Annotated in this window: 104 protein-coding genes (1 of these 104 running past the window's edge); 44 read left to right on the top strand and 60 right to left on the bottom strand. The window is 61.1% G+C overall.

Annotation, left to right across the window (positions count from 1 at the left end; all coding sequences use genetic code 11):
* Positions 1-25: 25 nt before the first annotated feature.
* Positions 26-1,012: a phosphate ABC transporter substrate-binding protein PstS gene (locus tag ACXX81_RS22910; RefSeq protein WP_015886581.1), complete on the bottom strand. Its 987-nt coding sequence runs from the start codon at positions 1,010-1,012 to the stop codon at positions 26-28.
* 165 nt (positions 1,013-1,177) lie between these two features.
* The gene (locus ACXX81_RS22905) at positions 1,178-2,467 is read right to left on the bottom strand and encodes an MFS transporter (RefSeq protein WP_209986517.1); all 1,290 of its coding nucleotides are present in this window, start codon (positions 2,465-2,467) and stop codon (positions 1,178-1,180) included.
* Positions 2,468-2,873: 406 nt separating this feature from the next.
* Here ACXX81_RS22905 and ACXX81_RS22900 point away from each other — a divergent pair, with 406 nt between their 5' ends.
* Together ACXX81_RS22900 and ACXX81_RS22895 are read left to right on the top strand one after the other, a co-directional pair.
* Entirely contained in the window at positions 2,874-3,278 is a 405-nt protein-coding gene (locus ACXX81_RS22900) for an acyl-CoA thioesterase (RefSeq protein WP_003176975.1), read from the top strand.
* A gap of 58 nt (positions 3,279-3,336) precedes the next feature.
* Positions 3,337-4,236: a D-hexose-6-phosphate mutarotase gene (locus tag ACXX81_RS22895; protein WP_458572449.1), complete on the top strand. Its 900-nt coding sequence runs from the start codon at positions 3,337-3,339 to the stop codon at positions 4,234-4,236.
* Between the two features lie 111 nt (positions 4,237-4,347).
* Here the strand turns inward: ACXX81_RS22895 and ACXX81_RS22890 are convergent, their stop codons facing one another.
* The 5 genes from ACXX81_RS22890 to ACXX81_RS22870 form a co-directional block, all read right to left on the bottom strand.
* Entirely contained in the window at positions 4,348-4,884 is a 537-nt protein-coding gene (locus ACXX81_RS22890) for a DUF3299 domain-containing protein (RefSeq protein WP_322212202.1), read from the bottom strand.
* A 77-nt stretch (positions 4,885-4,961) separates the two neighbouring features.
* Positions 4,962-5,207 carry a GlsB/YeaQ/YmgE family stress response membrane protein gene (locus tag ACXX81_RS22885; RefSeq protein ID WP_057006311.1) on the bottom strand — a complete coding sequence of 82 codons (246 nt, stop codon included), beginning with the start codon at positions 5,205-5,207 and terminating at the stop codon, positions 4,962-4,964.
* Between the two features lie 105 nt (positions 5,208-5,312).
* Positions 5,313-6,398, bottom strand: coding sequence for a 5-(carboxyamino)imidazole ribonucleotide synthase (locus tag ACXX81_RS22880; protein WP_209986523.1), 1,086 nt, complete (start codon positions 6,396-6,398; stop codon positions 5,313-5,315).
* Positions 6,399-6,409: 11 nt separating this feature from the next.
* Positions 6,410-6,901 carry a 5-(carboxyamino)imidazole ribonucleotide mutase gene (gene purE, locus ACXX81_RS22875; RefSeq protein WP_003231730.1) on the bottom strand — a complete coding sequence of 164 codons (492 nt, stop codon included), beginning with the start codon at positions 6,899-6,901 and terminating at the stop codon, positions 6,410-6,412.
* 285 nt (positions 6,902-7,186) lie between these two features.
* Positions 7,187-8,095 carry a LysR substrate-binding domain-containing protein gene (locus ACXX81_RS22870; protein ID WP_010566930.1) on the bottom strand — a complete coding sequence of 303 codons (909 nt, stop codon included), beginning with the start codon at positions 8,093-8,095 and terminating at the stop codon, positions 7,187-7,189.
* 182 nt (positions 8,096-8,277) lie between these two features.
* On the opposite strand from ACXX81_RS22870, the gene aspA reads away from it, so the two are divergent.
* The 5 genes from aspA to ACXX81_RS22845 all read left to right on the top strand — a co-directional run bounded on the left by aspA (position 8,278) and on the right by ACXX81_RS22845 (position 17,820).
* The gene (gene aspA / locus ACXX81_RS22865) at positions 8,278-9,702 is read left to right on the top strand and encodes an aspartate ammonia-lyase (protein WP_209986528.1); all 1,425 of its coding nucleotides are present in this window, start codon (positions 8,278-8,280) and stop codon (positions 9,700-9,702) included.
* 390 nt (positions 9,703-10,092) lie between these two features.
* Entirely contained in the window at positions 10,093-11,538 is a 1,446-nt protein-coding gene (locus tag ACXX81_RS22860; RefSeq protein ID WP_209986534.1) for an alanine/glycine:cation symporter family protein, read from the top strand.
* Positions 11,539-11,615: 77 nt separating this feature from the next.
* Positions 11,616-12,593 (top strand): asparaginase, encoded by a 978-nt coding sequence (locus ACXX81_RS22855; RefSeq protein WP_458572448.1) that lies wholly within the window; start codon positions 11,616-11,618, stop codon positions 12,591-12,593.
* Positions 12,594-12,688: 95 nt separating this feature from the next.
* Positions 12,689-17,260 carry a dermonecrotic toxin domain-containing protein gene (locus ACXX81_RS22850; protein ID WP_458572447.1) on the top strand — a complete coding sequence of 1,524 codons (4,572 nt, stop codon included), beginning with the start codon at positions 12,689-12,691 and terminating at the stop codon, positions 17,258-17,260.
* Between the two features lie 50 nt (positions 17,261-17,310).
* On the top strand, positions 17,311-17,820 hold the full coding sequence (locus ACXX81_RS22845) for a hypothetical protein (protein ID WP_245229048.1): 510 nt from the start codon (positions 17,311-17,313) through the stop codon (positions 17,818-17,820).
* Here ACXX81_RS22845 and pdxR read toward each other — a convergent pair.
* The gene (pdxR, locus tag ACXX81_RS22840) at positions 17,782-19,332 is read right to left on the bottom strand and encodes a MocR-like pyridoxine biosynthesis transcription factor PdxR (RefSeq protein WP_458572446.1); all 1,551 of its coding nucleotides are present in this window, start codon (positions 19,330-19,332) and stop codon (positions 17,782-17,784) included. The two genes, ACXX81_RS22845 and pdxR, sit on opposite strands and share 39 nt — an antisense overlap.
* 90 nt (positions 19,333-19,422) lie before the next feature.
* On the opposite strand from pdxR, the gene ACXX81_RS22835 reads away from it, so the two are divergent.
* Genes ACXX81_RS22835 through ACXX81_RS22825 form a run of 3 tightly spaced genes read left to right on the top strand, consistent with a single transcriptional unit; the run spans position 19,423 to position 21,186 of the window.
* Entirely contained in the window at positions 19,423-20,061 is a 639-nt protein-coding gene (locus ACXX81_RS22835; RefSeq protein WP_458572445.1) for an FMN-binding negative transcriptional regulator, read from the top strand.
* Positions 20,058-20,504, top strand: coding sequence for a GNAT family N-acetyltransferase (locus ACXX81_RS22830; RefSeq protein ID WP_458572444.1), 447 nt, complete (start codon positions 20,058-20,060; stop codon positions 20,502-20,504). The genes ACXX81_RS22835 and ACXX81_RS22830 overlap by 4 nt, the downstream gene beginning before the upstream one ends.
* Before the next feature lie 10 nt (positions 20,505-20,514).
* On the top strand, positions 20,515-21,186 hold the full coding sequence (locus ACXX81_RS22825) for a GNAT family N-acetyltransferase (RefSeq protein ID WP_458572443.1): 672 nt from the start codon (positions 20,515-20,517) through the stop codon (positions 21,184-21,186).
* A gap of 322 nt (positions 21,187-21,508) precedes the next feature.
* Here the strand turns inward: ACXX81_RS22825 and ACXX81_RS22820 are convergent, their stop codons facing one another.
* Positions 21,509-22,411, bottom strand: coding sequence for a homocysteine S-methyltransferase family protein (locus ACXX81_RS22820; RefSeq protein ID WP_231422270.1), 903 nt, complete (start codon positions 22,409-22,411; stop codon positions 21,509-21,511).
* Between the two features lie 114 nt (positions 22,412-22,525).
* Between ACXX81_RS22820 and ACXX81_RS22815 the strand changes: the two genes are divergently transcribed.
* The gene (locus ACXX81_RS22815; RefSeq protein WP_231422269.1) at positions 22,526-23,347 is read left to right on the top strand and encodes an ABC transporter substrate-binding protein; all 822 of its coding nucleotides are present in this window, start codon (positions 22,526-22,528) and stop codon (positions 23,345-23,347) included.
* Positions 23,344-24,114: an amino acid ABC transporter permease gene (locus tag ACXX81_RS22810; RefSeq protein WP_209986554.1), complete on the top strand. Its 771-nt coding sequence runs from the start codon at positions 23,344-23,346 to the stop codon at positions 24,112-24,114. The genes ACXX81_RS22815 and ACXX81_RS22810 overlap by 4 nt, the downstream gene beginning before the upstream one ends.
* A 6-nt stretch (positions 24,115-24,120) precedes the next feature.
* Here ACXX81_RS22810 and ACXX81_RS22805 read toward each other — a convergent pair whose 3' ends face one another.
* On the bottom strand, positions 24,121-24,396 hold the full coding sequence (locus tag ACXX81_RS22805) for a helix-turn-helix domain-containing protein (protein ID WP_209986558.1): 276 nt from the start codon (positions 24,394-24,396) through the stop codon (positions 24,121-24,123).
* The gene (locus tag ACXX81_RS22800; protein ID WP_458572607.1) at positions 24,393-25,727 is read right to left on the bottom strand and encodes a type II toxin-antitoxin system HipA family toxin; all 1,335 of its coding nucleotides are present in this window, start codon (positions 25,725-25,727) and stop codon (positions 24,393-24,395) included. Before ACXX81_RS22800 ends, ACXX81_RS22805 begins: the two co-directional genes overlap by 4 nt.
* A gap of 278 nt (positions 25,728-26,005) precedes the next feature.
* Between ACXX81_RS22800 and ACXX81_RS22795 the strand changes: the two genes are divergently transcribed.
* Complete coding sequence (locus tag ACXX81_RS22795; RefSeq protein ID WP_458572442.1) at positions 26,006-27,295, top strand: autotransporter outer membrane beta-barrel domain-containing protein; 1,290 nt, start codon at positions 26,006-26,008, stop codon at positions 27,293-27,295.
* Positions 27,296-27,380: 85 nt separating this feature from the next.
* Here ACXX81_RS22795 and oadA read toward each other — a convergent pair whose 3' ends face one another.
* Positions 27,381-29,189, bottom strand: coding sequence for a sodium-extruding oxaloacetate decarboxylase subunit alpha (gene oadA / locus ACXX81_RS22790; protein WP_231422267.1), 1,809 nt, complete (start codon positions 29,187-29,189; stop codon positions 27,381-27,383).
* Positions 29,190-29,200: 11 nt separating this feature from the next.
* Positions 29,201-30,616, bottom strand: a complete 1,416-nt coding sequence (locus ACXX81_RS22785) for an acetyl-CoA carboxylase biotin carboxylase subunit (RefSeq protein WP_209986566.1) — start codon at positions 30,614-30,616, stop codon at positions 29,201-29,203.
* Positions 30,617-30,810: 194 nt separating this feature from the next.
* On the opposite strand from ACXX81_RS22785, the gene ACXX81_RS22780 reads away from it, so the two are divergent.
* Entirely contained in the window at positions 30,811-31,785 is a 975-nt protein-coding gene (locus ACXX81_RS22780; RefSeq protein WP_209986569.1) for a LysR family transcriptional regulator, read from the top strand.
* On the opposite strand, the gene ACXX81_RS22775 is transcribed toward ACXX81_RS22780, so the two are convergent.
* From ACXX81_RS22775 to ACXX81_RS22765, 3 genes are all read right to left on the bottom strand, one after another.
* Complete coding sequence (locus tag ACXX81_RS22775) at positions 31,715-31,912, bottom strand: PA3496 family putative envelope integrity protein (protein WP_082638316.1); 198 nt, start codon at positions 31,910-31,912, stop codon at positions 31,715-31,717. The two genes, ACXX81_RS22780 and ACXX81_RS22775, sit on opposite strands and share 71 nt — an antisense overlap.
* Before the next feature lie 213 nt (positions 31,913-32,125).
* Positions 32,126-32,992, bottom strand: coding sequence for a transcriptional regulator HexR (gene hexR, locus ACXX81_RS22770; protein WP_003177007.1), 867 nt, complete (start codon positions 32,990-32,992; stop codon positions 32,126-32,128).
* Between the two features lie 162 nt (positions 32,993-33,154).
* Entirely contained in the window at positions 33,155-36,028 is a 2,874-nt protein-coding gene (locus tag ACXX81_RS22765) for a putative bifunctional diguanylate cyclase/phosphodiesterase (RefSeq protein ID WP_209986575.1), read from the bottom strand.
* Between the two features lie 275 nt (positions 36,029-36,303).
* On the opposite strand from ACXX81_RS22765, the gene uvrD reads away from it, so the two are divergent.
* From uvrD to ACXX81_RS22750, 3 genes are all read left to right on the top strand, one after another.
* Positions 36,304-38,487, top strand: a complete 2,184-nt coding sequence (gene uvrD / locus ACXX81_RS22760; protein ID WP_209986578.1) for a DNA helicase II — start codon at positions 36,304-36,306, stop codon at positions 38,485-38,487.
* Between the two features lie 189 nt (positions 38,488-38,676).
* The gene (locus ACXX81_RS22755; protein ID WP_209986582.1) at positions 38,677-39,549 is read left to right on the top strand and encodes a Tim44 domain-containing protein; all 873 of its coding nucleotides are present in this window, start codon (positions 38,677-38,679) and stop codon (positions 39,547-39,549) included.
* 136 nt (positions 39,550-39,685) lie between these two features.
* Positions 39,686-40,093 carry an SMI1/KNR4 family protein gene (locus tag ACXX81_RS22750; protein ID WP_209986585.1) on the top strand — a complete coding sequence of 136 codons (408 nt, stop codon included), beginning with the start codon at positions 39,686-39,688 and terminating at the stop codon, positions 40,091-40,093.
* A gap of 143 nt (positions 40,094-40,236) precedes the next feature.
* Here the strand turns inward: ACXX81_RS22750 and ACXX81_RS22745 are convergent, their stop codons facing one another.
* Positions 40,237-42,000 carry a cation:proton antiporter gene (locus ACXX81_RS22745; protein ID WP_209986588.1) on the bottom strand — a complete coding sequence of 588 codons (1,764 nt, stop codon included), beginning with the start codon at positions 41,998-42,000 and terminating at the stop codon, positions 40,237-40,239.
* 292 nt (positions 42,001-42,292) lie between these two features.
* On the opposite strand from ACXX81_RS22745, the gene ACXX81_RS22740 reads away from it, so the two are divergent.
* Positions 42,293-42,769, top strand: a complete 477-nt coding sequence (locus tag ACXX81_RS22740) for an acyl-CoA thioesterase (protein ID WP_028618540.1) — start codon at positions 42,293-42,295, stop codon at positions 42,767-42,769.
* Between the two features lie 60 nt (positions 42,770-42,829).
* Here ACXX81_RS22740 and pdxY read toward each other — a convergent pair whose 3' ends face one another.
* A complete protein-coding gene (gene pdxY, locus ACXX81_RS22735) occupies positions 42,830-43,702 on the bottom strand; it encodes a pyridoxal kinase PdxY (protein ID WP_209986591.1) in 873 nt (290 codons plus the stop codon).
* 117 nt (positions 43,703-43,819) lie between these two features.
* Here pdxY and ACXX81_RS22730 point away from each other — a divergent pair, with 117 nt between their 5' ends.
* Positions 43,820-44,215, top strand: a complete 396-nt coding sequence (locus ACXX81_RS22730; protein ID WP_209986594.1) for a DUF3301 domain-containing protein — start codon at positions 43,820-43,822, stop codon at positions 44,213-44,215.
* On the opposite strand, the gene ACXX81_RS22725 is transcribed toward ACXX81_RS22730, so the two are convergent.
* Genes ACXX81_RS22725 through dksA form a run of 4 tightly spaced genes read right to left on the bottom strand, consistent with a single transcriptional unit; the run spans position 44,209 to position 47,497 of the window.
* Positions 44,209-45,171 carry a CobW family GTP-binding protein gene (locus ACXX81_RS22725; protein WP_458572606.1) on the bottom strand — a complete coding sequence of 321 codons (963 nt, stop codon included), beginning with the start codon at positions 45,169-45,171 and terminating at the stop codon, positions 44,209-44,211. The genes ACXX81_RS22730 and ACXX81_RS22725 overlap by 7 nt on opposite strands.
* 44 nt (positions 45,172-45,215) lie before the next feature.
* Positions 45,216-45,860 (bottom strand): DUF1826 domain-containing protein, encoded by a 645-nt coding sequence (locus tag ACXX81_RS22720; RefSeq protein WP_458572441.1) that lies wholly within the window; start codon positions 45,858-45,860, stop codon positions 45,216-45,218.
* The gene (gene zigA / locus ACXX81_RS22715) at positions 45,860-47,065 is read right to left on the bottom strand and encodes a zinc metallochaperone GTPase ZigA (protein ID WP_209986600.1); all 1,206 of its coding nucleotides are present in this window, start codon (positions 47,063-47,065) and stop codon (positions 45,860-45,862) included. Before zigA ends, ACXX81_RS22720 begins: the two co-directional genes overlap by 1 nt.
* A gap of 27 nt (positions 47,066-47,092) precedes the next feature.
* Positions 47,093-47,497, bottom strand: coding sequence for an RNA polymerase-binding protein DksA (gene dksA, locus ACXX81_RS22710; RefSeq protein WP_057006282.1), 405 nt, complete (start codon positions 47,495-47,497; stop codon positions 47,093-47,095).
* Positions 47,498-47,622: 125 nt separating this feature from the next.
* Between dksA and ACXX81_RS22705 the strand changes: the two genes are divergently transcribed.
* The gene (locus tag ACXX81_RS22705) at positions 47,623-47,991 is read left to right on the top strand and encodes a glutamine synthetase (RefSeq protein WP_209986605.1); all 369 of its coding nucleotides are present in this window, start codon (positions 47,623-47,625) and stop codon (positions 47,989-47,991) included.
* Here the strand turns inward: ACXX81_RS22705 and ACXX81_RS22700 are convergent.
* Positions 47,988-49,199: an N-acetylmuramoyl-L-alanine amidase gene (locus ACXX81_RS22700; protein ID WP_458572440.1), complete on the bottom strand. Its 1,212-nt coding sequence runs from the start codon at positions 49,197-49,199 to the stop codon at positions 47,988-47,990. The two genes, ACXX81_RS22705 and ACXX81_RS22700, sit on opposite strands and share 4 nt — an antisense overlap.
* 128 nt (positions 49,200-49,327) lie before the next feature.
* Between ACXX81_RS22700 and folE2 the strand changes: the two genes are divergently transcribed.
* Genes folE2 through ACXX81_RS22670 form a run of 6 tightly spaced genes read left to right on the top strand, consistent with a single transcriptional unit; the run spans position 49,328 to position 54,537 of the window.
* Complete coding sequence (folE2, locus tag ACXX81_RS22695; protein WP_458572439.1) at positions 49,328-50,218, top strand: GTP cyclohydrolase FolE2; 891 nt, start codon at positions 49,328-49,330, stop codon at positions 50,216-50,218.
* Entirely contained in the window at positions 50,215-50,883 is a 669-nt protein-coding gene (locus ACXX81_RS22690) for a metal ABC transporter ATP-binding protein (RefSeq protein WP_322212215.1), read from the top strand. Before folE2 ends, ACXX81_RS22690 begins: the two co-directional genes overlap by 4 nt.
* Positions 50,883-51,749, top strand: coding sequence for a metal ABC transporter permease (locus tag ACXX81_RS22685; protein ID WP_003231793.1), 867 nt, complete (start codon positions 50,883-50,885; stop codon positions 51,747-51,749). Before ACXX81_RS22690 ends, ACXX81_RS22685 begins: the two co-directional genes overlap by 1 nt.
* Before the next feature lie 11 nt (positions 51,750-51,760).
* The gene (locus ACXX81_RS22680) at positions 51,761-52,639 is read left to right on the top strand and encodes a metal ABC transporter substrate-binding protein (RefSeq protein WP_458572438.1); all 879 of its coding nucleotides are present in this window, start codon (positions 51,761-51,763) and stop codon (positions 52,637-52,639) included.
* Positions 52,636-53,196 carry a gamma carbonic anhydrase family protein gene (locus ACXX81_RS22675; protein WP_003231797.1) on the top strand — a complete coding sequence of 187 codons (561 nt, stop codon included), beginning with the start codon at positions 52,636-52,638 and terminating at the stop codon, positions 53,194-53,196. Before ACXX81_RS22680 ends, ACXX81_RS22675 begins: the two co-directional genes overlap by 4 nt.
* A 3-nt stretch (positions 53,197-53,199) precedes the next feature.
* Entirely contained in the window at positions 53,200-54,537 is a 1,338-nt protein-coding gene (locus tag ACXX81_RS22670) for a dihydroorotase (protein WP_458572437.1), read from the top strand.
* 20 nt (positions 54,538-54,557) lie between these two features.
* Here ACXX81_RS22670 and ACXX81_RS22665 read toward each other — a convergent pair whose 3' ends face one another.
* Entirely contained in the window at positions 54,558-55,079 is a 522-nt protein-coding gene (locus tag ACXX81_RS22665; protein WP_458572436.1) for a DUF3617 domain-containing protein, read from the bottom strand.
* 135 nt (positions 55,080-55,214) lie between these two features.
* On the opposite strand from ACXX81_RS22665, the gene cls reads away from it, so the two are divergent.
* Positions 55,215-56,654, top strand: coding sequence for a cardiolipin synthase (gene cls, locus ACXX81_RS22660; RefSeq protein ID WP_458572435.1), 1,440 nt, complete (start codon positions 55,215-55,217; stop codon positions 56,652-56,654).
* Between the two features lie 339 nt (positions 56,655-56,993).
* The gene (locus ACXX81_RS22655; RefSeq protein ID WP_458572434.1) at positions 56,994-57,416 is read left to right on the top strand and encodes a hypothetical protein; all 423 of its coding nucleotides are present in this window, start codon (positions 56,994-56,996) and stop codon (positions 57,414-57,416) included.
* Here ACXX81_RS22655 and cfaB read toward each other — a convergent pair.
* From cfaB to hflK (ACXX81_RS22630), 5 genes are all read right to left on the bottom strand, one after another.
* On the bottom strand, positions 57,404-58,591 hold the full coding sequence (gene cfaB / locus ACXX81_RS22650) for a C17 cyclopropane fatty acid synthase CfaB (protein ID WP_209986631.1): 1,188 nt from the start codon (positions 58,589-58,591) through the stop codon (positions 57,404-57,406). The two genes, ACXX81_RS22655 and cfaB, sit on opposite strands and share 13 nt — an antisense overlap.
* 64 nt (positions 58,592-58,655) lie before the next feature.
* Positions 58,656-60,563, bottom strand: a complete 1,908-nt coding sequence (locus ACXX81_RS22645) for a cation-translocating P-type ATPase (protein WP_458572433.1) — start codon at positions 60,561-60,563, stop codon at positions 58,656-58,658.
* Positions 60,560-61,594 carry a protease modulator HflK gene (gene hflK / locus ACXX81_RS22640; RefSeq protein ID WP_458572432.1) on the bottom strand — a complete coding sequence of 345 codons (1,035 nt, stop codon included), beginning with the start codon at positions 61,592-61,594 and terminating at the stop codon, positions 60,560-60,562. Before hflK (ACXX81_RS22640) ends, ACXX81_RS22645 begins: the two co-directional genes overlap by 4 nt.
* Positions 61,591-62,574, bottom strand: coding sequence for a protease modulator HflC (gene hflC, locus ACXX81_RS22635; protein ID WP_458572431.1), 984 nt, complete (start codon positions 62,572-62,574; stop codon positions 61,591-61,593). The genes hflK (ACXX81_RS22640) and hflC overlap by 4 nt, the downstream gene beginning before the upstream one ends.
* A 12-nt stretch (positions 62,575-62,586) precedes the next feature.
* Entirely contained in the window at positions 62,587-64,491 is a 1,905-nt protein-coding gene (gene hflK / locus ACXX81_RS22630) for a protease modulator HflK (protein ID WP_458572430.1), read from the bottom strand.
* A 304-nt stretch (positions 64,492-64,795) separates the two neighbouring features.
* Here hflK (ACXX81_RS22630) and ACXX81_RS22625 point away from each other — a divergent pair, with 304 nt between their 5' ends.
* Genes ACXX81_RS22625 through ACXX81_RS22600 form a run of 6 tightly spaced genes read left to right on the top strand, consistent with a single transcriptional unit; the run spans position 64,796 to position 70,483 of the window.
* Positions 64,796-65,419 (top strand): CDP-alcohol phosphatidyltransferase family protein, encoded by a 624-nt coding sequence (locus ACXX81_RS22625; protein WP_231422249.1) that lies wholly within the window; start codon positions 64,796-64,798, stop codon positions 65,417-65,419.
* Between the two features lie 11 nt (positions 65,420-65,430).
* On the top strand, positions 65,431-67,185 hold the full coding sequence (locus ACXX81_RS22620; RefSeq protein WP_458572429.1) for a bifunctional alpha/beta hydrolase/class I SAM-dependent methyltransferase: 1,755 nt from the start codon (positions 65,431-65,433) through the stop codon (positions 67,183-67,185).
* A 2-nt stretch (positions 67,186-67,187) separates the two neighbouring features.
* Entirely contained in the window at positions 67,188-68,486 is a 1,299-nt protein-coding gene (locus ACXX81_RS22615; RefSeq protein ID WP_458572428.1) for a phosphatase PAP2/dual specificity phosphatase family protein, read from the top strand.
* Complete coding sequence (locus ACXX81_RS22610) at positions 68,476-68,919, top strand: hypothetical protein (RefSeq protein WP_231422246.1); 444 nt, start codon at positions 68,476-68,478, stop codon at positions 68,917-68,919. The genes ACXX81_RS22615 and ACXX81_RS22610 overlap by 11 nt, the downstream gene beginning before the upstream one ends.
* Positions 68,920-68,928: 9 nt before the next feature.
* Positions 68,929-69,549: a lysophospholipid acyltransferase family protein gene (locus tag ACXX81_RS22605; RefSeq protein WP_209986657.1), complete on the top strand. Its 621-nt coding sequence runs from the start codon at positions 68,929-68,931 to the stop codon at positions 69,547-69,549.
* Position 69,550: 1 nt separating this feature from the next.
* Complete coding sequence (locus ACXX81_RS22600) at positions 69,551-70,483, top strand: phosphatidate cytidylyltransferase (protein WP_057006261.1); 933 nt, start codon at positions 69,551-69,553, stop codon at positions 70,481-70,483.
* Between the two features lie 261 nt (positions 70,484-70,744).
* Here ACXX81_RS22600 and glmS read toward each other — a convergent pair whose 3' ends face one another.
* From glmS to rpmH, 21 genes are all read right to left on the bottom strand, one after another.
* Positions 70,745-72,577, bottom strand: a complete 1,833-nt coding sequence (gene glmS, locus ACXX81_RS22595; protein WP_231422244.1) for a glutamine--fructose-6-phosphate transaminase (isomerizing) — start codon at positions 72,575-72,577, stop codon at positions 70,745-70,747.
* A gap of 10 nt (positions 72,578-72,587) precedes the next feature.
* A complete protein-coding gene (locus ACXX81_RS22590) occupies positions 72,588-73,355 on the bottom strand; it encodes a DeoR/GlpR family DNA-binding transcription regulator (RefSeq protein ID WP_057006247.1) in 768 nt (255 codons plus the stop codon).
* Positions 73,356-73,576: 221 nt separating this feature from the next.
* Positions 73,577-74,944: a bifunctional UDP-N-acetylglucosamine diphosphorylase/glucosamine-1-phosphate N-acetyltransferase GlmU gene (glmU, locus tag ACXX81_RS22585; RefSeq protein ID WP_458572427.1), complete on the bottom strand. Its 1,368-nt coding sequence runs from the start codon at positions 74,942-74,944 to the stop codon at positions 73,577-73,579.
* A gap of 122 nt (positions 74,945-75,066) precedes the next feature.
* Entirely contained in the window at positions 75,067-75,483 is a 417-nt protein-coding gene (locus ACXX81_RS22580) for a F0F1 ATP synthase subunit epsilon (protein ID WP_003233562.1), read from the bottom strand.
* 44 nt (positions 75,484-75,527) lie between these two features.
* Positions 75,528-76,904, bottom strand: a complete 1,377-nt coding sequence (gene atpD, locus ACXX81_RS22575; RefSeq protein WP_003233564.1) for a F0F1 ATP synthase subunit beta — start codon at positions 76,902-76,904, stop codon at positions 75,528-75,530.
* A 27-nt stretch (positions 76,905-76,931) separates the two neighbouring features.
* Positions 76,932-77,792, bottom strand: coding sequence for a F0F1 ATP synthase subunit gamma (atpG, locus tag ACXX81_RS22570; protein WP_003233565.1), 861 nt, complete (start codon positions 77,790-77,792; stop codon positions 76,932-76,934).
* A 50-nt stretch (positions 77,793-77,842) separates the two neighbouring features.
* A complete protein-coding gene (atpA, locus tag ACXX81_RS22565; protein WP_003233567.1) occupies positions 77,843-79,387 on the bottom strand; it encodes a F0F1 ATP synthase subunit alpha in 1,545 nt (514 codons plus the stop codon).
* A gap of 21 nt (positions 79,388-79,408) precedes the next feature.
* On the bottom strand, positions 79,409-79,945 hold the full coding sequence (locus tag ACXX81_RS22560; RefSeq protein WP_003233569.1) for a F0F1 ATP synthase subunit delta: 537 nt from the start codon (positions 79,943-79,945) through the stop codon (positions 79,409-79,411).
* A 12-nt stretch (positions 79,946-79,957) separates the two neighbouring features.
* Positions 79,958-80,428 (bottom strand): F0F1 ATP synthase subunit B, encoded by a 471-nt coding sequence (locus tag ACXX81_RS22555; RefSeq protein WP_003177066.1) that lies wholly within the window; start codon positions 80,426-80,428, stop codon positions 79,958-79,960.
* A 56-nt stretch (positions 80,429-80,484) separates the two neighbouring features.
* The gene (atpE, locus tag ACXX81_RS22550; protein WP_002555987.1) at positions 80,485-80,742 is read right to left on the bottom strand and encodes a F0F1 ATP synthase subunit C; all 258 of its coding nucleotides are present in this window, start codon (positions 80,740-80,742) and stop codon (positions 80,485-80,487) included.
* A gap of 133 nt (positions 80,743-80,875) precedes the next feature.
* A complete protein-coding gene (gene atpB, locus ACXX81_RS22545; RefSeq protein ID WP_057006244.1) occupies positions 80,876-81,745 on the bottom strand; it encodes a F0F1 ATP synthase subunit A in 870 nt (289 codons plus the stop codon).
* A 16-nt stretch (positions 81,746-81,761) separates the two neighbouring features.
* On the bottom strand, positions 81,762-82,169 hold the full coding sequence (locus ACXX81_RS22540) for a F0F1 ATP synthase subunit I (protein ID WP_003177069.1): 408 nt from the start codon (positions 82,167-82,169) through the stop codon (positions 81,762-81,764).
* Positions 82,170-82,317: 148 nt separating this feature from the next.
* Positions 82,318-83,190 (bottom strand): ParB/RepB/Spo0J family partition protein, encoded by an 873-nt coding sequence (locus ACXX81_RS22535; RefSeq protein WP_057006243.1) that lies wholly within the window; start codon positions 83,188-83,190, stop codon positions 82,318-82,320.
* Between the two features lie 9 nt (positions 83,191-83,199).
* Complete coding sequence (locus ACXX81_RS22530) at positions 83,200-83,997, bottom strand: ParA family protein (RefSeq protein WP_209986665.1); 798 nt, start codon at positions 83,995-83,997, stop codon at positions 83,200-83,202.
* Between the two features lie 18 nt (positions 83,998-84,015).
* Complete coding sequence (gene rsmG, locus ACXX81_RS22525; protein ID WP_209986667.1) at positions 84,016-84,660, bottom strand: 16S rRNA (guanine(527)-N(7))-methyltransferase RsmG; 645 nt, start codon at positions 84,658-84,660, stop codon at positions 84,016-84,018.
* A complete protein-coding gene (mnmG, locus tag ACXX81_RS22520) occupies positions 84,657-86,549 on the bottom strand; it encodes a tRNA uridine-5-carboxymethylaminomethyl(34) synthesis enzyme MnmG (protein WP_458572426.1) in 1,893 nt (630 codons plus the stop codon). Before mnmG ends, rsmG begins: the two co-directional genes overlap by 4 nt.
* Before the next feature lie 549 nt (positions 86,550-87,098).
* Positions 87,099-88,469 (bottom strand): tRNA uridine-5-carboxymethylaminomethyl(34) synthesis GTPase MnmE, encoded by a 1,371-nt coding sequence (gene mnmE / locus ACXX81_RS22515; RefSeq protein WP_458572425.1) that lies wholly within the window; start codon positions 88,467-88,469, stop codon positions 87,099-87,101.
* A gap of 79 nt (positions 88,470-88,548) precedes the next feature.
* Complete coding sequence (gene yidC, locus ACXX81_RS22510; RefSeq protein WP_209986673.1) at positions 88,549-90,231, bottom strand: membrane protein insertase YidC; 1,683 nt, start codon at positions 90,229-90,231, stop codon at positions 88,549-88,551.
* A gap of 2 nt (positions 90,232-90,233) precedes the next feature.
* Positions 90,234-90,479, bottom strand: coding sequence for a membrane protein insertion efficiency factor YidD (yidD, locus tag ACXX81_RS22505; RefSeq protein ID WP_192298133.1), 246 nt, complete (start codon positions 90,477-90,479; stop codon positions 90,234-90,236).
* Positions 90,472-90,873 (bottom strand): ribonuclease P protein component, encoded by a 402-nt coding sequence (gene rnpA, locus ACXX81_RS22500; RefSeq protein WP_197675632.1) that lies wholly within the window; start codon positions 90,871-90,873, stop codon positions 90,472-90,474. The genes yidD and rnpA overlap by 8 nt, the downstream gene beginning before the upstream one ends.
* A 16-nt stretch (positions 90,874-90,889) precedes the next feature.
* Entirely contained in the window at positions 90,890-91,024 is a 135-nt protein-coding gene (gene rpmH / locus ACXX81_RS22495) for a 50S ribosomal protein L34 (protein WP_003213577.1), read from the bottom strand.
* A 585-nt stretch (positions 91,025-91,609) separates the two neighbouring features.
* On the opposite strand from rpmH, the gene dnaA reads away from it, so the two are divergent.
* The 4 genes from dnaA to gyrB are packed head-to-tail and all read left to right on the top strand — an operon-like array spanning position 91,610 to position 97,818.
* Positions 91,610-93,130: a chromosomal replication initiator protein DnaA gene (dnaA, locus tag ACXX81_RS22490; RefSeq protein WP_209986676.1), complete on the top strand. Its 1,521-nt coding sequence runs from the start codon at positions 91,610-91,612 to the stop codon at positions 93,128-93,130.
* 38 nt (positions 93,131-93,168) lie between these two features.
* Positions 93,169-94,272, top strand: coding sequence for a DNA polymerase III subunit beta (gene dnaN / locus ACXX81_RS22485; protein ID WP_209986680.1), 1,104 nt, complete (start codon positions 93,169-93,171; stop codon positions 94,270-94,272).
* Positions 94,273-94,292: 20 nt separating this feature from the next.
* On the top strand, positions 94,293-95,396 hold the full coding sequence (recF, locus tag ACXX81_RS22480; RefSeq protein ID WP_209986685.1) for a DNA replication/repair protein RecF: 1,104 nt from the start codon (positions 94,293-94,295) through the stop codon (positions 95,394-95,396).
* Positions 95,397-95,400: 4 nt separating this feature from the next.
* On the top strand, positions 95,401-97,818 hold the full coding sequence (gyrB, locus tag ACXX81_RS22475) for a DNA topoisomerase (ATP-hydrolyzing) subunit B (RefSeq protein WP_209986688.1): 2,418 nt from the start codon (positions 95,401-95,403) through the stop codon (positions 97,816-97,818).
* Between the two features lie 94 nt (positions 97,819-97,912).
* On the opposite strand, the gene ACXX81_RS22470 is transcribed toward gyrB, so the two are convergent.
* Positions 97,913-98,635, bottom strand: coding sequence for a response regulator transcription factor (locus tag ACXX81_RS22470; protein WP_209986691.1), 723 nt, complete (start codon positions 98,633-98,635; stop codon positions 97,913-97,915).
* A 301-nt stretch (positions 98,636-98,936) separates the two neighbouring features.
* Here ACXX81_RS22470 and ACXX81_RS22465 point away from each other — a divergent pair, with 301 nt between their 5' ends.
* Positions 98,937-100,661 carry a sensor histidine kinase gene (locus ACXX81_RS22465; protein ID WP_458572605.1) on the top strand — a complete coding sequence of 575 codons (1,725 nt, stop codon included), beginning with the start codon at positions 98,937-98,939 and terminating at the stop codon, positions 100,659-100,661.
* 178 nt (positions 100,662-100,839) lie between these two features.
* Here ACXX81_RS22465 and ACXX81_RS22460 read toward each other — a convergent pair whose 3' ends face one another.
* The 4 genes from ACXX81_RS22460 to glyQ all read right to left on the bottom strand — a co-directional run bounded on the left by ACXX81_RS22460 (position 100,840) and on the right by glyQ (position 105,239).
* Positions 100,840-101,610, bottom strand: coding sequence for a lysophospholipid acyltransferase family protein (locus ACXX81_RS22460; RefSeq protein ID WP_209986693.1), 771 nt, complete (start codon positions 101,608-101,610; stop codon positions 100,840-100,842).
* An 85-nt stretch (positions 101,611-101,695) separates the two neighbouring features.
* The gene (gene gmhB, locus ACXX81_RS22455; RefSeq protein WP_173670281.1) at positions 101,696-102,235 is read right to left on the bottom strand and encodes a D-glycero-beta-D-manno-heptose 1,7-bisphosphate 7-phosphatase; all 540 of its coding nucleotides are present in this window, start codon (positions 102,233-102,235) and stop codon (positions 101,696-101,698) included.
* Entirely contained in the window at positions 102,235-104,289 is a 2,055-nt protein-coding gene (glyS, locus tag ACXX81_RS22450; protein ID WP_458572424.1) for a glycine--tRNA ligase subunit beta, read from the bottom strand. The genes gmhB and glyS overlap by 1 nt, the downstream gene beginning before the upstream one ends.
* Positions 104,286-105,239, bottom strand: coding sequence for a glycine--tRNA ligase subunit alpha (glyQ, locus tag ACXX81_RS22445; RefSeq protein WP_003170711.1), 954 nt, complete (start codon positions 105,237-105,239; stop codon positions 104,286-104,288). The genes glyS and glyQ overlap by 4 nt, the downstream gene beginning before the upstream one ends.
* Positions 105,240-105,320: 81 nt before the next feature.
* Here glyQ and ACXX81_RS22440 point away from each other — a divergent pair, with 81 nt between their 5' ends.
* The gene (locus tag ACXX81_RS22440; protein ID WP_209986699.1) at positions 105,321-105,878 is read left to right on the top strand and encodes a DNA-3-methyladenine glycosylase I; all 558 of its coding nucleotides are present in this window, start codon (positions 105,321-105,323) and stop codon (positions 105,876-105,878) included.
* A 40-nt stretch (positions 105,879-105,918) separates the two neighbouring features.
* A complete protein-coding gene (locus tag ACXX81_RS22435; RefSeq protein WP_209986702.1) occupies positions 105,919-106,806 on the top strand; it encodes a lysophospholipid acyltransferase in 888 nt (295 codons plus the stop codon).
* Positions 106,807-106,928: 122 nt separating this feature from the next.
* Here ACXX81_RS22435 and ACXX81_RS22430 read toward each other — a convergent pair whose 3' ends face one another.
* The 5 genes from ACXX81_RS22430 to def form a co-directional block, all read right to left on the bottom strand.
* Positions 106,929-107,240, bottom strand: a complete 312-nt coding sequence (locus ACXX81_RS22430) for a hypothetical protein (RefSeq protein ID WP_209986705.1) — start codon at positions 107,238-107,240, stop codon at positions 106,929-106,931.
* A gap of 18 nt (positions 107,241-107,258) precedes the next feature.
* Complete coding sequence (trkA, locus tag ACXX81_RS22425; protein WP_209986708.1) at positions 107,259-108,632, bottom strand: Trk system potassium transporter TrkA; 1,374 nt, start codon at positions 108,630-108,632, stop codon at positions 107,259-107,261.
* A 22-nt stretch (positions 108,633-108,654) separates the two neighbouring features.
* Positions 108,655-109,965, bottom strand: coding sequence for a 16S rRNA (cytosine(967)-C(5))-methyltransferase RsmB (gene rsmB / locus ACXX81_RS22420; RefSeq protein ID WP_458572423.1), 1,311 nt, complete (start codon positions 109,963-109,965; stop codon positions 108,655-108,657).
* Positions 109,962-110,915: a methionyl-tRNA formyltransferase gene (fmt, locus tag ACXX81_RS22415; RefSeq protein ID WP_231422213.1), complete on the bottom strand. Its 954-nt coding sequence runs from the start codon at positions 110,913-110,915 to the stop codon at positions 109,962-109,964. Before fmt ends, rsmB begins: the two co-directional genes overlap by 4 nt.
* A gap of 68 nt (positions 110,916-110,983) precedes the next feature.
* On the bottom strand, positions 110,984-111,490 hold the full coding sequence (gene def / locus ACXX81_RS22410; RefSeq protein ID WP_003233625.1) for a peptide deformylase: 507 nt from the start codon (positions 111,488-111,490) through the stop codon (positions 110,984-110,986).
* A gap of 135 nt (positions 111,491-111,625) precedes the next feature.
* On the opposite strand from def, the gene ACXX81_RS22405 reads away from it, so the two are divergent.
* The 3 genes in view from ACXX81_RS22405 to tsaC are tightly spaced (at most 59 nt apart) and all read left to right on the top strand, a layout consistent with a single transcriptional unit that may run on beyond the window.
* Positions 111,626-112,405, top strand: a complete 780-nt coding sequence (locus ACXX81_RS22405; protein WP_458572422.1) for a peptidoglycan-binding protein — start codon at positions 111,626-111,628, stop codon at positions 112,403-112,405.
* A gap of 59 nt (positions 112,406-112,464) precedes the next feature.
* A complete protein-coding gene (gene dprA / locus ACXX81_RS22400) occupies positions 112,465-113,568 on the top strand; it encodes a DNA-processing protein DprA (RefSeq protein ID WP_209986752.1) in 1,104 nt (367 codons plus the stop codon).
* Positions 113,569-113,627: 59 nt separating this feature from the next.
* A protein-coding gene (gene tsaC / locus ACXX81_RS22395; protein ID WP_057006224.1) for an L-threonylcarbamoyladenylate synthase type 1 TsaC crosses the window boundary here: on the top strand, positions 113,628-113,778 show its beginning. 407 nt of this gene lie beyond the right edge of the window; the window shows 151 of its 558 coding nt (coding positions 1-151); it begins with the start codon at positions 113,628-113,630; its stop codon lies off the right edge, out of view.

Below are 113,778 nucleotides of genomic sequence, written 5' to 3'. Positions count from 1 at the left end.
TGCATCTACACCCGGTATTACGGGCTTAGTTGCCTTCTTTCAGACCCAGGTCAGCCAGTGCCTTGGCGGCAACCTTGGCTGGCAGTGGGATGTAGCCGTCTTTCACGACAACTTCCTGGCCCTGTTTCGACAGTACCAGCTTCACGAACTCGGCTTCCAGCGGTGCCAGCGGCTTGTTCGGGGCTTTGTTGACGTAAACGTAGAGGAAACGCGACAGCGGGTACTTGCCGTTCAGGGCGTTTTCTTCGGTGTCTTCGATGAAGTCCGTGCTGCCCTTCTTGGCCAGAGCCACGGTTTTCACGCTGGCGGTCTTGTAGCCGATGCCCGAGTAACCGATGCCGTTGAGCGAAGAGCTGATCGACTGCACAACCGAAGCCGAGCCAGGCTGTTCGTTCACGTTAGGCTTGTAGTCGCCTTTGCACAGGGCTTCTTCCTTGAAGTAGCCGTAGGTGCCGGAGACCGAGTTACGACCGAACAGTTGCACCGGCTTGTTGGCCAGGTCGCCGGTCACACCCAGGTCGCCCCAGGTTTTCACGTCGGCTTTGGCACCGCACAGGCGAGTCGACGAGAAGATAGCGTCGACCTGTTCCATGGTCAGGTGCTGGATCGGGTTGTCCTTGTGCACGAACACAGCCAGGGCATCCACGGCCACCGGAATAGCGGTGGGCTTGTAGCCGTACTTCTGCTCGAAGGCAGCCAGCTCGGTGTCCTTCATCTTGCGGCTCATCGGGCCCAGGTTGGAGGTGCCTTCAGTCAGCGCAGGGGGTGCAGTGGCGGAGCCGGCAGCTTGAATCTGGATGTTGACGTTCGGGTATTCCTTCTTATAACCCTCGGCCCACAGGGTCATCAGGTTAGCCAGGGTATCGGAACCGACGCTGGACAGGTTGCCCGACACACCAGTGGTCTTAACATAAGCCGGGATTGCCGGGTCAACACCAGCGGCCACCGCGTTGGCGGTCGCAACGCCAGCAGCGACAAAAGTCATTGCCGCCATCAAACGCTTCAGTTTCATGCCTTGCTCCTAGCAGATAGGGATAGTTGGATCGGGGCCAAGTATCGAGAGGCCGTGTGAACACTCTATGTCGAGAATATGACAGTTAGATGAAAGGCCACTATCGCAAGCAAGGGGGACTTGAGCGTCCCAAGGAGATTCCCACGCAAGCGTGGGACCCATCAATCAGCGTCCACGCTTCCAGAGGTACCCGCCCACCAGCGCGCCCATCACACACAGCGCGGCAACATAGTAGGCAGGACCCATCGGGCTTTCCTTCATCAGCAACGACACCGCCAGCGGCGTCAGCCCGCCGAAGATGGCGTAGGCCACGTTGTAGGAAAACGACAACCCGCTGAAACGCACCACCGGCGGGAAGGCTTTGACCATGACGTAAGGCACCACACCGATCACGCCGACAAACAGGCCGGTCAGGGTGTACAGCGGGAAGAGCCAGTTCGGGTGCTCGATGAGGCTGTGGTACAGCGTCCACGACGTCGCCAGCAGCAGCAGACAACCGCTGACCAGCACGCGCCCGGCACCGAAGCGGTCGGCCAGTGCGCCGGAAGCGATGCAACCCAGGCTCAGAGTCACGATGGCCAGGCTGTTGGCCTGCAGCGCTACTGTCGGGCTGAAGTGGTAGACGGTTTGCAGCACGGTCGGGGTCATCAGGATAACCACCACGACGCCGGCCGACAGCAACCAGGTCAGCAGCATCGACAGCACGATGGCGCCACGGTGGTCGCGCAGTACCGCACGCAACGGCAGCTCGGCGGCCAGGGCCTTGCGTTGCTGCATCTCGGCGAAGATCGGCGTTTCATGCAGCCAGCGCCGCAGGTACACCGACAGTAGACCGAACACCCCACCAAGCAGGAACGGGATACGCCAGGCGTAATCCGAGACCTGCTCGGGGCTATAAAGCGTGTTGATGGCGGTGGCCACCAGCGATCCCAACAGGATGCCGGCGGTGAGGCCGCTGGTCAGGGTGCCGCAGGCGTAGCCAATGTGGCGCGGCGGAACGTGTTCGGAGACGAACACCCAGGCGCCGGGCACTTCGCCGCCAATGGCCGCGCCCTGGATGACGCGCATCAACAGCAATAACAGCGGCGCCCACAGGCCGATCTGCGCGTAGGTTGGCAGCAGGCCCATGATCAGCGTCGGCACGGCCATCATGAAGATGCTCAGGGTAAACATCTTCTTGCGGCCCAGCAGGTCGCCGAAGTGCGCCATGATGATGCCGCCCAGCGGGCGCGCCAGGTAGCCGGCCGCAAAGATGCCGAAGGTCTGCATCATGCGCAGCCATTCGGGCATGTCGACGGGAAAGAACAGTTTTCCGACCACGGTGGCGAAAAACACGAAGATGATGAAGTCGTAGAATTCCAGCGCCCCGCCCAAGGCAGACAGCGACAGGGTTTTATAGTCGTTGCGGGTCAGCGGGCGCGAAGGTGGCGCACTGCTTGCGGGCACGGAGGACATGGCAAGGCTTCTCTTATAGTAATCAGCGTAATGAAGGACACACGCCGTGACGGGCGGCGGCTTGGCAAGATAGCAAATCGCTTGTAAAAGCACAGCGCCAGGAGAACAGTTGCGCGCAAAAGCCGCCGTACAGCGCTTGATTAGTGACCAAATGAGCCCCCGGAGGTCGTAGTGACGCCAACCTGTGGATATACTCGGCCCTTGCAAGTGCAAGACCCGCAGTCTTGACGGGCTGCTGTGCCAAAACGCCGTTGGGTGCCATCCAGCCGATTTGGCAGAGTTTCCCTTCAGTACGCCTTACGAGAAACGCATCGAGCGGTGTATGTTGGTGCTGAAACGTTTTTCCGCAAGACGGCTATCCATTTGAAATACCCATGAAGCGTCACGGGTCAGAGGCACCCTCGGCATGATCGAACTCGAACAAGAAGATCCAATCCCGCAAGGCGATCTCGCCCTGCAAATCACCGCGCTCCCCCGTGAAACCAACGGTTTTGGCGATATCTTCGGCGGCTGGCTGGTTGCGCAGATGGACCTGGCTGGCACGGCAATGGCCAGCAAGGTCGCCGGTGGTCGCGTGGCCACCGTGGCGATTGATCGCATGGCCTTTCTGGTACCGGTGGCGGTGGGCGCGCAGTTGTCCTTCTATACCCAGGCCCTGGAAATCGGCCGCAGCTCGATCCAGATGATGGTCGAAGTGTGGAGCGACGACCCGCTGTCCAGTGAATGGCGCAAGGTGACCGAGGCGGTCTTCGTGTTCGTCGCCATCGATGGCAGTGGTCGCACCCGCTCGGTGCCGTCACGCGCGCGTTAAACCTCGCGCGGTTTTGACGGTCCATTGCCCCATTGCCTGCCATTGAGAGAGCTGTGACATGCCGACGCCCCACGTTGAAACCGTAAAGATCGACGAGCTGGACTGCTGGCGTATTCGCCACAACGGCGCCGAACTGATGGTGGCCCAACAGGGCGCGCATATCTTCAGCTATCAGCGTCAAGGCGAGCAGCCGCTGATATGGCCGAACCCCGACGCGGTGTTCAAGCAAGGCAAAGGCATTCGTACCGGTGTGCCGGTCTGCTGGCCATGGTTTGGCGTGTTCGACCGCAACCCGCAGAGCGTGAAGGCGATGCGCCAGAGCGAACAGCCGGCCGGTGCCCATGGCTTTGTGCGAACTGCGATCTGGGAATTGGCTGCGACCGAACTCGAAGGTGAAGCACTGCGTGTGGACCTGGTCCTGCCAGCGCCTGTCGGCGGCTTTCCTGGCTGGCCCCATCAGGTCGACCTGAAGCTGAGCCTGCTGCTGGACGACCAACTGCACATCCGCCTGACCAGCCACAACCGTGACGACCACACCGTGACACTCAGTCAGGCGCTGCACACCTATTTCGCGGTCAGCGATGTGCGCAATGTGCAGGTTGAGGGTCTGGATGGCCTGACGTATCTCGATACCGCCGATGGCTGGACCGAGAAACAGCAGTCCGGCCTACTACCGTTCGCCGCCGAGACCGACCGTATCTATCTCGACACTCCGACGCAGCTCAACATCGTCGACAAAGACTGGCAGCGCCGCATCCAGCTCACAAGCCAGGGCTCCCACTCCACCGTCATCTGGAACCCCTGGACCGAACGCGCCAAAGCCTTCGACGACATGGCCAACGATGGCTGGACGGGCATGTTGTGCATCGAGACGGCGAATGTGCTGGATGATGTGGTGGCATTGGCCCCGGGCGAAAGCCACACCCTGGCCGTGAGCATCACAGCCCTCCCCCTGTAAACCCGATTCAACTGTGGGAGCTGGCTTGCCTACGATAGCATCACCTCGATATTACTGACACACCGAGGCGTCTGCATCGCAGGCAAGCCAGCTCCCGCACGGGCAGGTTTCTTACAGGTCGGATTCCTTCACTACGCGGACCTTGCCCGCATCCAGCGCATACGCCGCATCCGCCAGATCGTTATTCACCTTCTCCACCTTCAACGTTCCCGTGACCCACAGCGGCGTGTAGATATCATCCAGCTTCAGCCCCTTGGGATAGCGCACCAGCACCAGCTGGTTGGGCGGCGGTGGCGGCACGTGGATACAGGCGCCCGGGTATGGCACCAGGAAGAACAGCGTGCTGCGACCCTTTGCATCGGTTTCCAGCGGCACCGGGTAGCCGCCGATGCGGATGTTCTTGCCGTTCATGGCGGCCACCGTCTTGGTGGAATACATCACCGCCGGCAACCCCTTGCTTTGCTTGAGGCCACCCTTGTCGGTGAACGTGCCTTGGGCTTCGGGGGAGTTATGGTCGATCTCGGGCATGGCTTCGAGGGCTTTCTGGTCCGACAGGGGCATCAGGTCGAGCCAGTCGGTTTCCGGCAGTTCACCGGCGTGCGCCAGGCCTGAGCCCAGCAAGAGGAATGTCAACAGTAGACGGCGCATGGAGAAGCTCGGCAAATTCAAGTGCCGAGTATTCTAGCCCTCTGCGCCTGCGCAGCGCAGAGGACTTTGTCGGCTGATTACTTCCTTTTGATCAGGCCGTAGATCACCAGCAGTACGATGGCACCGACCAGTGCGCCGATGAAGCCTGCGCCTTGACCGGCCTGGTAGATACCCAGCGCCTGACCACCGTAGGTCGCGGCCAGGGAGCCGGCGATACCCAGCAGGATGGTCATGATCCAGCCCATGCTGTCGTCGCCGGGCTTGAGGAAGCGCGCCAGCAGGCCGACGATCAAGCCGATAAAGATGGTTCCGATGATACCCATGGCATTTCCCTCTGATTGGTGTGAGTCATGCCAAAGCCTGGTCAGGCTTTGCCATCCTGCAATCAGAGGGACGGCGGCAACCAATGGTTCCCGTCATGACCAGGCTTATTGTTCGGCGATCAGCGCTTCGACCTTGAGGATCTGCGCCTGCAGCGTCGCACGGTCCTTGCAACGCAGGTTGGCGTGGCCGACCTTGCGCCCGGCCTTGAAGGCCTTGCCGTAGTGATGCAGGTGGCAATCATCGATGGCGATCACACGCTCCACGGGCGGCACCGAACCGATGAAATTGAGCATGGCGCTCTCGCCGACTTTGGCCGTGGAGCCCAGCGGCAAGCCCGCCACCGCCCGCAGGTGGTTTTCGAACTGGCTGCACTCGGCGCCTTCGGTGGTCCAGTGCCCGGAGTTGTGCACCCGTGGTGCGATTTCGTTGGCCTTGAGGCCACCGTCCACTTCAAAGAACTCGAAGGCCATCACCCCGACGTAGTCCAGCTGCTTGAGCACGCGGCTGGAATAGTCTTCGGCCAGGGCCTGCAACGGGTGATCGGTACTGGCCACGGACAGCTTGAGGATGCCGCTGTCGTGGGTGTTGTGCACCAGCGGGTAGAAACGGGTTTCGCCATCGCGGGCACGCACGGCGATCAGCGATACTTCGCCGGTGAACGGCACGAAGCCTTCCAGCAGGCAGGCGACGCTGCCCAGCTCGGCGAAGGTGCCCACCACGTCGGCCTCGGTGCGCAGCACTTTCTGGCCCTTGCCGTCGTAACCCAGGGTGCGGGTCTTGAGCACCGCCGGCAGGCCGATGCGGGCGACGGCGGCGTCCAGGTCCGCCTGGGACTGAATGTCGGCGAAGTCCGGGGTCGGAATACCCAGGTCCTTGAACATGCTCTTTTCGAACCAGCGGTCGCGCGCAATGCGCAGTGCTTCGGCGCTCGGGTACACCGGCACGAATTGCGACAGGAACGCCACCGTTTCAGCCGGGACACTTTCGAACTCGAAGGTCACCAGATCGACTTCCTCGGCCAGTTGGCGCAGGTGATCCGGGTCACTGTAGTCAGCGCGCAGGTGTTCACCCAGGGCCGCCGCGCAGGCATCCGGCGCAGGGTCCAGGAAAGCGAAGTTCATCCCCAGCGGGGTGCCCGCCAGAGCCAGCATACGACCCAGTTGGCCGCCACCGATTACACCGATTTTCATCAATAACAACCTCAGGCGATGCGTGGGTCTGGATTGTCCAGCACGCTGTCTGTCTGCTCGGCACGGAATTTTTTCAGCACCGCGTGGAACTGCGGGTGCTTGGCGCCGAGGATGCTGGCCGCCAGCAAGGCGGCGTTGATCGCGCCGGCCTTGCCGATCGCCAGGGTCGCCACCGGGATGCCGGCGGGCATCTGCACGATGGACAACAGCGAGTCCACGCCCGAGAGCATCGACGACTGCACTGGCACCCCAAGCACAGGCAGGTGGGTCTTGGCCGCACACATGCCTGGCAAATGCGCCGCACCGCCGGCACCGGCGATGATCACCTCGATGCCACGGGATTCTGCCTCATCGGCATACTGGAACAGCAGGTCCGGAGTGCGGTGGGCGGAGACCACCTTCACTTCGTACGCAATGCCGAGTTTTTCCAGCATATCGGCGGTGTGGCTAAGGGTGGACCAATCGGACTTGGAGCCCATGATCACGCCAACCAATGCACTCATCGTCGTGCCTCTTCTCTCTGGGCGCCCGCAGGCGCGTCAAAAAACAACAAGCCACGCAGGAAATCCGGCGTGGCTTGGTGTACGAAATAAGGCCGGTTGGACCGGCCGAAGGCCGCGCAGTATACCGTAATAATCGGGATAAACAGCCCCTTGGATGACCATCTGTCCAGCGGTGCAAAGTAGCGGTTTTATTGACTTAAGAGTCAGTCCAAAGCACCGCGAAATAATGTGGGAGAGGGCTTGCCCCCTCCCACATTTTGCTCTGTGTTGGGCCCGAGATTGAACTCAGGTGTTTTGCGCGGCGCCACCTTCGAGCTTGCGCCACAACAACCGCACATTCGCCTTGCGCACCAACGCGCAGCGATACAGGCGAATCTCCAGCGGCACATGCCATTGCGGCCCGCCACACACCACCAACTCGCCTCGGGCCAATTCTGCCCGTACGCTCAGTTGCGGCACCCAGGCAATGCCCAGGCCTTCCAGCGCCATACTCTTGAGGCTGTCGGCCATCGCGGTTTCGTACACGGTGGTAAAACGCAGCGCGCGCTGGCGCAGCAGCAGGTGCACCGAACGGCCGAGGAATGCGCCGGCGCTGTAGGCCAGCAGCGGCACGCTGCCCTCGCCTTCGAGGTCGAACAGCGGCTTGCCGTCGGCATCGGCGGCGCACACCGGGAGCATTTCGGTGTTACCCAGGTGCAGCGACGGGAAGATTTCGGCGTCCATCTGCATCGCGGCATCCGGGTCGTAGAACGCCAGCATCAGGTCGCAACCGCCTTCGCGCAGGGCGTGCACCGCGTCGCCGACGTTGGTGGCGACCAGCCGCGTGGCGATGTTCAAACCTTCGTTGCGCAGTTGGGCGATCCAGCGCGGGAAGAACCCCAGCGCCAATGAGTGGGCGGCGGCCACTTGCATGACTTCGCCCTGCCCGCCTTCCAGATGATGCAAATGGCGCAGCACTTCGCCCAACTGTTCGACCACCGTACGCGCGGTAACCAGAAACAGTTGCCCCGCCGCCGTCAGTTCCACCGGTGTGCGCGAACGGTTGACCAGCGTCAGGCCCAGCGCGGCCTCCAGGCTGCGGATACGCCGACTGAACGCCGGCTGGGTGACGAACCGCCGCTCCGCCGCCTGGGAAAAGCTGCGCGTCGCCGCCAGGGCGCTGAAGTCTTCCAGCCATTTGCTCTCAAGGTTCATCACTGCCTCCCAAGGCCACGCACCCATTTGGCACACACGCCCGTCATGATAGCCGGGTCACGCCGACATTATGCCGTTTGTGCATAGCCCAGTGTTTAACAGCATTGGCCCAAAAACGTCCACACGCCTAGCATTCGCAGCGTTCCGGCCTGTTCCGGGTCCCTATCGAGATGATTTCCGTCATGTCCTCCGCTGCATCATTCCGCACAGAAAAAGACCTGCTTGGCGTACTCGACGTACCCGCTCAAGCGTACTACGGCATCCAGACCCTGCGAGCGGTGAACAACTTCCGCCTCTCGGGCGTTCCGATTTCGCATTACCCGAAATTGGTGGTCGGTCTGGCAATGGTCAAGCAAGCGGCAGCGGATGCCAACCGCGAGTTGGGTCAGCTCAGCGAAGCCAAGCACGCGGCCATCAGCGAAGCCTGTGCCCGCTTGATCCGCGGCGATTTCCACGAAGAGTTCGTGGTGGACATGATTCAAGGCGGCGCCGGCACTTCAACCAACATGAATGCCAACGAAGTCATCGCCAATATCGCGCTGGAGGCCATGGGTCACCAGAAGGGCGAATACCAGTACTTGCATCCCAACAACGACGTGAACATGGCGCAGTCGACCAACGACGCCTACCCGACCGCGATCCGCCTGGGTCTGCTGCTGGGCCATGACGCGCTGCTGGCCAGCCTCGACAGCCTGATCCAGGCCTTCGCCGCCAAGGGTGTGGAATTCGGCCATGTGCTGAAAATGGGCCGCACCCAGTTGCAGGACGCCGTGCCGATGACCCTTGGCCAGGAATTCCGCGCCTTCGCCACCACCCTCGGTGAAGACCTGGCCCGCCTGAAAACCCTGGCGCCAGAGCTGTTGACCGAAGTGAACCTGGGCGGCACCGCCATCGGTACTGGCATCAACGCCGACCCGCGTTATCAGGCCCTGGCCGTACAACGCCTGGCCGTTATCAGTGGCCAGCCAGTAGTCCCGGCCGCGGACCTGATTGAAGCCACTTCCGACATGGGCGCCTTCGTACTGTTCTCCGGCATGCTCAAGCGTACCGCCGTGAAGCTGTCGAAGATCTGCAACGACCTGCGCCTGCTGTCCAGCGGCCCACGCACCGGCATCAACGAGATCAACCTGCCGGCCCGCCAGCCAGGTAGCTCGATCATGCCCGGCAAGGTCAACCCGGTGATCCCGGAAGCGGTCAACCAGGTGGCATTCCAGGTCATCGGCAACGACCTGGCGCTGACCATGGCTGCCGAAGGCGGCCAACTGCAGCTGAACGTGATGGAGCCGCTGATCGCCTTCAAGATCTTCGACTCGATCCGCCTGCTGCAACGCGCCATGGACATGCTGCGCGAACACTGCATCGTCGGCATCACCGCCAACGAAGCGCGCTGCCGCGAACTGGTGGAACACTCCATCGGCCTGGTCACCGCGCTGAACCCCTACATCGGCTATGAAAACGCCACCCGCATTGCGCGAATCGCCCTTGAAAGCGGTCGCGGCGTGCTGGAACTGGTGCGCGAAGAAGGCTTGCTCGACGACGCCATGCTCGACGACATCCTGCGCCCCGAAAACATGATCGCTCCACGTCTGGTCCCGTTGAAGGCCTGATGTCCGTTGCACTGCTCACCAGGTTGAGGGACTAGACACCTCTCACCTTTTGAGGGCCTGAAGGCTCGTTCTTCAGGCCCTTTTTTTTGCCTTGAGGTTGCGAAATGACGCCTATAAAAAATCCAACATCGCCCTGCAAACCCGACCTGTCCGATTCAGTGCTGCTGAAACCTTTAATCGGCCCGTGCAGACGGATCACGCGCGCCTAGGTATAGTGCCGCCCCTCATCGCGTCTGCGGCCATCGGTAACGAGGCCCGCAACAACGCGAAAGCGCATGAATAACAACACCCGCAAAAGGATTGGGGTCGAAGCATCGTGCACTGCCTGGTGCCGAGCGATGCATCGAACCGTCCTGCGTTTGCCATTAAAAAATCAGCGAGGAACACTCCATGCTCGAAGTCATCAACGACTTCCTCTCAGGGAAAGTACTGATCGTGCTCATTGTCGGGCTCGGTGGTTATTTCACGATTCGCTCGCGTTTCGTGCAGTTGCGCCACTTTTTCCACATGTTCTCGGTATTCAAAGACAGCCTGAAGAGCAGCTCCGGCCAACTCAGCTCGTTCCAGGCGCTGATGCTCAGCCTGGCGGGCCGCGTCGGTGCCGGTAACATCGCCGGCGTCGGCATTGCCGTGACCCTGGGTGGCCCGGGCGCCGTGTTCTGGATGTGGGTCACCGCGCTGGTGGGCATGTCGTCGAGCTTTATCGAATGCTCCCTGGGCCAGTTGTACAAGCGCACCGACGCTGACGGCGCCTACCGTGGCGGCCCGGCTTATTACATCCAGCACGGTCTGCACAAACGCTGGCTGGGCATGGTCATGGCGTTCCTGCTGCTGGTGACCTTCGGCTTCGCCTTCAACGGCCTGCAAGCCCACGCCGTGACCCACTCGCTGAACAATGCCTTCGGCCTCGACACCACCTACACCGGCCTTGCGCTGGCGGTGTTGCTGGGCCTGGTGTTCATCGGCGGGATCAAGCGCATCGCCTCGATCGCCGACCTGCTGGTGCCGGTCAAGACCCTCGTGTACATCGCCGTAACCCTTTACGTGATCGTGCTGCAGTTCGACCACGTACCGGCCATGCTCGCGACCATCGTCAAGAGCGCGTTCGGCCTCGACCAGGCCTTCGGTGGCCTGGTGGGCAGTGCGATCATCATGGGCGTAAAACGCGGCGTGTTCGCCAACGAAGCAGGTCTGGGCAGTGCGCCCAACGTGGCCGCCGTCGCTTCGGTAGAGCACCCGATTGCCCAGGGCGTGGTGCAGGCGTTCAGCGTGTTCCTCGACACCTTCGTGATCTGCACCTGCACCGCGTTGCTGATCCTGCTCTCCGGCTTCTACACCCCGGGCTTTGAAGGCGACGGCATTGCCCTGACCCAGAACTCCCTGGCCGCCGTGGTCGGTGACTGGGGCCGCATGTTCATCTCGGTGGCCCTGGCGTTGTTCGTGTTCACCTCGATCATGTACAACTACTACCTGGGCGAGAGCAACCTGCGCTTTCTGGTCGGCAATAACCGCAAGGTGTTGATGGGCTATCGCGCGCTGGTGCTGGTGCTGATCTTCTGGGGTTCGATCGAGAACCTGAGCACCGTATTCGCCTTCGCCGACATCACCATGACCCTGCTCGCGTTCGTCAACCTGTTCGCCCTGGCGTTCCTGTTCAAGATCGCCATGCGCATCCTGAACGACTACGACAACCAGCGCGCAGCGGGCATCAAGACGCCGGTGTTCGACTCCAGCCAGTTCCCGGACCTGGACCTGGATCGCAGCGCCTGGCCGGCCAATCCTGTGACGCCGCAGCAAGCGCCAGCGGCTGAACTGAGCGCGCACCCACAGCGCTGAGCCTAGATAGATGACACGCCGCCCGGCCTTGGGCATGCTCGAGGCCCGGCGGCGTTTTTCGTTCAGGAGACTCTTTGATGCAATCAGCCAACAACGTGATGGTGCTCTACACCGGCGGCACCATCGGCATGCAGGCCAGCGCCAACGGCCTGGCACCTGCTTCGGGCTTTGAAGCGCGCATGCGTGAGCAGCTTGCCGAGGCGCAAGTACCCGCGTGGTGCTTTCAGGAAATGGCGCCGCTGATCGACAGCGCCAACATGACCCCAGCCTACTGGCAGCGCCTGCGCTGCGCAGTGATCGAAGCGACGGACGCCGGTTGCGACGCCGTGCTGATCCTGCACGGCACCGACACCCTGGCCTACAGCGCCGCCGCCATGAGCTTCCAATTGCTGGGCCTGCCGGTGCCGGTGGTGTTCACTGGCTCGATGCTGCCGGCGGGCGTGCCCGACAGCGATGCCTGGGAGAACGTCAGCGGCGCCCTGGCCGCCCTCGGTACAGGCCTGGCGCCGGGTGTGCACCTGCACTTTCACGGCGCGCTGCTGGCCCCCACCGCGTGCGCGAAAGTCCGCAGTTTCGGGCGCAATCCCTTTGCCGCCCTCAAGCGTCAGGGCGGCGTGGCACGCGCTACTGCTCTCCCGGCGGCGCTGGATTATCGCCAGCCGAAAACCCTGGCCAGCGTCGGCGTGCTGCCGCTGGTGCCGGGCATCGGCGCAGCGCAGTTGGACGGCCTGATCGACAGCGGCATTCACGGGCTGATTCTCGAATGCTTCGGCAGCGGTACCGGCCCCAGCGACAACCCCGACTTCCTCGCCAGCCTCCAGCGTGCGCAGGACAAGGGAATTGCCGTGGTCGCGATCACCCAATGCCATGAAGGCGGCGTGGAACTGGACATCTACGAAGCCGGCAGCCGCCTGCGCGGTGTGGGCGTGTTGTCCGGAGGCGGCATGACCCGCGAAGCGGCGTTCGGCAAGCTCAACGCGCTGCTCGGCGCCGGGCTGGATCACGCCGAAGTGCGGCGCCTGGTGGAAGCCAACCTGTGCGGCGAATTGGGCTGAGGCCCGCCCTTACATAATCACCGCCCTTTCTGACCGAGCGGTTCCTAGTATGGAAACCCCCCAGTTTCCATACTCAGGCTCGTCAGGAGTTTTCCATGGCTTCAACGCTTCCTCCACGCCCCAACCTCGCCGCCACGCTGCTGGCGCAACTGTCGGTCGGCCCCTCGTTTCGAGACGTCGCCGCCGTGTTGCTGCGCGAGCAACTGCGCGAGCGTTACCCGACACTGGACATCGACCCCGAAAACACACTGGTCGGCACCCCCGTGTGGGAAATCATCGAAGACCAGGTGGTGGCCCGCCCGCCACAGTTCCAGGCACTGACCAATGTACTGGCCAGGCAGGCGGTGCTGGCGGTACCGGCGCTCTACATCGAAGGCGAACACTTCCTCACCCGGCAACCCGTGGCCGACCCGCCCGTGCACTTGCCGGTGCGCATCGACGAAATCGCCGGCCTGATCAATGTGCTGGCGCCCGTGATGATCAGTGGCTACCAGGACCAGCAACTTGCGTACTGGAACGCCGACAACGGCAACAGCACGCCCCACTGGCAGCAACTGGCCAACACCCTGCGGCAAATGTGGAACGTGGATTGCGTCGTTGGCTGGGCTGAATCGGACTGCATCATGGCCCGCCAGCTGTTCCGCGCCCCGGACCTGACGACCAGGAGCGCCCAGGCCCCCTACGGCACACGCGCCTACCTGATAGAAATGGAAGACATCGATGAGCAGGGCCAGGCTCGACACCTCTACCAACACCTGATCACGGTACTGGTCGGCACCCAGGACAGTAAAACGGTGATTCTCACCCACTCGCTGCTCGATGGCTTTGATCGGTTCACGTCCTTCGATCAACTGGGCGCCGCGCTGCCAACCACCCTGCATACGTCGACCGCCCACGACAAGATGCAGTGGCGACTGGTGGAACCGGCCGGCAATTATTTCGATTACCTGGCGTGCGCGTTGATTGCGGTGCAGATCGAAGCCATCGACGCGCTGGATTTTTCCGATGTACGCGGCGACCACGCCAGCGCCGCGCCGCTCGCAGTGCCGCCCAGCGCTGCAGTGGCCGGTGCAGACGCCGACCTGCAGCATTACGAGCAAGCCCTGCCCGACTGGTTGAGGTCGGCCAGCATCTCGGACCTGAATGCCGGCTCGCGTCATCTCAAGGACCTGGCGACCCTGCATCGTCTCAATGAGGGCAGGACCCACCTGGACGGGATCGCGCCGATTCAGGCCTATGCCCTCAACCAACTGAACGCCGATATGCTCAGGGACCATCCCGACACCAGCCAACACCTGCTGGAAAAGGTCGAACTGGTGGTCAAGAGTCCGGTGGTGTGGGGCGCCTTTACCCTGCCAGGGCAGGTGGACACGACAGTGTTCAGCCTCACGGAGCTGGCCCTGCAAAACCTGATCGCCGTACCCCTGGGCAACAAGACCGTGCGGCGCACCAATGGCGGCGGGCTGCCGGCCTGGCTCACCGTCGACTATGTGGAAAGCCTGGTCAAACGCGCCGATATCGGCAGCACTTACCCGGCCCTGATCAACCGCCTGTTGTTGCAGGATGCCGATGAATCCAGGCGCCGCCGCATGCTCTACAACCAGCACCTGAAAGTGCAACTGCCGCTGCTGGCCCTGCAATGCAAAATACGCGGGGAACACGGCATCGATGAGCGCGGGTACCGCTATGTAGCCACGCTGATGCAAGCCCGGGCTACGGAGGGCCTGGTGGACGAGCAACCCATCGTGATCCGTGAATTGGCGTTTGCGCCGCAACGTCGCACCGACGCTGCGCCGGACAAGGTGACCAACATGTACATCATCGGGCCCAGGGATCCCGGCGCCGGCCCCTGCCTGCTCTACCGGCCGCTGCTTGACCCGCCGCTGATCCAGTATCCGTCAGCGGCCAACGCGCTGTATGCCATCCAGCAATCGTCGCAGTTGCGTGAATCGGTGCTGGCCTGGTTACCCGACGACGTGCGCGCGGACTACAGCCGCTACGTATTCCCCGGCGCGCTGCCATCGCCCTGGGCAGTAGCGGACTTCCTGGTCGAACCGCTCAAACTGTGGATCCTGAGTGGGCCCATGGCACTGGGAGGGCACGCCCTTGATGGCGATATCTTCGCCACCCTGTACACCGCCAACGCCACGGCACTGTTGACCCTGGCCGAACACCAGTCGGTGTCCAACGCTCAGGCACGCTGGGAAACCTTCAAGCGCGCCGGCTGGCTGATCTTCAACGCCGCCTTGCCGTTCATGGGCTCCACCGTTGGCGCCGCCGCGTGGATCTGGCAAATCATGGACCAACTGCAAGCGGTGGTTGACGCCCAGGCACACCGCCAGTCGCCCTGGGCCGCCTTCAGTGACTTGCTGCTCAACCTCGGCATGGCCATCTCATTGCTCGTCGTCACCCGCTCGACGCCACAGCGACGCGCAGCAACCAAAGGCCCTGCGCCGCCATCCAGGCCCTCACCGCCCAGGCCTGTGCAGATCAAGCAACTGGCAAATATCTCTGCCGACAGCCCGAGCGCCGTTTCCATCCGACCGTTGCTGGCCGCTGGCGCCATCAACCGCACCAAGCCTCGCCTGAGTGAGGTGCTCGACAGTTTCAAAGTCGCCAAGCCCGGTGACCTGGGAGAGCCGATCAGTACCCAAGGCCCGTATTTGAATCTCTACACCAATGGCGACGGCTACTACGCCCCGGTCGGCGAGCGCTGGTTCCAGGTACAGGTGGACGAGGGCGACGCGGTGCGGATCGTCGACCCCGCCTCCCCTGAGCGCAACGGCCCACCGTTGATCGGCAACCGCCAGGGTGCCTGGTTTATCGACACCCGGCTGCGCCTGCGTGGCGGCGGGCCAAAAGCACAGATCCGCAAAGCCAAGGCGCTGGCGCAAAAACGCGCCGAGGAACTGCGTCAACAGTTGAGTGCGTTCGAAAAGGACAAGAAAAACGCCCAGACCGAACTGCAGCAAGCTCGCCAGGCCATGGACGAGGCGCCCTCCACTTCCGCCGAGGCCCGGCGCCAGGCGTACCAGCAAACCCTCACCACCCAGCGCGACGCCTATGAAACTGCCCTGCAGAAACTCAAGGAGCTGAACGTGCACGCGCCCACCCCGGATTATGCCCAAAAGGCGCTCAACTACCTCAAGGCGCAAACCGAACTCAGTTGCGAGGATATCCGCGAAGCCATGACCCGCTTCACGCCCAGGCTGCGCAGCGTGCTTGATCAAATAGAGCGAGAGGATGTCGAGCCGCAGCAACGCTACATCGCCGAGGCACAGGAAATGAGTGAGTTGAACCGGCAGATGATCCAGCGCCTGGACTATATGCAGGGACGCTTTGACGAGCTGCGCGGACTGCAACGTGACGGCATACGCCTGATCGCCACGATCAAGGGCTCGTTGCCGGTCTTCAAAAGCGACTACCTCAAGGCCTTGCAGGTGCTGCTCGGCCGTGACCTGTGCCTGTCAGCCGACACCCGGCATACCCTGCCGGATGCCTGGAAGACCCTGGGTAGCATCGTCGACAGCGCCGAAGTTGCGATCCAGTGCCTGCGCGACACTCTGGACGAACGCAGTGAAGGCCGCCTCGACGAGCGCTTTGATACCCTGAGTAGCCTGATTGAGCAATTTGAGCTGATAAACGAGCGCCTGCAGGATTTCCACGCGCAGCACACCTTGCATATCGAGGTTGAACCGTTCGACAACCTGCGCCGCCAACTGAAGGAGTTCAACCAGCGCGCCATCACACAGCTTGCTGTGCTGAGTGCCGAGAGGGAAGCCCTCAGAAAACGCCCCATCCCGCCCGTAACACCGCCACGGCCGAAGAAGAAGTTCATTCGTACACGCTTCGACGGGATGCTGATCGGCGAGCCGCGCTTGAGTGATATCGGCCTCGATACAGGCATGGTGGACATCCTGTCGCCGTTCACCCATAAAGTCGTCGCCACCTACCATGAAAAAACATCGGGTGTGTGGGTCAAGCATCTGACTCCCACGCGGGTCAGCCCGGCCTTGATCGATGCCCAAACCAGTATCCGCGCCGGCCAGGCACTGCTCGATGAACTGCCGACATTCCGAGAGCGCATGCAGAGCCTTGTGCAACAGCCAGAACGCAGTCCCCTCGGTATCGAATGGGCCTACAACCAGCAGGCCAAGAGGCTCAGGGAGGCCAACAGTGCCATCAAGCGCGCGTTGACCCAAAGCAATGCCACCGATTTGGCATCGCTGCCCGCCAGTACGGTCAACAAGGCGCTGACTGAAGCGGTGCCTGAGCTTTATCGTCAGAGCAACGAGCAGGTGCTGACGATGTTCAAGCGGCGTCCGCCCACCCCCTCCGCTGTGGAATGGCTTAAACGCCATAACGCGATCACCATCAAGAAAACCCTGAACCGACGCCGCCTCAAACGCCTGCAGCCCGACTATCTGGACGAATACACCATCACCGACCGCGGCACCCGCCAGGTGCTCTGGTACGCGCATTTTCATTACAGCGCCAGTTGGACTCCGGCGCGTTCCTACCTCTCGGCGCGCTTGAAAACCGTGGAAGAACAACGCCTGGATGCCGCCGCCGATACCCTGAGCAATGAGTCGAGCCAGGCACAAAGGCTAGCGCTTTACCGCAGTGAAATCACCTTTGAACAAGCCCGGCAGCTGTTCTTCAACTGATAAAGCGCACGCCAACTGCTTACTTTTTCAACAGGCCAAGGAGTGCCTTTATGAACGACCTCGTATTGACCGACAGCGAAACGCTGCTGACGCAATTGACCACCCATCCATCCCTGCGTGAAGTGGCATCAATCGTCTTGAAAACGGCACTGCACGAGCTGTACCCCACACTGGATATCGACCCGAATCTGGCCATCGTCAGGACCCCGAGATGGACGGTGGTGAATGGCGAGCTCATTCCCCAGAAGCCATTTGGAGAGACCCTCACCGGCGCCGGTGGCATCGACTTTTTCGCCACTCAAACACCCACCCTGCTGCCCACGCATAACCTGAATACGCAGGCGACCGGCGCAGTGATCAGCCCGTCGAAGATCGATAACATACGCAGCCCGATCACTGTTTTTTACCCCACCCGTTGCAGGAGCGGGGGCGCTCGCGAAAGCCTTCAAGGCAACGCATTGAATCGGGATGCACGCGTTATCGTTAACGTTCTTCGCGAGCAAGCTCGCTCCTACGGGGATTTAGCCACCCCATGCCTGGCGCAGACGCGCCAGGGCTAGCGCGATCTGCGCCGGGGGCACCGCGGCAAATCCAAGCACCAGCCCGGCGCGTTGGTCGGACGGGGTGCTGGAATCCGGTAACCAGTATTTGCTCAGGCCGGTGATCTCAACCCCAACCGCCTCGGCCTGCGTCAGCAATTGCTGTTCACGGGCGACGCTGTCCACCCGCACGCTCAGGTGCAGGCCGGCGGCGACCGTGGGCAGGCAGCTCACGCCTGGCAATGGGCCCGGCCAGCCGCTGAGCAGCGCATCACGGCGGCTGAGTGCGGCGCGGCGCATGCGCCGGATGTGCCGCTGGAAATGCCCTGCCGCCATGAACTCGGCCATCACCACTTGGGTGCTGACCTCCGAGTGGCGCATGTCGACGGCACGGCGTCGGGAGAACGGTTGCACCAGACCCGGCGGCAGCACCAGGTAGCCCAGACGCAATGCCGGGAAGGCCACCTTGCCGAAGGTGCCGACATAGAGCACACGCCCGCTGCGGTCCAACGCCGCCAACGGCGCCAGGGGTGCGCCGCTGTAGCGGTATTCGCCATCGTAGTCGTCCTCGATCACCCAACCGCCGGTACGCTCGGCCCAGGCCAGCAGTTCCAGGCGTCGCGCCAGACTCATCACCACGCCCAGCGGATATTGATGGGCCGGGGTGACATAGACCAGGCGGCAATGCTCAAGGGCATTGAGCGCACCACAGTCGATACCTTCGCTGTCCACCGCCACGCCGTGCAATCGGCCACCGGCCACGGCAAACGCACGGGCGGCGGCCTGGTACCCCGGATTTTCGATGGCAACCGAGGCACCCGGCTCCACCAGCAGCTGTGCACAAAGGCTGATGGCCTGCTGCGCGCCATTGGTGATCACTATTTGCTCAGCCGTGCAGTGCAAGCCACGGGCGCTGCGCAGGTAGGCGGCGATCAAGCCGCGTAAACGCAAATCCCCTGCCGGATCGCCATAGCAGAGCTGTTGCAGGTCCGGCCTGCGCCAGAAAGCCGCGCTCAGCTTGGCCCACACTTCAAAAGGAAACAGATCGAATGCCGGCACACCCACGCGAAACGCACGTGGCGGGCCACCGGGCGGGTGTGCCAGAGGGTGGTTTTGCACGCGTTCCAAGGCGCTGCTGTGGATAACTTGCGCGCAGGCAGCAGACGCTGAATCTGCACAATTTGTGGATAAAGCTGTGGGTAAGCCTGTTGATAAGCCTGTGGACAGTTTTGTGGATAGTTTTTTTGCCGGCGTGGCTGCACGCGGTAACCGGGCCACGTAGGTGCCGTCTCCGACCCGCGTTTCGATGAAGCCTTCGGCATACAACTGGTCGTAAGCGCGCACCACGCTGTTGCGGGAAATCGCGAACACTGCCGCCAGGTCGCGACTGGCCGGCAGCCGCGTGCCGCTGACCAGGCGTCCATCCAGCACTCGCTGGCGCAGGGCCTGATACAACTGGCGCGTCAGGCCCTGGCGACGGTCCAGTTCGATACCGATGGGGTTGAACGACAGGGGCGGCTCGATGGCGGGCATGGCATTGGACCTATCAAATGGGCCGGAGATGGCTCTTACAACGAACCATTAGCCTGCCTAGGATGCAGGCATTCGCCAAGGAAAACTTCCATGTACACACCCCGCGCCTTCGCCGTCGATGATCTGCCCGAACTCCAGCAATGGATCCGCCAAACCCGCCTGGCCCAGTTGGTGACGTTCGGTGAGCAAGGTCTGCTGGCCAGCCACCTGCCGCTGCTGCTCAACGCCGATGAGAGCCCCAATGGCACGCTCTACGGGCATTTGGCCAGGGCCAATCCACAGTGGCGCGACCTGCAAAATGGCGCCGAGGCTCTAGTGATTTTTGCCGGTGCCGAGGCCTATATCAGTCCGTCGCTCTATCCGGCCAAGGCCGAGCACGGCAAAGTAGTACCGACCTGGAACTACCTGGCGGTGCACGCTTACGGCAAAGCCGAGGTGTTCAGCGATGCGGCGCGCCTGCTCAATGTGGTCACGGCCTTGACTGATCGCCACGAGGCCCGGCGTGAGCAGCCATGGCAAGTCAGCGACGCGCCGGCCGACTATATTGACGGCATGCTCAAGGCCATCGTCGGCTTCACGCTGCCCATCGAACGCCTGATCGGCAAACGCAAACTCAGCCAAAACCGCAGCCCGGCCGACATCGCTGGCGTACGCGAGGGCCTGGCGGCCAGCGACGAAGTGCGTGACCAGGCCGTGTCCCGCCTTATTCCCCAGGGAGTCTCAGAATGAGCCCGATCGATATCCGCCTCGTCACTGCCGCCGACCACGGCGCCTGGCTGCCGCTATGGCAGGCGTACCTGAAGTTCTACAACACCGAGCTGCCGCAGGCCGTCAGTCACAGCACCTGGCAACGCCTGATCGACCCCGGCGAACCGACTCATTCAGCGTTGGCCTGGCAGGATGACGAGGCCGTGGGCATGGTCAACTTCATCTACCATCGGTCCAACTGGAGCATCGAAAATGCCTGCTACCTGCAGGACCTGCTGGTGGCGCCGTCCCAACGCGGCACCGGCGTGGGTCGCAAGCTGATCGAGTTCGTGTATGCCACCGCCAGGGCCGACGGCTGTGCCAAGGTGCACTGGTTGACCCATGAGACCAATGCCACGGCGATCCAACTCTACGAACGTATCGCCGAACGCCCAGGCCTCATCCAATTTCGCCAAGCCCTTTAAGGAGCGCCGCATGTCCACTTCCCTCCCCGACTGGAAAGGCGTCCCGGCGCCTGCCGTGCAACGACTCGAAGGGCGTTTCATCCACCTGGAAAAACTCGACCCGGCGCAGCATGGCGACGACCTGTTCGACGCGCTGCAAGGCCCCGGCGCCGACCCCAGGCTGTGGGATTACTTGCCCTACGGCCCGTTCCCCGAGCGCGGCGCCTTCAACGCCTGGCTGGACAATCATGCCGCGCACAGCGACCCGTATTTTTTCGCTGTGATCGACCGCGCGAGCGGCCGCGCCCAAGGCATCCTCAGCCTGATGTCCATCGTGCCCGAACACGGGCGCATCGAAATCGGCCACGTCACCTTTGGCGCACCGATGCAACGCTCGCCCAAAAGCACCGAGGCGGTGTACCTGCTCGCCAGGCACGCGTTCGACCTGGGCTATCGCCGGCTGGAATGGAAATGCAACAACGCCAACGACCGCTCCCGCTACGCAGCCGAACGGTTGGGATTCAGTTTTGAGGGGGTGTTCCGCCAGCACTCCGTGATCAAGGGCCACAACCGCGATACAGCGTGGTATTCGATCATCGACTCGGAGTGGCCGACGGTGGGTGCAGGATTTGAAGCGTGGTTGTCAGAGGCCAACCAGTCAGGCGCCAGCCAACTGAAAACCCTGGCAGAGTGCCGTGCCTGAACACAACACGGGAGGGGGCCTGCGCCCTCTTGTTAGACACAAAATAACGTGTCGATTTTAGCCTGGAGTTTCAGGCAGCCACACGCCTGTGGCGAGCGGGCTTGCCCCGCGTTGGGGTGCGAAGCGCCCCCAATCAAGCAAAACGCGGTGTACCTGATACGGCTCAGCGTCTGGTTTTGGGGCTGCTGCGCAGCCCAACGCAGGACAAGCCTGCTCGCCACAGGGAATCTGCGCTTAACTGAACGGCATTATGGCTTGCCCGCTCGCCACAAAAATTAGCCCGCTCGTCACGCAGCCTCCTGGATTTTCAGCCTGTGGTGAATCAGCGATTCAGTTGCTCGGCCAACACCGCAATATGCTCCGGCCCAATCCCGCAGCAGCCGCCCAGGTGGCTCGCGCCCCGCGCCTGCCAATCGGCGGCCCAGTGCAGGTAGCCCGGTGGGTCGAGGTCGTCGCGCAACGGGTCCAGGCCGTCATTGGCCGTGGCTTCCTTGGGTTGCGGCGGGAAAGCATTGGCGTAGGCGCCGATCTGGATCGCCACCCCCAGGCGCTCGAAGGTGTGCCGGGCGGCATCAATCGCTGCGCCGATCACTTCCGGTTGGCTGCAGTTGAACAGCAGCACCTGCACGCCCAACTGCGCCGCCGCTTCGGCCGCCTCCGTCACCGGCTCGCCGGAGCGCAGGCGCGGGACGTCGTCGGTGTCTTCATCCTTCAAGGTAAACGACAGCCAGAACGGCTTGCCGTCCTGCGGCAAACCGGCATGAATCGCCCGCGCCTCGACGATTGAACTCTGAGTTTCCGCCAGCCAAAGATCCACATGGGGCGCCAGACCCCGCACCAACGGGCTCAGCAGTTCGTTCACACGCTCGGCCTGGAACAGATCCGGGCGGTAAGACCCGAACAGCGGCGGCAGCGAGCCCGCCACGCGCACAGCCTTGCCCGAAGCGTCCACCGCCCGCCGTGCCAGTTCTCCGGCGAGGGAAGCCAGTGCCTGGCCTTCTTCGGCAAACCGCGCTTCACCGATATGAAACGGCACCACGGCGTAGCTGTTGCTGGTAATCACGTTGGCGCCGCTGTCGATATACGCCGCGTGCACCGCCTCTACCGCTTGCGGCGCCTCGCTCAAGGCCAATGCCGACCACTCCGGCTGGCGAAACGGCGCGCCACGGCGTTGCAGTTCGCGGCCCATGCCGCCGTCAAGAATTACTGTGCTTGCTGCGCCCATATGCTTTTTACTCATATGCTTATGAAAATAACTCACTATGAGAGTCGTTCTTATAACTATTTAATGCGTACCATCCGATTAATAACAACCTCTTTTTTATTCAGGTGTTCAATTTTGAAAATCAAACCGCTGCTGGCCCTGGGCCTGACACTGCTGGCTGCCTCCACCCAAGCCTTTGGCGGCGCCACACTGGACCGCATCGAGCAAAAGAAGGAACTGGTCGGCGTGCTGATGGAAAGCTACCCGCCGTTTTCGTTCCTCAATGACCAGAATCAGCTCGACGGTTTCGACGTGGACGTGGCCAAGGCCGTGGCGCAGAAATTGGGCGTGAAACTGCGTCTGGAAACCCCCTCGTGGGACGTGATCGCCGCCGGCCGCTGGAGCGGTCGCTATGACATTTGCATCTGCTCCATGACCCCGAGCAAGGCACGCGCCGAGGTGTTCGACTTCCCGGTGGAGTACTACGCATCGCCTGCGGTGATCGTGGTCAATGCCCAGGATGACCGCATCCACGAGGCCAAGGACCTGAGCGGCAAGAAAGTCGGCCTCACCAGCGCCTCCAGCTACGAAAGCTACCTGAACAAGAACCTGGTGATCGAAGGCGCCGAAGACACGCAGCTGCAATACCCGTTCGAAGACGTGCAGATCGCACCGTACGATACCGACAACGTAGCCTTCCAGGACCTGGGCCTGGGCGCCGGTGTGCGCCTGGATGCGATCCTCACCAACCTGGTCACTGCACAGCCGCGCCTGAGCCAGGACAAACGCTTCAAACTGGCCGGCGCGCCGTTGTATTCGGAGCCCAACTCGGTGGCCATCGAGAAAGGCGACCCGCAGTGGGACAGCAAGGTGCGTGAGGTCTTCGCCCAGCTCAAACAGGACGGCACCTTGAGCAAGCTGTCGCAAAAATGGATCGGCGCCGACATCAGCCAATGAGTTTTCGCACACGGCTTTACCTGACCTGGGCAGCGCTGTTCGTCCTGTTTGCGAGTTTTTTCCTGAGCTTCGACCTGAAGTTTTCGATCATCCTCGACAAGCTGCCCAACCTGATCGGCCTGCATCTGGCGCCCAACGGGTTCCTGCAAGGCGCCGCACTCACGCTTTTCCTGTGCCTGTGCTCAATGCTGGCATCGTCGGTGCTGGGTTTCGTCACGGCCCTGGGGCGCCTGTCGAAAAGCGCGGTGGCATTTGGCATCGCCAGTTTCTACGCGTCGTTCTTTCGCGGCACGCCGCTGCTGATCCAGATTTTGCTGATCTACCTGGGTCTGCCGCAACTGGGCCTGGTGCCGGGCGCCATCGTTGCCGGGATCATTGCGCTGTCGCTCAACTATGGCGCCTACCTGAGCGAGATTTTCCGCGCCGGCATCCTCGGCGTGCCCCACGGACAACGCGAGGCCGCACTGGCCCTGGGCATGCGCGACAGTGCGATTTTCTGGCACGTCACCCTGCCCCAGGCCATGCGCACCATCATCCCGCCGGCGACCAACCAGTTCATCTCGATGCTCAAGGACTCGTCGCTGATCTCGGTGATGGGGGTGTGGGAAGTGATGTTCCTCGCGCAGTCCTACGGCCGCTCCAGCTATCGCTACATCGAGATGCTCACCACTGCGGCGATCATCTACTGGGTGATGTCCCTGGCACTGGAGTTGATCCAGGCGCGCATGGAGCGGCACTTCGGCAAGGGGTATATGCGGCGCGGTTGAAGCGCTTCAGTAGTTGCGGCGTATCCTGACTACGCCCATCTGCATACCGAAGGGGCGAAACACCGCGTTCAGCGATTTGAGGGTCTGATTGCCCTCGCCATGCTCGATATGCACAAGGGTGCGCACCGAGATTTTGCACATCTTGGCAAACTGGTTCTGGTGCAGCCCGGTGACCTCAGTGCGCAGGCGGCGTACGGCTTCGCCTATCTGCAGTGAACCGTCGGCAAGGCCTTGTTCAATGCTTTGCAGCAACAAGGCACGGGCATCCATGCTGGTCGTCATCTGAGCCCCCACTGCTTGAGCCGCAGGTCCAGTTTGCCCAGTGGGATACTGGGGTGATTCAAGGTCACGGCAGGCAGTCCTCCAGCCGCGAGCATGTCCGGTAACGCACGCAACTGTTCGGCGTCCTGGCGCAGTCGTTCAAACGCCAGTTCGGGATCGAGAATGTCGCCCAGCGCATCGCAGACACCCCGCCAATTGATGTCGCCCGCCACTTCCAGGGGTTTGGGCCACTTGGTCGTTCGGGTGACGCCCTCGTCATCCATCACCATGGGCGCCAGGTCATAAATGGGTGCCAGGCGAAGGGCGTCGCGTTCACGGATAATTGAGGTATTTCGCCCGTGGTTATCCGAGTTACCCAGCACTTTATTGAGCAAGTCCCGACGTAGATACTCGGCAACCAGCTCAGCTATCTGAGAGTGCTGGCCCACAGCGCGCCATTGCTCAACCAGCAGATTGATGACTTCCAGGTGATCCATATAGCTGCCTGGCGTGGTCACGCCCGCCAGGGAGTAAATCGATTCGACAGCCAGGCGTTCCACGCCGTTTTTTCCGACTCTGCGGTCAAAACGATGCATCCACAGGCTGGGTTTGGTGGCCTCTTCCAGTGCCAGGCCATCGGCAGCGACGGTGTTTATGCCAAGTGCCTGAAGCGCTTTGTAGTAGTGATATTCGCTTCTAAGGATGACCTGGTCATGCTGTGTAGCCTGGTTGCGAGCGAACTTGATGAACCAGTGTTGAGTCACGTCATCGTCATTCAGCACAGCATCTGGATACAGCAAGCCGTCCCTGCCTTGGGTCATCAACAGTTTCGGCGCCTCGCCGCCTGCTCCGGTAGCACCGCCGATCGTTGCACCCTGCTCATAGGCATATTCTAAAAAACTGTTATCGCGAGCGACCACCTCATGCCGGGGAAAACCAACTGGCACTTCGCCGTCCACCGCTTGCACCGATTCCTTGATACGCATGTTGCCGATGGGTGCCGGTGTGCTGCGCCACAGTAGAAACAGATCGGCATTCAAGTCCTGCGGTTTTTCGTGGCCTATGCGTTTCATCAAGGAACGTCTGGCCGCACCGGATGGGACGATATCGTGCAAAAAGGCGGGCGCTGATGAAAGCCCCGCAACATCCCAGGTCAGTGGAAACCGTGCGCTGACGGACCTGGAAAAAGGTTGTTGGATGGCCTCAATGTTGTCGACGAGATAATCCTGTCGGTAGTGAAACCTGCAGGCCCCCTCCAGCCCCTTTTGAGGCTCAGAGAACTCGAGGACCATAGCGTCACGCCAATGACCGTCGGTGAAAATCTGCAACATTAAAAGGTAAGTGTTTTCCATCTGCAATTTGGTGCACCTGCCTGGCAAATTACACAGCGTCACTGCAATATAGTGCATTTATAGAGTAGATAGCGGCCATATTTACGCATTAAAATGCACTTTTTTTGCAAAAGCTCGTAAAAAACGCAATTTAATGCAAACGAGCATCTAGGGCTTGAAGTGTTTTTAATCGCCGCCAAGTAAAGACAACTCCCGCGAAACAGCAGTCGCCAGCCTGACATTTATAACCAGCCCATCTCGCTAAATTCCCGGCCTCATTTATCAGAGGTTGGGATTACATGCTTCATACACCCCACAGATTTGCCCTGGTCATGGCCCTCGCGATCAGCACGGTCAGCCTTTCACCCGCCTATGCACAAGGTGAGTTCGACTACTTGCACCACCACTCGCAACCCGACGACACAGAGGATGCCGAGTGGTATGAAGTGCCTGAGGTCGACACGCCGCTGGTGGACGGTTATCTGATCCAAAAGGCCACCTCTTACAACGGTTTGCAGCTCGCTGCCGTGCTCGATCCCGCGCTCACCAAGCTGATGGACGCCGAACTGACATCGGAGGAGGAAGAAGAACTGGAAAAAATCGCTGACGCCCTCACCCGGGACCCCGGAGGAATGGGTGCCGCCCTTGAACAACTGGCCGGCAGTCAGAACGCCAACCTCGCCGCCGCCACTCAAAACACTACGCAGCAGCTTGGCAGCCAGCTGCTTTCAACCCTGCAGGCATTGCCCGACACCGATGAGGGCCACTTCTGGACCAAAGGCGTGCGCAACGAAGGTCGCCTGGCCAGGCAAGGCGGCAGCGCCGGCGTAAGCACCGACACCCAAGGCTTGATGCTGGGTGCCGACTGGGCCCTGGACCAAGCCTGGCGCGTGGGTGTGATGGGCGCAAAGACCAGCAGCCGCTTCGATGCCCAGCGATTCGACGCCGACCTCGACAGTTGGCACCTGGGTGGCTACGCAGTCCGGCAGGACGGGCCCTTGGCGCTGCGCCTGGGAGGCATCTACAGCCGCCATGCCGGCACCAACAAGCGCCGCATTCAACTGCTCGACTATGAGGAACAACTCAAGGGGAGCTACGACGCCCAGAGCCAAACCCTCTTCTCTGAGCTGGGCTACCGGTTGGGCAGCGCGGATGTCAGCGCCGAGCCGTTCATCGGGCTGGGCTACCAGCGCTATCATCGCGACAGCTTCAAGGAGCGCGGCGGGCTGGCCGCGCTGAACGTCGGCTCGCAAACCCAGCAAAACCTGAACAGCACCGTTGGCCTGCGTCTGGCGACGGAGTATCGGTTCGATCACCAGGTCAGCCTCACTCCCCACCTCAGCACCCGCTGGAAACACCTCTACGGCGCGGTCGACAGCCAGGTGCGTCAGTCCTATCGCCACACCCCGGGGCTGATTGACGATTTCACCATCACCGGCACCTCACTCGACCGCGACAGCCTGGAATTGCAAGCCGGCCTCGACCTTGCGCTGTCCGCGCAACACACCGTCGGCCTCAGCTACAGCGGCCAGGCCGGTACCCACAGCCGCAACCAGGGCCTGATGGGGCAGTGGATGATGAGTTTTTAAGCGCCGCGGCCGCCAAATTACAGGCAAAAAAAAGGGGAGCACCTGCTCCCCCGAGGATTAAACGGTAGCGGTCGAAGGCTGTGTGTCAGCCTTCGATTTCAATCAGAATTTCGCCCGGATTGACCCGGTCGCCCTTGGCCACATGAACAGCGCTCACCTTGCCGGCAATCGATGCCTGCACTTCGGTTTCCATCTTCATCGCTTCGGTAATCAGCACCGCCTGGCCGGCCTTGACCACGTCGCCTTCCTTGACCAGCACATCGACGATATTGCCCGGCATTGCCGTGCTGACGTGCCCTGGCTCGGTGGCGTGCTTGCGCTTGCTGCCGCCGCTGCTGACAAAGTCGTTGAGCGGTTCGAACACCACTTCTTCGGGCATGCCGTCGATGGACAGGTAAAAGTGCCGCTTGCCCTCGGCCTTCACGCCCACACCGGTGATGTCCACGCGGTAGCTTTCGCCGTGCACGTCGATCACGAACTCGGTCGGCACGCCCTCACCGCCTGCGCGGGCCACGCCGCCGGCTTCAGGGATCGGCAGCAGCACTTCCGGCGCCAGGGTGCCGGCGTCGCGCTCTTCGAGGAACTTGCGACCGATATCCGGGAACATGGCGTAGGTCAGCACGTCTTCTTCGGACTTGGCCAACGCCCCGATTTCGCCGCGCAGCTTGGTCATTTCCGGTTTGAGCAAATCGGCCGGGCGTACATCGATCACGTCTTCGCTGCCGATGGCCTGGCGGCGCAGCTTCTCGTTCACGGTGCCGGGCGCCTTGCCGTAGCCGCCTTGCAGGTAGAGCTTCACTTCGTTGGTGATGGTCTTGTAGCGCTCGCCGGCCAGCACGTTGAAGAACGCCTGGGTGCCGACGATCTGCGAGGTCGGCGTGACCAGCGGCGGGAAGCCGAGGTCTTCACGCACACGCGGGATTTCGGCCAGCACTTCGCTCATGCGGTTGAGGGCGCCCTGCTCTTTCAACTGGTTGGCCAGGTTGGAAATCATCCCGCCCGGCACCTGGTTGACCTGCACGCGGGTATCGACGGCGGTGAATTCGCTTTCGAACTGGTGGTACTTCTTGCGCACCGCATAGAAATACAGGCCGATTTCCTGCAGCAGCTCCAGGCTCAGGCCGGTGTCGAATTCGCTGCCTTTAAGCGCGGCGACCATCGACTCGGTGCCCGGATGGCTGGTGCCCCAGGCGAAGCTGGAGATCGCAGTGTCGATGTGGTCGGCACCGTTTTCGATGGCCTTGAGCTGGCACATCGCAGCCAGGCCGGCGGTGTCGTGGGAGTGGATGAAAATCGGCAGGTTCTGCTCGGCTTTCAGCGCCTTGACCAGTTCGCCGGTGGCGTAGGGGGTCAGCAGGCCAGCCATGTCCTTGATCGCAATCGAGTCGCAACCCATGGATTCCAGCTGCCGGGCCTGGGCCACGAACGCTTCGACGGTGTGCACCGGGCTGGTGGTGTAGGCGATGGTGCCCTGGGCGTGTTTGCCGGCGGCTTTGACTGCTTCGATGGCCACGCGCAGGTTACGCACGTCATTCATTGCGTCGAAGATGCGGAATACATCGATGCCGTTGACGGCAGCCTTGGCGACAAACGCCCTCACCACGTCGTCGCTGTAATGGCGATAGCCCAAGAGGTTTTGCCCGCGCAACAGCATCTGCAGGCGCGTATTGGGCAACGCGGCGCGCAGTTGGCGCAGGCGCTCCCACGGGTCTTCCTTCAAAAAGCGCACGCAGGCGTCGAAGGTCGCGCCGCCCCAGACTTCCAGGGACCAGTAGCCGACTTTATCGAGCTTGTCGCAGATCGGCAGCATGTCTTCGGTGCGCATGCGCGTGGCCAGCAACGATTGGTGGGCGTCGCGCAGGATGGTGTCGGTTACAAAGATTTTCTTGGACATTGTTGTATTCCTCACAGGCCTGCGTGGGCGGCGATGGCGGCGGCGATGGCCAGGGCCAGCTCTTCGGGTTTGCGCTTGATCGAGTAGTTGGTCAGCTCAGGGTGGCTTTCCACAAAGCTTGTATTGAACTGGCCGCTGCGGAATTCCGGATTACGCAGGATTTCCTGGTAATAGGCGGCGGTGGTCTTCACGCCCTGCAGGCGCATGTCGTCCAGGGCACGCAGGCCGCGGTCCATGGCTTCTTCCCAGGTGAGCGCCCACACCACCAGTTTCAGACACATGGAGTCGTAGAACGGCGGGATGGTGTAGCCGGTGTAGATCGCCGTGTCGGTGCGCACGCCAGGGCCGCCGGGTGCGTAATAACGAGTGATCTTGCCGAAGCTGGGCAGGAAGTTGTTCTTCGGGTCTTCGGCGTTGATGCGAAACTGCAACGCGAAACCACGGTGCTGGATATCTTCCTGCTTCACCGACAGCGGCAGGCCCGAGGCGATGCGGATCTGCTCGCGGACGATATCGATGCCGGTAATTTCTTCGGTGATGGTGTGTTCCACCTGCACCCGGGTGTTCATCTCCATGAAATACACTTCGCCCTCGGCGAGCAAAAACTCCACGGTGCCGGCGTTCTCGTAGCCCACGGCTTTGGCGGCGCGTACCGACAGGTCGCCGATGTAGGCGCGCTGTTCAGGGGTGAGTTGAGGGCTGGGGGCAATTTCGATGAGCTTTTGGTTGCGGCGCTGGATCGAGCAATCGCGCTCGAACAGGTGCACCACGTTGCCAAAGCTGTCACCGAGGATCTGCGCCTCAATGTGCTTGGGATTGACGATGCATTTTTCCAGAAACACGTGCGCCGAACCGAAAGCCTTGGTGGCCTCGGAGATCACGCGGGGGAAGGCTTGTTCGAGTTCTTCACGGCTGTTGCACCGACGAATGCCGCGCCCGCCGCCGCCGGACGTGGCCTTGAGCATCACCGGGTAACCAATGCGGTCGCCTTCGATAAGGGCTTCATGGATATCGGCGACATTGCCTTCGGTGCCGGGGGTAACCGGCACGCCGGCCTTGATCATGCTGCGGCGCGCTTCGGTCTTGTCACCCATGCGGCGGATAACTTCAGCCGAAGGGCCAATGAACTTGATGCCACGTTCGGCGCAGATGTCGGCCAGTTCGGCATTTTCCGACAGGAAGCCGTAGCCGGGGTGCAGCGCGTCGCAACCGGTCTCCACGGCCAGGTTCACCAGCTTGCGCGGGTTGAGATAACCGGCCAGAGGGTCGGCACCAATGCTGTGGGCTTCGTCGGCACGTTTGACGTGCAGCGCATGACGGTCGGCATCGGAAAACACCGCGACCGAGCGAATACCCATCTCGGCACAGGCACGCACGATGCGGACGGCAATTTCCCCACGGTTGGCGATCAGGATCTTTTTTATCACTTGGAAATTCCCTTGAGCCGATTGCTGCGTCATCGACCCGATGAAGCGGGGTCGGCGCGTGACAAAATGTTTCATGACAGTCGCGAGACACACACTAAGCCGCTGGAGGGATTAACAAAAATCAATAATTATTGGGCTGTGTATAAGCAAAGACTTATAGTCACTGCATCAGGGTTGGCCGGGGTGCTTTAAAAATGCGTAAGTCATTGATGCGCCTGACATTGCGTCAGCTGCAAATCTTCAATGAGGTGTGTGATCTGCGGTCCTACAGCCGCGCAGCCGAGGAAATGTCCCTCACACAACCGGCCGTCAGCCTGCAAATTCGTCAGATTGAGGAGCTGATCGGTCAGCCGCTGTTCGATTATGTCGGCAAAAAGCTCTACATGACCGAGGCCGCCGAAGCGCTGCAGCGGGCCAGCCGCGATATTTTCGGGCGCCTGGAAAACCTCGACATGCAGCTGTCGGACATGCAGGGGTCGCTGCAGGGCCAACTGAAACTGGCGGTGGAGTCCAGCGCCAAGTATTTCGTGCCGCACCTGTTTGCCGCCTTCAAGCGCCAGCATCCGGAAGTGCAACTGCACCTCACGGTGGTCAACCGCGCGCAGGTCATTCGCAGGCTGTCGGACAACCGCGACGACCTGGTGATCATGTCCATGGTGCCTCAGGACATGGGCCTGGAATTCCTGCCCTTCCTCAACAACCCGATTGTGGCGGTGGCGCCACCGGATCATCCGTTGAGCCTCAAGGGCCCGCTGCGCCTGCAGGACCTGGAACCTTACACGCTGCTACTGCGCGAACCGGGCTCCGGCACCCGGATGGCCTGTGAGGAATACTTCAAGGAAAAACGCGTGCACTTCACCCAGACGGTGGAAGTGGCTTCGGCCGAGGCGCAACGCGAATGCGTGTGCGCCGGGCTCGGCGTGGCGCTGCTGACGCGCCATGCGGTCAACATGGAACTGGCCACCGGCGGGCTCAGGGAGCTGCCGGTGGAGGAACTGCCGCTGTACCGCAGTTGGTGCCTGGTGCAGGCCAAGGCCAAGCGCCTGTCACCGGTAGCCCATGCCTTCCTGGGCTTTATCCGCAGCGAGCGGTTGCAGATCAGCGCGCTGGCTGAGCGTTTCGCTGGGCGGCCGCGGGTGCCTGCCAATGCAGTTCCGGGTAGTCACTGATGCTCTGCAGCAGTTGACGCTGGTCACAACGGTCTTCGATCGCGCGACGGAACGCCATGCGGCGCTGGTCTTCCTGCTGACGACGGGTTTTGACGGAGCTGCTGCTTTCTTCGTAGTGCCGGGCCATTTCGAGTCTCCCAATGCGAGTACGGGAGCTCAGGATGGTCCTGGGGGATGACACGACTGTGACAGCTCGGTGAAGATTCTAAAAACACTGGAGATCAAAATATGGGAGGGGACTTGCCCCCGATGGCAGTGTGTCAGTCACTGAATGTTTTGACTGATACACCGCCATCGGGGGCAAGCCCCCTCCCACATTTGGAATGGGTTTGAACTGAGGTCAGTCGTCCAGGGCTTTGACCGACTTGGGCGATAACCGCAGGCTGCGCAAGCTGCGCTTCACGCTCTTGAGGTGGTTGACCAGGCTCGGTCCGCGCGCCATGGCAACGCCCATGGCCAGTACGTCGATCACCACCAGGTGGGCGATACGCGAGGTCAGCGGCGTGTAGATTTCGGTGTCTTCGTGCACATCGATCGCCAGGTTGACCGTGGACAGTTCCGCCAATGGCGTCTGGCTCGGGCACAGGGTGATCAGCGAGGCGCCGCTTTCGCGCACCAGGTTGGCGGTGATCAGCAGGTCTTTGGAGCGGCCGGACTGGGAAATGCAGATGGCCACGTCGGTAGGCTTCAAGGTCACCGCCGACATCGCCTGCATGTGCGGGTCGCTGTAGGCAGCTGCGGTGAGCAGCAAGCGGAAGAACTTGTGCTGGGCGTCGGCCGCCACCGCACCCGAGGCGCCAAAACCGTAGAACTCCACGCGCTGGGCCTGGGACATGGCGGTCACGGCCTTTTGCAGCTCCACCGGGTCGAGCTTCTCGCGCACTTCCATCAGGGTATGCAGAGTGGTGTCAAAAATCTTAAGGCTGTAGTCGGCGACCGAATCGTCTTCGTGGATCGCAAACTGACCAAAACTCGCACCGGCAGCCAGGCTCTGGGCCAGCTTGAGTTTCAGGTCCTGGAACCCCGAGCAACCGATGGCGCGGCAGAAGCGCACGATGGTCGGCTCGCTGATGCCCACGCTGTGGGCCAGGTCGGCCATGGAACTGTGCATCACGGCCGCGGGGTCAAGCAGCACGTGATCGGCAACCTTGAGTTCCGATTTGCGTAACAGGTGGCGCGACTGGGCGATATGTTGCAGCAGATTCACAGGGCAGGACTCTTGTTATTGGCAGGCGCCAGGGATGTAGCAAGCTTGTAGTTATACTACAGGAATTGTCGTTTTGCCCGTTTGATCCTTCACTAAATCGCCCCCTTCCCCTGTGAATCTGAGGCCACACATCATGTAGCACCAGGGGCGGACCCGACGTCGTTAAGGAAAATCTGCATTCTCGCGTAACAATTGCGCGAACTGTTCAGCCGGGATCGGCCGGCTGATCAGGTAGCCCTGCACCTCGTCGCACTGTTGCGCGCGCAGGAAATCCAGTTGCTGCTGATCTTCCACGCCCTCGGCCACCACCTTGAGCGCCAGGCCGTGGGCCATGGCGATGATTGCGCGGGTGATGGCCGCGTCTTCGCGCCCCTGCCCCAGCCCACGAATAAAGGTCTGGTCGATCTTCACGTAGTCCACGGGGATGCGTTTGAGGTAGCTCAGGGACGAATAGCCGGTGCCAAAATCGTCGATGGCCAGCTTCACCCCCAGGTCGCGCAGTTGCTGGAAGGTGGCGATGATGTGCTCGACGCTGTCGAGCAACTGGCTTTCCGTCAGCTCCAGCTCCAGGTATTGCGGGTCCAGGCCGGTTTCTTCGAGTACCTGGCGCACCAGACTGACCAGCTTGCCCTGGCGCAACTGATGCACCGACAGGTTCACCGACACCCGGATCGGCGCCAGCCCCTGGCGCTGCCACTCACAGGCTTGCCAGCAGGCCTGGCGCAGCACGAACTCGCCCAGCGGCACAATCAGGCCGGTCTCTTCGGCCAGGCCGATAAAATCCCCCGGCGGCACCATGCCCCACTGCGGATGCTCCCAGCGCACCAGCGCTTCGGCCGCATTGAGCGTGCCGCTGGCCAGGCACAGCTTGGGTTGGTAGAACACCGTGAGCTGACGCTCTTCGATGGCCTTGCGCAGGTGGTTTTCCAGCTGCAGACGCTCCAGGGTGCTGGCTTGCAGGCTGTCGGTGTAGAACTGGAAGTTATTGCCGCCCAGGTGCTTGGCGTGTTGCATGGCCATGTTCGATTGGCTGACCAGCTCGGAAATTTCCCGCGCGTTATCCGGCAACAGGCTGACCCCCATAGAGGCGCTGACCACCAATTCATGCCCCTCAACGGTCACCGGCACGCGCAGCTTGGCCAACAATCGCGTGGCCACCCGGGCCAGGCTGGAGAGGTTGCCGTAGGCGTCAAACAGCACGGCGAATTCGTCACCGGACAGGCGCGCGATGGTATCGGCCTCGGGCAAGGCATTGATCAGGCGCCTCGCCATCTTTTGCAACAACTGGTCGGCCACTTCATGGCCCAGGCTATCGTTGAGCAATTTGAAGCGGTCCAGGTTGATATGCAGCAACGCCAGGCTGCGGCCGCCCTGACGCACCCGCTGATGAGCCTCGCGCAGGCGCTCGCGAAACAGCGAGCGGTTGGCCAGCCCGGTCAATTCGTCGTAGTGAGTGAGGTAGCGCATGCGCTCCTCCGATTCACGCCTGGCGGAAAGATCGGCGAAGAAGCCCACGATATGGCTGACCTTGCCGCGAATATCGCGCACCACGTTCAGTTGCAGCCATTGCGGGTACAACTCGCCGTTCTTGCGCGTTTCCACCAGTTCACCTTGCCAGGTGCCATGGCTGAGCAGCGCCTGATGGATCAGCGGGAAGTGGCGTCGAGCGTCGCGGCTGCAGGGCAGCTCCACGACGTTGCGGCCGAGCATGTCGTCGATATCGAAGCCGGTGACCCGGCTGAAGGCCTGGTTGACAGCGATCAGCGCGTAATTCGGGTCAAGAATCACGATGCCTTCGCTGGCCGCCTCGAACACCGTCGAGGCCAGCCGCTGCTGCTCCTCCAAGACCTTGTCGGCGCTGATATCACGGCGCGTGCCGAGCATGCGGATCACGCGCCCGCTGGGTGAATGTTCCACCGCGCGGCCACGGTCTTCGATCCACACCCAGTGGCCATCGCCGTGGCGCACGCGGTATTGCACCTGATAGTCCTCGCTGCGGCCCTTGAGGTGATCCACCAGCGCACGCTTGAGCAGCGGCACATCCTCGGGGTGCAGGCGCGGCTTGAGATGGCTGAGCATGGCCGTGATGTACTCGGGTTCCAGGCCGAACAATTCCTTGAGGTGGGAGTGGTGGACTTCGTCGGTCTGCAGGTTCCAGTCCCACAGGCCCAGTTCGCTGGCTTGCAGGGCCATGGCCAGGCGCTCTTCGCTCTTATTCAGGGCGAGGCTGGCGGCATCCAGTTCCTGGCTGCGTTGCGCCACACGGTCCTGCAGGCCGATTTGCGCCTCGCGCAGGTCCTGTTCGACCTTGCGCCGCTGCTCGACTTCGCGCACCAGGTCCTGATTGAGCTGCTCGCTGCGCTGCTGGGCCTGTTGCAGGTGTTCGATCAAGGCCTGGTTCTGGAAGCGCCGCACCAGCCCGCGCTGGATCAGGCGGTTGACCTGCCAGGCGACCAGGCTGAGCGATGCCAGCAGAATTAGCCCGAGCACGGCCCAGCCACGTTGCTGCGCTGCGCCGTCCCAGAACAGATAGGCAATGGCCGGTACCAGGCACGGCAAGGCAAACGACAGGAATGCCGACAGACTCACGGCGTAGGCCACACTGGCCGACAAGGTGGCCGCCCCGAGCAGGCCGAACACCCAGGCCTGCTGCATGAAGCTGTCTTTGGGCACCAGGGCGATGGCGGCGATGGCCAGGGTCAGGCCGCTGACCGCCGAGCCGAGCATGAACATGCGCCGCCATACCGGTTGCGCCTGCCGACTGGGCATCGCCGAATCAAACGCCGCCACCTGAATCACGCGCATCGCCACCAGGGCAAGCAACCAGACCATCCACAGACTGTCGAGCAGGTATTGCCGGGGGTTCCACAGCAGCCAGGCACAGACCAGACCGTTCACCAACATCAATAGGGTCGGTAGCAGCGAGCCCTGATAAAGCAGGCGTGTGCGCTCGACCGCCATCTCGGTGGCGTAGTGCTTGCGGATAACCTGCGCGGGCGCGGCCGTGAGGCCAGACAGGTCAGTGCTGAGGGTCATAGGCGATGTTCTTATAATGGTGAGCCCGAACGTTCGCGGAGCATACACAAGCAAGTGCCCGGGCCAAACCGCCCTGTGCGATAAAAATCACCTGTCAAAGGCACGCAAAGCTGGGTCCAGAGGCCTTCAGCGAGACGCAGCGCGGGCTGTGGCCATGACTTACCGGTCATCCCATGCGAAAGAATGTTTACCGGACCACAGCGCGCCGCAGGTTTTCCGTCGACCGAGCGGCATTGGGATTTGCCCGACTCCCCCCGGCACCCTAGAATGCGTCGATGCGCGATGATCTCTCCCTTCTGCTGAACTCCCTCAACGATGCCCAACGCCAGGCCGTAGCCGCCCCCGTTGGCCGTCAGTTGGTCCTGGCCGGTGCTGGCTCCGGTAAAACCCGAGTGCTGGTGCACCGTATCGCCTGGTTGATCCAGGTCGAGAACGCGTCGCCGCACTCTATCCTGTCGGTGACTTTCACCAACAAGGCGGCTGCCGAGATGCGCCACCGCATCGAGCAGTTGATGGGCATCAGCCCGGCCGGCATGTGGGTGGGCACCTTCCACGGTTTGGCGCACCGCCTGTTGCGCGCGCACTGGCAGGAAGCGGGCCTGAGCCAGACCTTCCAGATCCTCGACAGCGACGACCAGCAACGCCTGGTCAAGCGGGTGATGCGCGAGCTGGGCCTGGACGAACAGCGCTGGCCCGCGCGCCAGGCGCAGTGGTTTATCAACGGCCAGAAAGACGAAGGCCTGCGCCCGCAGCATATTCAAGCCAGCGGCGATCTGTTCCTGGCCACCATGCGCAGCGTTTATGAAGCCTACGAGGCCGCCTGCCTGCGTGCCGGCGTGATCGACTTCTCCGAATTGCTGTTGCGCGCCCTCGACCTGTGGCGCGACAACCCGGGCCTGCTGGCGCATTACCAGAAACGCTTTCGCCACATTCTGGTGGATGAGTTCCAGGACACCAACGCCGTGCAGTACGCCTGGTTGCGCCTGCTGGCCAAGGGCGGTGACAGCCTGATGGTAGTGGGCGACGACGATCAGTCGATCTATGGCTGGCGCGGCGCGAAAATCGAGAACATCTACCAGTATTCCGATGACTTCCCGGACGCGGCCACCATCCGCCTGGAGCAGAACTACCGCTCCACCGCCGGTATCCTCAAAGCCGCCAATGCATTGATCGCCAACAACACCGGGCGCCTGGGCAAAGAGCTGTGGACAGACGGCGGCGAAGGCGAAGCGATCAACCTGTACGCCGCGTTCAACGAGCACGATGAAGCGCGCTACGTGGTGGAAACCATCGAAAGCGCGCTGAAAACCGGCCTGGCGCGCAGCGACATCGCCATTCTCTATCGCTCCAACGCCCAGTCGCGGGTGCTGGAAGAAGCCTTGCTGCGCGAACGTATCCCGTACCGCATCTATGGCGGCCAGCGCTTCTTCGAGCGCGCGGAAATCAAGAACGCCATGGCCTACCTGCGTCTGCTGGAAGGCCGTGGCAACGATGCGGCGCTGGAGCGGGTGATCAATATCCCGACGCGTGGCATCGGTGAAAAAACCGTTGAAGCGATCCGCGACCATGCGCGCCACGCCGATGTATCGATGTGGGAAGCCATGCGCTTGCTGATCGCCAATAAAGGCCTGACCGGCCGTGCGGCCGGGGCATTGGGCGGGTTTGTCGAGCTGATCGAGACCCTCGCCGCCAAGTGCATGGAAATGCCCCTGCACCTGATGACCCAGACCGTGATCGAACAGTCCGGGCTGATCGCCTATCACGAAGCGGAAAAAGGCGAGAAAGGCCAGGCCCGGGTAGAAAACCTTGAGGAACTGGTCAGCGCCGCGCGGGCGTTCGAAAATGCCGAGACCGAAGAAGACCTTACACCGCTCGCCGCGTTCCTCGGTCATGCCTCATTGGAGGCCGGCGACACGCAGGCCGACGAGCATGAAGACAGCGTCCAGCTGATGACCTTGCACAGCGCCAAGGGTCTGGAGTTTCCGTATGTGTTCCTGGTGGGCATGGAAGAGGGTCTGTTCCCGCACAAGATGAGCCTGGAAGAGCCGGGCCGCCTTGAGGAGGAGCGCCGTCTGGCCTATGTGGGCATCACCCGGGCGATGCAGAACCTGGTGATGACCTACGCCGAGACCCGGCGCCTGTATGGCAGCGAGACCTACAACAAGGTGTCGCGCTTCGTACGTGAAGTGCCGAAGGGGCTGATTCAGGAAGTGCGCCTGTCCAACAGCGTCAGCCGCCCGTTCGGCGGTGGCCAGCAACAGAACAGCAGCACCCTGTTTGCAGGGTCCGAGATTCCCGAAACCCAGTTCAGTCTGGGCCAGCAGGTGCGGCATTCGATTTTCGGCGAAGGGGTGATCCTCAACTTCGAAGGCGCCGGCGCCCAGGCTCGGGTGCAGGTGAACTTCGCCGAAGGCAGCAAGTGGCTGATGATGGGTTATGCCAAGCTCGAGGCGGTCTGACACATTTGCCTACATGAAGGCTGTTGGTCCGCCCTTGTTTTTAACGAGCGCGGGCCAATATCTGTAATTAGTCCTACAGACCCTTCGGAATAGGTCCTACGCAAAAGCCCGAAACACTCTGCCGCTAGCCACTGCCACAACACCTGTGCAACATGGCGCGCGTGCAATCCACAAATGGGAATTCCCTTTATGAAACGTTTTCTTAGCATCGCCATGGCGTTGTGCATCGGTTTGACGATGAGCATCGACGCCAACGCCAAACGCTTCGGTGGCGGCAAAAGCATGGGCTCGGCACCGACTCACCAAACCAGCCAAATGGCTCCTTCCGCGGGTGCCGGCGGTGCTGCAGCTACCGCAGGTGCAGCCGGTGCTGCTGGCGCTGCTGCCAAAGCCGGCGGTGCGTCGCGCTGGCTCGGCCCTCTGGCCGGCATCGCAGCCGGTGGCCTGCTGGCCTCCATGTTCATGGGCGGCGGCTTCCAGGGCATGCAGATTTTCGACATCCTGATCCTGGCGGTCATCGCCTTTGTGATCTTCCGCTTCATCGCCGCCCGTCGCCGCAAGCAGCAGGAGCATATGGCCCCGGCCGGCGCGCCGATGCAGCGTGAAGTCTTCGAGCAGAAGCCTGCGGCAATGGGTTCGATCTTCGGTGGTTCGGCAGCACAGGCTCCCGCTCGTCCGGTGATCAATGCACCGGCCTGGTTCAACGAGGAGCGTTTCGTCGAAGCGGCCCGCAGCCACTTCCAGTCCCTGCAACAGCACTGGGACGCCAACGAAATGGACAAGATCGCCGAGTTCGTGACCCCGCAACTGCTGGAGTTCCTCAAGCGCGAACGTGCCGAGATTGGCGACGCGTTCCAGTCGACCTACATCGACGACCTGCGCGTCCAGCTGGACGGTGTGGATGATCGCGCCGACAAGACCATCGCCACCCTGACCTTCAGCGGTGTGTCGAAGACCTCGCGCTTCGACCAGGGCGAAGCGTTCAGCGAAAGCTGGAACATGGAACGTCCGCAGGGCGAGAACCAGCCATGGCTGGTCGCCGGTATCCGCCAGAACAGCTGATACCCGCACGCTTGAGCATGCGGTAATAAAAAACCCCGGACTTGTCCGGGGTTTTCTATTTCACGGTTGCACTTATAGCGAGCTACTGTATAAAACGCCCCTATTAACCGCGCCATCTAGCAAGAGGATCCCGGCCGTGGAAGAAATCATCGAACAATTGCGTGAAGCCAACGAGCCCGTACCGGTTCCTCTGGAACTGCCTGACGAAGACCAACTGGTGGAAATCGAGGAACAACTGTTCATCGACATCCCGTTCGTCTTCCGCGAATTCCTGCTCACCGTCAGCGACGTGGTGTACGGCAGCCTGGAGCCGGTGACCGTCACCGACCCCCAATCGCACACCTACCTGCCGGAAGTGGCGGCCAACGCCTGGGATGCCGGCGTGGACCGCAGCCTGATCCCGATCTGTCAGGACGGCGACGACTATTACTGCGTCGAGGAAGACGGCACTGTGGTGCTGTGGTCCGCTGAAGAAGAACTGGTCCAGGAAGAAACCTGGGAATCGGTGTGGCACTGGGCGCGGGACGTCTGGCTGGAAAGCTGATCGCGACTGCATGGGCACAGCCAAGCCGATTCAAATGTGGGAGGGGGCCTGCTCCCGATAGCGGTGGATCAGTCAACACCCTCAGTGACTGACACACGACATCGGGAGCAAGCCCCCTCCCACATTGGATACTCAGCGCATCCTCAGTGCTCCGACGTATCCTTATGGTTATCCAGCGTCTCCAGCAACGCCACCTGCATCCGCGTATGCACGCGGATGAACCAGCGCCAGAGCACCGCCGCCACCGCCGCCGTCACCACGGCAATCAACACCAGCAACTTGTTGGTCGGCAAAATGCTGGCTGACAAAGCTGCCAGCAGCACGAAAATCACCAGCAGCGACAGAATCGGAATCAGCTCCGCGATCACCCGTCGCACACGCTGGGTATGCCGCCCGGCCATCTCCGGCTTCACGCTCATCTCGGCCAGCAACATCGACAGTGCCTTGAGCTTGCGGTACGCCGCAATCAGAAACGGCAGCGACAGCAGCAACGCCCCACCCCAGATCAGAGCCTTCTGCCAGCTTGGATCGCTGATCCAGCCTTCCAGATAACCTCCGATGCGCGCCGCAAAAAAACTGCCGGTGAAGAAAATCGCAATCACCAGCGCCAGGTTCACCCCCACCTGCAGGATGATCTTGCGGATCATCGACGCCAGCATCGCGCCCTCGCCTTGCGGCTGGATACTGCGCAACCACTCGCCGTACAGGCCAAACACCCGGCTCAAGCGCGTGGGCATTACGGCGGCAATCTTCAGTGACAGCGGGTCGGCACTGCGAATCAGGTAGGGCGTGAGCAAGGTGGTGATCACCGAGACGGCCACCGCCACCGGGTAAAGAAAGTCGCTGGTTACCTGCAACGTCATCCCCAGCGCGGCGATGATGAAGGAAAACTCACCAATCTGTGACAGCCCCATGCCCACGCGCAGTGAGGTGCGGCCGTCATTGCCGGCAATAAACGCCCCGAGGCCGCAGGACAACATCTTCCCCAGCACCACCGCCACGGTGATCACCGCGATCGGCCAGGCGTATTGGAGCAGGATCTGCGGGTCGATCATCAAGCCGATCGCTACGAAGAAGATAGCGCTGAACATGTCGCGAACCGGCTCGATCAGGCGCTCGATCTTAATCAACTGGCGGGACTCGGCCATGATCGCGCCAATCAGGAACGCCCCCAGCACCATGCTGTATTCCAGCTTGACCACCAGCAGGCAGAAGCCGAAACACAGGCCCAACACGGTGATCAGCAGCATTTCGTTACTTTCGAACCTCGCCACATAGGCCAGCAAGCGCGGCACCAGCAGAATGCCGATCACCAGCGCCACAATCATGAACAGCGAGAGCTTGCCGACCGTGGAAAACACCTCGCCGGAGCTGACCGTGCCACTGACGGCGATGCTCGACAGCAAGGCGATGATGCCGATACCCAGGATGTCCTCGACGATCAACACGCCGAAAATCAGCTGGGCAAAGCGCTGGTTCTTCATCTTCAGGTCATTGAGCGCCTTGACGATGATGGTGGTCGAGGAAATGGCCAGGATTGCCCCGAGGAACAGCGAGTCCATGGTGTTCCAGTCGAACCACTGACCGATCTCGTAGCCGATCCAGATCATCAGGATGATTTCGAGGAACGCCGCGATAAACGCCGTGGCGCCCACCTTGAACAACTTGCGCAGGCTGAATTCCAGGCCCAGGCAGAACATCAGGAAGATCACCCCCAGCTCGGCGAGGGTCTTGATGGTGTCTTCGTCATGGATCAGACCGAACGGCGGGGTGTGCGGGCCGATGATGAAGCCGGCGACGATGTAACCGAGTACCACCGGCTGCTTGAGTCGGTGAAACAAGATGGTGACCACCCCTGCCACCAGCATGATCACGGCCAGGTCCTGAATAAAGCTGATGGCGTGCATGGCGAGGGGCTCCTTGAGGGTACTGGCGCTTTTCCCACTTCCGCTCGCGCCGCTGAGCAGTCGCCAAGAGCGGAAGGAAAAGTCTACCTTGAACGTAAGAAATGCCCTGAGATGGGCGTTTGAAGGTTAACACCGCGACTTCCAGTGAAAAGCCGGTGCAATATATGGAAACAATCGCTGCGGGGCGTGACGGCAAGCCGCCCGTCGGCGTCCCGTTACCGATAGCGCTGCAAATGATTCCAGCACCCGCAGAGGTGCCTCCCCAACCAATGCCTACAACCGTGAGTGTGCTATGGAACCCGGAAACGCCCAACTGTCGATGACGGTATTGATGACCCCAGACATGGCCAACTTCTCAGGCAATGTCCACGGCGGCACATTGCTCAAGTACCTCGACGAAGTGGCCTACGCTTGTGCCAGCCGTTATGCCGGCCGTTATGTAGTCACCTTGTCGGTCGACCAGGTGATTTTTCGCGAACCGATTCATGTCGGCGAACTGGTGACCTTCCTCGCGTCAGTCAACTACACCGGCAATACCTCGATGGAAGTGGGCATCAAGGTGGTGACCGAGAACATCCGCGAACGCTCGGTGCGCCACACCAACAGTTGCTTCTTCACCATGGTGGCAGTGGACGACCAGCGCAAACCCGCCGCCGTGCCGCCGCTGCAACCGCAGAACAGCGAAGACAAGCGCCGCTTCGTGCAGGCCCAGCAGCGCCGGCAGATTCGCCAGGAGTTGGAAAAGCGCTATCAGGAAATCAAAGGCTGACAGGCTCACCGAATCAAAATATGGAAGGGGACTTGCCCCCTCCCACATTTTTCTGCGTGCTTATAGACCGATCGGCGTGGCCTCAAACCGCACGCGCGGGTGGGCGATTCGATCCTGGGCCCGCACCAGCTCCAACTCGTAACTGGCGCAGGCCTGGGTTTCCAGCAGCACCTCATGCACCGCCGCAGCGGTGAATTCGAACGCCGCCAGCAAGCTGTCGCCCAGCAGCACCCGCGCCAGGAACAGCCCCGAGGTCAGGTCGCCCACGCCCACCGGTTGGCGCGGGAATGCCAGCAGCGGCCGACGCAAGTGCCAACTGCCGTCGGCGGTCACCAGCAGCATCTCGAAGCCGTCCGGCAACTTGCCCGGGTAATCGAGGTGCTTGACCAACACCGCCTTTGGCCCCCGCGCCAGCAAGGCCTTGGCCATCGCCAGGCAATCGAACAATGACTGCGGCTTGCGCCCGGCAAAGCTGTCCAGCTCGAGCTGGTTGGGGCAGAGAAAATCGGCCATGGCGGCAGCTTCATCCAGCAAGAAATCACTGACCTCCTGAGGCACGACGCAGCCTTTCTCCGCATGGCCCATCACCGGGTCGCACAGGTACAGGGCTTTGGGGTTGATCGCCTTGATGCGCGCCACGCCGGTGAGGATCGCGCGGCCCTGAGCGGCGCTGCCCAGGTAGCCAGAAAGAATGGCGTCGCAGTTGCCCAGTTCGCCAATCGCCGCAATGCCTTCCACCAGCGCAGGAATCTGCTGCGGCGCCAGCACCTCGCCGGCCCACTGACCATACTGGGTGTGGTTGGAGAACTGCACCGTGTTGAGCGGCCAGACATTCACCCCGACCCGCTGCATGGGGAATACGGCGGCGCTGTTTCCGGCGTGGCCAAAGACCACATGAGACTGGATCGCAAGCAGATGGGGTGTACGTTTCATGCAGGAAATGTCCATAAAGCCGTTGAAATTCCGGCCGCGCAGTATGCGACTAAACGCAGCCTGTACGACAGACCGGCGACACAGTTAAGCTGCTCTCACTTTGTTGGAGTTCATCGCATGCTGACCCTGGGAAACATCTTCGTGTTGATGCTGCTGGCGACCGGCGCCGCCTGGGTCTGGCACAACCACGGCTTGCGCGAGCGTGCGCTGGCGCGGGTCAAGCAGCATTGCGCCCGGCTCGACATCGAACTGCTCGATGGCGCGGTGGCGCTCAAGCGCATCGGTTTTGTGAAGGACGCCAACGGTCGACGGCGCCTGGCGCGGATCTACAATTTTGAATTCACCGTGACCGGCGAAACCCGCCACGCCGGTGTCATCACGCAGTTCGGCGCTCACAGCGCGCAAATCGAGCTGGCGCCCTACCCGTTCGAAGCCAAAGAGCCATTGCCCAGTGCAGAGGTGATCGAGCTGAGCCAATGGCGCCAGGATCATCCGGCCAAGAACCGTCAATAACGGCAGGCGGCAAGTGCAGTCTGCAACGCGGCGACTGCCTGTGGTTCGCTGAAGATCAATTCGATACGCGAGTCCCGCCGCCATTCGCTGGTCTGCAAGACGAGCACGCTGTTATCCACAGCGTTGGCCGAGACCCAGCCTTGGGTGCTGTGGATAACCAGCTTGGCGCGGCGCCAATCCAAACCTGACAGCCAGTGCTGCAGGCGCTCAACGTCAAAGCGCTGGCTCGGATGCCAGCGCCAACCGATGCTCCAGCCGCCCTCCTGGCCCTGGCTCAAGCAGATGGGCAGTGCGGGATCGCTCCAGATCGCCGGCAGTTGCGCCAACCCCTTGGGCACTTCGACGTTATCCACAGCCGCTTCGGCCTGCGTGTTCAAACCGGGCAGATACTCAATCGGCAGTTGCGCCTGGCGCGTCCAATACACTTCACAATCGGGTAATTGCCGCTCGATGGCCTGGCGCTGTTCGGTTTCCAGCCCCTCATCCTTGTTCAACACCAACAGACCCGCGCTGGCCAATGCCTCCTGCTGCGCAGGCGGCAGGGGTTTGCCCGACGCCAGCGCCTGGGCATCCAGCACCAGCACACAAGGCTGAACCGCCAGCACGTCCTGCCACGGCGTCTCGCGCAGTTGTTTGAGCAACTGCGCCGGGTGGCCCAAGCCTGAGGGCTCGATAAACAACCGGTCCGGCCTGGCCTTGCGCAACAGGCGGCCAAGGCCTACCTGAAACGGCGCACCATTGACGCAACACAGGCAGCCGCCCGCCACTTCGCCCAAGGCGATACCGTCGTCGTCCTGGGTGAGCAAGGCAGCGTCCAGGCCGATCTGCCCGAACTCGTTGATCAGCACCGCCCAGCGCTCATTGGCCGGGCGCTGGGCGAGCAGCTGCTTGATCAGGCTGGTCTTGCCGGCGCCCAGGGGGCCGGCGATCACGTGGGTAGGAATGTTCTGCAGCATCGTGGGCATCGTTCAGGCCGTGTAGAGCGCTTGATCCTACGCGGTTATGCCAGCCAATCCAGCGTCAGGATCAATCGGCGCTCGCCGGCTTTGAGGGCGGGCGAGCGATGAATCAGACCGTGCGCGTCGTTGCCATGCCATTGGGTGCCTTTGAGCAGGGCCACTTCGCCGCACTGGACCTGTTCGATGCGCTCGCTGGGTTCGGCCTCCGGCTGGCCGAGTGCGCGCCGGTCCATCACGCCCTCGCGCACCCATTGGCTGCCGATACCGGCGTAGGTGGTGATCAGCCGCACCGGCACATGGTCCACGTGAAAGCGCGGGCACATGGCTTTGTCCAGCAGCCGCAGGCGCACGCCGATACGTTTGGCCCCGAGCAGGCAGGCAAACGCGCTGACCAGCCATGACACATCGGCGATGAAGCCCTCATATCCTTCAAGATCGCTGCAACTGGACGCCAAACCCTGCAAATTCGGCATCGCGTCTTCATCATTGAGTTCGATGACCATGGCGTCGGCCAGCGGCTCATCGAGCGCCACCAGCAACTGGCCGAATTCAGCAATATGCAGCGGCAGCTGACGCTGCCACAGCGCCAGGTTCACGCCGTCTTCGAGGATGTCGGACAGCGCCAGCGGGGTTTCTCCGCGCGTCTGGCGCACTACGGGACGCAGTTGGATGATCGGCGCAAGCATCAGGCGGCCTCTTCATACCAGGGGCCAAATGGATCGGCCAACACGCGCCATCCTTCGACGCCCAGGGCCATTTCTTCGTCGGTGAGCAAACAGGCATCCAGCTCGGCACGCATCAGTGCGAAATCGATGTTCTGCCCAATGAACACCAGCTCCTGACGGCAGTCGCCGGTGCTCAGCTGCCAGTTGCCCATGATCGCTGCGACGCTTTCCTTGTCCTCGGGCCACTGGCTTTTCGGCACGAAGCGCCACCAGCGTCCGGCAAAACCGTGACGCATCAAGCCACCGGCCTGGGACCAACTGCCCGCATCCTGATGCTTGCTGGCCAACCAGAAAAAACCCTTGGAGCGCAGCAGCTTGCCGTTGACCCAGGGACGGTCGATAAAGTCGAAAAAGCGCTGCGGGTGAAACGGGCGACGCGCGCGGTAAGCGGTGGACGCGATGCCGTACTCTTCGGTTTCCGGCACATGCTCGCCGCGCAACTCCTGCAGCCAGCCTGGGGCCTGGGCTGCGCGTTCGAAGTCAAAGCGGCCGGTGTTGAGGATCTTGTTCAGCGGCACGTCGCCCATGACCATCGGGATGATTTCGGCCTGGGCGTTCAGACGTTCGAGGATGGCCATCAGCTCTTCGCGTTCGTGGCTGCTGATCAGGTCGATCTTGCTGATCAGGATGACGTCGGCGAATTCGATCTGTTCGATCAACAGGTCGGTGATGGAGCGCTCGTCGTCTTCGCCCAGGGTTTCGCCGCGTGAGGCCAGGCTTTCAGCCGCCTGGTAATCGAGCAGGAAGTTCATGCCATCAACCACGGTGACCATGGTGTCCAGCCGCGCGATATCCGCCAGGCTTTGGTCGTTTTCATCGCGAAAAGTGAAGGTTTCAGCCACCGGCAGCGGTTCGGAAATGCCGGTGGACTCGATCAGCAGGTAATCGAACCGGCCCTCTTTGGCGAGCTTGGTGACTTCTTCGAGCAGGTCTTCACGCAAGGTGCAGCAGATGCAGCCATTGCTCATCTCCACCAGCTTTTCTTCGGAACGGTTGAGGGTGACGTCGCGCTGCACTTCGCTGCCGTCGATGTTGATTTCGCTCATGTCGTTGACGATCACCGCCACCCGCAGGTTTTCGCGGTTGCGCAGGACATGGTTGAGCAGCGTGCTTTTACCGGCGCCGAGAAAGCCGGACAACACGGTCACGGGGAGACGATTGGGCATCAGGTTTTCCTCATCAGGGTTGGCCGGTCAAACAGCCCGTTTATGGCGTTCGCGCAGCTCTTCACGTTCTTTGGCTTCGATACACAGGGTGGCGGTGGGGCGCAGCAGCAAGCGTTGCAGGCCGATCGGTTCACCGGTTTCCCGGCACCAGCCGTATTCGCCACGCGCCAGCAACTCGAGGGCGTCGTCGATCTTGTCCAGCAGCTTCTTTTCCCGCTCCAGCAGGCGCAGTTGCCATTGGCGCTGTTCTTCGGCACTGCCCACATCGGCGGGGTCGCTGTTGGTTTCCTGCTCGCGCAGCACCAAAAATTCGGCTTCGATGCGCACTTGCAACGCCTTGCGTTGGGCCATCAACAACGCACGGAAGAAGCTTTGCTGGGCTTCATTCATGTAATCGTCAGGCGATTGGGCCAGGAGTTCTTGTTCAGTCATGGGCAGCGGTTCACGGGTGGGGCTGGCTTTTAATGTTATAGTATAACAACACAAATAAGCCAATCCCCTTGTCTGCGGCGACGAAGGGCGCAATGCTTGCCCACTGTTCACTCCCGAGAAACCTTATGAAATACCTGGTGTGCGCCCTGTTATTGGCAACGGCAGGACCGGCCTGTGCCGAGGTTCCGAACCTGCTGGCCAACTGCACGCGCAGCGCCACCCTGCTGGCCTGCGTCGATCCGCTGGGCAATGCCTACAGCGTGGCCACGGTGGGCAGCACCACGTATCTGCGCGGGTTCGAGGTGATCGGCAAACGTTACTGGGCACAGACCAACAGCCGTTACGGGCAACTGACGTTCTTTACCGGGCTGGCCTCCGATGGCGAGGCGTGGGTGGGCTACACGCGGCGCGTGGGCTGGACGACGATCAACCGGTTTTCCAGTTCAGGTGGGGCCAGCGCTAAATTCACCTGCAGCCGGATAACCGGCTGCTAGACCTGGCCGTTCTTCTGTTCCTGGGCCCACGCCATGTAGCTGTTCATGGGCGGGTTCTTCTGGAAATATCTTTTCAGGCCCTCGAACAACCCATCCGCCACCGCCTGTTGATGACGCGCCGTGACCAGCCGCGCACTGTCCCGTGCGTTGGAGATGAACCCGGTTTCCACCAGGATCGATGGCACGTCAGGTGACTTGAGCACCGCAAACCCGGCCTGTTCCACGCGCTTTTGATGCAGGCTGGTAATACCCTCCAGGCTGCCCAGGATCGAGTGGCCCAGTTGCAGGCTGGACGCGATGGTGGCGTTCATCGACATGTCGAGAATCACCCCGGCCAGCATCGGGTCCTTGTCCTTGAGGTTCAGCAGGCTGGTGGCGCCCAGCAGGTCGGCACCGTTTTCCCGCTGCGCCATGAACCGCGCGGTGGCGGACGTGGCGCCGCCTTCGGACAACGCATACACCGAGGCGCCCGACGCGGTGATACGCGGCGCCGCATCCGCATGCACCGAGATAAACATGTCGGCATTGTGTTTGTGCGCAATCTCCACGCGCTTGCGCAGGGGCACGAAAAAGTCGTCGTTGCGCACCAGCTTCACGTCAAAGCCCTTCTCGCGCTTCAAGCGTTTGGCCAGCAGTTGGGCAATCGACAACACCACGTCTTTTTCGCGCTGGCCCTTGGAGCCCACGGCGCCCGGGTCCTTGCCGCCATGGCCGGGGTCGACCACCACAATGATGTCGCGCCGGGGGTGGGTTTTATCCACAGGCGCCACCAACGGTGCGGGTTCGGCGGCGATCTGCCGCGGTGCATGGGTAATGCCGCTGAGGTCCAGCACCAGGCGATGGCCCTGGCCGTCCTGAGGCGGTAACAGGAAGCTGTTGAGCTGCATCGGTGAGGCCAGGTCCAACACGATCCGTGTGTCGTTGGTGCCGAAGTGCCCCGAGCGAATCGAGGTAATCCCACTGTTCTTCAGCATCAGCTGAGAGAAATCACCCGTCAGACCGGCGCCGCTCAAGTCGATGATCACGCGCTCCGGGGCAGTCAGGGAAAAGGTCTTGTATTGCACCGGCCCGCTGAGATCGAACACCAGCCGCAGCTTGTCTGCCGAGCGCCACAAGCGGGCGTTGCGAATCTGCGTAGCGTGGGCCGCGAACGGCAGGGTAAATAACGGGCTGACCAGGAGCAGGTTGAGGAGCTGACGTCTGTGCATGACCTATACCGCAAATAAAGGAGCGTCCCTGCTCGACATGACTGAGCAAAACCTGGAGCAGAAAATTAATCGTCGACCTTGTCGTTATACTATAACATGTCTAAATATTTCCAACGACGGACCTGCTCATGAATGCGCTGACTCTGCCGGATATCGCCGCGCAGGCTTCACGCCAGGCCATGCCACTGGACTGGGTGGGCATGTGCGGCATCGCCCTGCCCATCCTGTTCGACGGCCAACGTCTGCCTGCCACCGCCGACGCCGGCGTGAGCCTGGATGACGGCGCCACCCGTGGCATTCACATGTCACGCCTGTACCTGGCGCTGGAGCTGCTCGACCAGCAAACCCTCACGCCTGCACTTCTGCGCAATGTACTGCAGCGCTTTCTCGACAGTCATGAAGATTTATCTAAGAACGCCTACCTGCGCATCCACACCGATTTGCTGCTCAAACGCCCGGCCCTGGTCAGCCCTCTGGCAGGCTGGAAAAGCTATCCGGTGAGCATCGAAGCGCGTCTGGAAAATCAGATGTTCCACGTGGAACTAAAAATTGACGTGAGTTACTCCTCAACCTGCCCTTGCTCCGCTGCCCTCGCCAGGCAGTTGATTCAACGGCAATTTCTCGATGACTTCGGTGACAAGCCGCTGCAGCACGAAGCCGTAATGACCTGGCTCGGCAGCGCCAATGGCATCGTTGCCACGCCCCACAGCCAACGCAGCAGTGCGCAACTGCATGTCGAACTGCAAGGCGAGCACCTGCCATTGGTCGACCTGATCAACGGCGCCGAAGCCGCCCTTGGCACCGCCGTACAAACCGCCGTAAAGCGTGCAGACGAACAAGCCTTCGCCCTGGCCAATGGGCAGAACCTGATGTTCTGCGAAGACGCCGCCCGCCGCCTGAACCTCGCCTTGAAACGCTCGGACGCCGTCAAAGCCTTCCACCTCAAAGTGATCCACGCCGAAAGCCTGCACGCGCACGATGCCGTGGCCGAAAGCCGCTGGACGAGAAACCCTGCATGATCACCTGCACTGCCCTGCGCTGGGGCGCCCCCGGCCAACCGCTCACACCCGCCATCGATTTCACCCTGGAAAAAGGCAGCCTCACCGGCGTCATAGGCCCCAATGGCTGCGGCAAGAGCAGCCTGCTCAAAGTCATCGCCGGCTTGCAGAAACCGCTGGCCGGGAAAGTCGTCGTGGAAGTGCCACGTCGTGGCGGCCTGGCGTTCCTGCCCCAGCAGCAACAGCTCGACCGCCAGTTCCCGATCAACTTGCAGGAACTGGTCGCCGCCGGTTTCTGGGGCGCGCGGCTTTCTGCTGCGCAGCGCAGCGAACGCCTGCAAGCGGTGCTCGAAGACTGGTGCCTCAGCGGCCTGGAGCTGCGCCCGTTGATGGCGTTGTCCGGCGGCCAATTGCAACGTGCCCTGCTTGCCCGCATGAGCCTGGCCGACTCGCCCGTGCTGCTGCTCGACGAGCCCCACGCCGCCCTCGACGAAGAAGGCCAGGCGCTGTGCTGGAATCACATTCACGCCTGGCATGCCGAAGGTCGCACGGTGGTGGTCGTTTGCCACGACCTGGCCTCGGTGCGTCATCACACCCAGAAGGTGCTGCAGATCAAAAGCAACGGCTGCGTGTTCGGCTCAAGCAAAGAGCTGATTCGCGCGCAACCTCAGATGCAGGTGGCCTGATGCATTTTGCCGCTCACCTGTGGATGCCGTTTCTCGATTTTGTGTTCATGCGTCGCGCCCTCATCGGCGGCCTGGTACTGGCCTGCAGCACTGCGCCACTGGGGGTGTTCCTGATCCTGCGGCGTATGAGCCTGATCGGTGACGCCGTCGCCCACGGCATCCTGCCCGGCGCGGCACTGGGCTTCTGGTTCGCCGGGCTGAGCCTGCCCGCGCTGACCATCGGCGGTCTCGGCGCCGGCCTGAGCATGGCCGGCCTGTCGGCGTGGATCACCCGTCGCACCGGCCTGCGCGAAGACGCCAGCCTGGCCGCCATCTACCCCATCTCCCTCGCCGCCGGCGTGCTGATCCTCGGCATCGCCGGCAAACGCCTGGACCTGCTGCACCTGCTGTTCGGCTCCGCCCTGGCGGTGGACGAAACCACCCTCACCGGCATGCTCTGGGTCTCCAGCTTCAGCCTGCTCGCCATGGCACTGATCTACAAACCGCTGCTGCTGGACACGCTGGATCCGCTGTTCCTGCAAACCGTCAGCCGCCTGGGGCCACTGGCCCACGGCTTATTCCTGACCCTGGTGGTGCTGAACCTGGTGATCGGCTTCCAGGCCATCGGCGCATTGATGGTGGTGGGCCTGATGATGCTGCCGGCCATCGCCTCACGTTTCTGGAGCCGGCGCCTGCCGGTGTTGATCGCAATATCGGCGGTGCTGGGATGCCTGTCGGTATGGCTTGGCTTGTTGCTGTCGTTTTACTACTCGCTGCCCAGCGGCCCGGCCATCGTGCTGGTGGCTGGCGGCGGGTATCTGCTGTCCGTGGTCTTTGGTCCGGTGCACGGCCTGCTGCGCCGCCCGCCCTTGCTTACATCCCAATGAGGTGTTTCCCGATGCGCGCTCTACTCGTGCTGTTCAGCCTGCTGCTGCCGCTGTCGATGGCCCATGCCGCCGACAAACTCCAGGTGGTCACCAGCTTCAGTATTCTCGATGACATCACCCACCAGATCGGTGGCGATCACATCCAGATCAGCAACATGGTCGGCCCCGACGCCGACGCCCACACCTACGAACCCACGCCGGATGATGCCAAGGCGCTGCTCAAGGCCAAACTGATCATCAAGAACGGCCTGGGCTTCGAGCCGTGGCTGGACCGCCTGATCACCAGCACCGAAACCAAGGCCACGGTGGTCACTGCCAGCAAAGGCGTGATTTCCCACACCATGGACGAAGACGGCGAAACCATTCCCGACCCGCACGCCTGGCACAACCTGGCCAATGCCGAAATCTACGTGAACAACATCACCAAGGCCCTGATCGCTGCCGACCCGGCCAACCAGGCCGACTACCAGCGCAACAGCCAGGCCTACCTGAAAGAAATCTACCGCCTGCTGGCTGAAGCCAAGGCCAAGTTCGGCGCACTGCCTGCGGGTAACCGCCGCATCGTCACTTCCCATGACGCCTTTGGTTACCTGGGCCAGGCCTACGGTATTCAGTTCCTCGCGCCCCAGGGCTTGTCCACCGAGCGTGAACCGTCCGCCACCGAAGTGGCTGCGCTGATCACGCAGATCCGCAAAGACAAGGTCAAGGCCGTGTTCATGGAAAACATCAAGGATTCGCGCCTGCTCAAGCAGATCGCTGACGAAAGCGGTGCGCAGATCGGCGGCACGCTGTACTCAGACGCCTTGGCCGCCGAAGGCCCTGCCAGCACCTTCACCGGGTTGTTCGAATACAACCTCAACACGCTTTGTGCAGCGTTGAGCAAACCATGATCCGTAAAAATCCCTCGGGCGACCTGCCGGTCATTGCCGAATCGGCCTACGTCGATAAGACCGCAATCATCTGCGGCAAAGTCATCATCGGCGAGAACGTGTTCGTCGGCCCCTACGCCGTGATCCGCGCCGACGAAGTCGACGCCAGCGGCGCCATGGACCCCATCACCATTGGCGCCAACTCCAACATCCAGGACGGCGTGGTCATCCACTCCAAATCCGGTGCGGCGGTGACCATCGGCGAGTTCACGTCCATCGCGCACCGCTCCATCGTCCACGGCCCCTGCACGGTGGGTGACCGCGTGTTTATCGGCTTCAACAGCGTGCTGTTCAATTGCGTCGTCGGCGACGGCTGCGTGGTGCGCCACAACTCGGTGGTCGACGGTCGCGATTTGCCCGACGCGTTCTACGTGCCCTCCACTACCCGCATCGGGCCGAATACCGACCTGTCGCAATTCCCGCCGGTGAGTGTCAGCGCCTCGGAGTTTTCCGAAGACGTGGCCCGTACCAACGTCGACCTGGTGCGAGGTTATAAAGCCCTGCAAAACGAGTTCTGAACCATGACCCGCCTGTTGATCCGCAACGCCCGCCTGGTGAACGAAGGCCAGGCATTCGACGCTGATGTATGGGTCGCCAATGGCCGCATCGAGAAAATCGCCAGCAGCATCGAGGATTGTAAGGCGCCCCTGGCGATTGACGCTCAGGGTCAATGGCTGCTGCCGGGCATGATTGACGATCAGGTGCACTTTCGTGAACCTGGCGCGCCGGAAAAAGGCAGCTTCTACAGCGAATCAAGGGCAGCGGTGGCCGGTGGCATCACCAGCTTCATGGACATGCCCAATACCCGTCCGGCCACGCTGACCCTCGAAGCGCTGGCCGACAAGAAACGCCGCGCCGGCCTGCATTCGGTGGCCAACTATGGTTTTCACTTTGGCGTCAGCAACGACAACCTCGACACCGTGGCGGCTCTGGACCCGCGCGAAGTGGCCGGGGTCAAGGTGTTCATGGGCGCGTCCACCGGCAATATGCTGGTGGACGACCCACGGATACTGGAGCGCCTGTTCGCCGAAGTGCCGACTATTCTGCTGGCCCACTGCGAACACACCCCCAGCATCCTGATCAACGAGCAGCGCCTGCACGAGCGCTTCGGTGACCACATCCCGGCCGTCGCCCACCCGCTGATTCGCGACGCCGAGGCCTGTTATCGCTCATCGTCCCTGGCGGTGGAGCTGGCCCGGCGGCATGGCACGCGCCTGCACGTATTGCACCTCACCAGCGCCCGCGAGCTGGCGCTGTTTGAAGACAAACCCCTGGCCGATAAACGCATCACCGCCGAAGTGTGCGTGCATCACCTGCTGTTCGATGACCGCGACTATGCGCGGCTGGGCCATCAAATTAAATGCAACCCGGCGATCAAGAGCCGTGCCGACCGCGACGCGCTGCGCCAGGCCTTGCTGAGTGATCGTCTGGATGTGATCGGCACCGACCACGCGCCCCATACCTGGGCGCAAAAACAGTTGGGCTATCGCGAAGCGCCGTCGGGCTTGCCGCTGGTGCAGCATGCGCTGCCGGCGTTGATGGAGTTGGTGGCCGACGGCCTGCTGCCCATCACCACGCTGGTCGCCAAGACCAGCCACCGGGTAGCCGACCTGTTCGCTATCCCGGATCGCGGCTATCTGCGCGAGGGTTACTGGGCCGACCTGGTGCTGATCAAACCAGAGCCAGAGGGCAAGCCGGTGAGTGACGAGCCGATTCTGGCACGCTGCGGCTGGACGCCATTCGCCGAGCGCCGCTTTCGCCACAGCGTCAGCACCACCCTGGTCTCCGGTCACCTGGCGTGGCACAACGGCCAGGTGGTCGAGAGCTGCCAGGGTTTACCGCTGCACTTCCTGAGGTAGGCTGAGGTAGGCGCAGCCGGTTATGCGCGAGGCTTGACGGTGCCGCAGTCATTGCCCAGCCATTGGGCGTGGCTGTCCAGGCTGCCTTTTTGCTGGATGCCGGTGGCATTGAAGGTGCCGTTGACCGTGGTGGTGAAGGCCTTCTGGCTCTGGAAGGTCGCCACGCCAGAGCCTTGGGCTTTCGGGCAACTGAAGCGGAATTTCCACTGGTTGCCGGTCTTCTCGGTGATTTGCTGCTTGCAACCCGATTGTGGGTCGGTCAGCGGGATGGAGTCGGTCGCCACCTGGGCGGGCGTGAGACACACCTGCACGCCTTTACCGGCCATGGTAATGCCCTGCTTTTCGAGCATGGCGCGCTGTTCGGGGGTCATCTGTTGCTTGAGCTGACCGAGGATCAGCGACAGGTCCGGCAGGTCCTGGTTATCGACCTTCATATTGCTGGTGGTCAATTCCCACAAGCCCGGCGCCAGCATCTGCGCCTGTGCCGCCACCGGCAGCGCTAAACCAACAACCATGGACAAACACAGCAGACGAGCCTTCATCGGGTAACTCCTGGGTAATTGTGGGCGTTAGACGCCGCGGACGTGCCAGTGTTGCACGGCAAATAAAATAGCGACATTCGTGGCCGAACATGGTCTGTTACGCACTGCACTGGATTGTCTGGAGTATCGCCGTTCATGGATTTTTTTGGCCCGCACCTGCTCGCCTACTTCATCGCCACGCTGCATTTTTTCGGGACACTCGCCGCGATCCACGCGGTGCTGACGGTGCGCACCGCCCAAGGCTCGATCGCCTGGGCGCTGTCGCTGATGTTCATGCCGTACCTCACGCTTGTCCCCTACCTGATCTTTGGCCGCAGCACGTTCGATGCGTACATCCAGGCGCGTCGCCAGGCCAACCAGGAAATGCACACCGCCATCAATGAGCTGAACTGGCGCCCGTGGGTCGAGGAAGCCCTGGCCGCGCGCAATTCCGCCGCCTACACCTCCCTGCGTGCGATGCCCAAACTGGGACGCATGCCGTGCCTGGCCAATAACCAGGTGCGCCTGCTGATCAACGGCGAGGCTACCTTCAGCGCGATTTTCGACGCCATTCGCGGCGCAAAATCCGCCGTGCTGTTCCAGTTCTTCATCATTCACGACGATGCGCTGGGCCGCCAACTGCACGCCCTGCTCAAGGCGAAGGCCGCCGAAGGGGTCGATATCCATGTGCTCTATGACCGCATCGGTAGCCACGCCCTGCCCCATCGCTACGTGCAGTCGCTGCGTGACGCCGGAGTGAAGGTCAAGGCGTTCGCCACCCGCAGCGGCTGGCTCAATCGCTTCCAGGTCAACTTCCGTAACCACCGCAAAATCGTGGTAGTGGATGGCGTTACCGGGTTTGTGGGCGGGCATAACGTGGGTGATGAATACCTCGGCAAAAAGCCGCCGCTGGCGCCCTGGCGCGATACTCACGTGCAGGTTGTCGGCCCGGTGGTAGCGTGCCTGCAGGAGTCATTCGCCGAAGACTGGTTCTGGGCCGCGCGGGAGTTGCCACCCCTGATCCTGCCGGACACCTACCCCGAAGACGGCGTGCTCTGCCAACTGCTCGCCAGTGGCCCGGCAGACCCCTATGAAACCTGCTCGCTGTTCTTCGTCGAAGCCATCCATGCCGCCACCGAACGGGTCTGGATCACCACCCCGTATTTCATCCCCGACGAAGCCGTGTTCGCTGCGCTGCGCCTGGCGGTACTGCGCGGCGTCGATGTGCGCATCCTGCTGCCATCGCGCCCCGACCATCGCATCGTGTATGCCGCGTCCAGCCTGTACGCCATCGAAGCGGTGCGCGCCGGCGTGCGGGTGTTTCGCTACACGCCCGGTTTTCTGCACCAGAAAGTAGTGCTGGTGGACGGCGAAATCAGCGCCATCGGCAGCGCGAACATGGACAACCGTTCTTTCCGGCTGAATTTCGAGGTGATGTTGCTCACGGTTGACGAGGCCTTCGCCAAACAGGTGGAGCAGATGCTGCTGGAAGATTTCACCCAGGCCCATGAGATGAGCCTGGCGGAAAGCCGCGAGACCCGGCGCCTGCAGCAACTGGGCATGCGGATCGCGCGGCTTATTTCACCGATTCTCTAACCGCCAACACAACGTCCTGTGGGAGAGAGCCTGAAATGTCAGGCAACCACACCCTGTGGCAAGCGGGCTGTCGTGGCGAGCGGGCTTGTTGTGGCGAGCGGGCTTGCCCCGCGTTGGGGTGCGAAGCGCCCCCCAATCAAGCAAAACGCGGTGTACCTGATACGGCTCAGCGCCTGGCTTTGGGGCTGCTGCGCAGCCCAACGCAGGACAAGCCTGCTCGCCACAGGGAATCTGCGCTTAACTGAACGGCATTAGGGCAAGCCCGCTCGCCACAATAAGCACACCCGCCACAGAGGCGGTTTAGAATCAGGCCGTCTCCCTCGATAAGGAACGCAGACCATGCAAGACAACGCTGTCACGATCCCTGTGGAACTGGGTGCGCCCACTTACAAAATCGATTTGCTCTACGCCGTGCTCTACGAAGCCAAACCGTTCACGGACGCAGTGCTGCTTCTCTACGATAACGGCGTGTACAAAATACTCTCGCCTGGCGAAAACCATTACGGCGTCTACGTCACAAAGGGGCACGTGGACGGCGGCACCTGGGAGATGACCTTCATCTCGCTGCCCCATGCCGACTGGTACGACAACGTCGCGCTGCACACGCTCACCTTCGACAAACCCGCGACGACGTTCGGGCAGCAAGCCTACCTGCCTTCAGACCCGAACATTCCCAAGCAGCACGGCACCTTCCAGATACACCCGAATGACATCGTCGACCCACGCGATATCTCGTGGGACGACCTGCCTCATCCTCGATAAATATCGTCACGCGTCCACGGCAGTTCATGGCTGCCGTCCGCATGGGGCTTGAGCGCAAGAATCTGATGCAGATTGATCCAACCCCGTGCAAACGCGTATGCGCATCCGGCCAGGTACAAGCGCCAGATGCGCAGCGCCTGCTCCGGCACCATCCGCGCCGCCGCTTCCAGGTTGTCTTCCAGGCGTTCGCTCCAGTGGTCCAGGGTGCGCGCGTAGTGCAGACGCAGGCTTTCGACGTCGACCACTTCCAGCCCAGCGTCACTGATCTCGGCGGTCATCATCGCCAAATGCGGCAGCTCACCGTTGGGGAACACATAACGCCCGATAAACTCACCGGCGCCACGCCCCACCGGGCGACCGTCGGTGTGCTTGGCGGTGATGCCATGGTTCATCACCAGGCCACCTTCGCGCACCGCGCCAAACAGCGTCTTGCAGTATTGCGTGAGGTTGGCATGGCCGACGTGTTCGAACATGCCCACGCTCACCACCTTGTCAAAACGCCCGTCCTGGGGCAGGTCGCGGTAATCGAGCAGTTGCAGGTCGACCTGGTCTTCCAGTCCTTCGGCTTTCACCCGCTCACGCGCCAGGGCCAATTGCGCCTTGCTCAGGGTGATGCCCAACACGTTCACCCCGAACTCACGCGCGGCATACCGTGCCAGTCCGCCCCAGCCGCACCCTACGTCCAGCAGGTATTCGCCGGGCTGCAAGCGCAACTTGCGGCACAGGTGGCGAAATTTGTCCTGCTGGGCCTGGTCGATGGATTCGCTGCCGGTTTCGAAATAGCCGCAGGAGTACGCCATGTCCTGATCCAGCCACAGCTGGTAGAACTCATTGGAGAGGTCGTAATGGTAGGAAATGGCCGCCGCATCGGTGGCCTTGTCGTGAATCGAGCGCACCGGGCGAGTGTCCTCGTCATCGTCGATCAGGGCGTGACTCAGCTCGTCACACACCCGGATGACGTCGGTGATGGAGCCTTCCAGCTCGAGCTTGCCCTCGACGAACGCTTCGCCCAGCGAGTCGAGCGTGGGGTGGGTCAGCTGTGTAACGACGGTGGGGTCCTTCACCACAATGGTCACACTGGGCTCGGGGCCCAGGTTGAATTCATGGCCATCCCAGAGTCGCAGACGCAGCGGAAGCTGAAGATTCTGTAAGGCCGGTGGAAGTTGCGCGAGCATGAGTAGTCCCCCCTTGTTCAGAAGTCCGAATTGAGGGTAGACCATCCGCAGACAAAGTAGGAGGCTATCTATCTGCCAACGGACTACCGGCAACCTCTTCGAGCTTCAACAGTGGCTCCTGAAAACGCAGCAAACGCCCCGCGTTGCCCAGCACCAGCAAGGTGCTGAGGTTATGCAGCACCGCCGCAATCATGGCGCCTGCAGCGCCCAGCCAGCCAAACGCGGCGAACACCACAATGGCAAGCGTCCAGCCCAGACCGATGATCACATTGACCTGCAACGTGCGCCGGCATTGGCGACTCAGCCGCACGCAGGTGCCGAGGCGACGCAGGTCGCTGCCGATCAGCACCACGTCCGCCGAGGCCAGGGCGATATCCGCGCCCCCCGCGCCCATCGCCACGCCGACCACACCCGCCTTGAGCGCCAGCGAGTCGTTGATGCCGTCGCCCACAACCATCGGCCGAAAGCCGCTGCCGATTTCGCCCAGCACACGGTTGAGCTTGTCTTCCGGCAGGGCCTGGGCTTGCACGTCGCTGATGCCCACCTGCGCCGCCAGGCTGTCGGCCACGCTCTGGCGGTCGCCGGTGAGCAGCAATTGCCGGCCCAGGCCCAGCTCGCGCAGTTCCTGCAGGGCCTGGCGCGCTTCCGGCTTGACGCTGTCGGCCAGCAGCAGCCAGGCCAGGAACCGCCCGTTCAGCGCCAGCCCGGCAATCGGGCCATCGTGACGGGGAACCGGCGTGGTCACGATGCCCAACTGCTCGAACAATTCCGGCCGCCCCAGCGCGGCTTCGCCCTCCCCGGTCTGTGCAACCACACCGAGGCCCTGACGCTCGCGAATATCGGTCAGCGCCGGCAACTGCGTGCCCAGCCCCGCCAACGCACGGCTGACCGGGTGACTGCTGGCCGAACCGAGGCTGGCCGCCAGGTTGAGCACCGCCGCGCGGTCCGTAGATGCGCCCTCGATGGACTGCAACCGCAGGGTGCCAAAGGTCAGCGTGCCGGTCTTGTCGACCACCAATGAGGTGAGATCGGCCAATTCCTCCAGAAACGCCGAGCTGCGAATCAGAATGCCATGGCGCGCCGCCACCGCAATGCCGGCAATCGCCGTGGCCGGCGCCGACAGCACCAGGGCGCAGGGGCACGCCGCCACCAGCACCGCGAGCATCGCCTGGGCGTCGTTGGTCACAAACCAGGTCACGGCCGCCAGCAACAGCACCAGCACCATATAGCTGCCGGCGTAACGCTCCAGCAACCGAGTGATCGGCGGCTTGGCGCGCTCGGCGTTCTGCATCAGGGCGATGACTTTGCCCAGGGTCGACTCATCGCCGGTGCGCGTTACTTCCAGGCGCAGCAGGCCGTCGAGGTTGATCGCACCGCCAAACACCTGCACCCCGGCCGAAGCCTCCATGGGCACCGACTCGCCGGTAATCGGCGCCGTGTCCAGGCTGGCCTGGCCCGACAGCACCACGCCATCGGCAGGCACGCGGTCGCCGGCGCGCACTTCAACGATATCGCCGGTATTGAGCGTGCCGTTATCCACTTCCACGATGCTGCCATCGGCCTGCACCCGGCGCGCCTGGCTGCGGGTGAGCTTGCCCAGGGCATGAATCGCCTCCTGGGAGCCGATCACGCTGCGCTCTTCCAGCACATGCCCGAAAATCATGATGATCGGCAGCAGCGCGGCGGTCAGCAGATCGCCCGTGGCCCAGGCGCCGAGCATGGCCAGGGCGATCAATTGGTCAGTGATGCCGTGCAGGCTGGGGAAGCGCAGGCTGTACCAGGCCGAACGCATCACCGGCACAGCCACCAGCAGCGAGGCCACGCCCAGCAGCAGTTGGCTGACACCGCTCTGGTCGGGGGCCAGCCAGCGCCAGACCAGACCCAATATCAGCAAGCCCAAAGCCAGCATCGCCAGGGTCAATTGCCGTGCGGCGCTGCGCTGCTCGGCGGACGTCAGCATCGAATCGCTCATTTCTCGGCGCCCTGAATGATCAAGCGGGAGTCGTCCCTGGGATCGACCGTGGTCACGGAACCGGCCTGGCCGAGGATCTTCGGCAAGCGTTCGCGGTACAGGCGCAGCATCAACCCAGGGTCTTTGACCTGGGCCAGGCTGGCGACGGTGGCGGTTTGCGCCTGGGCGCTGGCCAGACGTTCGCTGGCCTGGGCGTGGGCGACCTGCACCACGCGGTCGGCCTGCTGGTTGGCGGCCTGGGTCAGTTTTTCCGCGTCGGTGCGCGCATTGGCCACGGCCTTGTCAGCTTGCTGGCTGGCGGTGAGTACCGCGTTGAAGGCGTTTACCGCCGGGCCCGGCAGGCTGGACTGCACGTCGACACGGGTCACTTCGATGCCCAGGCCCAGGCCGCTGGCGGCCAACTCGGCCAAGCGCTTGTTGATGCCTTGCACCAGGTCACCGCGCAGCCGCTCGCGGCGTTCGGCGGCGCCGTTATCGCTGCCGATCAGTTCCGGGCGCGCCACCAGGATGGTGTCCAGGTCGCGCGCGGCGGTCAGGGCCACGGCGCTGCGCGTCACCAGCCGATCCAGCGCGGGCAGCACATGATCGCCCTGCAACACGAACGCATAGGGTTCGCTGACCTTGTAGAACACCCGCACATCCAGCTGCACCACGCCGGCATCGCCGGTCAACAGATAGCCGGAGCCGGCCAGGGCGTCACTCAAGGGCGTGGCAAAACTGGCCACGCGGTCGGCCTGCAGCGCCGCATCCGAACGCAGCAGGTTGTCCACCCGGCGCTCGATCACGCGGTCGGCGGCCGGCAGCAGCACCACCTGCTCGAAGGGTTGCGGCCACGCCAACAACAGGCCGGCGTTCTGAATGCGGTCCAGGGCGCCAAAGTGCAGCACCACGGCGCGGTTCTGCGGGTCGATCTGGCGCACATTGGAAAATGCCCAGGCCAATGCCGCCAACACCGTCACCGCGTACAGCGCAAAAAAGGTCAGGCGCCCGGCCTGGACCCATGGGCCGTCCGGGCCGTCACGCTCGCTCATGGTTGAACGTCCCTGGGCCCATCGACCAGCGCACGAAACGGCGCCGCGTCGGTGCGCAGGATGATTTTGGTGCCCGGTGTCACCACCGTGCCCAAGGTATCCAGCGAGCGCAGCAGGTTGTACAGCTGGGGATTGCCGGCATAGGCGCGGCCGTAGATCTGTGCGGCTTCAACCCGCGATTGCGCTTCGATGTCAGCGGCTTTCACCGTGGCATCGGCCTGCATGATGCGTGCGTCGCGCTCGGCCGCCGAGCGAATCTGCGCGGCCTCGCGCTTGCCCACGGCGGTGCGCTCGGTGGCGATGGTTTCGCGTTCGGCGCGCATGCGGTCGACGGTGGCGGTGAGGGTCACCGAGGGCAACGTCAGCCGTTCGATGCCGACCTGCGCCACGCGCACGCCGTAGGTGGTGAGCAATTGTTGATCGATCTGCTGGCGCAACTGCGCCTCGAATTCGGCGATGCGCACTTGGCCGGCGTCAGTGTTGATCAGGCTGGACAGGTCAAAACTGGCGGCCGTGGTTTCCAGCGCCGAGCCGACAAAGGTGCGAATCTGCCGCGCCGCTTCATCGGGCTGGTTCTGCACCGCGCGCATGAAGCGCTGCACGTTGTCGGCATCGCCCTGCACCTGCCACGCCACGTAGGCCTGCACGATAATGCGCAGGCCATCGCGGGTGCCCACGTCCTGCAGGCCGCTGGAGGTGGTACGCAAGCGCAGATCCACCGGAATGGCTGCCTCGAACGGCGCTGGCCAGCGCCAGCCCAGGCCCGGCGCCAGCAGCACCCGCGACGGGTTGCCGAAGCGGGTGATCACCGTGGCCTCGCCGGAGCGCACCTGTACCAGGCTCGCCGCCGCCACGGCAAACAGCACCAGCAGCGCGGCCCAGGCCATGCGCCGCCACGGAAACGGGCCCGCCGCCTGCTCATCGCCGTGATGAGGGTGCTGGTGATGGCCGTGATGATGATCGTGAGAATGAGCGCCCAACAGACACACTCCTTATTGAACGGCTTTACGCGGCGCCACTGGATCGGCCGGCAAGGTAAAAGAACGCAGATCGATCGTCGGAGCGCCGTCGGCACCCAGGCGGTGATCCAGAATCAGCAGGTTGGCGTGGGCCAGGCCCTGGCTGAGTTGGCCGAGGTACTGTTCCAGCACGAAGGCCCGGCCAGCGCTGGCGTAGGCTTTTTGTTCGGCGTCAAAGCGCAGGTTTGCGGCCTGGGCGCCGGCATTCACTTCGCGGGCGCTGGCCACGGCCTGGTCATGGGCGGTGCTGGCTTGCAACAAGGCCTGGTTGGTTTGTTCGCTGGCGGCGCCGCGCTCGCGGGCGATCAAGGCCTGGGCGCCAATCTGCGCGGCCTGCACGCCGTGATAGGCGTTAGCCGCACCGGCCGGCGGGTGGATGGCTTCCACCACCGTGGCAAGAATTTCCACGCCGCTGTCGAGTTTCTGCAGGTCGGCCTGCACGCTGCGGCCGATCTCGTCGGCCAGCCGCGTGCGTTGTTCGCCGAGCAGTTCGTCAAGGGTGCGCGAGGCGAAGTCGTGCACCAGGATGCGGCTGGCGGTGCTGCGAATCAGGGTCGGTACGTCGGCGCTGTTGTAGGTGGCGGCCAGTGCGGCCTGATCGCCGAGGCCGATGCGGTAGACGAAACGCACATCCATATTGACGATCTGGAAGCCTTGCTTGTCGCCGCTGCTGCTGGCAATGACCTGGGATTTGTCATTCACATGGCTGGCGTCCCACAGACGGTTGGCGATGGCTGGCGGTGGGCCTTCAGCCGGCGCCGGTTCGGGTGGGCCGGCTTGGCTGACGCTGGTGGCCAGCTCGTGCACCACGCCGTTTTCCACGTTGATGACACGGCCCAACGGCCATGGCAGCCCGCTATGCAGACCGGGCCCGAACACCTGCACCGGCTTGCCGAAGCGCTCGTAAATCCCACGACCTTGCAGGGGCACTTCATGCACGCCGGTCAGCACCCAGCCTACGGCCAACACCACCAACAGCACCGGCAAAAATGCCCGGCGCATGTAGGTGAACGCCCAGATCTGACGCAGGTCGATGCCGTAGCGGTTTTGCAGTTCGTGCTGCAAGGCGAGCAAGGGCTGGGGTGGCCAGCGCAGCAGGTCAGCAATGAAGCTTTGCGCCATCAGGCGCGGTTCGAGGCGCGGCTGGCGCGGGCTGAACAGTGACAGCACGCCCCTGATCAAAAACTCCAGTGCCACCAGCGCGGGCAATACGCCCATCAGCACGGCCAGGCGCACCGGCCACACCGATTCGGCGTTCGCAAACAGCAGGCAGATCGAGCTCACCAGCAAACAACCGATGGCCACGCGGCACAACTGGGCCAGGGATGAAGCCTCAGGCCATTGCGTGTCGCTTTCCTGAGCCAGGCGACGTTCGAACACCAGCAAGCCAAACGCCAGGGCCAACCCCAGCGCAGCACCGAAGCTGGCGGACTGGCCAATAGCGGCCGCAGGCAGGGCCAGGTTCCAGAATTCGATGATGCTGATCAGCGCCAGCAACGCCCAACCGCACAGCCACAAGACCGGTGTGCCGATCTGCGCGATAAAGCGCTCCATCAAGCGCGCGTAGCGGCCCGTTTCTTCAGCCGGCACGTCAACCGGCGGTGCTTCCAGTGCCTGGGCGCGCCAGTCGGCCACCCACCACGCCGACTGCAAGCCGGCCACCAGCAGCAGCAAGGCCGAGGCGCAATTGATCAACACCACCGGCCAGATCGACAGCGGCGCAAACAGCGCGACAAACAACGCCAACACCCAACCACTGACACCCACGGCGGTGAGGCTGATACCGGCTTGCCTCAATCGACGGGCATGGAACAGCCCTTGCTGAAAACGCGGCAGGCTTTCAGCCCGCACGCCGTCAGCTTCCAGATCCACTTGCATCCACTCAACGCCCGATAACACACAGTTCGTTACGATATAACACGGGGCGTGAAATATTTGTTTGTTTAACACCGAAAAATCAATGTGGGAGGGGGCTTGCTCCCGATAGCGGTGGGTCAGTGAGCACATGACTGACTGGCCCACCGCTATCGGGAGCAAGCCCCCTCCCACAGTTGAGCGTTATCGCACTCACGATGGCACTACCCCCCTATAAACAGGAGACATCACTGGTAGGGGCTACAAATAATCGGCACACTCCAGCACAGCTTTTCACGGGTTCACGGACAAGGAAGCGTCATCTCCCATGATTTCGATCTATCAGCTCAAGCCACGCTTTCAGAACCTGCTGCGCCCGCTGGTGCAGCGCCTCTACGACAATGGCACCACCGCCAACCAGATCACCGTGCTGGCCGGGGTGATTTCCCTGTTGGTGGGCCTGCTGATTGGCGGGTTCGCCCAGCACCTGTGGCTGTTTGCGCTGATCCCGTTGTGGATGATCGTGCGCATGGCCCTCAACGCCATCGACGGCATGCTCGCCCGCGAATTCGGCCAGCAATCGCGCCTGGGCGCCTACCTCAATGAACTGTGCGACGTGATCGCCGACAGCGCGCTGATCCTGCCGTTTGCACTGATCCCCGAGGTGAGCCTGGCGCCAGTGCTGCTGGTGACGCTGCTCGCGGTGTTCAGCGAATACGCAGGGGTGTTGGGGCCGATGGTCGGTGCCTCGCGGCGCTATGACGGGCCGATGGGCAAGAGCGATCGCGCCTTCGTCCTCGGCGTGCTGGCCACGGGCGTGGCGCTGGGCTGGCTGGGCGCTGCCTGGGTGAGCACGGTGATGTGGCTGGTCGCCGCCCTGCTCGCCTATACCCTGGTCAACCGGGTGCGCCAGGGCCTCAAGGAACACTCCGCCACTTCACCGATTGCATAAGGATTTTTGCGATGCGCGAACAGCAGGCACAAACATTCAGTACCCATGATGGCGTCGAGCTTTTCTATCGGCACTGGCCGGCCACCGCTGCAACGGATGGCGAACCGCGCAAGGCGATCCTGCTGTTTCATCGCGGCCATGAGCATTCCGGGCGTATCGCCCATCTGGTGGATGAACTGGACCTGCCCGGTTTCGATTTCTTCGCCTGGGACGCCCGTGGCCACGGCCAATCACCCGGCGCACGCGGTGACAGCCCGAGCTTCGCCACCAGCGCCCGCGACGTGCAGACCTTCTGCGAACATATCGAAGCCACGTTTGGCATCGAGGCGCAAAACCTTGCGGTGATCGCCCAAAGCGTCGGCGCGGTGATTGCGGCCACCTGGGTGCACGACTATGCCCCCAACATACGCGCCCTGGTGCTGGCCTCCCCGGCGTTCAAGGTCAAGCTGTACGTGCCTTTCGCCCGCCCGGGCCTGGCCTTGATGCGCCGGTTTCGCGGCAACTTTTTCGTCAACAGTTACGTCAAGGCCAGGTTTCTCAGCCATGACCCCGAGCGGGTGGCGTCCTACGACAGCGACCCGCTGATCACCAAGGCCATTTCGGTGAATGTGCTGCTGGGCCTGTACGAAGCGGCCGACCGCGTTGTCGCCGATGCCCAGGCGATCCAGGTGCCGACCCAACTGCTGGTGTCCGGTTCCGACTTCGTGGTGCACCGCAAGCCTCAGCAGCAGTTCTTCGACCGCCTGGGCAGCCTGAAAAAAGAGCTGCATATTCTCCCCGGTTTCTTTCACGACACCCTTGGCGAACGTGATCGCGCGGTGGCGCTGAGCAGCGCCAGGCGTTTTATCCTGCAGAACTTCAGCCACCCGCTGGACCGCGCCTCGCTGCTGGACGCCGACAGGCTGGGCGCCACCTGCGCCGAATCCGAATCTATGGCCGCGCCGCTGCCGCGCAATTCCCTGCGCGACCTTTACTGGCGCATGACCCGCGCCAGCATGGGCCTGGGCCAACGCCTGTCGGCCGGCGTGAAGCTGGGTTTCGATACCGGTTTCGACTCCGGCAGCACCCTGGACTACGTCTACCGCAACACGCCCACCGGCAAGGGCGGTGTGGGACGGATGATCGACACCCACTACCTCAACTCCATCGGCTGGCGCGGCATTCGCCAGCGCAAAGTGAACGTCGAGGAATTGCTGCGCCTGGCCATGGCCAGATTGCGCGATGAGCAGCGCGAAGTGCGCATCGTCGACATCGCCGCCGGCCATGGCCGTTACATTCTCGAAGCCCTGCAGGGCGTCTCACCGTTACCGGAATCGATCCTGCTGCGTGACTACAGCGACATCAACGTGCGTGAAGGTGGCGCGCTGATTCGCGAGAAAGGCCTGGGGGATATCGCGCAGTTCGTCAAAGGCGACGCGTTTGACCGGGCCGACCTGGCAGCGCTTGCGCCCAGGCCGACCCTGGCGGTGGTGTCCGGGCTGTATGAATTGTTCGCCGATAACGGCAGGGTCGGTGATTCGCTGGCCGGCTTGGCCGAGGCAGTGGAGCCCGGTGGTTACCTGGTGTACACCGGTCAGCCGTGGCACCCGCAGTTGGAACTGATCGCCCGCGCGCTCACCAGCCATCGCCAGGGCCAGGCCTGGGTGATGCGCCGTCGCAGTCAGGCGGAAATGGATCAGCTGGTGGCAGCGGCAGGCTTTCGCAAGATCACCCAACGTGTGGATGAATGGGGCATTTTCACCGTGTCCCTGGCGCAGAAGCTCTGAACATGCGCGAACCCGGTTTATTCAAGCCAGCGCTGTTATGGCTGCTGCTGTTGGCACCGCTGTTCTTCAGCACCTACGGCTTCGCCACCTGGGTCACGGCTCAGCGCAGCGACGTGGGCACGCTGGTGTTCGGCTGGGAAACCCATATGCCGTTCTGGGCCTGGACCATCGTGCCCTACTGGTCCATCGACCTGCTTTACGGGTTCTCGCTGCTGCTGCCCAACACCCGCCATGAACTCAAGCAGCACGCGCTGCGCCTGCTGACTGCGCAGGCGATCGCCGTGAGCTGCTTTCTGATCTGGCCGTTGCGGTTTACTTTCGAACGGCCCGCGCTGGATGGCATGTTCGGCTGGCTGTTCGCGGTGCTGGCGGGGTTCGACAAACCGTTCAACCAGGCGCCGTCGCTGCACATCGCGTTACTGGTGATTCTGTGGCTCATGTTCCAGCGGCACACCCAGGGCATGTGGCGTTGGCTGGTCCATGGCTGGTTCGCCTTGATCGGTATTTCGGTGCTGACCACTTATCAACATCACTTTATTGACTTACCCACAGGCGCCCTCGCGGGATGGCTGTGTGTGTGGCTATGGCCTGTGGAGCATCCGAGTCCCCTGTTGCATAGTCGACTGGCGCGCGAGCCCAAGCGTTGGTGGTTGGCTATGCGTTATGCCGTAGGGGCCCTCGTGCTGTTCAGCCTGGCGCTGCTGTTGGGCGGTTGGTGGCTGTGGCTGGCGTGGCCCGCGGTGTCGCTGGCGTTGGTCACGTTGAATTACTGCGTGCTTGGCGCAGAGGGTTTTCAGAAGCGCGCGGATGGCCGGTTAACAGCCGCCGCACGCTGGCTGTACGCGCCGTATCTGGCCGGAGCCTGGATCAATTCACGGCTGTGGACGCGCAGGCATCCACAGGCCGATCTGATTGTGGATAACGTCTGGCTGGGCCGAATTCCCACGGCCGCTGAGCAAGGCTCGTTCAGTGCAGTGGTCGATCTGTGTGCAGAGTTGCCGATTAACCCACAGGGTCGAGCCTACCAGTGCGTCCCCGTGCTGAACCTGATCGCCCCCACGTCCGCCGAATGCCGACACGCCGCCGAGGCCATCGAACGCCTGCGCGTCAGCGGACCCTTGCTGGTGTGTTGCGCGCTGGGCTATTCGCGCAGCGCCAGCGCCGTCGCCGCGTGGCTGCTGCACAGCGGGCGCGCCGCCACGGTGGATCAGGCGCTGGCTATCATTCGTACAGCACGGGCCGAAGTGGTCCTGCACCCCGCTCACCGAGAAGCTTTGGAGGGTTTGCCCCATGCCCGCTGATATGGAACTCCAGGTCGTCGCCAGTCTGCTGCGACGTGGTCGCTCACTGGACCAGTTATCCACAGGCCTGACACTGCTGGGCGTGCTGTTCGGGCTGGCGCAAGTGCTGATGGCGAGCATTTCGCCGATCTGCCTGCTGCTCAGCCTGTGGATGGTTATCTTCGGGTTGCTGCAAAAATACTGGGCACTGCGCGTGGCCTTCGATGCCGACCTGTTCGCCCTGCTGGCTCGGGATACCGGACGCACCGCCGACCTCGACCAGGCCCTGCAAGCCCTTGGCCTGCAATCGGCCAGGCGCGCCGGACGGCCCTGGCTCGAGCGCCGCCGGGGCGCGCTGAAACTGCTGCGCAAACAAGCCTGGCTGCTGAGCGCGCAAGCGCTGCTGACCCTGGGCGTCATCCTCGCCAGCCCCTGGCTGCCTTTCGCCGGATAAGGAATTCCCATGTTCGAACCCGTGGTCGCCACGCTGATTACGTCGATGGCCCGCACCGTCACCGGCGCCCGCAGTCTGTGGCTCGGTTGCGCGCCCGTGCCGGTGCAGCGTATCTACTTCGCCAACCACAGCAGCCACGGCGACTTCGTGCTGCTGTGGGCCTCGCTGCCGCAGAACCTGCGCAAATTCACGCGCCCGGTAGCGGGCAGCGACTACTGGAACAAAAGTGCACTGCGCCGCTACATCATCAACCGCGTGTTCAACGGCGTGCTGATCGACCGCGAGCGCAAGGACCCTGTGGATAACCCCCTGACGCCCATGCTCGCCGCGCTGCAAGGCGGCGACTCGCTGATCATCTTCCCGGAAGGTACGCGCAATCTTGAGGATGGCCTGCTGCCCTTCAAGAGCGGCCTGTATCACCTGGCAAAAAGTTACCCACAGGCCGAGTTGATTCCGGTGTGGATTGCCAACCTAAACCGGGTCATGCCCAAGGGCCGCGTCCTGCCGCTGCCCCTGCTGTGCACCACCAGCTTCGGCGCCCCGCTGCAACTGGAAGACGGCGAAGACAAGGCGCTGTTTCTTGCGCGCACCCGCGACGCCCTGCTGGCCCTTGCCCCGGAGCATGTCTGACATGGATAGCCAAACCCTGATGCTGTTCGGCGGAATCGGCGCGATCCTGGTGCTGGCCTCGCTGATCGGCCTGATCCTCAAGCTGCGCACCCGTGGCACCCCGAATGCGGTAGTGGAAAACCTCAACGCGCGCATCAACGCGTGGTGGGTGATGGTGGTGGTGATCGGCATCGCCTTCTGGCTCGGCACCGCTGCCGTGATCCTGCTGTTCTACGCGGTGTCGTTCTACGCCCTGCGCGAATTTCTCACCCTCACCCCAACCCGGCGTAGCGACTACCCGGCGCTGGTGGCCGCGTTCTACCTGGCACTGCCGCTGCAATACGTACTGATCTACGCCGACTGGTACGGGCTGTTCTCGATCTTCATCCCGGTCTACGTGTTCCTGCTGCTGCCGATACTCGCCTCCCTGGGCGGCGACAGCACCCACTTCCTGGAACGCGCATCCAAGGTGCAATGGGGACTGATGATCGCGGTGTTCTGCGTATCCTTCGTGCCCGCCCTGCTCACGTTGGATATTCCCGGCTACGAAGGCCGCAACCTGCTGTTGATCGCCTACCTGGTGATCGTGGTGCAACTGTCGGATGTGCTCCAGTACGTCTGTGGGAAATTGTTCGGCAAACACAAGATAGCGCCTAACCTCTCACCCTCGAAAACCGTGGAAGGCTTTGTTGGCGGGATCCTGCTGTCCTCGCTGATCGGCGCAGCACTGTGGTGGACCACGCCGTTCAACCCGTGGCAGTCGTTCCTGATTGCGCTGCTGATCAACCTGCTGGGCTTCGCTGGCGGGATAGTGATGTCGGCGATCAAGCGCGACCGGGGTGTAAAGGATTGGGGGCACATGATCGAAGGCCACGGCGGGATGCTGGATCGGCTGGATTCGGTGTGCTTTGCGGCGCCGATTTTCTTTCATTTGGTGCGGTACTGGTGGACCTGACCTCACCGTCTCCAACTCAAACGAAGATCAAAAAATGTGGGAGTGGGCTTGCTCGCGAAGGTGGTGTATCAGTCGAAGGGTTATCCGACTGACCCACCGCCTTCGCGAGCAAGCCCGCTCCCACATTGGGTTGTGTGGTGCTTTCAGGGTTTAAGCAACGTGTGAAACCTGCGTTCCGGCCTACCTCATCCCTTTTTTATCCCGAATCCAGGCATCAGCTTCGAAGACGCACAGGTCTACGGCCTCCAGGCACGCGGCTTATTACTCCACCGTCACCGACTTGGCCAGGTTACGCGGCTGGTCAACGTCGGTGCCTTTAAGCACGGCCACGTAGTACGACAGCAACTGCAGCGGGATGGTGTAGAGGATCGGCGACAGGGTGTCGTGGATGTGCGGCATGTTGATGACGTGGGTGCCTTCGCCATTGGTCATGCCGGCTTTTTCGTCGGCGAACACGATCAGTTGGCCGCCACGGGCACGTACTTCCTGCAGGTTGGATTTGAGCTTTTCCAGCAGTTCGTTGTTCGGCGCGACGGTGACCACCGGCATGTCGTCATCCACCAGGGCCAGCGGGCCGTGCTTCAGCTCGCCGGCTGGGTAGGCTTCGGCGTGGATGTAGGAGATTTCCTTGAGCTTGAGGGAGCCTTCCATCGCCACCGGGTATTGCGCGCCACGGCCGAGGAACAGGGTGTGGTTTTTGTCGGCAAACAGCTCGGCGACTTTTTCCACGGTGCTGTCCATCGCGAGGGCTTCGCCCAGGCGGGTTGGCAGGCGGCGCAGTTCTTCTACCAGCGTGGCTTCGACGCCTTCGGCAAGGGTGCCGCGCACCTGACCCAGGGACAGGGTCAGCAGCAGCAGGCCGACCAGCTGCGTGGTGAACGCCTTGGTGGAGGCTACGCCGATTTCGCGACCGGCCTGGGTCAGCAGGGTGAGGTCGGATTCACGCACCAGGGAGCTGATGCTGACGTTGCAGATCGCCAGGCTGGCAAGGAAGCCCAGCTCTTTGGCGTTGCGCAGGGCGGCCAGGGTGTCGGCAGTTTCGCCGGACTGGGAGATGGTCACGAACAGGGTGTCGGGCTGCACCACCACCTTGCGGTAGCGGAACTCGCTGGCGACTTCGACCTGGCACGGGATGCCGGCCAGCTCTTCCAGCCAGTAACGCGCAACCATGCCGGCGTGGTAGCTGGTACCGCAGGCGACGATCTGCACGTTGCGCACCTTGGCGAACAGCTCGGCGGCTTGCGGGCCGAAGGCGTTGACCAGCACCTGGTTCTGGCTGAGGCGACCTTCGAGGGTGCGTTGCACCACGGAAGGCTGCTCGTGGATTTCCTTGAGCATGAAGTGGCGGAATTCGCCCTTGTCGGCGGCTTCGGCGCCGTCGCGGTATTGCACGGCTTCGCGCTCGACAGAGTTGCCGTCCACGTCCCAGATCGCCACGCTTTCACGACGGATGTCGGCGATATCGCCTTCTTCCAGGTACATGAAGCGGTCGGTAACCTGACGCAGGGCCAGTTGGTCGGAGGCGAGGAAGTTCTCGCCCAGACCCAGGCCGATCACCAGCGGGCTGCCGCTGCGGGCGGCGACCACGCGGTCGGGTTGGCTGGCGCTGATCACCGCCAGACCGTAGGCGCCATGCAGTTCCTTGACCGTGGCCTTGAGGGCGGTGGTCAGGTCGCTGTGGTCCTTGAGCTTGTGGTTGAGCAGGTGGGCGATGACTTCGGTGTCGGTGTCCGAGGTGAACACGTAGCCCAGGCCCTTGAGCTGTTCGCGCAGTGCTTCGTGGTTCTCGATGATGCCGTTGTGCACCACAGCGAGGTCGCCGGAGAAATGCGGGTGGGCGTTGCGCTCGCACGGCGCGCCGTGGGTGGCCCAACGGGTGTGGGCGATGCCCAGACGGCCGACCAGCGGCTCACCGGCCAGGGCCTGATCCAATTCACTGACCTTGCCGGGCCGGCGCATGCGCTCCAGCTTGCCGCCGTTGGTGAAAACCGCCACACCGGCGCTGTCATAGCCGCGGTATTCGAGGCGCTTGAGGCCTTCGATGAGGATGGCGGTAACGTTACGTTCGGCGACGGCGCCTACAATTCCACACATGGTATGTCTCCTAGATGATTGCCGCGCATATCAGCGTGATGCCGCGGGCTTGTATCTGGTCGCGGGCCTCGAGCGGCAGGCGATCATCGGTGATCAGGGTATGGACGCTGCTCCAGGGCAGCTCCAGGTTGGGAATCTTGCGGCCGATCTTGTCGGACTCGACCATTACCACCACTTCCCGGGCGACCTCGGCCATTACCCGGCTCAGCCCCAGCAGCTCGTTGAAGGTGGTGGTGCCGCGCTCCAGATCAATGCCGTCGGCACCGATGAACAACTGGTCAAAGTCATAGGAGCGCAAAACGTGCTCGGCGACCTGCCCCTGGAACGAGTCCGAGTGCGGGTCCCAGGTGCCGCCGGTCATCAACAACACCGGCTCATGTTCCAGTTCGCTCAAGGCGCGGGCGACGTGCAGGGAGTTGGTCATCACCACCAGACCCGGCTGGTGACCCAGCTCGGGGATCATCGCGGCAGTGGTGCTGCCGCTGTCGATGATGATGCGGGCGTGTTCGCGTAAACGCATTACGGCGGCACGCGCGATAGCGCGTTTGTGGGCCGAGATGGGTTGGGCTGCATCGCCGACCAGTTCCTGGGGCATGGTGATTGCGCCACCGTAACGGCGCAGCAGCAGGCCGTTACTTTCGAGGGCGGCGAGGTCCTTGCGGATGGTGACTTCCGAGGTTTCGAAACGCTTGGCCAACTCGTCCACGCTGACTTCGCCCTGCTCATTGAGCAAGGTGAGGATGTTGTGGCGACGTTGAGGGGTATTTCGTTTCGACATGGTGATGATAAGTTTCGGTTCGAAAGATAACGAAGGCAATCAAAACCTATTGGTGAAAGTTCGTCAAGTGCATTTTTGAATGCGACGACGAGACGATTGTGGGAGAGGGCTTGCTCCCGATAGCGCTGTTTCAGTCGATGCATCAGTGACTGAATGACTGCTATCGGGAGCAAGCCCCCTCCTACATTGGGTTTTATGTTGCTGTTGACACTGTGGATAACTCAGTTCTTGGGGAGTTTGACCGGGCGTTTCCAGCCATCGATGTTGCGTTGGCGGGCGCGGGCTACTGCCAGTTGGGACTTATCCACATTCTGGTTGATGGTTGAGCCCGCCGCCGTGTTGGAACCGTCGTCAATGGTGACGGGTGCGACCAGCGAGTTATTGGAGCCGATGAATACGTCCTCACCAATCGTCGTCTGGTATTTGTTGGCGCCATCGTAATTGCAGGTGATGGCGCCAGCACCAATGTTGCTGCGAGCACCGATCACAGCGTCCCCCAGGTAGGCCAGGTGGCCAGCCTTGGCATCGTCGCCCATCACGGCGTTTTTCAGCTCGACGAAGTTACCCACATGCGCCCTGGCGCCCAGCACACTGCCCGGACGTAACCGCGCAAACGGGCCTGCATCGCTGCCCTCGCCCATCACGGCGCCTTCGATATGGCTGTTGGCCTTGACCACCACGCCCTTGCGCAGGGTGCTGTCCTTGATCACGCAATTGGGCCCAATTACCACGTCGTCTTCGATGACCACACGGCCTTCGAGGATCACGTTGATGTCGATCAGCACGTCGCGGCCGACGGTGACTTTACCGCGTACATCGAAACGGGCCGGGTCGCGCAGGGTGACGCCTTGAGCCATGAGGCGGCGGCCTTCGCGCAACTGATAGTGACGCTCCAGCTCTGCCAATTGCTTGCGATCGTTGGCGCCCTGCACTTCCATCGGGTCATGGGGCTGCTCGGTGGCAACTACCAGGTTGTCGCTCACCGCCATCTCGATGACGTCGGTGAGGTAGTACTCGCCCTGGGCGTTGTTGTTGGACAGGCGGCTCATCCAGTCCGCCAGGCGATTGGCCGGCACGGCCATGATCCCGGTGTTGCCTTCGGTGATGGCGCGCTGGGCTTCGCTGGCGTCCTTGTGTTCAACGATGGCGGCGACCTTGCCGTCAGCGTTGCGCACGATGCGTCCGTAGCCGGTGGGGTCGTCCAGCTCAACGGTAAGCAGGCCCATCTGGCCAGGCACTACGTGCTTGAGCAGGCGTTGCAGGGTTTCGACTTCGATCAGCGGCACATCGCCGTAGAGGATCAGCACAGTGTCGGCGGTGATGAACGGCACTGCCTGGGCAGTGGCGTGGCCGGTGCCGAGTTGTTTGTCTTGCAACACGAAATTGAGGTCATCCGCCGCCAGGCGCTCGCGCACAGCATCGGCACCGTGGCCGATCACTACATGGATGCGTTGCGGGTCCAACTGCCGGGCACTGTGGATAACATGGCCGAGCATGGAGTTGCCCGCGACCGGATGCAGCACCTTGGGCAGGGCCGAACGCATGCGTGTGCCCTGGCCTGCGGCGAGAATGACGATTTCAAGAGACATGAATGGCTACCAATCCTGGGCGGTCCGGGTTCAGACCAGAGAAGTGTTTTGCAAAAAAAGAAAAAGGGTAGCCGAGGCTACCCTTTTTAATCAATCGCGCATAAGCATTACGGCGTGGCCGCTTACTTCCTGCGGATCTGCTGGAGCGTCCGCAGCTGGGCTGCGGCTTCGGCCAGACGGACTGCAGCAGCGCTGTAGTCGAAGTCTGCGCCTTTTTCGTTCAGCGCCTTCTCGGCAGCCTTGACGGCTTCCTGAGCGGAGGCTTCATCCAGGTCGCCAGCACGTTGCACAGTGTCGGCAAGTACTTTGACCATGTTCGGCTGAACCTCGAGGAAACCACCCGAGATGTAAAACACCTCACGTTCCCCGCCTTGCTTGGTCAGTGTGATCGGACCTGGCTTCAAGCTGGTGATCAACGGCGCGTGGCCCATGGCAATACCCAGGTCACCGAGTTCGCCGTGTGCAATCACCATTTCTACCAGACCGGAGAAGATTTCCCCTTCCGCGCTGACGATATCGCAATGGACTGTCATAGCCATCTGATTGCCTCAACCTGATGAGCGCCCGTCGCCGGGCGCCAGGATTACAGTTTCTTGGCTTTCTCGATCGCTTCTTCGATGCCGCCGACCATGTAGAACGCTTGTTCTGGCAGGTGGTCGTAGTCACCGTTGAGGATGCCTTTGAAGCCAGCAATGGTGTCTTTCAGGGAAACGTATTTACCCGAGGCACCGGTGAAGACTTCAGCCACGAAGAACGGCTGCGACAAGAAACGCTGGATCTTACGAGCACGGTTTACCAACTGCTTGTCGGTTTCCGACAGCTCGTCCATACCCAGGATCGCAATGATGTCCTTCAGTTCCTTGTAACGCTGCAGCACGTACTGAACGCCGCGAGCGGTGTCGTAGTGCTCCTGGCCGATCACGTTCGGATCCAGCTGGCGCGAAGTCGAGTCGAGTGGATCGACCGCCGGGTAGATACCCAGGGAAGCGATGTCACGGGACAGAACGACGGTGGCGTCCAAGTGGGCGAAGGTGGTGGCAGGCGACGGGTCGGTCAAGTCATCCGCAGGTACGTATACCGCCTGGATCGAGGTGATCGAACCTTCCTTGGTCGAAGTGATACGTTCCTGCAGAACGCCCATCTCTTCAGCCAGGGTCGGCTGGTAACCTACTGCCGAAGGCATACGGCCCAGCAGTGCGGATACTTCGGTACCGGCCAGGGTGTAACGGTAGATGTTGTCGACGAACAGCAGAACGTCGTTACCTTCGTCACGGAACTTCTCGGCCATGGTCAGGCCAGTCAGGGCTACGCGCAGACGGTTACCCGGCGGCTCGTTCATCTGACCGTAAACCAGTGCCACTTTGTCCAGAACGTTGGAGTCCTTCATCTCGTGGTAGAAGTCGTTACCCTCACGGGTACGCTCACCCACACCGGCGAACACGGAATAACCGCTGTGCTCGATGGCGATGTTACGGATCAGTTCCATCATGTTGACGGTCTTGCCTACACCGGCACCACCGAACAGACCGACTTTACCGCCCTTGGCGAACGGGCAAACCAGGTCGATAACCTTGATGCCGGTTTCCAGCAGGTCGTTGCCGCCCGCTTGTTCGGCGAACGAAGGTGCTGGACGGTGAATGCCCCAGCGCTCTTCGGTGTCGATCGGACCAGCTTCGTCGATTGGGTTACCCAATACGTCCATGATCCGGCCCAGGGTCGCTTTACCGACCGGTACGGAGATGGCTGCGCCAGAGTCGATAACGTCCAGACCGCGCTTCAAGCCTTCGGTGGAACCCATCGCAATGGTACGAACCACGCCGTCGCCCAGCTGCTGCTGAACTTCCAGGGTGGTTTCCGCGCCTTGTACTTTCAGCGCGTTGTAGATGCTCGGTACGCTGTCGCGTGGGAATTCCACGTCGATAACGGCGCCGATGATTTGAACGATACGTCCGCTACTCATAGCTGGATCCTCTGAATATTTGAACCGTTAAACCGCGGCAGCGCCGCCGACGATTTCCGAGATCTCTTGGGTGATCGCAGCCTGACGCGCCTTGTTGTAGATCAGCTGCAAATCGCTGATCAGATCACCGGCGTTATCGGTAGCGTTTTTCATCGCGATCATCCGCGCCGCTTGTTCAGCTGCGTTGTTCTCGACCACCGCCTGGTACACCTGCGACTCCACGTAGCGCACCATCAAGCCGTCAAGCAGCTCTTTGGCGTCCGGTTCGTAGAGGTAGTCCCAGTGGTGCTTGAGTTCCTGATCCGGAGTCGCCACCAGTGGAATCAATTGCTCCACGGTCGGCTGCTGGGTCATGGTGTTGATGAACTTGTTGGACACCACGGAGAGGCGGTCAATCCGGCCTTCCAGGTATGCATCGAGCATCACCTTCACACTGCCGATCAAATCGTTGATCGACGGCTCTTCACCCAGGTGGCTGATAGCTGCAACGACGTTACCGCCGAAGTTGCGGAAAAAGGCCGCACCCTTGCTACCCACCACACACAGATCGATCTCGACGCCGTTTTCGCGGTTTACCGCCATGTCCTTGACCAGGGCCTTGAACAGGTTGGTATTCAGACCACCGCACAAACCACGGTCACTGCTCACTACCACATAACCCACACGCTTTACGGCGCGGTCGATCATGAACGGGTGGCGGTATTCCGGGTTGGCGTTGGCCAGATGCCCAATTACCTGGCGGATACGCTCCGCATAAGGACGGCTGGCAGCCATGCGCATTTGTGCCTTGCGCATTTTGCTCACCGCCACTTTTTCCATGGCGCTGGTAATCTTTTGCGTGCTTTTGATGCTCGCAATCTTACTGCGAATCTCTTTTGCGCCTGCCATGTAACACCTATCAGGTTAGCAAGCGGGAACCTTGCGGCTCCCGCTGCGGCTTACCAGGTTTGGGTGGCCTTGAACTTCTCGATACCGGCTTTCATGCCAGCGTCGATATCGTCATTGAAGTCACCCTTCACGTTGATCTTCGCCATCAATTCGGCGTGATCGCGGTTGAAGTAAGCAATCAGCGCTTGTTCAAAGCTGCCGACCTTGGCGATTTCAACGTCGGTCAGGAACCCACGCTCAGCGGCATACAGCGACAACGCCATGTCAGCGATCGACATAGGGGCGTATTGCTTCTGCTTCATCAGCTCGGTAACGCGCTGACCATGCTCAAGTTGCTTACGGGTCGCTTCGTCCAGGTCAGACGCGAACTGGGCGAATGCCGCCAGTTCACGGTACTGAGCCAGAGCGGTACGGATACCACCGGAGAGCTTCTTGATGATCTTGGTCTGAGCGGCACCACCCACACGGGATACCGAAACACCGGCGTTCACAGCAGGACGGATCCCGGAGTTGAACATGGCCGATTCCAGGAAGATCTGACCGTCGGTGATGGAAATCACGTTGGTCGGAACGAACGCGGAAACGTCGCCAGCCTGGGTTTCGATGATCGGCAGTGCGGTCAGGGAACCGGTTTTGCCGGTCACTGCGCCGTTGGTGAACTTCTCTACGTACTCTTCGGAAACGCGGGATGCGCGCTCCAGCAGACGGGAGTGGAGATAGAACACGTCGCCTGGGTAGGCTTCACGGCCTGGTGGACGGCGCAGCAGCAGGGAAATCTGGCGGTAAGCCACTGCTTGCTTGGACAAATCGTCATAAACGATCAGCGCGTCTTCACCGCGGTCGCGGAAGAATTCACCCATGGTGCAACCGGAGTACGGTGCCAGGAATTGCAGCGCAGGAGATTCCGAAGCACTGGCAGCCACGATGATCGTGTTGGCCAGGGCGCCGTTTTCTTCCAGCTTGCGAACCACGTTGGCGATGGTCGATTGCTTCTGACCGATGGCTACGTAGACGCAGAAAATGCCGCTGTTCTTCTGGTTGATGATCGCGTCGATCGCCAGAGCGGTTTTACCGATCTGACGGTCACCGATGATCAGCTCACGCTGGCCACGGCCGACCGGGATCATGGCATCGACAGCCTTGTAGCCAGTCTGTACAGGCTGGTCTACCGACTTACGCCAGATCACGCCTGGAGCAACTTTCTCGACCGCGTCGGTCAAGGTGTTGCCCAGTGGACCTTTGCCGTCAACAGGGTTACCCAGTGCGTCGACTACGCGACCCAGCAGTTCCTTACCAACCGGAACTTCGAGGATGCGGCCTGTGCACTTGGCGCTCATGCCTTCGGCCAGACTGGTGTACGCGCCCAATACAACGGCACCTACGGAGTCTTGCTCCAGGTTGAGGGCCATACCGTAGACGCCGCCCGGAAACTCGATCATCTCGCCGTACATGACGTCGGCCAGACCGTGAATCCGCACGATGCCGTCAGATACGCTGACGACAGTGCCTTCGTTACGGGCTTGGGAGGTCACATCGAGCTTGTCGATGCGGCCCTTGATAATTTCACTTATTTCGGAAGGATTGAGTTGCTGCATTGCTCTGCTGCCCCTTCAAACTCAAGATTTCAATGCTTCGGCAAGGCTCGCGAGTTTGCCGCGAACCGAGCCATCGATAACCAGGTCGCCGGCGCGAATGACAATGCCCCCAATGAGGGACCTGTCTTCCGCAACTTGCAGGCGCACTTCCCGGTCGAGTCGTGCACTGAGAACCTTGGCGAGTTTGTCTTGCTGTTCTTGGTTCAATGCGAAAGCACTGGTGACTTCAACGTCTACCGACTTCTCTTGTTCGGCCTTGTACAGGTCGAACAGAGCGGCAATCTCCGGCAGAAGCGGGAGACGGTCGTTTTCGGCAACGACGTTGATGAAGTTCTGCACTTTCACATCAAACTTGTCGCCGCACACTTCAATAAAAGTGGCGGCCTTGTCTGCGCTCGTCAGGCGCGGGGCCTTGAGCACACGCTGCATGGTGTCATCTTGCGACACTGCTGCAGCCAGGCCGAGCATGGCTGACCAAGAGGCCAGTTGCTGGTGGGCCTGGGCGTGCTCGAAGGCTGCCTTAGCGTAAGGTCGAGCCAACGTGGTCAGTTCTGCCATGATCGCCCTCGCTTAAATTTCAGCAGCCAGTTTGTTAACCAGCTCCGCGTGCGCGTTTTGATCGATTGTGGCACCGAGGATCTTCTCCGCACCGCCGACCGCCAGAGCACCCAGTTGGGCACGCAGCGCGTCTTTGACGCCGTTCAGTTCCTGTTCGATCTCGGCATGAGCCGAAGCCTTCACACGGTCAGCTTCGACGCGGGCTTTTTCAACAGCCTCTTCGACGATCTGGTTACCGCGCTTCTTGGCTTGCTCAATGATTTCAGCTGCCTGTGCTTTAGCTTCGCGCAGTTGATGACCCACTTTCTCTTGGGCCAACTCCAGGTCGCGAGCTGCACGGCTGGCAGCGTCCAAACCATCCGCGATCTTCTTCTGACGTTCGTGCAAAGCCGCGATGACCGGAGGCCACACGAACTTCATGCAAAACACTACAAAAATGAAGAACGCAACGGATTGGCCAATCAGGGTTGCATTAATGTTCACGCCAACACCTCGCTCATTCGTTGTCCATCACTCCAATCACTCGAAAAGTCGAGTGATCAGCCAGCGAGTTGACCAACGAAGGGGTTCGCGAAGGTGAAGAACAGAGCGATACCAACGCCGATCATGGTCACGGCGTCGAGCAGGCCGGCGACGATGAACATTTTAACTTGCAGCATTGGGACCATTTCTGGCTGACGCGCTGCGCCTTCCAGGAATTTGCCGCCCAGCAGGCCGAAACCAATGGCAGTACCCAGGGCGCCCAGGCCGATCAACAGTGCAACAGCGATAGCGGTTAGACCAACTACAGTTTCCATCTTTCCTCCCGACTTTTACGTCGTATGGTTTAGGTTTTTTAGATTTTAAAGCGGTAAAACAAATCGTTTCATAGCCCCTGGGGGCCACCTTCCCGTTTAACCGGGAAGGACATCAGACTGGCCGAGGCTGGTCTTAATGGTTCTCTTCGTGCGCCATCGACAGATAGACGATGGTCAGCATCATGAAGATAAACGCCTGCAGGGTAATGATCAGGATGTGGAACACAGCCCACGCCCACTGCAGAACAACGCCCAGGCCGCTAAGCCAGAGCAGACCACTGCCGAACATCACAGCGATCAGAATGAACACCAACTCGCCGGCATACATGTTGCCGAACAGTCGCAGCGCCAGGGAAATCGGCTTGGCGATCAGGGTGACGAATTCCAGCAGGAAGTTCACCGGGATCAGCAGGGCTTGAACGAAGATGTTCTTGCTGCCGAACGGGTGCAGGGTCAGCTCGCCGATGAAGCCGCCGATGCCCTTGACCTTGATGCTGTAGAAAATGATCAACGCGAACACCGACAGGGCCATGCCCAGGGTAGCGTTCGGGTCTGTGGTGGAAACGGCGCGGAATGGAATGTGCGCATCACCGGTGATCAGGATGGCCAACTGAGGAATCCAGTCGACCGGGATCAGGTCGATGGCGTTCATCAGGAACACCCACACGAAGATGGTCAGCGCCAACGGTGCAATCACCGGGCTACGGCCATGGAAGCTGTCTTTCACGCTGCCATCGACGAACTGGACCAATACTTCAACGAAGTTCTGCAAGGCACCTGGCTGACCGGAAGTCGCCTTTTTTGCCGCCATGCGGAAAATCAGGACAAAGATCAGACCCAGTGCGACCGACCAGCCGAGCGTATCGACGTGGAAAGCCCAGAAACCCATCTCTTTGGCTTCTGCTGCGGTGTGGGCGAAGCCCCAGCCGCCGTTGGGAAGCTGACCGAAGGTCAGGTTCTGCAAGTGGTGCTGGATATAGCCCGAAGCGGTTGTTTCTGCCATGGTTGCCTCAAACGCCCTAAGGTTTCGAAAGTCTTGTTTTCATTAGCAGGGGAGCGAACCAGCTGACCAGTTGGGTCAACACGAAGACGCCGAATACAGCCAGCGGCGCCAATGGCTTCACACCTGCAAAGGTCAGTGCGAACAGCACTGCCGTCAAAATCAGTTTGCCCGCCTCGCCGGCATAAAAGGACCGGACGATAGCCTGGGCTGCTCGGGCGCCGGAAAACCGAAAGGCCCTGTGAGCAAAATACATATTGGGCAGCAAGGCTATCAGGCCTCCGCAAAGTCCTGAATACCCGGCTACGACTCCATGCCCATACCAAAGCGCCAATGCGGCGATCAGCAGGATGACAAATTGAGCCAATAAAACCGGAAAAACGGCCAAGCGATGGAACGGCAACGTGTTTGGCGTGCGGGTTTCCATCACTCTTGCTCCTCAATGGTCGGCTGCCGCAAATCAATAACTTGGCATAATTTGTGCCGACAAAATGCGCGCAGAGTATAGGGGCGGTTCTGCCCCTATTCAACTGCCGGGTAGTGATTTCCGATCACACGCTACATGAGTAAATGTTTCAGCGAATGTGGGCAAGGACGCCTTGAAGCTCATCGAGCGAGTTATATCCTATAACCAATTGCCCTTTGCCCTTCTTGCCATGTCGAATCTGTACCGCAGAGCCCAGGCGCTCGGCCAGGCGCTGCTCGAGCCGCGCGATATCCGGGTCGGCCTTCGGCGTCTCGACCGGTGCCGGTTTGCCGCTGAGCCATTGGCGAACCAGGGCTTCGGTCTGACGCACCGTCAGGCCTCGTGCGACAACGTGTCGCGCCCCTTCAACCTGTTGATTTTCCGGCAAACCGAGCAAGGCACGGGCATGACCCATTTCCAGGTCGCCGTGAGACAGCATGGTCTTGATCACTTCCGGCAGCGCAATCAGGCGCAACAGGTTGGACACGGTCACGCGGGATTTACCCACTGCCTCGGCCACTTGCTGCTGGGTCAGCTGGAACTCCTGCTGCAAACGCTGCAAGGCGATCGCTTCTTCGATCGGATTGAGGTCTTCACGCTGGATGTTCTCGATCAATGCCATGGCGATGGCGGTTTCATCCGGCACATCGCGCACCATCGCCGGGATGGTGTCCTTGCCGGCCTGCTGGCTGGCACGCCAGCGACGTTCGCCGGCGATGATTTCAAAGCGGCCGCCGCCAATCGGGCGCACCACGATCGGCTGCATCACACCCTGGGCCTTGATCGAGTTCGCCAGTTCTTCCAGCGCCTGCGGGTCCATGTCGCGCCGTGGCTGATATTTGCCGCGCTGGATCAGGTCCAGGGGCAGGTGCTGCAGCTCACGCTCGTCGGCCTGCACCGCTTGTTCTTCAAGCGATGTGACGGTCGGACCACTCAGGAGTGCATCCAGTCCACGTCCGAGACCTCGTTTCTTGACGGCCATGGGGATTCCTTAAGTTGGCTGGGCAACAGCGGTGCGTGGGTTGCGGCGTTGACGGCGGACCATCTCGCCGGCCAGGGCCAGGTAGGCAATGGCACCGCGCGATGATTTGTCATACGCCAGCGCCGGCATGCCGTAGCTAGGGGCTTCGGCCAAGCGGATGTTACGCGGGATCACCGTGTCGTACAGCTGCTCGCCAAAGTGTTCCTTGAGCTGGGCCGACACATCGTTCATCAGGCTCAGGCGCGGGTCGAACATGGTGCGCAGCAGCCCTTCGATCTGCAGGTTTGGATTGAGCAACTCGGCGATACGCTTGATGTTATCCACAAGGTCGCTCAATCCTTCCAGCGCGTAGTACTCGCACTGCATGGGGATAATCACCCCGTCAGCCGCCACCAGCGCGTTGAGCGTGAGCATCGACAGCGACGGTGGGCAGTCGATCAGAATGTAATCGTAGTTCTCGCGAATCGGCGCCAGGGCGCTGCGCAGACGGCTTTCTTTCATCTGCATTTCCAGCAGCACCACTTCCGCTGCGGTCAAATCGCGGTTGGCCGGCAGCAGTTGATAACCGCCGTGCTCGGAATAGTGCATGGCCTGGGTCAAGTCACACTCGCCAATCAGCAAGTCGTAGACCGAGTTTTCCAGGCCGTGTTTATCCACACCGCTACCCATGGTGGCGTTGCCCTGTGGATCGAGATCGATCAACAGCACGCGGCGCTTGGTCGCGACCAGCGATGCTGCGAGGTTGATGCAGGTGGTGGTCTTACCCACGCCACCTTTCTGGTTCGCTATCGCGAATACCTTAGCCATTCTTGCTTGTGTTCCCAATCATGCCGTGCGGCGCAGTATCAGCAGATGGCGTTGGCCTTGGCAACCGGGTACGGCCAGGGCGTGTTCGCTATCGAGGTGGAAGTCCGCCGGCAATGCTAACAGCTCATCGCTTGGATGGACGCCCTTCATTGCCAGCCAGCGCGTATCGAGGTCGCCCAAATGGCGGGTCCAGTTGCTGAAGTTCTCCATGCTGCTGAATGCCCGGGAAACAATTCCGTTGAATGGCTGTTCAGGCGTGAAGGCTTCGACGCGGCTGTGGATAACCTGCAGGTTATCCAGCTTGAGTTCGAGTTTGACCTGGGTGAGGAAGCGGGTCTTCTTGCCATTGCTGTCCAGGCAGGTGACCTGCGACTCGGGAAACAGGATGGCCAGCGGAATGCCTGGCATACCGCCGCCACTGCCTACATCGAGCCAGCGCCCATTCTTGATGAATGGCATCACACTCAGACTGTCGAGCAAATGACGCGAGACCATTTCGTCAGGATCACGTACTGCCGTGAGGTTGTACGCCTTGTTCCATTTGATCAACAGGGCCAGGTAGCCCAGCAGCAAGTCGTGCTGGGCCGGGGTCAGGTCAACGCCCAACTGGCGAGCACCTGTGGATAACTCTTCGGCGTGTTGCGAGGTGACCAACGAACTCAAGCGCTTTGCTCCAACTGACGGCCCGCGCCGCGTTTTTTCAAATGAATCATCAACAGCGAAATGGCTGCCGGGGTGACACCGGGAATGCGTGACGCCTGGCCGAGGGTTTCCGGCCGAGTTATCCCCAGTTTGCCTTGAATTTCCTTGGACAGCCCGGAAATCCCGGTGTAGTCGATATCCACAGGCAGTCTGGTGTTCTCACTGGCGCGCAGACGAGCGATCTCGTCCTGCTGACGATCGATGTAACCGGCGTACTTGGTCTTGATCTCGACCTGCTCGGCAACCTGCGGATCTTCTGCGCCCTGGCCGGTCACTTCGACCAGGCCGGCGTAGTCGATTTCCGGACGTGACAGCAGGTTGAGCAAGTTGTATTCGTGGGTCAAAGGCGTGCCGAATTTTTCGGCGATCGCATCGCCCTGCTCGGTACCCGGGCGAACCCAGGTGCTTTTCAGCCGTTGTTCTTCGAGCGCGATGCTTTCGCGTTTCTTGCAGAACGCGACCCAACGCGCATCATCGACCAGGCCCAGCTCGCGGCCTTTCTCGGTCAGGCGCAGATCTGCGTTGTCTTCACGCAGGATCAGGCGGTATTCGGCCCGAGAAGTAAACATCCGGTACGGTTCCTGGGTGCCCAGGGTAATCAGGTCGTCAACCAGCACGCCGATATACGCCTCATCGCGACGCGGGCACCAGCTGTCTTTGCCCTGTGCACGCAGCGCAGCGTTGGTCCCTGCCAGCAAACCCTGGGCGCCGGCTTCTTCGTAACCGGTGGTGCCGTTGATTTGCCCGGCGAAAAACAGCCCGCCGATCACTTTGGTTTCCAGGCTGTATTTCAAATCGCGCGGGTCGAAGTAGTCGTACTCGATGGCGTAGCCGGGGCGCACGATGTGCGCGTTCTCCATGCCGCGAATCGACTGCACGATCTGGATTTGCACATCGAACGGCAGGGAAGTGGAAATCCCGTTGGGGTACAGCTCGTGTGTGGTCAAGCCTTCGGGCTCGATGAAGACCTGGTGGCTTTCCTTGTCGGCAAAGCGGTGGATCTTGTCTTCGATCGACGGGCAATACCGCGGACCGATGCCTTCGATCACACCGGAGTACATCGGCGAGCGATCAAGGTTGGCTGCGATGATTTCGTGGGTGCGCGCATTGGTGTGAGTGATCCAGCAGCTCACCTGCTTGGGGTGCTGCTCCTTGGAGCCCATGAACGACATCACCGGAATCGGTGTATCGCCAGCCTGTTCGGTCATCACCGAGAAATCCACGGAGCGCCCGTCGATACGCGGCGGGGTTCCGGTTTTAAGGCGACCGACCCGCAGCGGCAATTCACGCAGGCGTTTTGCCAGGGCAATCGAGGGAGGATCACCCGCGCGTCCACCGGAATAGTTCTGCATACCGATGTGGATAAGTCCGCCGAGGAACGTCCCGGTGGTCAGCACCACGGACTCTGCGAAGAAACGCAGGCCCATTTGGGTGACAACCCCTTTCACCACGTCCTGCTCGACGATCAGGTCATCGGCGGCCTGTTGAAATATCCACAGGTTCGGCTGGTTTTCCAGGGTTTCACGTACTGCCGCCTTGTACAGGATGCGGTCAGCTTGTGCCCGGGTGGCACGCACGGCAGGGCCCTTGCGGCTGTTGAGCACGCGAAATTGAATACCACCCTTGTCGGTAGCCATGGCCATGACGCCACCCAGGGCATCGATTTCCTTGACCAGATGGCTTTTGCCAATCCCGCCAATGGCGGGGTTGCAACTCATGGCGCCGAGGGTTTCCACGTTGTGCGTGAGCAGCAGGGTTTTAACACCCATGCGTGCTGACGCCAGTGCTGCCTCGGTACCGGCATGACCGCCGCCGATGACGATCACTTCAAAACGGGAAGGGAAATCCACCACGCACCTCGTGCCTGCTTATGTAGGTAATCAGGAATTGTTGGTTGAAAGAGTTTTTGAGCTTGGCGGCAAGTATAGGGACTTAGCCTTCCCTAAAGAACCCTTTGCACAAAATTTAACCAGCTGTGGATGAATCACGGACAATAGAAATTAAAAGAGAGAAATTTATTAAATCTTTGTTTTTATGTTTATTTCTACTGAGCATGTTTTCTGTGGATAGATCTCTACAGCCCTTTATTCACTTTGTGTACAGCGATTCAAAAGTCTGTGGTCAGGTGCCAATGAGGCCCTTGGATAACTGCGCTAAGCCTGTGGATTAAACAGCTGGTTATCCACAGCCGCCTTTATATGCAGTTTTTGAGCCCTGTTATCAACTGGGCACAGGTAGGGTTATTCACAGGGCTTAATCCACAGAAAAGCAGCGCAAAGCGCAAATAGCGCCCACGAAAATGCCGTGCCTATCGATAGAAATTCAGGTTTTGAGATGGAGTGCTCTGAAACGAGCGCAGCAGACAGGCACGAATGGCCTGTCTGGAATCGGCGTAAGGTTTATTTACCGATGCAGAAGCTGGAGAAAATCCGTCCGAGTAAGTCATCGGAGCTGAACGCGCCGGTGATCTCACCCAACAGCTGCTGCGCTTGACGCAAATCCTCCGCCAATAGCTCACCGGCGCCCGCCAGGGTCAGCTGTGCCCGGCCGTGCTCCAACGCCGCGCTGGCATGGCGCAGCGCCTCCAGGTGCCTGCGGCGAGCGCTGAAGCTGCTTTCCGAGGTCTGTTCGTAGCCCATGCAGGCTTTGAGGTGGTCACGTAGCAGTTCCAGCCCCTCACCCGCTGATTTCGCACTCAGGCTGATCGTGACGTGGCCATCCTCGCTGGTCTCCATTGCGATGGCTTCGCCCGTGAGGTCTGCCTTGTTCCGGATCAAGGTGACCTTGGCTGGGTCCGGTCGTTGTTCGAGGAACTCGGGCCACAAGGCAAAAGGATCCACAGCTTCCGGCGCCGTGGCGTCCACGACCAGCAGCACGCGATCCGCTTCGCCGATTGCCTTGAGCGCCCGTTCCACACCAATTTTTTCCACCTGGTCGTCGGTGTCGCGCAGCCCGGCGGTGTCAACCACGTGTAATGGCATGCCATCGATGTGGATATGTTCGCGCAGAATATCCCGCGTAGTGCCGGCAATCTCGGTAACGATGGCAGCTTCACGCCCTGCAAGTGCATTGAGCAGGCTCGACTTGCCGGCATTCGGGCGCCCGGCAATTACCACCGTCATGCCATCGCGCAGCAAGGCGCCCTGCCCCGCTTCGCGCATTACTGTGGATAACTCGTCACGAACCTTATCGAGCATCGCTAGAACATGGCCGTCGGCAAGGAAGTCGATTTCTTCTTCCGGGAAATCAATTGCTGCTTCAACGTAGATACGCAGGCTGATCAGTTGCTCAGTCAAGTTATGCACGCGCAGCGAGAAAGCACCCTGCAACGAGCGCAAAGCGTTCCGGGCAGCTTGTGCGGAACTGGCCTCGATCAGGTCGGCAATCGCTTCAGCCTGGGCCAAGTCTAGTTTGTCGTTGAGAAAGGCACGTTCGCTGAACTCGCCCGGGCGAGCCAGACGACAACCCAGCTGCAGGCAACGTTGCAACAGCATATCCAGTACCACCGGACCGCCGTGTCCCTGCAGCTCCAGGACATCTTCACCGGTGAATGAGTTGGGCCCCGGGAAATAGAGGGCAAGGCCTTCATCCAGCACGCTGTTGTCGGCGTCGAGGAAGGGACCGTAATGGGCATAGCGTGGCTTCAGCTCGCGGCCGCTGATTGCCTGTGCCGCCCTGCCGGCGAGCGGCCCGGAAATTCGAACGATACCGACACCGCCGCGACCTTGAGCGGTCGCAACGGCAGCGATGGTTTCACGAGGTGCGCTCATCAGCAGGTTCCAGAACAAAAATGACGGAAAGCAAAACGCCCCACTAGGGGGCGTCTTGAGTGGTTACCCACACAGTAAATTACGCTTCGGCTTTTTTGGTAGCCGCTTCGATTTTACGCGTGATGTACCACTGTTGAGAGATCGACAACACGTTGTTGACCACCCAGTACAGCACCAGACCAGCTGGGAACCAGAGGAAGAAGAAGGTGAAGATGATAGGCATCATTTTCATTACCTTCGCCTGCATCGGGTCCGGCGGAGTCGGGTTCAAGCGCTGCTGGATAAACATGGTCGCGCCCATGATGATCGGCAGGATAAAGAACGGGTCCTTGATCGACAGGTCAGTTATCCACAGCATGAACGGCGCCTGGCGCATTTCGACGCTTTCCAGGAGTACCCAATACAGCGACAGGAATACAGGCATCTGCACCAGAATCGGCAAGCATCCACCCAGCGGGTTGATCTTCTCTTTCTTGTACAGCTCCATCATGGCCTGCGACATTTTCTGCCGGTCATCACCATGTTGCTCTTTCAGAGCAGCCAGCTTCGGCGCCACGGCACGCATGCGCGCCATCGACTTGTAGCTGGCGGCCGACAGAGGGAAGAAAATCCCTTTGATCAGCATGGTCAGGAAGATGATCGAGAAGCCCCAGTTACCCACAATGCTGTGGATATGTTGCAGCAGCCAGAAGATTGGCTGAGCAATGAACCACAGAATGCCGTAGTCCACGGTCAGTTCCAGACCTGGGGACAACTCTTTGAGCACTGCCTGGCTTTTCGGACCGGCGTACAGGGTAGCGCTGGTTTCAGCCTTGGCACCTGGCGCTACGGTCAACGCCGGGCCGGTAAAACCAATGATGTAATTACCCTGGCTGTCCTTACGCGTCTGAACCAGATTGGCTTCAGCCTTGTTCGGAATCCAGGCGGTCACGAAGTAGTGTTGCAGCCAGGCTACCCAGCCACCCTGAACATTTTCTTTCAGTGCGCCCTTGTCGATATCTTTCATCGACACTTTTTTGTACGGCTCGCCACTTGTCCACAGGGCTGCGCCCAGGTAAGTCGCGGTGCCGGTGGCGGTGCTGGAAGAAGGATCGGAGCTGCCATCACGCTTGAGCTGGGCAAACAGGTTGCCGGTCCACGGTTTGGCACTTTCGTTGTCGATCAGGTAAGTGACCTTCAAGTCGTACAGGCCGCGGGTAAAGCTGAAGCGCTTGATGTAGTTGACGCCATCGAGGCTGAATTTCAGGTCGACATTCAACTGATTCTGGCCATCGGCCAGTTGATAACTCTTCTGTTCGGTCGAATAAACCGGACGACCGGTAGCACGTGCATCCGGACCATTGGTGCCGGTCAGGCCGCTTTGTGCCAGATACGTGCGCTCACCACCGTTATCGAACAGTTGGAACGGCACATCCGGATGGTCCTGGCGACGTGGATACAGCGGCAGTTTCAACTGCGCGATATCACCACCTTGTGGATCGATAGCCAGGTCGAGCACATCCGTTTTCACGTGGATGAGGTCTTTGTTGGTGACCACTGGCGTTTCAAGAGGTGCGGCAGTCTCGCCATTCGCGCTGGGAACATCGGCACTCGCGGACGCATTGTTACCCAGCGGGGTGTCCGGAATAGCCGGCGCAGCCTGATTGGTAGCAACATTCTGAGTCGGCAGGGCAGCCTGGCCATAGTCCTGGTTCCACTTAAGGACCATGACGTAGGACACGATTGCCAGGGCGACGATCAGGATCGTGCGTTTAATATCCATGATTACTCGGCCATCGAAGAAGAACGGGAGGTAGGGATAGGTGGAACCGGGTCATAACCACCGGCATTCCACGGATGACAGCGACCTAAACGACGAAAGGTCAGCCAGCCACCGCGCAGAAGACCATGATTTTCTATGGCCTCTAACGCGTAGCAGGAACAGCTGGGGTAGAAACGACAGTGGTTGGCCATCAGAGGACTAATGGCATAGCGGTAAAACTGGATCGGAACGATGGCCAGTTTACGCATCAAGGCTGTCTACCCCTACAGTTTCGACGACTGCTGGTGCTGGTTTGTGGGTACGCGCCAGACGCTTCCATAGCTTGCCGAAATGCTGAATCAATTCGGGGTTTTCTACATCCCCCAAGCCTTTGCGCGCGACGATAACAATATCCCAACCAACCAGAGTGTCCTGGTGGAGGCGAAACGATTCGCGCATCAGACGCTTGAGGCGATTGCGCTCAACGGAGAGCTTTACGCTCTTCTTGCCGATCACCAACCCGAGACGTGGGTGATCAAGATCGTTGTTACGCGCAAGGAGCAGGAGATTTTTCCCCGGAACCTTGCCGGTGGGGGAGTCAAAGACTGCCTTGAAGTGCCGGGGGGTAAGCAGACGCTTTTCCCGACTGAAGTCCTGACTCACCACCAGTACCGGATTATCAAACTGCCAGACGCGCACGACCTTTAGCGCGGCGACGCGACAGGACAGCACGGCCGTTCTTGGTAGCCATGCGAGCACGGAAACCGTGAGTGCGGGCGCGTTTGATGGTGCTTGGTTGGAAAGTACGTTTCATGGCGTTGTTACCTGGTTCGTCCACAACGGGCCGGAATGGCCCCCGTTTTAAGAGACCGGCGATTCTAGAGAAAGCAAGGCTCTAGGTCAATTTCCAACCAGCTTTTCCTTTAATTAGATCTCGTCAGCCCGTTTGGGCTTTTCCGTGTGAGTGGCGTCGACGAGCAGTGGCATAGATATAAATATAAAGAAGGAAGTTATTTAAAGCTTTTCTGTAAAGCTTATAAAAGCTAGGCGGGCGTCTATCTGTGGATAACTGCCCCAAGCCCATATTTCACGTGATGTACAGAGGATGACAACTACAGGGGAAAACGGTGTCCTTCCTGTGCTGCGCTGTCGGATAAGCTGTGGGTGGAACACGGTTTTATCCACAGGCCAGTTACCCACAGACTTTCACCCCCACTTGTACAACGGGCTCACGGGCGCTTATCCACAGAGCTTATGCACAGACCATCTGTCTTCTTTTTTACAGATAACGCGTTGATTTTGGGTCGTCTGTGAGCAACCTACATGTGGATAAGTGGGCGGCTGGCCGCTACAATGGCGGCTGTTTTTGCCTCACCGGCTTTCAACTTAGGGGATATCCGTGTCAGTGGAACTTTGGCAGCAGTGCGTAGAGCTTTTGCGCGAAGAGCTGCCTGCCCAGCAATTCAACACCTGGATCCGTCCACTACAGGTCGAAGCCGAAGGCGACGAGTTGCGTGTCTATGCGCCTAATCGTTTTGTTCTCGACTGGGTCAACGAAAAGTACCTGGGCCGTGTGCTCGAGTTGCTCGACGAACACGGCAACGGTATCGCGCCCGTGCTCTCCTTATTGATAGGCAGCAAACGCAGCTCTGTACCTCGTGCTGCACCGAATGCTCCGCTCGCGGCGAGTGCTTCGCAGGCTCAGGCCGCTGCGGCCCCTGTTAATAACTTGGCGGCACCGGTTGCGCAGGCGGCTTCAAAACCCGCGTCGCAGAAAAACGCGCCCATAAATGAAGAGCCGTCTCGCGACAGCTTCGACCCGATGGCTGGCGCCGCTTCCCAGCAAGCGCCGGTACGTGCCGAACAGCGCACGGTGCAGGTCGAAGGTGCGCTCAAGCACACCAGCTACCTCAACCGTACCTTCACCTTCGAGAACTTCGTTGAAGGCAAGTCCAACCAGTTGGCCCGCGCGGCCGCCTGGCAGGTCGCGGATAATCCCAAGCACGGCTATAACCCGCTTTTTCTGTATGGCGGGGTTGGTTTGGGTAAGACCCACTTGATGCATGCAGTGGGCAACCATCTGTTAAAGAAGAACCCGAATGCCAAGGTTGTATACCTGCACTCGGAGCGCTTCGTGGCCGACATGGTCAAGGCTTTGCAGCTCAATGCAATCAACGAGTTCAAGCGCTTCTATCGCTCCGTTGACGCTTTGCTGATCGATGACATTCAATTCTTTGCGCGCAAGGAACGTTCTCAGGAAGAGTTTTTCCATACCTTCAACGCCCTGCTCGAAGGCGGTCAGCAGGTCATCCTGACCAGCGACCGTTATCCGAAGGAGATCGAAGGTCTGGAAGAACGCTTGAAGTCGCGATTCGGCTGGGGCCTGACCGTTGCAGTTGAGCCGCCGGAGCTGGAAACCCGTGTGGCGATCCTGATGAAAAAGGCCGATCAGGCAAAAGTTGATCTACCCCACGATGCGGCCTTCTTCATCGCCCAGCGTATCCGCTCCAACGTGCGTGAACTCGAAGGCGCGCTCAAGCGGGTCATCGCGCACTCGCACTTCATGGGCCGCGATATCACCATCGAGCTGATCCGCGAGTCCCTGAAAGACCTGTTGGCATTGCAGGACAAACTGGTGAGTGTGGATAACATTCAGCGCACTGTGGCCGAGTACTACAAGATCAAGATTTCCGACCTGCTGTCCAAGCGCCGTTCGCGCTCTGTGGCGCGCCCGCGTCAGGTGGCCATGGCCCTCTCCAAGGAGTTGACCAACCACAGCCTGCCGGAAATCGGTGATGTGTTTGGCGGTCGCGACCACACGACCGTCCTGCACGCCTGCCGAAAGATCAATGAACTTAAGGAATCCGACGCGGATATTCGCGAGGACTACAAGAACCTGCTGCGTACGCTCACGACGTGATGTCACCAGCGCAGCTTATTAAGGCAAGGGACTAGACCATGCATTTCACCATTCAACGCGAAGCCCTGTTGAAACCCCTGCAACTGGTCGCAGGCGTCGTCGAGCGCCGACAGACCTTGCCGGTGCTCTCCAACGTATTGCTGGTGGTCGAAGGCCAGCAATTGTCCCTGACCGGTACCGACCTGGAAGTCGAACTGGTTGGGCGCGTGCAGCTCGAAGAGCCTGCCGAACCTGGCGAGATCACCGTGCCGGCACGCAAGCTGATGGACATCTGCAAAAGCCTGCCGAACGATGCGCTGATCGATATCAAGGTCGATGAGCAGAAGCTGGTGGTCAAGGCCGGCCGCAGCCGCTTTACTCTGTCGACGTTGCCAGCCAATGACTTCCCTACCGTGGAAGAAGGCCCGGGCTCGCTGACCTGCAGTCTGGAGCAGAGCAAGCTGCGTCGTTTGATCGAACGCACCAGCTTCGCCATGGCCCAGCAGGACGTACGCTACTACCTCAACGGTATGCTGCTGGAAGTCTCGGAAGGTATCATCCGCGCCGTGGCCACCGACGGACACCGCCTGGCAATGTGCTCGATGCGTGCCGATATCGGTCAGCCGGATCGCCACCAGGTGATCGTGCCGCGTAAAGGTATCCTGGAGTTGGCGCGCCTGCTGACCGAGCCGGACGGTATCGTCAGCATCGTTCTCGGTCAGCACCATATCCGCGCCACCACTGGCGAATTCACCTTTACCTCCAAGCTGGTCGACGGCAAGTTCCCGGACTACGAGCGCGTACTGCCTAAGGGGGGTGACAAGCTGGTACTCGGTGACCGTCAGGCCCTGCGTGAAGCTTTCAGCCGCACGGCGATTCTGTCGAACGAGAAGTACCGCGGCATCCGGCTGCAGTTGGCCAACGGCCAATTGAAGATCCAGGCGAATAACCCGGAGCAGGAAGAAGCGGAAGAGGAAGTGGGCGTTGACTACAACGGTGGCTCGCTCGAGATAGGTTTCAACGTGAGCTACCTGCTGGACGTGCTGGGTGTGATGACTACTGAACAGGTTCGCCTGATCCTGTCGGACTCCAACAGCAGCGCCCTGGTACAAGAATCCGATAACGACGACTCGGCTTACGTTGTTATGCCGATGCGTCTGTAATCATGCTCAGCGCAAGCTAGATGTCCCTCAGTCGTGTCTCGGTCACCGCGGTGCGCAATCTGCACCCGGTGACCTTCTCTCCCTCCCCTCGCATCAATATCCTCCATGGCGCCAACGGCAGTGGCAAAACCAGCGTGCTGGAAGCTATTCACTTGCTGGGGCTCGCCCGTTCGTTTCGCAGTGCGCGACTGCTGCCGGTGATCCAATACGAGCAATTGGCGTGCACCGTGTTTGGCCAGGTCGAATTGGCGGAAGGTGGACATAGCGCCTTGGGGATCTCCCGTGATCGGGGCGGCGACTTTCAAATTCGCATCGATGGGCAGAATGCACGCAGTGCCGCGCAACTTGCCGAAATCCTGCCATTGCAATTGATCAATCCCGACAGCTTCCGGTTATTGGAGGGCGCACCAAAAATCCGCCGACAGTTCCTCGACTGGGGCGTGTTCCACGTGGAACCACGGTTTATGGCCACGTGGCAGCGTCTGCAGAAGGCCCTGCGGCAGCGGAACTCATGGCTGCGGCATGGTACACTTGACGCCGCTTCGCAGGCGGCTTGGGACCGTGAACTGTGCCTGGCCAGCGACGAAATCGATGAATACCGCCGCGCCTATATCAAAGCCTTGAAACCAGTCTTTGAGCAGACCTTGAGTGAGTTGCTGGAACTCGAGGGGCTGACGCTGAGCTACTACCGTGGTTGGGACAAAGAGCGTGAGCTGAGTGCAGTGCTTGCAACCTCCCTGCAACGTGATCAGCAAATTGGCCACACCCAGGCCGGCCCACAACGCGCTGACTTGCGCCTTAGATTAGGTGCACACAATGCCGCAGACATACTGTCGCGGGGTCAGCAGAAGTTGGTGGTGTGCGCACTGCGTATTGCTCAGGGGCACTTGGTCAGCCAGGCCCGACGCGGGCAGTGTATTTATCTGGTGGATGACTTGCCGTCCGAACTCGACGAGCAACATCGCCGCGCGCTATGCCGCTTGTTGGAAGACTTACGCTGCCAGGTGTTTATCACCTGTGTAGACCACGAATTATTGAGGGAAGGCTGGCAGACGGAAACGCCAGTCGCTTTGTTCCACGTGGAACAAGGCCGTATCACCCAGACCCACGACCATCGGGAGTGAAGGCATGAGCGAAGAAAGAACGTACGACTCGACCAGCATCAAAGTGCTGAAAGGTTTGGATGCCGTACGCAAACGTCCCGGTATGTACATTGGCGACACCGATGATGGCAGCGGTTTGCACCACATGGTGTTCGAGGTGGTCGACAACTCCATCGACGAAGCTCTGGCCGGTCACTGCGACGACATCAGCATCATCATCCATCCGGATGAATCCATCACCGTGCGCGACAATGGTCGCGGTATTCCGGTCGATGTGCATAAAGAAGAAGGCGTATCGGCAGCCGAGGTCATCATGACCGTGCTGCATGCTGGCGGTAAGTTCGACGACAACTCCTATAAGGTTTCCGGCGGTTTGCACGGTGTAGGCGTGTCAGTAGTGAACGCGCTGTCCGAAGAGCTGATCCTGACAGTACGCCGCAGTGGCAAAATCTGGGAGCAGACCTACGTCCATGGTGTTCCACAGGAGCCGATGAAAATCGTTGGCGACAGTGAAACCACGGGTACTCAGATCCACTTCAAACCGTCTGATGAAACCTTTAAAAACATCCATTTCAGCTGGGACATCCTGGCCAAGCGGATTCGCGAACTGTCGTTCTTGAACTCCGGTGTGGGTATCGTCCTCAAGGATGAGCGCAGCGGTAAGGAAGAGCTGTTCAAGTACGAAGGCGGCCTGCGTGCATTCGTTGAATACCTGAACACCAACAAGACTGCGGTCAACCAGGTATTTCACTTCAACATCCAGCGCGACGACGGCATCGGCGTGGAAATCGCCCTGCAGTGGAACGACAGTTTCAACGAGAACCTGTTGTGTTTCACCAACAACATTCCACAGCGCGATGGCGGTACTCACCTGGTAGGTTTCCGCTCGGCACTGACGCGTAACCTCAACACTTATATCGAAGCTGAAGGTTTGGCCAAGAAGCATAAAGTCGCCACCACTGGCGACGATGCGCGTGAAGGCCTGACTGCAATCATCTCGGTAAAAGTGCCGGACCCCAAGTTCAGCTCCCAGACCAAAGACAAGCTGGTATCTTCCGAAGTGAAGACCGCCGTGGAACAGGAGATGGGCAAGTACTTCTCCGACTTCCTGCTGGAAAACCCGAACGAAGCCAAGCTGGTTGTCGGCAAAATGATCGACGCTGCGCGGGCCCGTGAAGCGGCGCGTAAAGCCCGTGAGATGACCCGTCGCAAAGGCGCACTGGATATCGCCGGACTGCCCGGCAAACTGGCTGACTGCCAGGAGAAGGACCCTGCTCTCTCCGAGCTGTACCTGGTGGAAGGTGACTCTGCTGGCGGTTCCGCCAAGCAGGGCCGTAACCGTCGCACCCAGGCCATCCTGCCGTTGAAGGGCAAGATCCTCAACGTCGAGAAGGCGCGCTTCGACAAGATGATTTCCTCACAGGAAGTCGGCACCCTGATCACGGCGCTGGGTTGCGGTATTGGCCGCGATGAATACAACATCGACAAGCTGCGCTACCACAACATCATCATCATGACCGATGCCGACGTCGACGGTTCGCACATCCGTACCCTGCTGCTGACCTTCTTCTTCCGTCAGTTGCCGGAGCTGATCGAGCGCGGCTACATCTACATCGCCCAGCCGCCGCTGTATAAGGTCAAGAAGGGCAAGCAAGAGCAATACATCAAAGACGACGACGCCATGGAAGAGTACATGACGCAGTCGGCGCTGGAAGATGCGAGCCTGCACTTGAACGACGAAGCACCGGGCATCTCCGGTGAGTCGCTGGAGCGCCTGGTAAACGACTTCCGCATGGTGATGAAGACGCTCAAGCGCTTGTCGCGTCTGTACCCTCAGGAACTGACCGAGCACTTCATCTACCTGCCATCGGTCAGCCTGGAGCAGCTGGGCGATCACGCACACATGCAGGCGTGGTTGGCGCAGTACGAAGCCCGCCTGCGCACCGTCGAGAAGTCTGGCCTGGTGTACAAAGCCAGCTTGCGTGAGGACCGTGAACGTAACGTCTGGCTGCCGGAGGTCGAACTGATCTCCCATGGGCTGTCGAACTACGTCACGTTCAACCGCGACTTCTTCGGTAGTAACGACTACAAGACTGTGGTCACTCTGGGCGCGCAACTGAGCACTCTGCTGGACGATGGCGCTTACATTCAGCGTGGTGAGCGCAAGAAAGCCGTCAAGGAGTTCAAGGAAGCCTTGGACTGGTTGATGACTGAAAGCACCAAACGCCACACTATCCAGCGCTACAAAGGTCTGGGCGAAATGAACCCGGATCAATTGTGGGAAACCACCATGGACCCGGCTCAGCGTCGCATGCTGCGCGTAACCATCGAGGACGCCATTGGCGCGGATCAAATCTTCAACACCCTGATGGGTGATGCGGTTGAACCTCGTCGTGATTTCATCGAAAGCAATGCTCTGGCGGTTTCCAACCTGGATTTCTGATCAGGCAAACCCGTACGTAAAAGGCCAACGCTCAGCGTTGGCCTTTTTTATTACCTCGTCTTTACCAAATGCTCCACGTGGAACATCCCGATTTTTACCCTTCAGACGCCACGCCCACACTCTCCAACCGATACCCATACCCGTAGATCGTCAACAGTTGCCACCCGCGATCCGCCGTCAGCCCCAGCTTGTTTCTCAGGCGATAGATGTGTGTGTCCAATGGCCGTGACGACACCATCTCTTCATGCGTCCAGAACCGCTCATACAAGTATTCGCGGGATAACGGCCGTGCCAGGTTAGCGAACAAGCAGTTGGCCAGACGGTACTCACGTTCGGTCAGGTTGATGGGCTTACCCGCTCGGGTCACGGTGAGTTGGGCGTCGTCAAAAGTCAGGTCGTTAAAGCTTTGCACCTCAGGCGTCGCGGATTTTTGCAGGCCATGGCGGCGCAGCACGGCGGTGACTCGAGCTTTAAGCTCATTGGGGCGAAAGGGCTTGCTCAGGTAGTCATCGGCACCGCTGTTTAGCGCGGCGACGATATCGCTCTCGGCATCGCGGCTGGTAAGCATGATTACCGCAGGCGGTGATTCCATGTGTTCACGGGTCCAGCGCAGCAGTGCAATACCGGTGATATCGGGCAATTGCCAGTCGAGTATCAACAGATCGAAGTTTTCCCGACGCAGTTGGCGCAGCAGGTCTTCTCCCCGCTCGAAGCAATGCACAGACCACGGCTGGTCCGATGGCCGGGGGATCTGTCGCAGTGTCTGTTCCACCCGGCGTAACTCAGCGGGCTCGTCATCCAATATCGCGACACGCATGGTGTGGGTCCCTTCACAAGAAATACAGCAACTGACGGCCCCACACAAACAGGGGCACATACTGCGCAGATACCGGACGTTGAATCTGAATAATTGTGGTCAGATTGAACGGCCCTCAGCTTCTGGCGATACGCTGCTTCAAGGACTAAATCCTCGAGCGCGTGTAGGAAAGATACCGACTACTGCTGGCAAGTAAAAGGTTAGGCCGACACATTATCGGGAGGGTTCGATACGCCCGTATCGAATAGCCTATTCAGTGAACTGGAAATACGTTTCACTGGGTTCAAATCACGCCCACTTGTTGGCTTGCGACGAGCATGGCCTGGAAGGAGAAACCGAGGTCTATGACATTCCTTATCACACGCCTGCCATCTATATGTCGGCCTGCGGTGGCCAACCGATGAAGCTATGGGGCCAGCCGGAAAAGCGCCAACCCACCCAAGCCCAACGCATGTTCAACGGCCTGGTTCGCGAGTGGCTTTGGATAGGCCTACTGTTGTTGCCTCTCACAGCCTATCTATCCCTTAACCCATTCCTTGCCCTCGACAATCCGTTGTATGACGGCCTTCGCAGGCTCGCCGCGCTGTCCTCTGCCGACATGCAGATTCAGGCCGACGTACTGGGTGGTCTGCTGCGTGGGCGCACTATCGTGCAGGTGCCCGGTTGGCTGGCAGCACTGATGTCGACCTCGCTGGTGGCCTTGCTGCTCGGTCTATTGCTCTACCGGCCGCGATACGCGTCGTGGATGACGCTGGGTTGCATGGCCACTGCAGTGCTTGGCTCATTGGCCCTGTTGCGCATGGGCCATTGGTGGTCGCCTGGCGCCTGCCTGATTGGATTGCTGCTCAGCTACCTGATCTGGAATTGGCGCCGTTTGAGTGCGGTGCTCGCCTATTTCGGCTGGGAGCTGGCGCGCCTGGATGATGAACCCAAAGTGCTGCCGGAACGTCGCCGTGCGCCTGCCAGTAAGGGGGATGTGTTGCAGGGACGGATCTTTGCGCTCGAGCAGGCCGTCAGCCGTACGCGTGACACCCGCCGCTTCATGGCCGATGGCCTGGAATGTTTGCCGGTGGCGACACTGATTACTGATCCGCGCGGCAGTATCCTGCTGGCCAACCGGATTGCCCGGGAAGTATTCGGCAATGAGCTGGTGAGCCACAATTTGCTTGAGCAACTGGCGGACCTGGGTTACCCGCCCCTGCACAATGGCGTGCGCCCTGCCCTCTCGGCGCTCGAGCTCGTTGAGTTTCGCGATATCCACCAACGCAGCTTGCGCATGGAGATTGCGCCTTTGCTACCTGCAGAAGGTGATGTCGCCCTGGGCTGGTTGCTGAGCCTGACCGACCTGAGCAAAGAACGCGAGGCCCAGCAGCACCGGGAAACCATGCTGCGCTTCCTGTCCCATGACCTGCGTGCGCCCCATTCGGCGATTCTTGCGCTGCTGGATATACACAGCGGTGGTTCCCCGGTATTCGCCCAGATCGAGCAACAGGTGCGACGCGCCCTGAACCTCACTGAGTCATTTGTTCAGTTGGCCAAAGCCGAGGCCGATGGTTATCACTTCCAGCCGACCCTGTTCGCGATGCTGGTGATGGATGCGTTCGATCAAGTGGCAGTGATCGCTCAACTCAAGGGCATCCACCTGCTCCATGACCTGGACGAGGCTGACGACGGCATGGTGTCAGCCGATCAATCGCTGCTTACCCGGGCGTTGTTCAACGTGCTGGAGAACGCGATCAAATATTCTCCTTCCGGCACCACCGTAAGATTGCGCCACAGTAGCACTCTAGGCTGGCTGGAATGCCATATCAGCGATCAGGGTGCAGGTATCGCGGCCGAAGATTTGCCCGAGCTGTTCAGCCAGTACCGGCGCTTCGAGTCCGCTCAGGGCAGTGAGGGCCTCGGTTTGGGACTGACCATGGTCAGGGCGGTCGTTGAACGGCATAAAGGGCATATCAGTTGCGAAAGTACCCTTGGCAAAGGCACTACCTTCAGTCTGCGCCTTCCCCTGCTGGATGACTTCTGAGACAGCTTTTGTCCTGTGCATAAAAAACCGGTCACAAGGACCGGTTTTTTAATGCCGAAAAAACTTATGCACGTTTTTCGCTTTTTTATTGGCTGATGAAATATGTATATAAATCAGATATTTATATGCATAAAAAGCCGATTAGCCAACAAACCGTACACAGGTTATCCACAGAACCTCATATCACTGGCGTATCCACCACGATGGGCTCGGGTGGCAACGAACCCATTGCCCTCTGTTGCGCCTGGTTCCACGCCTGCGCACGCTCATTCAGCGCCGCAATGGCACGCGGGCCCTCGCCTTCGGCATACATCGGTTCACCGATCACTACGGTGATAGTGCCTGGGCGTTTGGCCCAGCCAGTTTTCGGCCAGAACTTGCCGGCGTTATGCGCAATCGGCAGCACCGGCAGGTTGGCGTTGACCGCCAGCGCGGTACCACCTCGTGAAAATTTGCCCACGGTGCCATAGGGCACGCGAGTGCCTTCGGGGAAGATCAGCACCCACACACCGTCCTTGAGCAGCTCATCACCTTTTTTGGCCACATGTTTGAGCGCGGCCTTGGGATTGTCGCGATCGATGGCGATCGGACGCAGCATCGCCATCGCCCACCCAAAGAACGGTACGTAGAGCAACTCACGCTTGAGCACCTGACTCAACGGCGAGAAGTACGCCGACAGGAAGAAAGTCTCCCAGGTGCTCTGGTGGTTCGACAGAATCACGCAAGGCTGATCCGGCACATTCTCTGCGCCCTTGACCTCGAAACGGATGTTCAGGAACACCTTGGACAGCCACAACGCGCAGCGGCACCAGTAGACGTTGATGAAGCGGTAGCGCGCCTTGAATGGCAGGAAAGGCGCGATAAAAAAGCTCAGGGTGCACCAGAGAAAGGAACTGGTGCCCAACAGCAGGTAAAAGAAAAAGGTTCTGATGGCCTGCAAAATCGACATGGCGGCATTTACCGTTGCGGGACACGGCCCGCCTGTTTAAAGCGCACTCCCGAACAGTCCTTGGCCAGGAAGTCGAGGGCTGCTGCTAGTTGTTGATAAGTTCTGCGGCAACCGCCGCCAGATCGTCAAAAATCAAGGTGCCTACCGGCAGGTTTTTCGCCTGGGTCTTTTCGCCTTTCCCGGTCTTCACCAAAACTGGCTGAGAGTCGACGGCCTTGGCCGCCTCCAGGTCACCGAGGCTGTCCCCGACGAACCATATCCCAGCCAACGGTACCTTGTAATGTTCTGCAATGATTTTCAACATGCCAGGCTTGGGTTTGCGGCAATCGCAGCCCTCGTCCGGCCCGTGGGGGCAGTACACCACCAGCCCCACCTCACCGCCCTGCTCGGCCACCAACGTGCGCAGGCGCGCGTGCATGGCGTCCAGGGTGGCAATGTCGTAATAGCCGCGGGCGATGCCGGACTGGTTGGTGGCGATTGCCACCGTCCAGCCGGCCTTGCTCAACTGCGCGATGGCCTCGATCGAGCCGGGCAGTGGTATCCATTCAGCCACCGATTTGATGTAAGCGTCGGAGTCGTAATTGATCACCCCGTCCCGATCGAGAATCAGCAGTTTCAACATGATCAGCCCAGTACGGAAATGTCAGCGATGTTGATAAACAGTCCACGCAGACGCGCCAGCATGGCGTAGCGGTTTTTCCGCACGCCGGCATCTTCGGCATTGATCATCACCGCTTCGAAGAACGCATCCACCGGCTCACGCAGGGTGGCCAGGCGCGCAAGCGCTTCGGCGTAGTTGCGTTCGGCGATCAGCGGCTTCACCGCGTTTTCTGCCTTGGCGATGGCCGAGTTCAGCGAAAACTCCTTGGCATCGGCAAACAGGCCCGGGTCGACTTCGGCGGTGCCGAGGTGGTCGGCCTTGCCCAGTAGATTGGACACACGCTTGTTCACGGCGGCCAGGGCATTGGCTTCGGGCAACTTGCGGAAGGCCTGTACGGCTTGCACACGCTGATCGAAGTCCAGTGCCGAACCTGGTTGAAGGGCACGCACCGACAGGTACACGGAAACGTCCACGCCTTCGTCTTCGTAACGCGCACGCAGGCGGTCGAACACGAACTCCAGCACTTGCTCGGCCAGACCAGCCTGCTTGACCTTGGCGCCGAACTGGCCGACAGCAAACACCACGGCCTGAGTCAGGTCGAGGTCCAGCTTCTTGTCGATCAGGATACGCAGCACGCCCAGGGCAGCACGGCGCAGGGCATACGGGTCTTTGCTGCCGGTGGGCAGCATGCCGATACCGAAGATACCGACGAGGGTGTCCAGCTTATCGGCGATGGCCACGGCCGCACCGGTGAGGGTGGTTGGCAGTTCGGCGCCAGCACCGCGCGGCATGTACTGCTCGTTCAGTGCCAGCGCCACATCGCCCGGCTCGCCGTCGTTGAGGGCGTAGTAGTAACCCGCCACGCCTTGCATCTCAGGGAACTCGCCGACCATCTCGGTGGCCAGGTCGCACTTGGACAGCAGGCCGGCACGCGCGGCCCAGGCTGCATCGCCGCCAATGCGCTGGGCAATGTAGGCCGCCAGTTTGGAAACGCGCACGGCCTTGTCGTAGACGCTGCCGAGTTTTTCCTGGAACACCACGTTCTGCAGGCGCAGGTTGAAGTCTTCGAGCTTCTGCTTCTTGTCTTGCTTGAAGAAGAATTCGGCGTCGGTCAGGCGCGGGCGGACGACTTTCTCGTTGCCGGCGATGATCTGCTGCGGGTCCGTACTTTCGATGTTGGCTACGGTGATAAAGCGCGGCAGCAATTTGCCGTCCGCATCCAGCAGGCAGAAATACTTCTGGTTGTCCTGCATGGTGGTGATCAGCGCTTCCTGTGGCACATCGAGGAAACGTTCCTCGAAAGAGCACACCAGCGGCACCGGCCATTCCACCAGCGCGGTCACTTCGTCGAGCAGGCCTGGCGGCACGATGGCGGTGCCTTCCTGCAGGCGGGCCAGCTCTTCGGTGCGTTTGCTGATCAGTTCGCGACGCTCATTGGCGTCTGCCAGCACGTAGGCGGCACGCAGGTCAGTGGCGTAGTTGGCCGGTGAGGTGATGCGCACGGCTTCAGGATGGTGGAAGCGATGACCACGGGAATCACGGCCTGCCTTCTGGGCGAGGATCGTGCAGTCGATGACCTGGTCACCGAGCAGCATCACCAGCCACTGGGTTGGGCGCACGAACTCTTCCTTGCGCGCCCCCCAGCGCATGCGCTTGGGAATCGGCAGGTCATTCAGGGAATCTTCAACGATGGTCGGTAACAGGCTGGCGGTCGGCTTGCCGGTGATCACCTGGCTGAACCGCAGTTTCGGGCCGCTCTGGTCGATCTCGCTCAGCTCGACGCCACACTTCTTGGCAAACCCGAGGGCCGCTTGAGTCGGATTGCCTTCAGCATCGAAAGCGGCCTGACGCGGTGGGCCGTCGAGGTTGATGCTGCGGTCCGGCTGCTGGGTTTCCAGCGCGGTCAGCAGCACGGCCAGACGGCGCGGCGCGGCGTAGACTTTCTTCGCTTCAAACTTCAGGCCGGCGCTTTGCAAGCCTTTCTCGATACCGGCCAGGAACGCATCGGCCAGGGTGTTGAGTGCCTTGGGTGGCAGCTCTTCGGTGCCCAGTTCAACCAAAAAATCTTGAGCACTCATTGTGCAGCCTCCAGCTTAGCCAACACTTCATCACGCAAATCCTCGGTTGCCATCGGGAAGCCCAGCTTGGCGCGAGCCAGCAGGTAGGCTTGGGCGACGGAACGCGCCAGGGTGCGCACACGCAGGATGTATTGCTGGCGCGCGGTCACCGAGATGGCACGGCGGGCGTCCAGCAGGTTGAAGGTGTGGGACGCCTTCAACACCATTTCATAGCTCGGCAACGGCAGCGGTTGGTCGAGTTCGATCAGGCGCTTGGCTTCGCTTTCGTAGAAGTCGAACAGTTCGAACAGCTTGTCGACGTTGGCGTGTTCGAAGTTGTAAGTGGACTGCTCCACTTCGTTCTGGTGGAACACGTCGCCGTAGGTCACCTTGCCGAACGGGCCGTCTGCCCACACCAGGTCGTAGACCGAGTCCACGCCTTGCAGGTACATGGCCAGGCGCTCGAGGCCGTAGGTGATTTCGCCGGTGACCGGGTAGCATTCGATGCCGCCGGCCTGCTGGAAGTAGGTGAACTGCGTCACTTCCATGCCGTTGAGCCAGACTTCCCAGCCCAGGCCCCAGGCGCCCAGGGTTGGCGACTCCCAGTTGTCTTCGACGAAACGGATGTCGTGCACCAGTGGGTCCAGGCCCACATGCTTGAGCGAGCCCAGGTACAGTTCCTGAAAGTTGTCCGGGTTCGGCTTCAACACCACCTGGAACTGGTAGTAGTGCTGCAGACGGTTCGGATTTTCGCCGTAGCGGCCGTCAGTCGGGCGACGACTGGGCTGCACATAAGCGGCGTTCCAGGTTTCCGGGCCAATGGCCCGCAGGAAGGTGGCGGTGTGGAAAGTGCCGGCGCCTACTTCCATATCGTAGGGCTGAAGTACCACACAACCTTGCTCGGCCCAGTATTGCTGGAGGGCGAGGATCAAGTCTTGGAAGGTACGCACGGCTGGCGTAGGCTGGCTCACGAAATTCACCTGTTACTTGGGCTGCGATTTAAAGAGCGGGAGTATACCCGATTCGGCCGCGCCACCATCCCCTGGAGCCTTATGCCACGCTGCTTTTGGTGTTCTGAAGATCCGCTGTACATGGCTTATCACGATCAGGAGTGGGGAACGCCGCTGCGCGATGCGCAGGGCTTGTTCGAGTTGCTTTTGCTCGAAGGGTTCCAGGCAGGCCTGTCCTGGATCACGGTTTTACGCAAGCGTGAACACTACCGAAAGGTGTTGTTCGGCTTTGACGCGCAGCGCTTGGCGCAGTTGAGCGATGCTGAAATCGACACGCTGATGCTCGACCCGGGCATTGTGCGCAACCGTCTCAAGCTCAACGCCACCCGGCGCAATGCCGCGGCCTGGCTGGCGCTGGAAGACCCGGTGCAGTGGTTGTGGTCGTTTGTCGACGGCGCGCCCAAGGTCAATCATTTCAAGGACCGCAGTGAGGTCCCGGCGATTACGCCGCAGGCCGAAGCCATGAGCAAAGCCTTGAAGAAAGCCGGTTTCACCTTTGTCGGCCCGACCATCTGCTACGCGTTCATGCAGGCCTCGGGCATGGTCATGGACCACACCGTGGACTGCGACCGTTACGCGGACCTGGCCAACGCCGGTTAGAATGCCGGCTTTGCGCACCACACACGATCAGGAGTGACCTGTGGAAAAGTTTAAAGGCGCCTTGCTGGTAGGCGCTCTGCGATTGTTTGCCCTGCTGCCCTGGCGCGCTGTCCAGGCTGTCGGCACGGCCATTGGCTGGATCATGTGGAAAACCCCCAACCGCTCCCGCGACACGGTGCGGATCAACCTCGCCAAGTGCTTCCCGGCCATGGACCCCGCCGAGCGCGAGCAACTGGTGGGTCGCAGCCTCATGGACATCGGCAAGTCCCTCACCGAAAGTGCCTGCGCCTGGATCTGGCCGGCGCAGCGCTCCATCGATCTGGTGCGGGAGGTCGAGGGCCTGGAGGTGCTGCACCAGGCGCTGGCGTCGGGCAAAGGCGTGGTCGGCATCACCAGCCACCTGGGCAACTGGGAAGTGCTCAATCACTTCTATTGCAGCCAATGCAAACCGATCATTTTCTATCGTCCGCCCAAGCTCAAGGCGGTGGATGAACTGCTACGCAAACAGCGCGTACAGCTGGGCAACCGCGTGGCGGCGTCGACCAAGGAAGGCATTCTCAGCGTGATCAAGGAAGTGCGTAAAGGCGGCCAGGTGGGCATCCCTGCGGACCCTGAGCCGGCGGAATCGGCCGGGATTTTCGTGCCGTTCTTCGCCACCCAGGCGCTGACCAGCAAGTTCGTGCCGAACATGCTGGCAGGCCACAAAGCGGTGGGCGTGTTCCTGCACGCCCTGCGCCTGCCGGATGGCTCGGGCTACAAAGTGATCCTGGAAGCGGCGCCCGAAGACATGTACAGCACCGACACCGCCACGTCCTGCGCGGCGATGAGCAAAGTGGTGGAGCGTTATGTCGGCGCCTACCCGAGCCAGTACATGTGGAGCATGAAGCGCTTCAAGAAACGCCCGCCGGGTGAAGCGCGCTGGTATTGACTCAAGGTAGGTACAAAACCAGTGTGGGAGGGGGCTTGCTCCCGATGGCGGTCTGTCAGCTAGCCATAGATTGGCTGACACCCCGCTATCGGGAGCAAGCCCCCTCCCACATTGGGTTCAGGTTAAATCTGGCGGTCGAGTTTCTTCAGGAACACCGTCATCTCTTTTTCGGCCTGCTTGTCGCCATGGGCCTGGGCCGCTTCGATGCCCTTCTCCCACGCCAGCCGCGCTGCAGCGCTATCACCCAAGCCTGCATGGGCCTTGCCCAACAACTTCCACGCCGCTGAATACTTTGGATCGAACTCAACGCATTTATGCAGATGCTCAGCCGCGCGGGCGTTGTCCTTCAAGTCCAGATAACCCTTGCCCAAGCCAAAGCGCAGCAGTGAATTATCCACGCCCTTGGCGAGCATTTTTTCCAGGGATTCGAGCATCGCAGCCACTCCGTTCGATCAGAAAAAACTCAAGCCCACGTGGAACAGCTTCTCCACGTCACGGATATGTTTTTTATCCACAAGGAAAAGGATGACGTGGTCGCCGCTGGCAATCACCGTGTCGTCGTGGGCAATCAGCACTTCCTCGTCGCGAATGATCGCGCCAATGGTGGTGCCCGGCGGCAGGCCGATATCGCGGATGGCCTTGCCGATCACCTTGCTGGACTTCGAATCACCGTGGGCAATCGCCTCGATGGCCTCTGCCGCGCCACGGCGCAGGGAGTGCACGCTGACGATGTCGCCACGGCGCACATGGGCCAGCAAGGTGCCAATGGTTGCCAGTTGCGGGCTGATCGCAATGTCGATATCGCCGCCCTGAATCAGGTCGACATACGCTGGGTTGTTGATGATGGTCATCACCTTCTTGGCGCCCAGCCGCTTGGCCAGCAGCGAAGACATGATGTTGGCCTCGTCATCGTTGGTCAGTGCCAGGAAGATATCGGCGTCGGCGATGTTCTCTTCCATCAGCAGGTCTCGGTCCGAGGCGCTGCCTTGCAGCACGACGGTGCTGTCGAGGGTGTCGGACAAATGCCGGCAGCGCGCCGGGCTCATCTCGATGATTTTGACCTGGTAGCGGCTCTCGATGGCCTCGGCCAGGCGCTCACCAATCTGCCCGCCACCGGCAATCACGATGCGCTTGTAGGTCTCATCCAGCCGCCGCATTTCGCTCATCACGGCACGAATATTCGCCTTGGCCGCGATGAAAAACACCTCGTCGTCGGCTTCGATCACGGTGTCCCCCTGGGGCAGAATCGGTCGGTCGCGGCGGAAAATCGCGGCCACGCGGGTGTCCACATTGGGCATGTGCTCGCGTAACTGGCGCAGTTGCTGGCCGACCAGCGGCCCGCCGTAGTAGGCCTTCACGGCTACCAGCTGCGCCTTGCCGCCGGCGAAGTCGATCACCTGCAGGGCGCCGGGAATTTCGATCAGACGCTTGATGTAGTGGGTGACCACCTGTTCCGGACTGATCAGCACGTCTACCGGAATCGCGTCATTGTCGAACAGGCCGGCGCGGGTCAGGTAGGCCGCTTCGCGCACGCGGGCGATCTTGGTTGGCGTGTGGAACAGGGTGTGGGCGACCTGGCAGGCGACCATATTGGTTTCGTCGCTGTTGGTCACGGCCACGAGCATGTCGGCATCGTCGGCACCGGCCTGACGCAGCACCGTCGGGAACGACGCACGCCCTTGCACCGTGCGAATGTCCAGGCGGTCGCCGAGGTTGCGCAGGCGCTCGGCGTCGGTGTCGACCACGGTGATGTCGTTGGCTTCGCTGGCCAAATGTTCGGCCAGGCTGCCACCCACCTGCCCTGCCCCGAGGATGATGATTTTCATCCGGTCACTCCCTTAAAACCGTTCAGCCGCGCGCGGCGGCGATCTTGATCAGTTTGGCGTAGTAGAAACCATCGTGTCCGCCTTCCTGCGCGAGCAGTTGACGGCCGTGGGGCTGCTTGATGCCGGCCGTGGTGGCCAGGTCCAGCTCGCGCGCACCGCTGGTGCGCGCGAGGAAGGCCTGGATGACCTCGGTGTTTTCGGTCGGCAACGTGGAGCATGTGGCGTAGAGCAGAATGCCGCCCACTTCCAGGGTCGGCCACAGCGCGTCGAGCAATTGGCCTTGCAGCACGGCCAGGGCAGCAATGTCGTCAGCTTGGCGGGTGAGCTTGATATCCGGGTGACGGCGGATCACACCGGTGGCCGAGCATGGCGCATCGAGCAGGATGCGCTGGAACGGCTTGCCGTCCCACCAGGTGGCGGTGTCACGGCCATCGGCGGCGATCAGCTCGGCGCTCAGGCCCAGACGCGCGAGGTTTTCCCGCACGCGCACCAGGCGCTTGGCTTCGAGGTCCACCGCGACGACACCGGCCAGGTCTTTTTCAACTTCCAGGATGTGACAGGTCTTGCCGCCGGGGGCGCAACAGGCGTCGAGCACGCGTTGGCCGGGGGCGAGGTCGAGCAGGTCGGCGGCCAGTTGCGCGGCTTCATCCTGCACGCTGATCCAGCCTTCGGCGAAGCCCGGCAGGCTGCGTACATCGGCAGCCGCTTCGAGCACGATGCCATCGATGCTGTACACACAGGCGGCGGCTGCAATGCCGGCATCGGTCAGCAACTGCAAATAGGCGTCACGGCGGTGATGGCGACGGTTAACCCGCAGGATCATCGGCGGGTGTGCATTGTTGGCGGCGCAAATGGCTTCCCAGTGCTCGGGCCAGAACGCCTTGAGGGATTTTTGCAGCCAGCGCGGGTGGGCGGTGCGCACCACCGGGTCGTGCTCAAGCTCGGCCAGCAGCGTTTCGCTTTCACGCTGGGCGCGGCGCAGCACGGCGTTGAGCAGCGCCTTGGCCCAGGGTTTTTTCAGCTTGTCGGCGCAACCGACGGTTTCGCCGATGGCGGCGTGGGCCGGCACACGGGTGTACAGCAGTTGATAAAGGCCCACCAACAGCAGCGCCTCCACGTCCGCATCGGCAGCCTTGAACGGCTTTTGCAGCAGTCTGGCTGCCAACGCCGACAAACGCGGCTGCCAGCGGGCGGTGCCAAAGGCCAGGTCCTGGGTGAAGCCGCGGTCGCGGTCTTCCACCTTGTCCAACTGGGGCGGCAGAGAACTGTTCAGCGAAGCCTTGCCGTTGAGGACGGCGGCCAGGGCCTTGGCGGCGGCCAGACGTGGGTTCATTGCGCGGCCACCCCAAGGAGGGTGCCCAGGGAAAATTTCTCACGGCGGCTGTTGAACAAATCACTGAAGTTCAGCGCCTTGCCACCGGGCAGTTGCAGACGGTTCAGGCACAGCGCCTGTTCACCGCACGCGACCACCAGACCGTCCTTGCTGGCGCCGATGATTTCACCCGGCGCGCCCTCGCCTTCGGCCAGGGAAGCGGCCAGCACTTTCAACGCCTCGCCATTGAGCGTGCTGTGGCAGATCGGCCACGGGTTGAACGCACGCACCAGGCGCTCCAGTTCCACGGCCGGGCGGCTCCAGTCGATGCGCGCTTCGTCTTTGTTCAGCTTGTGGGCGTAGGTGGCCAGGCTGTCGTCCTGCACGTCGCCTTGCAGGCTGCCGTCGGCGAGGCCGGCGATGGCCTGGATCACGGCGGGCGGGCCCAGTTCGGCGAGGCGGTCGTGCAGGCTGCCACCGGTGTCTTCGCCGGTGATGGGGGTGGTGACCTTGAGCAGCATCGGGCCGGTGTCCAGGCCTGCCTCCATGCGCATCACGGTGACGCCGCTTTCGCTGTCACCGGCTTCTACGGCGCGCTGGATCGGCGCCGCACCGCGCCAGCGTGGCAGCAGCGACGCGTGGCTGTTGATGCAGCCCAGGCGTGGGATATCCAGCACGATCTGCGGCAGGATCAGGCCGTAGGCCACGACCACCAGCAGGTCGGGCTTGAGCGCGGCCAGTTCGGCCTGAGCCTCGGCGTTGCGCAAAGTCGGCGGCTGCAGCACGGGAATGTTGTGCTCAAGTGCCAGTTGCTTGACCGGGCTCGGCATCAGTTTTTGCCCGCGACCGGCCGGGCGATCCGGCTGGGTGTACACCGCGACGATCGCGTGAGGGCTGGCAAGCAGCGCCTTCAAGTGTTCGGCGGCAAATTCGGGTGTACCGGCAAAAACAATGCGCAGTGGCTCGGTCATGGGAGGTCTCGGTTAAAAACAGTCACAAAAGAAAAAGGCTTGCCGCAGCAAGCCTTTGGAAGGAGGCATCAAGCTTGCTGGCGATGCTTTTTTTCCAGCTTCTTCTTGATCCGATCACGCTTGAGCGTGGACAGATAATCGACAAACAGCTTGCCGTTGAGGTGGTCGCATTCGTGCTGGATGCACACCGCCAGCAGGCCTTCGGCAATCAGTTCGAAGGGCTTGCCGTCGCGGTCCAGGGCCTTGATCTTCACGCGCAGCGGGCGCTCGACGCTCTCGTAGAACTCCGGCACCGACAGGCAGCCTTCCTGGTACTCGCCCATCTCGTCGGTCAGCGGCTCGAACTCGGGGTTGATGTACACCTTCGGCTCGCTGCGGTCTTCGGACAGGTCCATGACCACCACGCGCAGGTGAACATTGACCTGGGTCGCGGCGAGACCGATGCCCGGCGCTTCATACATTGTTTCAAACATGTCATCGACCAACTGACGAACCTTGTCGTCCACTACGGCCACCGGCTTGGCGATCGTGCGCAGGCGCGAGTCGGGAAATTCGAGGATGTTCAAAATAGCCATAAGCGTAATTGCTGCACATGTGAGGTAGAGGCAAATCGGCGGTGGGATGGACCCAGGCAGCCGGTGTGAAACGTTCGAAAGCCGCGAAGGCGCTGACGTTTCACGCGAACGCACATAATAAAGGAGATTCACCCCATGAGGAAATCGCTACTCGTCTTGCTGCTCTGGGCCCCGTTTGCCACGGCCCTGATCCCCCCGCCTGGCCCACGCCTGGATCACACCACGCAACAGGCCATCCAGCGGTTTTTGTTGCACAACCGCATTTTTGACTCACCCCAGGACCTGGACAATGCACCCTACATCATCGCGGCGGGCGCCGGCCGTGTGCTGGGCGCCAACGATGAGCGCGTGCATGCCAGAGGCAACCTGGACCCTTCCCAGCCCATTTACGGAATATTCCGACGCGGCAAGTCCTACACCGATCCTCGAACCCAGGAGTTGTTGGGCGTCAACGCCGACGACATCGGCACTGCGCGGTTTATAACCGCCGGCGACCTCAGCACGCTTGCCGTTCAGCGGATCACTCAGGAGATACGTCCTGGCGACCGCCTGCTCCGCGCACCGTCGCCGATTGCGCTGAAACGCCTGGACGCTGCGCAGCCTGGGCCTTTCATCGAAGGCACGATCATCGATATCCCCAAGGGTGTGACCCAGATCGGCGTACTTGACGCCGTGACCCTGAACAAGGGGCGCCGGGACGGCCTGATCGAAGGCCAGGTGCTCAGCGTAATCAAAGCCGGCGCCAGCGTGCGCGACGTTCTTACCGGCGCGTTGGTGACCCTTCCCGATGCACGCGCGGGCACCCTGCTGGTGTTTCGCACTTACGAAAAACTCAGCTACGGCCTGGTGCTCAAGGCCTCCCAACCGCTGGCCGTACAGGACCGCTTTGAGACAGCCGTCAAACACAATGAATAGGTTGCTAAATAAGTTACCAACAGAGTTATCCACAAGTTGTTCCGGTCAAGGATGATCCTATGCTCGCGATAAACCGCAACGAAATATCCCCATCAGAACTGGAAGCAAGGCTGCGCCTGCACCGGCTGCCGGAACTGGGCCCGAAGCGTTTTCAGCTGCTGATCGAAGCGTTCGGCTCGGCCTCCAGCGCCATCAGTGCGCCGGCCAGTGCCTGGCGTTCACTCGGGTTGCCGGCCAGCAGCGCCGACGCTCGGCGCAGCCCCGAAGTCCGTGAGGGCGCCGCTGTGGCATTGGCCTGGCTTGAGCGTGCGGGCCAGCATTTACTGATGTGGGACCAACCCGAGTACCCCGCCTTGCTTGCCGAGATCGATAGCGCGCCACCGCTGTTATTCGTCGCCGGCGACCCGCTGATCCTGGAAAAACCACAACTGGCGATGGTCGGCAGCCGTCGTGCTTCGCGTCCCGGCATGGACACCGCTGCCGCGTTTTCCCGCAGCCTGGCGAGCGCCGGTTTTGTCATCACCAGCGGCCTCGCTCTGGGAATCGATGGCGCTGCGCATCAGGCCGCATTGGACGTGGGAGGCCAGACAATCGGCGTGCTCGGCACCGGCCTGGAAAATCTTTATCCACAGCGCCACCGGCGGCTCGCCGCCGCGATGATTGACCAGGGCAGCGCCGTGGTTTCCGAGTTCCCGCTGGACGCCGCGCCCCAGGCCGGCAACTTCCCGCGGCGCAATCGCATCATCAGTGGCCTGTCCCTGGGGGTGCTGGTGGTGGAAGCGAGCATGGCCAGCGGTTCGCTGATCACGGCGAAACTGGCGGCCGAGCAAGGGCGCGAGGTCTATGCGATTCCGGGGTCCATCCATCATCCCGGGGCCAAGGGCTGTCATCAGTTGATCCGCGATGGCGCGATGCTGGTGGAAACCATCGAGCATATCCTCGAAGGATTGCGCGGCTGGCAGGCCTTGTCACGCCCTGCGCCGCTGCCGGTCACTCATCCGCTGGTAGCGTTGCTGCATGCCGCGCCGCACACCAGCGAGGCTTTGGCGATTGCCAGCGGACGACCGTTGTCCCAGGTACTTGCCACCCTCACGGAACTGGAGCTCGAAGGTCAGGTGATCAGCGAGAGCGGGCGTTGGCTTGCGCGCTGCCAGGCTTTGTAGCTGGGTTTTGTAAGGAAGATCGGTAAACTGCGCAGAGCTTTTGTCTGGAGAGTGAGCAAATGGTCAACAGGTGGCGTGTGCTGGAAACCGCACGGGAAATTCGCGCAGGCGCGGTGATTGCCTATCCAACCGAAGCCGTCTGGGGCCTGGGCTGTGACCCGTGGAACGAAGAAGCGGTGGACCGCCTGCTGGCGATCAAGAACCGCTCGG

Source organism: Pseudomonas sp. GNP013 (assembly GCF_054343995.1).
Note: the sequence above shows the minus strand (reverse complement) of the source record. Positions and strands in the feature narration are given on the sequence as shown.

Excerpts from the sequence above, each read along its gene's own strand:
- fmt (WP_231422213.1), bottom strand. The coding sequence starts at position 110,915 with ATGACCGAGCCACTGCGCATTGTTTTTGCCGGTACACCCGAATTTGCC.
- pdxR (WP_458572446.1), bottom strand. The coding sequence starts at position 19,332 with ATGCCCGCCATCGAGCCGCCCCTGTCGTTCAACCCCATCGGTATCGAA.
- ACXX81_RS22680 (WP_458572438.1), top strand. The coding sequence starts at position 51,761 with ATGCGCGCTCTACTCGTGCTGTTCAGCCTGCTGCTGCCGCTGTCGATG.
- ACXX81_RS22800 (WP_458572607.1), bottom strand. The coding sequence starts at position 25,727 with ATGGAAAACACTTACCTTTTAATGTTGCAGATTTTCACCGACGGTCAT.
- ACXX81_RS22870 (WP_010566930.1), bottom strand. The coding sequence starts at position 8,095 with ATGAACCTTGAGAGCAAATGGCTGGAAGACTTCAGCGCCCTGGCGGCG.
- rsmB (WP_458572423.1), bottom strand. The coding sequence starts at position 109,965 with ATGAACCCACGTCTGGCCGCCGCCAAGGCCCTGGCCGCCGTCCTCAAC.
- gyrB (WP_209986688.1), top strand. The coding sequence starts at position 95,401 with ATGAGCGAAGAAAGAACGTACGACTCGACCAGCATCAAAGTGCTGAAA.
- yidD (WP_192298133.1), bottom strand. The coding sequence starts at position 90,479 with ATGCGTAAACTGGCCATCGTTCCGATCCAGTTTTACCGCTATGCCATT.
- ACXX81_RS22910 (WP_015886581.1), bottom strand. The coding sequence starts at position 1,012 with ATGAAACTGAAGCGTTTGATGGCGGCAATGACTTTTGTCGCTGCTGGC.
- folE2 (WP_458572439.1), top strand. The coding sequence starts at position 49,328 with ATGAATGCGCTGACTCTGCCGGATATCGCCGCGCAGGCTTCACGCCAG.
- ACXX81_RS22895 (WP_458572449.1), top strand. The coding sequence starts at position 3,337 with ATGCCGACGCCCCACGTTGAAACCGTAAAGATCGACGAGCTGGACTGC.
- ACXX81_RS22535 (WP_057006243.1), bottom strand. The coding sequence starts at position 83,190 with ATGGCCGTCAAGAAACGAGGTCTCGGACGTGGACTGGATGCACTCCTG.
- oadA (WP_231422267.1), bottom strand. The coding sequence starts at position 29,189 with ATGTCCAAGAAAATCTTTGTAACCGACACCATCCTGCGCGACGCCCAC.
- ACXX81_RS22590 (WP_057006247.1), bottom strand. The coding sequence starts at position 73,355 with ATGTCGAAACGAAATACCCCTCAACGTCGCCACAACATCCTCACCTTG.
- ACXX81_RS22625 (WP_231422249.1), top strand. The coding sequence starts at position 64,796 with ATGATTTCGATCTATCAGCTCAAGCCACGCTTTCAGAACCTGCTGCGC.
- ACXX81_RS22655 (WP_458572434.1), top strand. The coding sequence starts at position 56,994 with ATGCAAGACAACGCTGTCACGATCCCTGTGGAACTGGGTGCGCCCACT.
- cls (WP_458572435.1), top strand. The coding sequence starts at position 55,215 with ATGGATTTTTTTGGCCCGCACCTGCTCGCCTACTTCATCGCCACGCTG.
- atpD (WP_003233564.1), bottom strand. The coding sequence starts at position 76,904 with ATGAGTAGCGGACGTATCGTTCAAATCATCGGCGCCGTTATCGACGTG.
- ACXX81_RS22405 (WP_458572422.1), top strand. The coding sequence starts at position 111,626 with ATGAGGAAATCGCTACTCGTCTTGCTGCTCTGGGCCCCGTTTGCCACG.
- ACXX81_RS22670 (WP_458572437.1), top strand. The coding sequence starts at position 53,200 with ATGACCCGCCTGTTGATCCGCAACGCCCGCCTGGTGAACGAAGGCCAG.
- ACXX81_RS22725 (WP_458572606.1), bottom strand. The coding sequence starts at position 45,171 with ATGCTGCAGAACATTCCTACCCACGTGATCGCCGGCCCCCTGGGCGCC.
- glyS (WP_458572424.1), bottom strand. The coding sequence starts at position 104,289 with ATGAGTGCTCAAGATTTTTTGGTTGAACTGGGCACCGAAGAGCTGCCA.
- ACXX81_RS22730 (WP_209986594.1), top strand. The coding sequence starts at position 43,820 with ATGCTGACCCTGGGAAACATCTTCGTGTTGATGCTGCTGGCGACCGGC.
- ACXX81_RS22705 (WP_209986605.1), top strand. The coding sequence starts at position 47,623 with ATGAAATACCTGGTGTGCGCCCTGTTATTGGCAACGGCAGGACCGGCC.
- aspA (WP_209986528.1), top strand. The coding sequence starts at position 8,278 with ATGTCCTCCGCTGCATCATTCCGCACAGAAAAAGACCTGCTTGGCGTA.
- ACXX81_RS22470 (WP_209986691.1), bottom strand. The coding sequence starts at position 98,635 with ATGCGTGTCGCGATATTGGATGACGAGCCCGCTGAGTTACGCCGGGTG.
- ACXX81_RS22755 (WP_209986582.1), top strand. The coding sequence starts at position 38,677 with ATGAAACGTTTTCTTAGCATCGCCATGGCGTTGTGCATCGGTTTGACG.
- ACXX81_RS22805 (WP_209986558.1), bottom strand. The coding sequence starts at position 24,396 with ATGACGACCAGCATGGATGCCCGTGCCTTGTTGCTGCAAAGCATTGAA.
- ACXX81_RS22645 (WP_458572433.1), bottom strand. The coding sequence starts at position 60,563 with ATGAGCGATTCGATGCTGACGTCCGCCGAGCAGCGCAGCGCCGCACGG.
- hflK (WP_458572430.1), bottom strand. The coding sequence starts at position 64,491 with ATGCAAGTGGATCTGGAAGCTGACGGCGTGCGGGCTGAAAGCCTGCCG.
- ACXX81_RS22885 (WP_057006311.1), bottom strand. The coding sequence starts at position 5,207 with ATGGGTATCATCGGAACCATCTTTATCGGCTTGATCGTCGGCCTGCTG.
- ACXX81_RS22810 (WP_209986554.1), top strand. The coding sequence starts at position 23,344 with ATGAGTTTTCGCACACGGCTTTACCTGACCTGGGCAGCGCTGTTCGTC.
- dnaN (WP_209986680.1), top strand. The coding sequence starts at position 93,169 with ATGCATTTCACCATTCAACGCGAAGCCCTGTTGAAACCCCTGCAACTG.
- ACXX81_RS22745 (WP_209986588.1), bottom strand. The coding sequence starts at position 42,000 with ATGCACGCCATCAGCTTTATTCAGGACCTGGCCGTGATCATGCTGGTG.
- ACXX81_RS22580 (WP_003233562.1), bottom strand. The coding sequence starts at position 75,483 with ATGGCTATGACAGTCCATTGCGATATCGTCAGCGCGGAAGGGGAAATC.
- uvrD (WP_209986578.1), top strand. The coding sequence starts at position 36,304 with ATGCGCGATGATCTCTCCCTTCTGCTGAACTCCCTCAACGATGCCCAA.
- ACXX81_RS22560 (WP_003233569.1), bottom strand. The coding sequence starts at position 79,945 with ATGGCAGAACTGACCACGTTGGCTCGACCTTACGCTAAGGCAGCCTTC.
- atpE (WP_002555987.1), bottom strand. The coding sequence starts at position 80,742 with ATGGAAACTGTAGTTGGTCTAACCGCTATCGCTGTTGCACTGTTGATC.
- ACXX81_RS22700 (WP_458572440.1), bottom strand. The coding sequence starts at position 49,199 with ATGCACAGACGTCAGCTCCTCAACCTGCTCCTGGTCAGCCCGTTATTT.
- ACXX81_RS22880 (WP_209986523.1), bottom strand. The coding sequence starts at position 6,398 with ATGAAAATCGGTGTAATCGGTGGCGGCCAACTGGGTCGTATGCTGGCT.
- ACXX81_RS22740 (WP_028618540.1), top strand. The coding sequence starts at position 42,293 with ATGGAACCCGGAAACGCCCAACTGTCGATGACGGTATTGATGACCCCA.
- rpmH (WP_003213577.1), bottom strand. The coding sequence starts at position 91,024 with ATGAAACGTACTTTCCAACCAAGCACCATCAAACGCGCCCGCACTCAC.
- atpB (WP_057006244.1), bottom strand. The coding sequence starts at position 81,745 with ATGGCAGAAACAACCGCTTCGGGCTATATCCAGCACCACTTGCAGAAC.
- ACXX81_RS22795 (WP_458572442.1), top strand. The coding sequence starts at position 26,006 with ATGCTTCATACACCCCACAGATTTGCCCTGGTCATGGCCCTCGCGATC.
- ACXX81_RS22440 (WP_209986699.1), top strand. The coding sequence starts at position 105,321 with ATGCCACGCTGCTTTTGGTGTTCTGAAGATCCGCTGTACATGGCTTAT.
- hflK (WP_458572432.1), bottom strand. The coding sequence starts at position 61,594 with ATGAGCGAGCGTGACGGCCCGGACGGCCCATGGGTCCAGGCCGGGCGC.
- ACXX81_RS22675 (WP_003231797.1), top strand. The coding sequence starts at position 52,636 with ATGATCCGTAAAAATCCCTCGGGCGACCTGCCGGTCATTGCCGAATCG.
- atpA (WP_003233567.1), bottom strand. The coding sequence starts at position 79,387 with ATGCAGCAACTCAATCCTTCCGAAATAAGTGAAATTATCAAGGGCCGC.
- ACXX81_RS22600 (WP_057006261.1), top strand. The coding sequence starts at position 69,551 with ATGGATAGCCAAACCCTGATGCTGTTCGGCGGAATCGGCGCGATCCTG.
- mnmE (WP_458572425.1), bottom strand. The coding sequence starts at position 88,469 with ATGAGCGCACCTCGTGAAACCATCGCTGCCGTTGCGACCGCTCAAGGT.
- atpG (WP_003233565.1), bottom strand. The coding sequence starts at position 77,792 with ATGGCAGGCGCAAAAGAGATTCGCAGTAAGATTGCGAGCATCAAAAGC.
- ACXX81_RS22845 (WP_245229048.1), top strand. The coding sequence starts at position 17,311 with ATGAACGACCTCGTATTGACCGACAGCGAAACGCTGCTGACGCAATTG.
- ACXX81_RS22780 (WP_209986569.1), top strand. The coding sequence starts at position 30,811 with ATGCGTAAGTCATTGATGCGCCTGACATTGCGTCAGCTGCAAATCTTC.
- ACXX81_RS22765 (WP_209986575.1), bottom strand. The coding sequence starts at position 36,028 with ATGACCCTCAGCACTGACCTGTCTGGCCTCACGGCCGCGCCCGCGCAG.
- ACXX81_RS22430 (WP_209986705.1), bottom strand. The coding sequence starts at position 107,240 with ATGCTCGAATCCCTGGAAAAAATGCTCGCCAAGGGCGTGGATAATTCA.
- trkA (WP_209986708.1), bottom strand. The coding sequence starts at position 108,632 with ATGAAAATCATCATCCTCGGGGCAGGGCAGGTGGGTGGCAGCCTGGCC.
- zigA (WP_209986600.1), bottom strand. The coding sequence starts at position 47,065 with ATGCCCAATCGTCTCCCCGTGACCGTGTTGTCCGGCTTTCTCGGCGCC.
- dprA (WP_209986752.1), top strand. The coding sequence starts at position 112,465 with ATGCTCGCGATAAACCGCAACGAAATATCCCCATCAGAACTGGAAGCA.
- ACXX81_RS22860 (WP_209986534.1), top strand. The coding sequence starts at position 10,093 with ATGCTCGAAGTCATCAACGACTTCCTCTCAGGGAAAGTACTGATCGTG.
- glmS (WP_231422244.1), bottom strand. The coding sequence starts at position 72,577 with ATGTGTGGAATTGTAGGCGCCGTCGCCGAACGTAACGTTACCGCCATC.
- ACXX81_RS22685 (WP_003231793.1), top strand. The coding sequence starts at position 50,883 with ATGCATTTTGCCGCTCACCTGTGGATGCCGTTTCTCGATTTTGTGTTC.
- yidC (WP_209986673.1), bottom strand. The coding sequence starts at position 90,231 with ATGGATATTAAACGCACGATCCTGATCGTCGCCCTGGCAATCGTGTCC.
- ACXX81_RS22820 (WP_231422270.1), bottom strand. The coding sequence starts at position 22,411 with ATGGGCGCAGCAAGCACAGTAATTCTTGACGGCGGCATGGGCCGCGAA.
- ACXX81_RS22830 (WP_458572444.1), top strand. The coding sequence starts at position 20,058 with ATGAGCCCGATCGATATCCGCCTCGTCACTGCCGCCGACCACGGCGCC.
- ACXX81_RS22665 (WP_458572436.1), bottom strand. The coding sequence starts at position 55,079 with ATGAAGGCTCGTCTGCTGTGTTTGTCCATGGTTGTTGGTTTAGCGCTG.
- ACXX81_RS22775 (WP_082638316.1), bottom strand. The coding sequence starts at position 31,912 with ATGGCCCGGCACTACGAAGAAAGCAGCAGCTCCGTCAAAACCCGTCGT.
- purE (WP_003231730.1), bottom strand. The coding sequence starts at position 6,901 with ATGAGTGCATTGGTTGGCGTGATCATGGGCTCCAAGTCCGATTGGTCC.
- glmU (WP_458572427.1), bottom strand. The coding sequence starts at position 74,944 with ATGTCTCTTGAAATCGTCATTCTCGCCGCAGGCCAGGGCACACGCATG.
- cfaB (WP_209986631.1), bottom strand. The coding sequence starts at position 58,591 with ATGCTCGCGCAACTTCCACCGGCCTTACAGAATCTTCAGCTTCCGCTG.
- ACXX81_RS22610 (WP_231422246.1), top strand. The coding sequence starts at position 68,476 with ATGCCCGCTGATATGGAACTCCAGGTCGTCGCCAGTCTGCTGCGACGT.
- ACXX81_RS22530 (WP_209986665.1), bottom strand. The coding sequence starts at position 83,997 with ATGGCTAAGGTATTCGCGATAGCGAACCAGAAAGGTGGCGTGGGTAAG.
- ACXX81_RS22720 (WP_458572441.1), bottom strand. The coding sequence starts at position 45,860 with ATGCTTGCGCCGATCATCCAACTGCGTCCCGTAGTGCGCCAGACGCGC.
- ACXX81_RS22900 (WP_003176975.1), top strand. The coding sequence starts at position 2,874 with ATGATCGAACTCGAACAAGAAGATCCAATCCCGCAAGGCGATCTCGCC.
- pdxY (WP_209986591.1), bottom strand. The coding sequence starts at position 43,702 with ATGAAACGTACACCCCATCTGCTTGCGATCCAGTCTCATGTGGTCTTT.
- ACXX81_RS22540 (WP_003177069.1), bottom strand. The coding sequence starts at position 82,169 with ATGGAAACCCGCACGCCAAACACGTTGCCGTTCCATCGCTTGGCCGTT.
- ACXX81_RS22615 (WP_458572428.1), top strand. The coding sequence starts at position 67,188 with ATGCGCGAACCCGGTTTATTCAAGCCAGCGCTGTTATGGCTGCTGCTG.
- ACXX81_RS22905 (WP_209986517.1), bottom strand. The coding sequence starts at position 2,467 with ATGTCCTCCGTGCCCGCAAGCAGTGCGCCACCTTCGCGCCCGCTGACC.
- ACXX81_RS22825 (WP_458572443.1), top strand. The coding sequence starts at position 20,515 with ATGTCCACTTCCCTCCCCGACTGGAAAGGCGTCCCGGCGCCTGCCGTG.
- ACXX81_RS22890 (WP_322212202.1), bottom strand. The coding sequence starts at position 4,884 with ATGCGCCGTCTACTGTTGACATTCCTCTTGCTGGGCTCAGGCCTGGCG.
- dksA (WP_057006282.1), bottom strand. The coding sequence starts at position 47,497 with ATGACTGAACAAGAACTCCTGGCCCAATCGCCTGACGATTACATGAAT.
- ACXX81_RS22835 (WP_458572445.1), top strand. The coding sequence starts at position 19,423 with ATGTACACACCCCGCGCCTTCGCCGTCGATGATCTGCCCGAACTCCAG.
- recF (WP_209986685.1), top strand. The coding sequence starts at position 94,293 with ATGTCCCTCAGTCGTGTCTCGGTCACCGCGGTGCGCAATCTGCACCCG.
- ACXX81_RS22460 (WP_209986693.1), bottom strand. The coding sequence starts at position 101,610 with ATGTCGATTTTGCAGGCCATCAGAACCTTTTTCTTTTACCTGCTGTTG.
- ACXX81_RS22690 (WP_322212215.1), top strand. The coding sequence starts at position 50,215 with ATGATCACCTGCACTGCCCTGCGCTGGGGCGCCCCCGGCCAACCGCTC.
- ACXX81_RS22605 (WP_209986657.1), top strand. The coding sequence starts at position 68,929 with ATGTTCGAACCCGTGGTCGCCACGCTGATTACGTCGATGGCCCGCACC.
- ACXX81_RS22620 (WP_458572429.1), top strand. The coding sequence starts at position 65,431 with ATGCGCGAACAGCAGGCACAAACATTCAGTACCCATGATGGCGTCGAG.
- def (WP_003233625.1), bottom strand. The coding sequence starts at position 111,490 with ATGGCTATTTTGAACATCCTCGAATTTCCCGACTCGCGCCTGCGCACG.
- ACXX81_RS22850 (WP_458572447.1), top strand. The coding sequence starts at position 12,689 with ATGGCTTCAACGCTTCCTCCACGCCCCAACCTCGCCGCCACGCTGCTG.
- ACXX81_RS22855 (WP_458572448.1), top strand. The coding sequence starts at position 11,616 with ATGCAATCAGCCAACAACGTGATGGTGCTCTACACCGGCGGCACCATC.